Here is an 81,936-nt window from a genome sequence, read left to right on the forward strand (position 1 = left end):
GCCTGCACCGGCTTGTCTTCCAGACCGAGCACCGCGCCGAGATCGAAAGCCGCGGCGTGGTGGTGTCGGCGCGGGTGCTTCGGGAAGCCGTCCGGCGAGACATCGAAGCCCTGTTCAACACCGAACGTTTTGAATCCGTTCCGATGCTTTCCGATGCCGAGCAGGAACAGCCACTGGACGAGCTGCCCTCGCTGGCAGACTTCCCAGAAGTGCGGCGCAGCGTGGTCAACTATGGCGTGCCTTCCTTCTCCGGCCGCTCGTCGAGGGACTTCGACCGTGATGCGCTGGCCCGCGAGATCCGCTCGGTGCTTGCCACCTTCGAGCCGCGCCTCAAGGAGAGCGCCACGACGGTCAATGTCAACCTCGGCGACAAGAGCGTCGGCCTGAAGATCGAGATCGACGCCGTGCTGATCATGACGCCGACGCCGGAACGCATGAAGCTGCGTACCACGATCAATCTCGACAACGGCCTGGCGCGAACCGAATTCAGGGAGACCTGAGATGGATCGGGTCTTCGTGGAATACTACGAAGAGGAACTGACCCATATCCGCGCGCTGGCCGCGGAATTCGCCGACATGCATCCGGCGGTTGCCCGCAATCTTTCCCTCGATACGGTTCCCTGCCCAGACCCCTATGTCGAACGGCTGCTCGACGGGGTGGCCTTCCTTGCCGCGCGCACGCGGCTGAAGGTCGATGCCGAGCGCTCGCGCTTCTCGCGCGCCGTGCTCGACGTGCTTTACCCGGACCTGGTGACGCCGGCGCCGGCAACGGCGATGGCGGTGCTGAAGCCCGGCCAGCAGGTGCAGTCGATGATCGCCGGCCATTCGGTCGCGCGCGGCACGCGGCTGGTCTCCAGCCTGCATCCGGGGCTTTCGACGCGCTCAACTTTCACCACCGCGCAGGAGGTCACGCTGTGGCCGATCGCGATCACCTCGGTCAGCTATTTCCAGGACCGCAGCGGGCTTACGGCGGCAGGCATCGGTCCGATCGGCGGCGTGCGCGGCGAAGCGGCGCTTCGCATCGCGCTCACCCGGACCGGGAAGGGCAAGCTCAACGAACTCTCGCTCGATCGGCTCGACCTCTATTTCGCCGGGCGCACCAAGGCACCGCTCCTCTTCGATGCGATCTTTGGCGCCTGCTCGGCCGTCGGCGCGCGGGCGGAGGGCAAGACCAATCCACTCTCGGCCCTGCCCGAGCCCGAAATGGTCGGCATCCGCGACGACGAGGCGCTGATGCCGCGCACCCGCCCGACCTTCGAGGGTTACCGGCTGCTGCGCGAATATTTCATGATCCCCGAGCGCTTCCACTATGTGCGGGTGTCCGGCTTGCAGCCGGTGGTGCGCAAGTGCGAGGGGGGCATCGAAATCATCTTCCTGTTCCGGCGCCCGGTGCCGGAACTTGCCGACGTGACGCCGGCCGATTTCGAGCTCTTCGTGACGCCGCTCATCAATCTCTTCGAGCGCGAATGCAACGTCATCGAGATCGACCCGCGCAGGACGCGGCAGGTGGTGCATGCGGACCGGACGCGCGCGCGGGACTTCGAAATCTTTCGCGTCACCCGGGTGGAAGACGCCGACGCTGAAGGCAGCGAGGCCGAGATTCCCGAGTTGTTCAGCCTGGGGCAGAACCGCGGCAGCGGCTGGGTCTATTCGACGGAGCGGCGCCCGCGCCGGGCCACCGAAGACGAGCGGCGCGACGGCCTGACCCGTACCTCCTATACGGGGGACGATGTGTTCCTCGCGGTCTCGCGGCCCGCGGGGAGCCCGGCGAACCGGCCGCTCAAGCGCCTCGATGTGATGGCGCTTTGCACCAACCGCGATCTGCCGATCCTGGACGACACCCCGACGCTGACACTGGAGACAGCCGATCCAGTCGAAGCGGTGAGGCTGCTCGGCGCGTTGCGGCCGCCGCGGCCGGCGATCCCGGCATCGCTGCCAGCCGGTGCGGAGGGAGAATCCCGCGCCGACAATCTCGCCTGGCGGCTGGTGGCACAGCTGTCGCTCAATTTCCTCAGCCTCGCCAAAGAGGGCCGCGGCGTCGATCCGCTGCATGCGCTGCTCGACCTTTACGCCGACCGCGGCGATCCGAGCCTTGCCCGCAACGTGCACTCGATTACCCGCATCGACTCGCGCCCGGTCATCGAGCGGCTCAAGATCGACGGACCGATGTGCTTCGGGCGGGGCACGGAAGTGACGCTGCATGTCGACCAGTCGGTGCTGGCGGGGCAAAGCACGCTTTTGCTTTCGGCCCTGCTGGCGCGGCTGTTTGCCCGCCACGCCGGAATAAACGGCTTCGTGCGGACGCGCACGCGGCTGCTGCAGAAGCAGGAGGATGTGCCATGGCCGATGACGCCCGGCAATCGCTACCTGATCTAGGCAGCCCCGCTCCGGACGCGATTGCCTCGAACGAAAGCGGGGTGTTGTCGGAGAGCTTCGACTTCTTCGAGCTTTTGCGCCGGCTGGAGCAGAGAGGCGGGCTGTTCGGCTATTCCGGCCAGGCCAATCGCGAGCCGGCGCGGCTCGGCCAGCATGTGCGCCTGAGCTTTTCGGCGAGGGATGTGGTCAAGTTCCAGGAGGCGAGCGAAAAGGCGCCGGCGCGGGTGACCATCGCCAATCTCGGTCTGCTCGGACCTGAAGGACCCATGCCGCTGCATCTGACGCGCTGGGTGCTCGACCGGCTGTCGCAGCGCTGGTTCACCGGCGCCGATGCGGAACAGACCAGCGATACGACCTTCGTCGATTTCGTCAACATCCTGCAGCACCGCATGATCGCGCTTTACTACCGCGCCTGGGCGGACGCCCATCCTGCGGTGCAGGTCGAGCGCTCGGTCGGCGGGCGCGTCCGCGCCATGCTGGAAGCCATGGCGGGGATCGGGCTTCCGGGCACCCAGGATCCCGAGCTCGACACGGTGAGGCTGCGCCAGGCTGGCTCGCTCGCCAACCAGGTGGACGGGTCTGAGCGGCTGACGCTGTTCCTAGCCACGGCCTTCAAGGTGCCGGTCGAGATCAAGGAGTTCGTCGCCGCCTGGCTCACCATACCGGCGGCGCTGCAGAGCCGCGTCGGCAGGGCCTATGCGGCGCTCGGGCGTGGCGCCACAATCGGCCCGCGCGTCTTCAGCCGTCAGAGCCGGATCGAATTGCGCGTCGGCCCGCTCAGCCTCGACGACTTCAAGGCCTTCCTGCCGGGAAGTCGGCGCTTGGCACAGTTCAAGAAGGCGGTGCGCGACATGATCGGCGAAACGCTCGATGTCGATCTCAGGATCGTGCTCGCGCGCGACGCCGTGCCGCCGGCGAAGATCGGAACCGTCCAGCTTGGCCGGACAACCTGGCTGGCGCGGCCCGCCGAAAAGGGAGACGCCGACGACCTCAAGCTGCGCACGATCGTCGGCTGGCGGGCGGAAATGGCGGAGGCGGCGGCATGAGCCTCGTGCTGACGCTCGAGCAAGGCCCACGCAGCCAGGTGGTCAGGCAGACCCGGCTGGATGAGGGCGAATTGGTGATCGGCCGCAGCGCCGATGCCGGCTGGCAGATCGACGATCCGGACATGTTCGTCTCGCGGGCGCATTGCAAGATCAGCGGCGGCCGGGATGGCTATTTCGTCACCGATACGTCGAGCAGCGGGCTGTTCATCGACGATTCTGACAGCCCGCTCGGCGCCGGCCGATCGACGCGGCTGCAGAGCGGCATGCGGCTGAGGTTGGGCGACTACGTCCTCTATGTCGAGGTTCAGCCGGCAGCAGGCCAGGCGTCGCCCGCGCAGATACCTATCGCCAGTCACCCCACACCCGAGCGATCGCAACCGAAATCGCGCACGCCGCTCAGCCTCGGCGGCGACGACTTCTTTTCGGCCAAGGTCGAGGAGGAGCCGCGGCGACCGCGCCCGGCCGACCTGCCTGACCCATTCGAGCAGCCGGTGCCGGGTGCTTACGAGCGCGCCTCGAGCCAGCGCAGCTCGCCAGCGTTCGATGACCCGTTCAGCCTCGACCCTGTAGCGACACCGCCATCCGGCGACGCCGCGGTACCCAGCCGGTCGGATCCGTTCGGTTTCGACGAGATGCCGTCCCGCAGCGGCGGCGCGGAGCCCGCGCCGAAACCGGCAAGCTTCGATGACGATTTCGGGTTTGGGCCGGCTTCCATGCCTGCTCCGAACAACGGCGCGGGCTCTGCCGATCGGCGCGAGCGACAAGCCGAGAAGCCGCCGGCCGCTCATCCATGGGATATGCCGGTGCGTGCTGCCGAGCCCCCTCCTCCGCGGAGCCCTGCTACCGCGCCCAAGCCGTCCCGCGCCGCGCAGGCAGCCCCCAGCGAGATGGCGCTTCGTGCCGCGTTCCTGCGCGGCATGGGTGTCGAGCAAGCCGATTTCCCCGGCCGCGATCCGGTCGCCGAGATGGAGAAATTCGGGCGCGAATACCGGCTGATGCTGGAAGGCCTGCTGCAGCTCCTGCGCAAGCGCGCCGAGGAAAAGGGAAGCGCGCGCGTCGCCCAGACGATGGTCGGGGCATCGGAAGTCAATCCGCTCAAATTCCTGCCGACGGTGGAGGACGTCATCGTCACCATCATCTCCGAGCGCAGCCCGGGCTTTCTCTCCGGCGAAGCGGCGATCTCGGACGCGGTGCGCGACCTCGCGCAGCACCATGTGCGTGCCTGGCGCGGCGTTCAGGCGGCGCTGCGGCGCATGATCGACCGCTTCGACCCGGCGGCGATAGAGGAAGAGCTCAAATCCAATTCCGCGATCGGCAATCTACTTTCAGGCGGGCGCAGCGCCAAGCTGTGGGAGCTTTACCAGAAACGCCATCGCGACATCGCCCAGAGCGCGGAATCGAGCTTCCTGGGCGAGATCGGCGCCGACTTCAGGGATGCTTACGAAGAGGAGTAGGACATGATCGATCGACGCGAATTCATCGTTGCCCTCGGCGCGACGGGGCTGCTTGCGGCTTGCCAGAGCGGCCCGCCGAAACCATCGGTTATCTCGGTCAATGTGAGCGGTGGCGCCGGCATGAATCCGGGACCGGGCGGCGGCGACCGACCTGTGACGGTGCTGGTGATGCGGCTTGCCAGCACCGGCAAGTTCAATTCGGCGGACTATTTCGCGCTGCAGGGCGATGCGGGCTCAGCGCTCGGCGCCGATCTCATCGGATCCGACGCCATCTCGGTCGCGCCGGGCAAGACCGCGGCCAAGACCATCACGGTCGAGCCGAATGCGACGGCGCTCGGCTTCGTCGCGCTGATCCGCGAACCCGGCGGCAAGACCTGGCGCACGACCAAATCGGTATCGCCGGGATCGAAATTCGCCATCAACGTCAGCCTCGGCAAGGGCGGTATTTCCGCCTGACGGCGCAACAACGGGTGGCAGTGCAGAGAGCAGTGGCATGAGCGACGCAAACAGGGTGCTGTGGTCCGAGGGTCTCTTCTTAAGGACCCAGCACTTCCAGCAGCAGGACCGGTTCTTCGAGGCGATGGTGCGCGGCGCATTGCAGGCCGGCCAGCTCCATACGTTCGGCTTTCAGCAGCTGACGCTCGACCAGTCGCTGCTCGACGCCGGGCAGGTCTCGATCGTGTCGGCGCGAGGCATCTTCCCGGACGGCACGCCCTTCTCCATCCCGGAGCTGATGGACGCGCCAAAACCGCTTCCGGTGACGGCCGACACCGGCGCCGGGCCGGTGCTGGTCGCGCTGCCGCTCGAACCGCCCGGCGGCGTCGGTTTCGACCCGGCGCATGCCGCATCGACCGGCGCGCGCTACCACGGCAAGATCGTCTCGGTGCGCGATGCCGTGCAGGGCGGGGCCGATCCCGAGGAGATCGAGATCGCCCGCCCGCAGGCGGTGCTGTTGGCACCGGGCAAATCGGTCGGCGGCTACACCGCGCTGCCGATCGCCGACATCAGGGGCGTTCGCGCCGACGGCGGAGTCTCGCTTGACGATAGCTTCCTGCCGCCGACGCTGATCACCGGCGCGGTCGCCTGGTATAGGCAGTTGCTGCAGGAGGTCGTCACCGGCCTCGACCAGATCGCCGAGGCGCATGGCAAGATGGTGATGGGGGGACCCGGCCGCAGCGTCGAGGACCTCCTGATGCTCCACCTCGCCAATGCGGCCAAGCCGCGGCTCGCGCATATGCTGGCGCAGGACGTCTTCCATCCGGCCGAGCTTTATCTCGAGCTTGCCGGCCTCGCTGGCGAGATGGCGACCTACGGTTCCAGCTCGCGCCGGCTCGGCGAGCTGCCAGCCTACGACCACATGGCGCCCGGCCCCGCCTATATGGCGCTTGCCGACGCCTTGCGCTCGTTGATCCTGAGCCTGCGCTACATCGAGCCGAAGTCGCGCGCGCTGCCGGTCATGCGGCACGCGACCAATGTGTGGAAGGTGCGCATCGACAATCCGAAGCTCCTGGTTTCAAGCCGCATCGTCATCCGCGTCGGCTCCGAACTGTCGGAAGACGCGCTGCGCAAGATCTTCGTCAACCAGGCGACCGTCGGCGCGGCAGACCAGTTCGAGGGCCTGTGGAAATCGCGCCTGCCCGGCATTCCGCTGAAGCCGCTGCACTCGCAGCCGCGCGAGATCCCCTATGACGGCGACCGGCTGTGCCTGGAGCTGGACCAGAAGAGCGAGCATTGGGCCTCGCTGCTCGACGCCCCCGGTTTCGTCATCGGCGTATCCGGTGTGCTGCCGAGCGAGCCGCAGGTCGACTGCTATTCGGTGAACAGGTGAGGCCATGAGCCGGGATGATCCTTTCGGACTGTCGGAGGATCGCGAACGCACGCGCATCAGGCTGACCGGTGCCGCGCCCCGGCCGATGGCGCCGCTAACGCCAGGCGCGCCGGTGAAGCGGGCGCGCACCCATCCCAACATACTGATCAATACATTCGCGCCGCTGCTCGAATTCGCGCCGGAGCTCGAAAGCGCCCTTGCTCCCGAGAACCCGGAAGTGCTGCGCACGCGCCTGCTCGACGAGCTGGTGCGGGCGCGCGATGCAGCGATGGCGGCGGGCTCCTCGCTGGAGCGGGCCGACCAGGCCGCGTGGGCGGTGGCGGCGCTGCTCGACGACCTCGCGCTCAACACGCCCTGGGGCGGCGCCAGCGCCTGGCCGCGCCAGCCGCTGGTGGTGATGCTGCGCGGCGACGTCGACGCCGGCACACAGTTCTTCTCGCGCCTCGACGAACTGGAGCGGCACCCGAACCGCGACCGCGAAATGCTGGAGCTGCAATATTACTGCCTGGCGCTCGGCTTCCGCGGCAAATATCGCGTGCCCGGCCGCGCCGGCGACCGCTCGCTCAACGCCGTTCGCGTGGCGGCGGCGCGCTTCCTGCGCAATGCCGACGCCGAAGACGCGCCGTTGTCGCCGAACTGGAAGGGCGTGATCGCCTCGGACGAGCCGCAGCGCTTCATCGTGCCGATCTGGGTGATGGCGCTGGCGGCCGTGGTTATCGCCGCAGCCGCTTATGTCGGCCTGTCGATGGGGCTGAGCAGCCAGGCGGTCGAGCTCTCCGCCCTGGTCCGCACACTGCCGCCGCCCTCGCGGGGGGATGTCACTCGCGCCCCGCCCAAGGTCGAGGCGCCCGAACCCGAGGCGCCGCAGCCGCAGCCGGTCGATTTCGCGCTGCTGCCGGAATTCAAGGCGGAGGCGCCGGATAGCCTCAAGGAGGCGCTCAGCGGCACCGAGAGCGTGTCGCTGGCCAAGCTGGTCATCCAGTCTTCCAACCCCGAGCTGTTCCAATCGTCACGGGCGACGCTTACCGAAGGATACGAGCCGTTGGTCGAGTCGATCGCCAAGGTGATCCTCGCCAATCAGGAACTGATCGGAAACATCACCGTCGTCGGCCATACCGACAATGTGCGTCTGCAAAAATCCAATCCGTTGTCGTCCAACCAGCGGCTGTCGGAAGCGCGCGCCGAGACCATAGCCAATCTCCTGGTGCAGGCCGGCGTGCCGCAGGAGCGCATCCATTCGGAAGGGCGCGCCGATACCGATCCGGTGGCCGACAACGCGACGCGCGAGGGTCGAGCGCTCAACCGGCGCGTCGAGGTGCTGGTCGAGAAGAGGCTGTGATGTTCATCCTGCGCTTCCTCTGGGCCGTTCTCACCTCGCGTTTCCTTTGGACGCTGATCGGCATCGCGCTGCTTTCGCTGCTGATCTGGGTGTTCGGGCCGATAGTGCAGGTCGGCCCTTACGCGCCATTCGATTCCGACAATGTGCGCATCGCCATGATCGCCGGGCTGATCATCCTGTGGCTGATCTGGCTGATCATCGCGCAACGCCGCGCGATCCGCGCCAACCGCATGTTCGTTGCCGAGATCGCCGCGCCCGTGCAGGAAAAGCAGCTTACGCCCGGCGAAGAGAGCGTCGCGGCGGTCGGCGCCAAGTTCGGCGAGGTGATGGCGGAGCTCAAGCGGCGCAAGCTCGGCGGCAGAAAATTCCTGCGCGAGATGCCTTGGTACGTGATCGTCGGGCCGCCCGCCACCGGCAAGACGACAGCGCTGCGGCAGTCCGGCTTGAATTTTCCGATCGACCTCACCGACGATCTGCAGGGCGTCGGCGGGACGCGCAACTGCGACTGGTTCTTTTCGGAAAACGCGGTGCTGATCGACACCGCCGGCCGCTACGTCCAGCAGGAAAGCCAGCCTGATGTCGACGCGACGGAGTGGCTTGGCTTCCTCGATCTGCTCAAGAAGCATCGGGGCCGCCGCGCGCTCAACGGCGTCATCGTCGCGCTGTCGATCGACACGCTCTCGGAAGGCGACGACGCGATCAAGGCGCATGGCCGAAAAATCCGCCGCCGGCTGGCGGAGCTGAACGACCGTCTCGAAATTCGCCTTCCGGTCTACCTGATGCTGACCAAGGCCGACCTGATCAAGGGTTTCGAAGCCTTCTTCGGCGGGCTGTCGACCACCGCGCGCGAGCAGGTGTGGGGAACCACCTTCGCACTCGATGCGCGCGTCGACGCCAAGACCATCGAAAAAGAACTCGCCGCGCTCGCCACGGAACTGGAGCGGCGGCTGGTGCCCCGCCTGGAGGATGAGGACAAGCTTGGTTCGCGCGCGGAGATTTTCCGCTTCCCGGCGCAGCTCGCAAGCCTTTCAGAACCGATCCAGGTGCTGATCGAGGCGATGTTCGGCGAAAGCCGCTACGAGGAAGCGGCCTGGCTGCGCGGCCTCTATCTGACGTCGGCGACGCAGGAAGGTGCGCCCATCGACCGGCTGACCGCGGCACTCTCCTCTTCCTTCGGGCTGCCGCCGCGCCGCGCAATGCTTTCGCCGCGCGTCGAGAAGCGCAGTTTCTTCCTCAAGAATCTTCTGACCGAGGTCATCTTCAAGGAAGCCGGCCTCGGCACGTTCGATCCGCTCGCGCAACGCCGCCGCGCCTGGATCTGGCGCGGAGCGGCGGCCGCCTGCGCACTTGCCGCCCTGCTCGCCGGCGGACTGTTCACCTGGTCCTATCTCGACAATCGCAACGCCATCACCGAGCAGGCCGGCCAGTTCGAGGCGCTGCAGGCGCCGCTGACCGACGTCGCCGCCACGCCGGCATCGGTGGAGCAGCCGACGATGGATGGGGCGCTGGCCGCGATGGATGCGGTGGCGACGGCCCGCACCGCGCCGCCGGATGCAGCGCACAACCTACTCGGACCTACCGCCTCGGCGGAGCTCGTGCGCGCGCAGACCGACACCTATGAGCATGCGCTGCGCAACGTGCTCGAGCCGCGTATGGTGGCTCTGCTCGAGGCGACCATGTGGCGGCAGATCCGCGACCCGGATTTCATGCTCGGCGCGCTGAAGACCTATCGCATGATGACGGGCCTGTCGCAGATGGACACCGACTTCGTGCAGAACTGGTGGGTGAACAGCCTGCCGCAATTCGCGCCCGCCCCGCCTTTCCCCACGGCGGACGCCGAAGAGCATCAGCTTGCCGCGATCCGCCGCATGGCGGTCGACGACAGCTACATCGCCCCGGACAAGGAGCTGGTCGCCGAGGCGCTGAAGACGGTGTGCACGATCTCGCTGCCGGAGCGCGCCTACAAACAGCTTCTGGCCGACCCCCAGGTGGTGGCAGTCAAGGAATGGGTGCCCGCCAATTTCGCCGGCCCGAACGGCGCGAAAGTGTTCGCGCGCCGCTCCGACAAGACGCTGCGCGTCGGCGTCCCCGGCCCCTACACCTATGCCGGCTTCCACGACGCCGTTCTCGACCGCGTCGAGGATGTGGCGGCGCAGGCGGCGCTCGACCGGGCGGTGTTCGCCGGCGGCTGCTCGGAGAATTCCGAAACCTCGGTATCGGCGCTCTCCGAAGACATCCTGAAACTCTATTACGACGACTACATCGCGCAGTGGGACAGTTTCCTGCGCGACATGCGGCTGGCGCCGCTGACCGACCTCAATGTCGCCAGCGAGAACCTCAAGGACCTTTCGAGCGCCGATTCCGCGCTGAAGCGACTCCTCACCGCAGTGGTGCAGGAAGTCGATCTCACCCGGTCCGACGAAGCGCCGGCCGACGACAAGGGCGGCGCGGCCAAGACCGGATCGAAGCTGCTCTCCAAGCTCGGCAAGCTGGGCAAGGTGGTCAAAACAGGGGCGAAGCTTCTGCCGCGCGCCGGCTCGGCCGATCAGGTCGACATGACCGGCAGCCTGGTTGCCGAGCATTTCAAGCCGCTCAAGGGCACGATCGCGCAGGTTGACGGCCAGCCGCCGGCGCTCGACGCCGCCGTTGTCGCGCTGACGGCGCTATCCAACGTGTTGCAGACCGTTACCGCCAACCCCAACCCGCAGGACGCCATCAAGAAGCAAGGCGGCCTTGCCGAGCTGACGGGGGCGGTGGCTCGGCAGGCGCAGATCCTGCCCTCGCCGATCAACGACTGGCTGGGTGGGATTGCCGGCGACACCAGCGGCCTGTCGCAAAAAGCGGTCACCAACGAGCTCAACGCGATCTGGCGCGCCGACATCCTGCCCTTCTGCCAGGCGGCGCTCAACAACCGCTATCCCTTCAGCCCGGACAGCGCGGTCGACGTCAATGTGCGCGACTTCCAACGCCTGTTCGGTCCCGCTGGCCTGATCGACGCCTTCATCAACGACCATCTGATCAACTATGTCGACACGGCCAGCGAGCCCTGGAAATGGCGCGCCGATTTCGGCCTCGACCCTTCGGCGCTGCCGGCGTTCGAGCAGGCGAGGCACATCCGCGACGACCTGTTCCCCGGCGGCACCGGCCCGGTGATGAACTTCACGCTGGAGCCGAAGGACCTATCGCCCAACGTGGCGCGCGTGACGCTCAATCTCGATGGCCAGAACCTCGTCTACTACAACAACGCGACCCGGCCGCAGCCGATGACCTGGCCCGGCAAGGACGGGACGGGCGTGATCTCGCTCGCCTTCCAGCCGGTCGACGGCTCGCCCGAGGTGATGCTCAACGAGACCGGCAGCTGGGCGTGGCTGAGAATGCTGCGCGGCGGCAAGTTCGCCGGAACCAAGCTCACCGACGTGTACAGCCTGCGCCTCGGCACGAAAGGCATGTATGCCGATTTCGAGCTCAAGGCGGCCAGCGTCGAGAACCCCTACACGCTCGAGATGTTCAAGAAGTTCACATGTCCGCCGCAGATATGAACGTGCCCGGCTTCTACGGCAAGCTGCCCGCCACCGGTGATTTCGTGACGCGGCGGCTGCCGGGAGATTTCGTGCGCGTCTGGGATCGGTGGCTGGCGCAGCACATTGTCCCGCTGTTCGGCCTAGACACCTGGCCGGACAACATGGCGCTCCGCTTCCTCGCCGGCCCCGCTTCCTTCGGTGCCTCGGCGGGCATCGTGCTGCAAAGTGCCGACAGGGTCGGCCGGCAGTTTCCTTTGAGCGTCGTCGCGCGGCTTTCGGAGGCGCCGCTGAGGCTGGCTTACGCGGACGCTTGGTTCGAGGTCATCGAGGAAGCGGCCTTTGCCGCGCAACGCGGTGAGCTGACGCCCGACGAGCTGGATGCCGCGCTCATTACGCTGCCCGCGCCACTTGTCGAGCCGGACGGCAATGTCATCGACGATCTCGTGATGTGGACCGCGCACACGGATATTTTTGACGTCGATCCGCAGGCGCCGCAGCCGGCGCTCGAACAGATCCTAGCCGCGAGCTGGGAGACCAGCTGATGTGGGCGATATCCAACGGCACAGGCTTCCCGGCTATGGGAAGCTGGGTTCAGGACAAGGCCGCGAACAAGATCTGGCTGATCTGTGTCAAGGCTACCTTCGACATAATGCCAGACGGAAGCACGCGGCCCTCGGAGGACCAAGTGCCGCCGTTCATACAGGGGCAACCTCTAGACGGCGACTACGAGAGAAGCCTGATCTATGAGGCCGATTTCTTCGGGGTGAAGCCCTGCACGGACGTGCTTGTCAACGGCACCGCCTGGTCAGCGCACGGCAGGCCGACCACCGAGCTCGATGTGGGATTCCAAGTTGGTCCAATTCAAAAGCGCCTGCGCGTATTCGGCAATCGCTGGTGGACGGTGAACCTTGCCGGGCGGCGTGCCATTGCGAACCCAGACCCGTTCGTCAAGATGCCGATTCGGTATGAATACGCGTTCGGTGGCTGGGATCGCACTGCCAGCAATCCGAAGGATCATCGACTGGAGGCGAGGAACCCGGTCGGACAGGGCTTCATCTCCAACCCGAATGGCTGTCTCGGACGGCCGCTTCCTAATATCGAAGATCCGGCAAACCTGGTTTCCTCCGTCGCCAGCCGTCCAACGCCGGCAGGCTTCAACGCCGTGGCCTGTCATTGGTCACCACGCCGGGAACTCGCCGGAACCTACGACGAGGCCTGGCAGAAAACTCGCTTCCCGCTCTGGGCGGAAGATCTCGATCCTCACTACTATTGCTGCGCGCCGCGTGATCAACAGGTCGCTGGCTACCTGCGCGGCGGCGAGCCTGTACAACTCGTCAATCTCTCGCCGAATGGCCCAATACGCTTCCATCTGCCGCGAATGGTGTTCGGCTTCACCACGCGTATCAAGCGGGAAACCGTTCACACTCGAGGGACACTGGCCACGGTGATCGTCGAGCCGGACGCCCCACGTGTCATCATGGTCTGGCAAAGCTCGCTCATCTGCAACAAGGACATCGACTATCTCGATCAAACCTCTGTCCGCCTGAAAAAGCTGATGTGATGGAATGGCGATGGCTACACCAAGCATTGCAGCCTATGTCCCTAAGACGCCAATCTGGTTGGCCGGCCTTGCAGCGCGGACTCCGGTCGGCCTGCGACCCGAAAGCGCTGCGGCAGCGGTGCGGGCGGGGATATCGGCAATTTCCGAGCATCCGTTGTTCGTCGACCGCAATGGCGAGCCCATGCGCCTGGCGCGGGATGCGGTTATGGGCCCCGATGTACCGCTGGCAGAGCGCATGAAAGAACTGCTGCTTTCGACGCTGCTGCAACTGCCACAAGCCGCGGCGCCATCGGCCGACAGCCTAAGAACGCTCCTGATCATCTGTTCTCCGGAGCCGCGGCCGGGATTGCCAGACGGCATTGCCGAGACGCTCGGACGTGCCGTACTGCAAAGATTCGGCCCGACGAGCCTGCGCGTGCAATACCTAGCCCGCGGACATGCTGCGGGAATGCTTGCCTTTGGTGCCGCCGCCAAGGCAATCGATGAGGGCAACACGGACCTGGCAGTGGTGGCAGGCGTGGATTCCTATCACGAGTACCAAACGCTGGAATGGATGGATGAAACGGGGCAACTCAAATCCGAAGTGAATCGAGACGGCTTCTTCCCGGGAGAAGCGGCGGGCGCCTGCCTGCTGGCACGCAGCAATCTGATATTAGAATTGGGCCTTCAACCCTTGGGTCGGCTGACCGCGGTCAGCACCGCGCTCGAGCGGATCACCATCAAGCGGCACGGAGAGGAGGAGGTTTGCGTCGGCGAGGGACTGAGTTCCGCGTTCCTTGGCCTCGGCCCTGCCATCGACACGGACCGACGCAAGATCACTGATACCTATTGCGATCTCAATGGACAGCGCTACCGCAGCGAGGAATTGGTCTATGCGATCCTGCGAGTTCAGCATCTTTCAGATAACGCAAGCCACTATCTGCACCCCGCCGACTGCTGGGGCGATGTCGGCGCGGCGTCGGGTCCGCTGTTCGCGGCGCTCGCCCACGCCGCCGCCAGCAAGGGCTACAGTCACGGCTCACGGGCGGCGCTCTGGGCCAGTTCCGAAGGCGGCCAGCGGGCGGTTACGTTGCTGGACTTTCCTACCAACCCACCAAGGAGGGCTGCGTGATGGTTTCCGTTGGGGTCAATCCACCCAAGACGCCGGTGACTGAGGGAAGTATGGATATGGCGCCTGCAGACGTGCCCAATGTGTGCAAGATGCCGGGACCGCCGGCGCCGTTTGTGCCAGTTCCGCTGCCGAATTTCGGACGCTCCGCCGACCGGTTGTCGGACGCTACGTCAACGGTCAAGATCGAAGGCAAGAAGATCGCCATTAAAGGTAGCTATTATATGAGCGCGCCGTCGCCTGATGTCGCGAGCCAGGGTACTGGCGGCGGCATCGTATCGTCGGCTACGCAAGGAAAGACCGAGTTCGTTGCACCCGGCTCGATGGACGTGAAGGCAGAAGGCAAGAACATCCAACTGCTCGGCGATCAGATGACGAACAATGGGAGCTAACTCCGCCACCTCGACCGGAAACAAGCAGGGTCCGGACACCAAGCCGATGCATAAATGCGGCGAGGTTGGAAGCTATGGAAGTCTTTGTAACAGTGGCAAGGCGAGCCGGGCCGATGGGTCCAGGGTCTGGGAACGTGACCATATCCCGGCCAAGGCCACGCTGTTCAAACGCGCCAAGGTCATGTTCAACACAATGTCGGCAGATGTCTACGAATGCGCAAAGGGAAAGATCGAATCCCGTGGCATGGCCATCGTAATCCCCCGCAAATCGCATCGCAATTTCAGCAAAACTTGCGGCAGCAAGAACACTAAGACGCAGATCAGGCAGGACGCGAAATCGAAGGAAAGCATGACCGCCGCCGTCAACCGGGATACAAAGGCGTTGCAAGATCATCTGAACACCACGGATTGCGGTCCGGCCTATGCGGCCGCGGTGAAGGAACTTAAGAAATTCGATTTCGATCAGATGATCAGAGACGCCGTGAACGAGTGCAAGTAGTCACATAGCAGGGTGGACTCCCAATGGCCCAGACGAACTACCAGGATTGGATTGGTCTTTTCGGCCACACGGCCGAAGATCCGGCGGTGAAAGCTTTGCTGCGATCGGCCGGGGTCACCAAAAGGCTCGTCATGCCTCGCGACGAACTGGATCTTCTCATCGACATTCCGGGCATGACCGTGAACTTCCAGGACGCGGAGCTCTTTGAAGACCTGCCCCCCGTCGGGTCGGGCAATTGCGTCCTTACCGGAGTGGTTCTGCGACTGGAGAAGGACAAGACGGCCGCTTACGCGGGACCGCTGCCCTACGACATCAAAAGGGATTCGTCCCAGGCCGATCTTCGCGCCCGGTTTGGAAAACCGAGCGAATCGGAAAGCGACATCGGCTGGGATCGCTGGGTCGTTGCGGACAATCTGACGCTTACCGCCCAATACACCGGCGACAGAGCCTCGCTCGAGGCCTTGATGCTAAGCCTGCCGGAGCCCGACTAACCGCGATTGCGATCACATTCATGGACTTCAGCAGGTCAATCTCCCTTCTTGGTCGGCCATCGACCGATCCCGACGTGCAGGCGCTTCTCGCGAGCCTGAAGATCATTCGTCAGCCCTCTGTGGAGATCGACGAAAATGACGACGACCGGGTTCTTTCGGCGGAAGACTGGCTGAACAATCGGCAGCTTGGCATAGAACTCGGGTTCGAGGCGCGCGCGCATCTGCTGGGCGAGGATGATTTCGATCCCCACACGGAACCCATGGTGCTCTCGCAGGTGTATTTCTACCGCAACCATCCCGAAGTGAAGCCGTATCGGGGGCGGCTGCCCTTCGGCATCGGCCTCGACGACCACAGGACCGACGTGCGGGCAAAACTCGCGGCTTACGAACCGACCAGGCGCTCCTACCTGCGCGATACCTGGGAGATGCCGGAGTGCCGGCTGACCGTCAGCTACGTCGACGACGGCGCGCGGATCGGGTTTGTTCTATGTCTGCTGCGCCCGCCCGCCATGCCCGCCGATGCGGACGATGCAGCCCTGGTACCAACTATCGACCAAATTGCGCGCGTCATGGGCAAGCCTTTGGCCGATCCGGAGCTTCGGTTGACTTTTGCGCCGTTGCGCCTGGAGCAGAACCTGGAAGAAGATGAAACCGGATCAATCGCCAGCCTTACAAGGCATCTCGGAATCGAGCTGCGATTTCGCTATCTCGATGGAGGCCGCGACCAGCTGCTCGCAAACGTTCTGTTTTACCGCGAGCACGAAGCTGAAGGCGCACGCTGGCCTGGGCAGCTTCCCAAGGGGCTTTTGTTTGACGACTCGCCTGAACAGGTGACGCACAAGATCGGCCGGCCTCCAGACCATCTGCTGGACGAAGAGTTCGAGGGTTACGCAACCTGGCATTTCGTGGAATATTCACTGCAAGTGAAATACAGCACAATGGAAAACTACGTTCTCTGTGTACAAATGGCGGTCGGTGCTACGCTGTCGGCGTGAACCTCGCAGAGCTGCCTGGTTTTCCATGGGCGACTAGCTTTGGACAGATAAGGAAAGGGGTAAGCACATGAATGATCGCCCCGACTTCTCAAGTGCGGGCAGCAGCCTCAGCAACGGCCTCGTCATCGGCGCCTTCGTCGGACGCGACCGGTCTGGCGACGCCATCGTCTCTATTCCCGACGGAATCGAAAGCAGGCTGGTAACTGCCCGAGCGGCGACCATGCTGGAGGCTTCGGATTTCGGGGCCGACGTCGTGGTAATGTTCGAAGGTGGCGACCCGGAAAGGGCGATCATCCTGGGTCGTCTGCTGCATCCGAAACCGGCGCGCGCCGAGGACGTCACCGCAACCATCGACGGCGAGCGACTTGAGCTTTCCGCCGAGCGTGAGATCGTGCTTCGCTGCGGCAAGGCCAGCATCACTTTGACCCGCACCGGCAAGATCATCCTACGGGGTACCTATATCCTCAGCCGCTCGTCAGGCCCCAACAAGATCAAAGGCGGCTCGATCCAGCTTAACTAGAGCTTCGGATGTCGCGCCGCGTTATCGAGCATATTGTCGAGCAACATGCTGAAGACGCGGCGTTTCTTTGGCTGCAGCGCGACAGGGCGGCCGATGCTCCCGACCAGCATGTCAAGAATTTGCGCCGGCTGGACGACCGCCTCGAGGCGCATATCGATGGTCTGCGTGTGGCGGGCGAGTGGGGTTGGCAGGCCGCCGAGAGGGCTTTCGACCGGTATCAGGAGCCTGGCGAGACTTTCGTGGCCGCTGTTCTGGCCTTCGAGTGCCTGTCGGAGAACAGGATCGGTTATGTCCTGAATCTGGCCGAGGCATCGCCAGAACTGTTGCGCGCCACGGTATCGGCCTTGGGCTGGGTTGAAGCGCATAATGTCCAGGAGTGGATACGCTCGCTTTTGGAGGATCCGCTGCCTTCCAGGCGCCTGCTTGGCTTGGCCGCATGTTCGGTCAGACGGATCGACCCGGCGACTCGTCTTTCACAACTGCTCAACGATGTTCCAGCGGTGCGTGCCAGGGCCTTGCGCCTCGCCGGAGAGATCGGGCGCGTCGACCTGCTCTCCGATGTCAGGGCAGCTCTGGACGACCCGCACGGGACTTGTCGATTTTGGGCAGCATGGTCCTGCGTGCTACTAGGCGACAGGTATCACGCAATTGAGGTGCTGCGGACGTATGCCGGTGTGGATGGGATTGGCTGGAAGGGAGTCCAGCTTCTGTTGCGCGCCGCCGATCATCAAACCGCCGTGGATTGGCTGCTGGACTGGCGTGGCGATCGATCCAAGGAAAGGCTGATTGCCGCCGGGGCAGGCATAGTCGGGGACCCTATCTTCGTGCCGTGGCTGACCACACGCATGCGCGACCCGGGACTTTCGCAACTGGCCGGCGAGAGCTTTGCAACCATCACCGGCATTTCGCTGGAAGACCACGGGATGGATGCCGGGGCACCTGCGGACATGGACAACGTGGATAAACCCGTTGGCTATTCCGCCAGCGACGAGAATCTTGTCTGGCCCGATGTTCGCAAGGTCCGGGAATGGTGGCGGCAGAATCAAGCGAAGTTTCATCAGGGCAACAGATATCTGCACGGCAAGCCTCTGTCGGAGGAGGCTTTGTTACAGCTGTATGCAAAGGGGACGCTGCGCCAGAGGCGAGGTGCCGCTCTCGACTTGGCGCTAAGCGCCCCCGAGGCCCCGCTGGCTAACAGCTCCGCTCGGCTGTTTGGGCGTCTCGCGTTGGCAGATTAAGGCTACCCGTCCGCCACGAGCGACAATTGATCATTTGACGTAGCCTTGCCGTCGCCCCCATTCCAGGACCTTGTCCGCAAGCGGCACTCTGGCGATCCTGTCCGCGAAATACTCACCGAAGTCGGCGCCCGCCGCGACTGGGTCATTGGTGAAAAGATCGTCCGCAAGCCTGGTCTCCGGAAACAGTTCCAGAAGCGACGCGCCCGCGGCCGTGGCGACGGCAGGATTGTTCATCTGCTCGATCAACCACGGCAACACGCTGCGATCCCCAAGCATGCCAGCGGCCCTCACCCCTAGAGGGGCACTTTGCGGCAAATGGAGCAAGGTTCCAATCCAGCTTCGTAATTCCGTTGCGGGCGTCGACTTCACGACCGCCCGAAGAGCAACCAACGCGTTGCGGTCGCCTCGTTCGACTGTCTTTCTGAGCTCCGCAATGCTCGGATCGCCGCGACCGAACTCGCTCAAAGTCCACGCGGCCCAGAAGCGTACCTGTTGGTCTTCATCCGAAACCGCATTCCTGATTTCGGGCGTCAGATCGGTCCGACCGAGTTTTGCAGCTAGCTGAAGGCTTGCTGTCCGCACCGATGCATCTGGATCGCGAAGTCGCGGTGCGAGCACCTGCTTCGGGTCGACACAGTGTTCCAAACAGGCCGACACGCCGAGAAACCGCTTGAAGGAGTCGCGCGCATCAATCCAGTCGCGCACCCATGGCGCGATCTTGCTAGCCTCGTGCCATGCAAGTGCGCCCAGCAACCCGCCTGGACCGTCATCCGCGGATCGAGCGATCTCTACGGCTCGCACGACGTAATCGGCGCTCTCCAACTCGAGCGCCGTCCAAGCCAACACAAAAAGTTCGCCCTTGCCGGATGCTTCCTCGTGGAGAGCAAGCACGCGCGGCCAAGCAGCCCGGCCGGCAACTCTCAAGCCGTCGAGGTTGATTTCCAACCTGCCGTCTATGGCCCGCACGGCATCCAGGTCGGGAGGATCGTCCAGAACCAAACTGTCCCGCTGCGCCCACAAAGCGGCCGATCGCTCGGCATGTTGCCTGACAATGTTTTCCAGGACCGTCATTTGGGCCACGACTTGATCTCTAGCGGTACGCAGCGCTGGAAGTTGCGGCGATCAAATTCGTCAGCGCTACAGCGTCACTTCACCCTCTGCGAGACTGCCGTCAGTTTTCGTGGATCTGGGATCCCTTGATGGTGACGTCGCTCGACGCCTTGATATTGATCTTGCCGGATCCGCTGACCGTGATGTCGTTTCCCTTAATCAAGATGGTGCCGTCCTTCTTCATCGTAATCGAGGCGCTGCCGCAGGTCAGCGAAATCGAGTCGCCGGCGTCGATGGCAAAGTTCTTACCGATCTTGAAACTGCCGTCCTCGGCGACATCGACCGCGCTGGATTTGCCAACCTTCAGATTGTGGCCGCCGCCGATGTCAGTGGCGTCATCGGCGGCAATTTTTGCTGTCCTGGATTTGCCGATCTGCGAGGCGTGGGCTCCACCAACGTCAAAATTCTGGTCGGCACTGACCTTTACGTTTTGGCTGGCTCCAACCGTCCAATTGTCCGCCGTGCCAATCTCATGGGTCTGGCTCAATCCAACGGTGACTGACCGCGTCGCGCCGATCGTGTTAGCCTGCAGGCCGCCCACGGTCCGCGTCTCGGCGGCACCCACCGAGTCTATACGCGCAGCCCCCACCGTCACCGTCTGCACGAGCCCAACCGTCTGCGAATGGTTGGCGTCGATGTTTTCGGTGGAGTTGGCGACGACGTGGATCGTCTCGTTGGCCTGGACGGTCAGCTTGCGGTTCGCGCCCACCGTCTCGGTGTCGTTGCTGCCGATATTGGTGGTCTGGTCCACACCGATCTTGACCGTCTTGTTGTTGCCCACGTCCTCGTCGAGGTTGTGGCCGACCGAGTGCTTGGCGTCGTGGTCGATGCGGTCGGACTGGTCGTGCTGCACGGTCTTGTTGCGATCGTGCTTGATCAGCAGGTGGTGGTCCTTCTGCGCCTGGAAATTGACCAGCTCGGAGCCGGCCTTGTCCTCGAACATCAGCTCGTTGTACCCGCCGCCGCCTTTCGAGGAGTTGGATTTCCAGCCCGATTGCGTCGCGTTGGCGGGCAGACCGTAGGGCGGCATCTCGGCGGCGTTGTAGACGCGGCCGGTGATGATCGGAAGGTCGGGATCGCCCTCGATGAAATCGACGATGACCTCCTGGCCGATGCGCGGGATCTGGATGAAGCCCCAGCCGCTGCCGGCCCAGGTCTGCGACACGCGCACGAAGCAGGAAGAGTTCTGGTCCTTCTTGCCGAGGCGGTCCCAGTGGAACTGCACCTTCACGCGGGCATATTTGTCGGTGAAGATTTCCTCGCCGGAAGGACCGACCACCGTCGCCGTCTGCGGGCCGCGCATGATCGGCCGCGGCGTGATGCGCAGAGGACGGTACGGCAATTTGGTGGGTGCCACGCCCAGCACGATCCTGAAGTTCTCGGTGTAGGCCTCGTTCTGCGTCCGGTAGCCCGGGTCGAACAGCCTGTATTCGGCGCTGATCACCAGATAGTCCTGGTTCTGGTCGTCGCGCGGAAAGCTTTCCAGCTTGAACTTGCAGCCGGAAAAAAGTCCGCGCACTGTGCCCACTGCCGTGCTGCGCTGGTGCACCGCCTGAAGTTCCTCGCGGCGAATCCCCGCAATCGTGTCGCCCCGCCCGACGTCAAGATGCGCTCCGGGCTGGCGGTAGTTTTCGCCCGCGGCTTCCTTGTGGCTGAACGGCTGGGCGGACTTCGCCATCAAGTCCGCGCCGGGCTTTTCGAAATCATAGTCGGTGTGGGCATAGGCCCCCGGCCGCACCGCGCTGCCCGGTATCCATTCGGTGATGTATTCGACATCGCGACGCGAGGCCTGCCCCTCGAAGTTGTAGAGCACCTTCTCGTAGCCGGGAGCCGGTTTCAGCTTGCTCATCGCATCGCAGAGGACCAGCGTGTGCTTGCCCTCGTCATGCTCGAAGAAATAGAAGATGCCTTCGTGCTCGAGCAGGCGCTGCACGAAATCGAGATCGCTCTCGTCATACTGCACGCAATATTCGCGCTGGGGATAAGACCCCTGCAGCCGCTTTTCGAATTTCGCGATGCCGTATTTGGAGAAGATCTTCTCGACGATCTCGACCGCCGTCATGTTCTGGAAGATGCGGCAATCCGTGGTGTTGCCGAGAAACCAGAGCCACGGCCTTACCACCGCCTCGTAATAGGCCAGCCGGTCCTCGATGCGCGTCAGCTTGAATTCCGACACCAGGCCGCTGAACCAGCGCTTCGGATCGGATTCGCCTTCGACCGAAACCGCGCCGCCCAGCATCTTCAGCGGATCGACATCGTGGCTCTTCGAGACGAAGCCGACGGTATAGGCGAAGCAACGGCTGATCTCGTCACGCCCGACGAAATGGGTGAAGGTCAGCACATCGCCGCCAACGGGCGTCTGCACAACCGTGGCACGTTCGTTCGGCATGGGTCGTGCCCCTCCTGGACGCGGCCGCCAGTGTGATGGATTGAAACCCCCGCTCTGTAAACTGCATCACGTTCGGGAAGTTTTCGAATTCACCGCACCGGACGGGTTCAGCCTAGCACATGTTTGACCGCGGCCAAATAACAGCGACAGCTTAACCATACCCCACGCATGGGTGTGAAACGCTCCTCTCCCACCGCTCCCGCAAGCTGATAGAATGCTGGAGCAATTCCAGGAAAAGCGCGCAGCGGTTTTCCGCCTGGAATTGAGGGAAATAGGTATCTGTTTACCAAGTTCGGCGACGCTTCCGGATGTTCATCTCGCTCCAGATCAGCAATGTCGACAGGGTGCCTTCGGGCACCGCGACGAGCTATGCCGCCCGCGACCGCAGCTTCGAGATCGGCCGCGAGAATTGCGACTGGACGCTCGCCGATCCGGACAAGTTCATCTCGGGCCGGCATTGCGAGGTCCGCTACCAGGCAGGCGCCTTCTGGCTCTACGACATCTCGCGCAACGGCACCTTCATCAACGGCTCCAGCCAGCGCATGGCCGGCCCACACCGGCTCGCCCATGGCGACCGGCTGCTGATCGGCCGCTATGTCGTTTCGGTCTCGATCGACGAAGAACGAGCCGCAGCCGGCCATCCGCAAAGCCGGACCGGGTCGACGCAACGCGAGCTGCCGCCATCGACAGGCAAGCCGCTGGAGTTTTCCAACGAGCCGTTCTTCAGCCCGGCGGAACAGCGCCCCGTGCACCGGGCGCCGGTGTCGACGTCCTCGGCGCTTCAGTCCGCCCCGACCCCGGCAGCGCCGGCCGGCCGACCTGCGGAGCCCGCCGCGCTGTTGCGAGACATCGCGAAGGCGGCCGGCATTTCGCCGGATCTGCTTCAGTCGCGCGATCCGCATGAAGTGGCCGCCGAGATCGGCACGGTGCTCAGGACCACGGTCGAGCAATTGTCGTTGCTGCTCAAGGCGCGCGCGGCGGCCAAAGTGCTGGCCAAGAGCGCGCATCGCACGATGATCGGCGCCGAGAACAACAATCCGCTGAAATTCGTCCCCGGAACCGACGACATACTGGAGATCATGTTCGCCAAACGCAGGGCCGGCTATCTCGACGCCGCGCACAGCGTCGAGGATGCCTTCCGGGACCTCAAGACGCATGAATTGGCAACCTATGCTGCAATGCAGGCCGCGCTTTCCAGGCTGCTCGACGATCTGTCGCCCGAGGCGATTGCCAGGAAGCTGCCGCCGGCCTCCTTTTCATCCAAGAAGAGCCAGGCCTGGGACGCGCTCGTCACCACCTGGCGGACGATGGAGGAGACACACGAGAACGGCATGCTCGATGTCTTCCTCGCCTATTTCAGCGAAGCCTACGCCAAGGCTGGCAAGCAGAAGTGACCGGCCAGGCCGGAGAGGCCGAACAGCGCTATGTGACGGGTCTCACAGAAGAAACCGCCGCTTCCATCATCCTGCTTTCCGATTTCAATTGGGTGCTTGGCGGCCAAAGCGCGTCGCGATCCTTCAGATCCGCCCATGCGCTTTGGTTTTTGAGTTTGCGCATGTCTTTGTCCCGAAACCGGTTCCCACTTTCGGGAGACATGCTTTAGGATAGCGGACGGAAGCTTGCCTGGCGAGCAAAGCGGCGTGGCTTGGGGCGTGTGCAGCAATGTCATGTTTCGGCGAGATGAGCCTTCGCATCCGGCCCGCCGCCAAATCCTGGTGCGAAAGGCGCACGGGCGACCTTTTTCCCTTCCGAAGGCGTGTTCTCTGCACATCGACGGTGGACCGCCGATGAACTCGAAGGACGATCCCTCCAGGCCGACGGACAAGACCGTCATCCGCGCGCCGCGGCCGAGACAACGGTCGCCTGCGGCTCCCGAGAGCGCCTCTGCGGGCAACGTCTCGGCAGCCCGGGAATCGACGCTGTTCGATCCGGGCGTCGGCAGGCGGATGCCGACCGGCTGGTCGTCTGGAACCGTGATCTATCAGGGTCCCGCCGCCGGAGAGGCATCGGCCTCTGCGCCAACGCCGGCGTTGCAACAGGATGCCCTGCTCGATGCCGCAGATGGCGTGAAATACACCGCCGCAAATCCGATCCTCACTGCCGCGGCACCCCTGCTGATGCTGTTCGGCCAGTTGCGGCTGATGCCGGTCGAGCGGCAGGCGGCCCCTTTGGCGGAGCACATCGCCCAAGCTATCGACATGTTCGACCGCGAGGTGGCGAAAGCCGGCATTGCCGAGGAGGACGGCAGAATCGCGAAATTCGCCCTTTGCGAGACCGCCGATGATCTCGTCGGCAACCTGCCGTGGCCGAAGGACGACGGCTGGAGCGGGCATAGCCTGGTGGCAAAGGTCTTCCACACCAAACCCATCGGTGCGGGTTTCTACGAGGCGCTGAACGAGATCCTGAGCAGCCCGGAGGGCCATCACGAGCTGCTCGAACTGATGCATGCCTGCCTGTCGCTCGGCTTCGAAGGCCAGTATCGCGGAAGGGCTGGTGAACGCGACAATCTCGAACGCGTGCAGCGCGATGTCTACGACACGATCCGCTATTTTCAACCCCGCGCCCGGGACGACATCTCGCCGCATTGGCAAGGCATGGCGGCGACGCTGTCAAAGCCGCGCGCGCGGCTGCCGCTATGGGCGGTCGCGGCCGCCGCGGCGACTCTGGTGACGGCGGCGTTCTTCGGGTTGCGGGTTTTGATCACCGACGAGGGCGACGTCACCGCCGGAGAATTGCTGGCGCTCAATCCGTCGACGCCTGTCACCATCGAGCGCGCCAGCGTGGCGCCACTTGCCGAACCCACGGAAGCCGCCCCGCCTCCACCTGTCGCCGTCGTCCCCACCATCACCCAGATCGACCGCATCAGCGCGGCGCTTGCGAAGGAGATCGCCGGAGGCGCGTTGACGGTCGGCACGAAGGGCAACTTCATCGTGGTGGAGGTCAACAATCAGGTTCTTTTCGCGCCCGGGCAGGCCGAGCTGAAACCGGAATTCCAGCCCATCGCGGCAGAAATCGCCGCCGCGCTCGATGCCGAGCCGGGACCGATCCGCATCGTCGGCCACACCGACAATGTGAAGCCGAAGAAGTCGAGCCAATTCAAATCCAACTTCGATCTTTCCGTCGCCCGCGCCAAGGCCGTGCAGACAATGATGGCGAAGGCGCTCAAGGACCCGTCGCGAATGACCGCCGACGGCAAGGGCGAGGACGAGCCGATCGCCGACAACGCGACGGTGGAGGGCCGCGCGAAAAACCGCCGCGTCGACGTAATGATCCCGAAGGAGGAGACGCTGTGAACGGGTGCGGCGGGGAGCGGCACTGATGCGCTGGGTGTTGCGGATCTTCAGCCTGCTCGCGCTTGCCGGGTTCTCGGCGGCGGTCTGGTATGCCGGGCCGCTGATCCGCTATGCCGACACAAGGCCCCTCGGGCCCGCCTGGCTCAGGGCGACGATCATCGGCGTCACGGTTGCGGTGCTCGCGTTGTTCTACGGCATCCGTCTGTGGCAAGCGCGCAAGGCGCAAAGCGCGCTCGAAAAGGCCATCGCGCATACCGACGACCGGAACGACGATTCACAAGTGCTCGAGGCGCGCATGAGCGAGGCCATCGCGACGCTGAAGCAGTCAGGCGGCAGGCGCAACTTCCTCTATGAGATCCCGTGGTACATCATCATCGGCCCGCCGGGCGCCGGCAAGACGACGGCGCTGGTCAATTCGGGGCTGAAGTTCCCGCTTGCCGGCTCCGGCCATGCCCAGCCGCTGGCCGGCGTCGGCGGCACACGGTCCTGCGACTGGTGGTTCACCGACGACGCGGTGCTGATCGATACCGCCGGCCGCTATACCACGCAGGAGTCGGACCGCGAGCGCGACAAGGCGAGCTGGCTTGCTTTCCTGGGTCTGCTCAAGAAGTACCGCACTAGGCAGCCGATCAACGGCGTGGTCCTCGCCATCAGCCTTGCCGATCTCATCAGTCTGGACGATCAGCAGCTCGACGCGCATGTCACCGAAATAAGAAGCCGGTTGCGGGAGCTGCACGAGACGCTGAAGATCCAGTTTCCGGTCTACCTGCTCTTCACCAAAGCCGATCTCGTCGCCGGCTTTATGGACTATTTCGGCGATTTCGACGAAACCCGCCGACGCAAGGTGTGGGGCGCCACCTTCCAGACCACGGACCGCAACAAGAACATGGTCGGCGAGGCTGCGGCCGAGTTCGACGCGCTGGCCAGGCAACTGGCGGACGAGATCGCCGACCGCCTGCAGGACGAGGCCGACCCGGTGGCGCGCATCGCGATCTTCGGCTTCCCGGCGCAGTTCGGCGCGCTGAGAACCCGCGTCGTACGGTTTGTGACCAGCTTGTTCGATGCCTCGCGCAGCCAAGTAAATGTCAGCCTGCGCGGGTTCTATTTCTCTTCCGGCACGCAGGAAGGAACGCCTATCGATCAAGTGCTGGGCGCGATTGGCCGCAGTTTCGGCAGCGCGTCCCAGGCGCATCTTTCCGGCACCGGCAAAAGCTTCTTCCTGCATGATCTCCTGGCGAAGGTGATCTTCCCCGAGGCCGGCTGGGTCTCCTTCGACAGGGCCGCGGAGCGGCGCGCGGCATTCGCCAGATATGCCGGCCTTGCCGCGATCGGGCTGGCGGCTTGCGCGGCGCTCGGCGTTCTGGGTCTCAGCTTCACGGCCAACCGGTCGCTGATCGACTCCACCAGACAGGCGATGGCGCAGTATCGCGATAGCGCGGATTCGCTGCTCAAGAGCACGACGGTGACCGACGTCGATCTCGAGAACGTCATTGGCTCGCTCGACCAGTTGCGTAACCTGCCGGCCGGATTCGAAACCGCCGAGCAGTCGAAGCCGATCGAGGAGACGTTTGGGCTCAGCCAGCGCGAGAGACTGCTCTCTGCCGCCAGAACGGCATACCGGCAGGCGCTGGAGCGAAGCTTCCGCTCGCGTCTCCTCGTTCAGGCGGAGCGGACGATCCAGGCCAGGATGGCCGATCCGATCGCGCTCTACGAACCGCTGAAGATCTATCTGATGCTGGGCGGCAAGGCGCCGAAGGTCGACGATGAGCTGGTCGTCTCCTGGATGAGGCAGGATTGGGAGGAAAACCGCTATCCGGGCGAGAACAACCGCGAGGGCCGTGCGCAGCTCGAGAAGCATCTGCGCGCCATGCTCACGCTCGACGATGCCTATGATCCGGTGTTCGAGCTCAACGAGCCGCTGGTCGAGGCGGCGCAACGCTCGCTCGGACGCATGAGCCTTGCCGACCGCGCATCGGCGCTGATCAAGTCGGCGGTCTATGGAGCAAGGCTCGAGGATTTCTCCGTTGCCGCGAAAGCCGGCCCGGAAGCGCAGCTTCTGTTCGAACGCATGGACGGCAGCGAGCTTTCCGACCTTCGCGTTCCCGGTCTCTACACCCGAGCCGGCTTCAACGGCTTCTACCTGCCGCAGCTCTCGCACATGGCGCAAATGCTTGTCGACGACCAATGGGTTCTCGGCGGCGGCGGCGAACAGGGCGGCATCGACCAGGATCTGCCCAAGCTCGGTCCCGAACTCATCGACCGCTACGGCAAGGAGTTCGCGGCCGCATGGAACGGCGCGCTCGACCAGCTGAAATTCAAGGCGATGCTGAAAGACAAGCCGCAATATATCGCGCTCTCCGCCGCCGCCTCGCCGGACTCTCCACTGGACCGGCTGTTCACGGCGATCGCCGACGAAACCGCATTGACGCAGGGCAGCGCCGCTTCCGCGAGCGAAGACCCAGCCGGCATGGCCAAGGGCCTGGCGCGCATCGGCCTACAGATCGCCGGCGGCAAGTCGCAGAGCCGTGCCGGCACAAGCTCGTCCGCCACGCGAAACGCCGGCGCAACGGTGGAGGCGCAGTTCAGGCCGTTCCAGGCGCTGGTGAGCGGCTCCGCCGGCCGCCGGCCGCTCGACGCGCTGACGCAGAATTTCCACGATATCTACCAGAGCGTGAAGCTGGCAGTGGACGTCCCCGCGCAGACCGAGCGCGTCAACGCGAACCTGAAGCTGCAGATTTCGACGATGCGCGCCAATGCCTCGCGCCTGCCCAAGCAGCTTGCGCGCATGGTCGATGCGGCCGCGGACGAGTTCGAGGGCAATGTCGCCGAGACCTCGGTTGCCAACCTCAACCAGACGCTCGACGAGACGGTCACGCGCCCCTGCGAGGAGGCAGTCAATGGCCATTATCCCTTTGCCGGCGACAGCACGGAGGACATCTCGATGGCCGATTTCGCCAAGCTGTTCGCACCGGGCGGCCTGATGGACCGGTTCTTCGCGCAGAACCTTGCGCCGCTGATCGATATGACCGGGCAGGACTGGACCTGGAAGCAGGAGACCCGCTCCGGCCGCGGCCTCGCCAAGTCGACCTTGAAGGCGTTCCAGTCGGCGGCGGAAATCCGCAGCACCTTCTTCCCGTCGGGCGGTTCGGTGCCGCAGGTCGCGATCACCTTCACGCCTACCTCGCTGAACAGCGAGGCCGACAGCGCGGTGCTCAACGTCGACGGGCAAACCGTTGAGAGCGCGCAGGCCGGCAACGCGCCGAGCACGGTGACATGGCCGAGCGGCGCCGCTTCCGGATCCGCAAGCCTCAGCCTGACGCCGGAAATGCCGGGCCGCGAATCCGCCCTCAAATTCGAGGGGCCATGGGCGCTGAAGCGCCTGCTGGACAAGGCCAGCGTCACCAGCAATGGCGGCAACACCGAGGCGCGCTTCGTGATCGGCGGGCGCGACGTCGGCTACACGATGCAGACCGTTTCGGGGGCCAATCCCCTCCTGCTCCCGGCGCTGTCCGGGTTCAGCTGCCCGAAGGCGTTCTGACATGGCTCCGTCCCACAGCACCGCCGGCAGGAACCTTCATTTCGGTACTCTAATGTATGCGCTTGTGGCAAAGTGGCCTGGGCACGCGGCCCATCGTTCGTCACAGAGGACGCTCGCGAAGCGCTTGGTGGCAAATTGAGCACTGTCGCCCTTCCCATTGAGAGCTTCGGCGTGAGCCATAAGGGCTGTGTGCGCGACCACAACGAGGACAACTACCTCGTAGAGCAGCAGGCCGGTCTGTGGGTGGTGGCCGACGGAATGGGCGGGCATGAGGCCGGAGAAGTCGCTTCGGCCAGCATCGTCGATCACCTGGCGACAATCGGCATCGCGAGCTCGGCGCCGGACCTTCGCGCGCGCTTCGAGGACCGGCTGAGCCGCGCCAATGCCGAAATCCGCAACATATCGCGGTCGCGCGGCATCACCATCGGCTCGACCTTCGCGGCCCTGCTGGCGATGGACGGGCGGTTCGCGGGCCTGTGGGCCGGCGACAGCCGCATCTATCTGGTGCGCGGCGGCGCGATCTCGCAGATTTCGAGAGATCATACCGAAGTGCAGGAGCTTCTCGACCGCGGCATGATCAGCGCCGAGGAAGCGCTGATCTGGCCGCGCCGCAATGTCATCACCCATGCCGTCGGGGTCAGCGACGAACTCGTCATCGATTTCCAGCAAGGCGAGCTGATGCCGGGCGATGTCTTCGTCCTGAGCACCGACGGGCTGACCGCGCATGTCAGCGACGCGGAGATCGAGGCAGCCGTCAGATCAGGACCACCGCAGGCGGCGTGCGAGAAGCTGCTAGAGACGGTGCTGGCGCGCGGCGGAACGGACAATGTCACCATAGTGCTGGTGAGGATCGGCGACGGACGCAACGGATCGCTCCAATCGGATCAGTCTGCAACGAGGGCCGAGGGATGAGCGACGACGACAAGACGCGGATCCCGCCGAACCTCGCCTATACGGGCGTGGGCACGCAGCTTAGCGGCATTTACGAGCTCGACGAGCGGATCGCGTCGGGCGGCATGGGCGAGGTCTATCGCGGCCACAACATCCAGACCGGCGACCATGTCGCGATCAAGATCGTGCTGCCCGAATTTGCCCGCGATCAGACGATCCTGTCCCTGTTCCGCAAGGAAGCGTCGATCCTAAACCATTTGTCGCACGACGCGGTGGTGCGATACCACGTCTTCACCATCGATCCGGGGATCGGCCGGCCCTACCTCGCCATGGAGTTCGTGGACGGCCAGTCGCTGTTCGACGTGATGCGACGCGGCCCGATGTCGCTGCCGGACGCGCGCAGGCTTTGCCACCGCCTCGCCTCCGGCTTGAGCGCTGTGCATCAGGCCGGCGCGGTTCACCGCGATCTCTCTCCCGACAACATCATCCTGCCGGGCGGCCGGGTCGAGCGGGCCAAGATCATCGACTTCGGCATCGCGCGCTCGGCGCATGTCGGCGGCGAGACGCTGATCGGCGGAAAATTCGCCGGCAAATACAATTATGTCTCGCCCGAACAGCTCGGCCTCTATGGCGGCGAGGTCAGCGAGCAATCCGATATCTACAGCCTGGGACTGGTGCTGGCCGCCGCGCTGCGGGGCAAGCCGCTCGACATGAGCGGCTCGCAATACGAGGTCGTCGAGAAGCGCCGGGCCGTGCCGGACCTTTCCGATATCGATCCCGATTTCCGCGAAATCATCGAAGCGATGCTGCAGCCGGATCCGCGCGACCGGCCGGCAAGCATGGCCGAGATCGCCAGGGCAACGCGCGACGACGATCTCGACGCGACATTGCCGCCGCCGGCATCGTTTGCTCCGCGAGAACGCTCGGGCTTGCCGCGCGCCGGGTGGACCGCGCTGCCCGACTCCGCATCACAGCCCGCGACAGTTCCCGGCGAGCAGCGCTTCGTCCCGCATGTACGGCCGGCTTATCTGTCGGAGCGGCGGCCTGCGCCGGCGGCCGCTGCGGCCAGCGCGTCCACGCAACCGGCGCAGCGCAAGGCTTCGCGGATTCCGGCCATAGCTGGCGGTGTCGCGGTGCTGGCAGTCCTGGCGGCGGCAGGCGTCTATTTCAGCGGTGCCTTGACACCTCCGCCTGCCGTGCAAAAACCCGAATCTCTCACGCCGAAGCCGGCAGCAAAACCTGTAGCGGAAGTACCCAGGCCGCTGGCTGAGGCATCGAAGCCTCAGCCAGCAGCGCCAAAACCGCAGCCGCCGGCGCCAGCCGAGCCACAGCCGGAAGCACCGAAAGCTGGCAATGCAGCCACCGTTGAGCCGGCGAAGCCTGCCCTACCCGTTCCGCCGCAGACGGCACCCGCCGAGAAGCAGGCGGAAGCTACGACCGAGCCAGCGCCGACGCAGCCTGCCGAACTTCCGGGGCCTACCCCTAAACCCGAGACGCCGCCGGTAGCGGAGATTCCGCCGCAGCCTGCTCAAAAAACGCCGCCTGCCCTTCAGCCGCAGAGCCCAGCCAACACCAATCAGGCGCAAGGCTCGCAGGCCGCAAAGGTCGAGCCCACGCAACCGCCGACCGGGAAATCGCCGGCGCCCGCTCCCGCGCCGAAGGCTGCGGCAAGCCAGAAGCAGGTGCAACCGGCCAGCGAGCCGCCGGCGACCAAGCCCAGCGTATCGGACCTCGTAGACGCGCTGTCCAAACTGGCCCCGCCGAAAGCCCCCTCGCCTCAGACCACGGGAAAGCAGCTACCGGTGCCGCCTCCCAGCCCACCGGCAGCGCCCAAAACGCCGGCCAACCAGCCGGCGAGCGCATCGATACAACCGCCGCCACTGCCGCAGCCGCCGCCTGCCACCAAGCAACCTCAGAACACCAACGTTGCCATCAACCTGCCCAAGCCCGAGGTTCCGCCGCCGCCGAAGAAAACCGACGAACTGGCGCAGCGCGCCTCCTGGGTGCGCGACTTCAGCGGCGGCGACTGCTTCTATGCGACGCTGACATCGGCAACGGACAACGCCGCTGCGATCGAAGGCTTCGGGACGGCCGTGCAGCCCTTCGAGCAGCTGCTCAACGATTTCAAGTCGAAATTCCATCTCGAGCCGGACATCAGCGTTCGCCTCATCGACCAGCCGCAATGCGTGGTGACCAGCTTCCTGCGCTTTCTCGACCGCAGCGGGACAGAGCGGCCGCAGCTCGTTCTCGACCGGACTTCCGTCCCGGACGGATCGCCGATCAGCGGCACGCTGGTGACGCGCGGCGGGCTGGTTTCCAACGTGATGCTGATCGACCACAAGGGCATCGCCTTCAACCTCGACGACCGCATGGTGCCGCAACCGGACAAGGCGACTTTCAACTTCCCGATCGGTCTCGCCGACGCCGACAAGGCGGCCGGCAAGGCGGTGCCGCAGATCATGCTGGCGATCACCGGGCCACGGGATATCCAGGCCGCAATGTTCTCGCGGCCGACGCCGGCATCGGAGCTGCTGCCCAAGATCCTCGAGGAGATCGCGGCCGACGGTTCCCACTTCTCCGCCACCGCCAAGTATTTCCGCCTTGGCGGATAGACATGGACGCCGATGGAACTCCGCCGCCCGCGTTCATCACTCCAGCCACCGCCACGCAGGAAGCGTGGCTGGCTCATTCTGCCTGACCGCATGAGGCTTGCCGTGCTTGCCGGCGCGGCACTGCTCTCGATCTTCCTGAGCGACCGGGCGCATGCCGAATTCACCGTCTGCAACCAGACGCTCGATGTCGTCAACCTCGCCGTCGGACAGAAGGTCGACGAAGCCGACCAGACCGACGGCTGGTGGACGATCGGCGCCAACCAGTGCGTCAACGTCATCCGCGAGGAGCTGACCAACCGCTACATCTACATCTATGCCACCGACGTCTTCGGTCATGCGATCCTCGCCGGATCGACCGAGATGTGCATCGACCGGCGCCGCTTCTCGATCCGCGGCATCGAGGAATGCTGGCAGCGCGGCCATATCGCGGCGCGTTTCGTCGAGGTCGACACGCTGGAACAGGTGCGCTGGACCTATTTCCTGACCGGAAACAGCCCGTGACGCACAGCATCGACACGAGCTTCAAATTGAAGAAGCAGGCGCGCCTGGCCGAGCGCCGGCGCCGGCTCTGGCGCTGGGTTCTTTCCGGTGTTGCCGCGCTTGCCGTCGTCTCGGCAGCCACGGGGTTCTACCTGACACGCGACTACTGGTCGTTCGGCGACGAGGACGAGGAGCTGCATCCTGTCGAGGACATGGTGGATATGCCGCCCGATGCCCCGGTCTATGTCCCGGCCATCATCGATCTTGCCGGAGACCCGATGTGGATCACGCTGGCGCCGGACGCCGAGGCCGCAACCAAGGGCCACACGGTCGCCCGCCCGGCCGAGCTCGACAGCTCCGGCGCCTCGCCGCAGATCGAAATCCTCTCCGACGTGATGCTGAGCGCCAGCGAAAAGTTCATGACGACGATCCCGTCGACGCAAGAGGATTTCGCTTTCTTCCAGGCGCAGCGCCAGACCGCGCCGAAGTCTCCGGCAGCGACGCCTGAGGCTCAGCAGGCCGCCCTGCCCGCTCCGGCTGCAGCCGACGATCAGCAGGGCGATCTGGAGAACGACCTCCAGCCGGTGCCCGATGAGAGCGGAGCAGCTGCCGGCCCGGCGCCAAAGGCCGATGCCGGCGACCCTGAGGCCGGCTGGGGCGAGACCGTCGATCAGGGCGAAGCCGCCCTGCCCGCCTTCAAGAAGACCGAGATCGAGAACAACACGACGGTTGCGACCGTCACCAGCGACTACCAGCGCTTCGAGGCGACCGAGGACACGTTCGTGAAGATCCTCAACGACCGCAGCCTGGACAGCGTCGTCGCCGACGCGCACTTCTCCGCCGACGATGCCAAGCTCGCCGGCGAAGCGCTGAAGGCGCTGTTCAACCGCGACGGCCTCGGGGCGGGCTATGTGGTGGCCATGCGCGGCTTCCGGCCGAGCCGCGAGACGACGACGATGTCGCTGATGCAGGTCTCGATCTATGCCAGAAACGTCTATGTCGGCACGCTGACGCGCAATGCGGCCGGCGCCTTCGTGTCGGGAGTAGACCCCTGGGTGCGCGAGGACCTCTTCAACTATTCCGGCGCATCCGACGAAGGCGGACCCAAGCGGCAGTACCGCCTGCTCGACGCGATCTATTCGACGGCCGCGCGCAACAAGGTTCCGACCAGCGTGATCGGCGAAGCGATCATGTATCTGTCCAGGGGACAGGATCTCGACGCCTTCGCCAGCGAGGACCAGCACCTGGTGCTGATCTACTCGCAGACGCCTCGCGGCCAGGACGCATCGTCGGGACGGATTCTTTATGTCGGCGTCCAGGGCACCGAGAAGAGCCTCGACTGTTTCGTCTTCCAGCAGAGCGACGGTCAGTACGCCTGCGTCACGGGCAATGACGAGGTTCGTTCGCTGACCGTGACCAACGGCATGGTCACGCCGGTGGCCGGCGTGATGACTTCGACCTTCGGCCCACGCAAGCATCCGATCCTCGAAACAGTTCGCATCCACAAGGGCGTGGACTGGGCGGCTCCCATCGGCACCCCGGTCGTGGCGGCCTTCGACGGCGAGATCAGCTTCCAGGGCGATGGCGGCGGCTATGGCAATCTGGTGAAGATTTCGCACCCGAACGGGCGCGAGACGCGCTACGCGCATATGCAGAAATTCGCCATCGCAAGCGGTGTCGGCACCAAGGTGAAGGCCGGCGACGTCATCGGCTATGTCGGCACCACCGGGCTTTCCACCGGCCCGCATCTTCATTTCGAACTCTACCAGAACGGCGAGGCGATCGATCCGCTGGGGACAGTCACCACGGTTGCCGCCTATGCTTCCGGTGGTTCCGGCACTTCCGGCGATACCGCCGTCGAGACGCTGACCGACCGCATCGTCCATGTGGAAAGCGGCGGCAGCGCGCGAGCCAAGAACCCGCTTTCCTCGGCGACCGGCGCCGGCCAGTTCATCACCAAGACCTGGATCCGGATGATGAACACCTACCGCCCCGATCTTGCCCGCTCGCTGTCGACAGCGGACCTGCTCGCGCTTCGCTACGACGCCACGCTGTCGCGCGAGATGGTGCGCAACCTGGCGCGCGAGGGCGAAGCCTATCTGCGCGCCCGCGGCCACCAGATCACCGCCGGGCGGCTCTATCTCTGCCATTTCCTCGGCATGGAAGGCGCGGCCCAGGTGCTGGCGGCGCAGGGCTCGGCGCAGCTGAGCGCCGTGCTGGGATCAGCGGTGATCCAGGCCAATCCGTTCCTCACCGGCAAGACCGCCAGCTACGTCATCGACTGGGCCGAGCGGAAGATGGGGCAGAAGGTGATCCGTATGGCGTCCGATCAGGGCCAGCAGACGACCACAACCGAGATCCGCCAGACCTCGCCGGAATTCGAGAAATACAAGCAGGCCGTGACGGCCCTCATCAGCTCGATCCAGGCCACACTTTGAACGCGGGGCCGTGGTTCGCGACGAAGGTTCCTACTCCGTCCTGATCCGCATCTCCACGCGGCGGTTGACCGGATCATAGGGATTGGCGACGCGGGGGTGCGATTTGCCCAGACCAATCGCTTCGAGCCGGGTGGCCTGAACGCCGTTCGCGGTCAGGAAGGCGGCAACCGACTGCGCCCTACGTTCTGACAAATCCTGATTGTGGCGATCCGATCCGGACGCGTCGGTATGGCCTTCGACGATGAAGCTGAACGTGCTCAGCCGGTTGTCCTTCAGCGCCTTGGCGAATTCGTCGAGCTCCGTGCGCGCGGTCTGGTCGAGCTGGGCGGAATCCAGCGCGAAATTGATCATCATGTCGAGCCCGGTCTTGGTGGGAGCCGCGTTCTTCTCGTTCTTGCTTTTGCACTCTTCCTCGGTGCCGACGCAGATGCCGCGCGACGCGCCGAGATTTCCCTGGCCGGTGAAGAACTTGACGATGTCTTCGGATTTCTGAAGCGGATCAGCGGAAACGTGCGTCGAAAAAAGCACGGCCGCCAATGCAAAGGCTGAGCTGGCCCACCGCATGACCGTTACTCCTGTTTGAGCGGATTTCGTTAAGCGCGGCGCGCCGCGCTTTAAGTCCTCTTTTCATGCATGTCGTTTCCCCAAAACCGCTGCACACTTTTGGGCGACATGCATCAGCGAAAAATACCAAATTTCGCGACGATTGTCTGTGAACAAACGCACGCCGGGAGCGGTCGCCGTTTGCTAAAGCTAAGGCTTGACCAGCGCCCCGGCGGGGGCTTGAGTATCTCTATTCCTAGTAAGGGCGTGGCAGCCATGGCCAACGGGCTCCGGTTCAGGACGGCGCGGGATTTGTTCAGCGCTTGCCCTGCCGTCACCCGGGATATGAAAGCGGCGCCCACCGATCAGCCTTCGATCGAGTTTTGCCGCGCGCTGCTTGCCGGTCGCGTGCCCGAGGAGGCAATCACCTTCTGCGCCTATCTGCTGCCCGAGCGGGCCGCGGTCTGGTGGGCGCATGAGTGCCTGGGCAACCTTGCCGAACTCCTCGGCGACAGGGACCTCGAATTGCTGGCGCTCGTGCGCGACTGGGTCGGCGAGCCCGGCAACCCCGACCATCGCGCGGCGGTGGCCCAGGCAGTGGAGGTGCCGCCCGCGACGCCCGTTTCCTGGGTCATTCTGGCGGCAGGTTGGCGCGACGCCGGTCCGGCCATCGATGCCGGACTTCCCGCCGCCCATGCCGTCAGCGCGGGGATCCTGGCCGGGCTTGCGCGTGTATCGCTGGCGGACCGCTTTGCCGTTCTCTCCGCCTTCGCCGAAATGGGGATCCAGATGGCCGAGATGGAGGCGCAGCAGCAATCGGCCGTCGCCTATTAGGTCCGAGCCGCAGGCGTTCACCTGCAGCCGCCTTGCACCTACTTGCCAGTAGCGTTGGCGGCTTGCTATCCGAATAGTAACAAAACGAACGAAATGGCGATGATGAGTCCTGCCGCCTGCGCGGCACCTTTCACCCGCATTTTCCGCCGAATGCGACGACTTCGACCTGGAACGCCCCCTGCCCAGGACAACTCTGTATCTATACCGGCACGCTTGGTGAGCAGCTCCAGGCAGCTAAGAGCCAAACGCTGCGCGTCGGGATAGTTTTGGCCGTTGTCGAGTGCTCATCACCAGCCGCTGTTGCCGCCGCCGGAGTTACCGCCGCCCGCATTACCTCCGCCGTTGCCACCGCCCAAGGGCGCGATTACTGGCGCGGTTTCGGTCTGAACGGGCTGGATCAGTTTCTTGCCGGTGACTTTCTTCTGCTTGACGACCTTTGGCGTGGTCGTCGTGCGAACGACCTTGTGCTTGACCGTCGGCGCCGGCTCGACCTTGGGCGCCATGGTCGTGCACCCCGCGACAGCCAGAGCGCAGGATAGGATCGATGCGACGATTGACTGCTTCAATGCCCTACCCACCATTGCCTCCTTGTTGATCAGAACAAGTCCCGACGCGGATTGGCTTGTTCCCAGACCGCCCTGGCCGTCTTGACCAGTTGATCGTCCAACGCGCCGACCGCCGATATCTTCGACTTGAGTTCCCCACGCAGCTGTTTCAGGGCCGCCGTCTTCGCCTTGGCTCCGAATTTCGCCAGCGTGGCCTTTGCGTCCGGAATTTCGTTCCGGAGATCGAGCGCGGCCGCGAAAGCGAGATAGCGCACGGCCACAACCTGGTCGGCCTTCCCGCCCTTCTGCATCTCAAGCGCCGCGCGATCGTAGGCACCGGAATAATCGCCGCGGGCGGTCGCTAGTTCGAACAGCCTTTGCGCTTCGTCGAGGTTCTGCGCTACGCCAACGCCGTCCCGGTACATGCGTCCAAGGCTGCCAGGAGCGTACGGCTGGCCGAGGTCCATCGCCTTCTGAAAAAGCGCCTGGGCCTGCTTCGGATCCTTCTCGACGCCGCGACCGGAAAGATAGCTGCGGCCGAGAATGTTCATCGAATACATATCCTGTCGCTCGACGCCGGCCCTGAGAAAGGCCACGGCGCGGGCCGGATCGGCAGGCACGCCGTTGCGGCCCTCGGTGAAGATCGCGGCGAGATCGTTCATGGCGTACGTATGTCCCATCGCCGCCGCTTTCAGCAGCAAATCCAATCCCTTGCCGGTGTCGCGCTGCACGCCGAGACCGTTGAAGAGGGCGCGTCCCCAGGCGGTCATCCCGTAGGGATCCCCTTTGTCAGATGCCTTTAAATAGAAGCCATTCGCCTTCGTGGGATCGATAGCCGTCCCTATTCCGGACGACTCGATGTAGCCAAGCTCGAACACGGCGCGGACATGGCCTTTGTCGGCGGCCTCCCGGATGGCTTTCTTCGCCTCGTCGACCTTGCCCACGGCAAGCAGCGCGCGTCCCAGCTCATAGCGGAAGCGGGCAACATCCGGGTAAGCCTTCACCGCCGCGCGGCACACGTCCACGGCGTTGCTGCTGATTTCGTTCGGCAGCAGGCCGGGGACAACGCCCTGCAGGTCGAGAGGCTCGCCGGCCTCCCTGTCGCAGGGCTCGACGCTTGGCGACAGCTTCATCGTTGCCGGCTTGGGCGGCGTGTTGTCGGCCCGGATTTCGAAGCCGACGATGAGCGGTTTGGCGGCGCCGATCTGGGGTTCGTAGCGCAGACGGTCGACCTCATCGGCCATCAGGCTGGAATCCGGGGACAGAGTCCGATCCGGCAGCGACAGCGTTCCCGTTTCCGGGTAGCTGGCAAGCTTCACGCTGACAGCAGGGTCCTTGGTCGGGAAATCGAGCTTCAGCGGAACCGGGCCGACGCCGACCGGGACGCTGACGTCACGCTTCTCGATCGCCTCGGCGGCGCCGGCGATGTGGATGCCGCGCTCCAGCACCTGCTGCTTCTGCTCGGCCTCGAGCGAGGCCACGAGCTGCTGCCCCGCGGCGCCTTCGCCGTTCTTGACCCGGAACACTAGGATACCTTGGGATTCGCCGCCCCAATTGTCACGCGTGGCATAGGCCAGCATGTCGACCTCTTCCTGCGCGCCTGTGCCCTTCGGCACGTCCATCGCCAAGCGCGGCAGGTCCTTGCCGGCGATCGGCTCGCCCGTCGCGACAGGCTTGCCGTCGAGCATCAGCCGGCCAAGCGCCGGCGGCCTTTCGATGCTGACGGTGACGGCCCCGCCATCGACATCGACCGGCGCCGGCAGGCCCAGCGCTACCGGCCCGACGCCTGACGGCACAACCTTCTCCAGTACCGGCGGCAGCACGGGACGGCTGGCGCGGCGCATCAGCACCACCTCGTCGATCAGCGAGGAGTTCTCCCACGGAACCTGTTTGCCGTCGGTGGCTTCGACCACGTCGCGGCGAACGGCGGCCATGACGGTGCGGATCTCCTGGTTAGGCGCCAGCGCACGACGGGAAAACGCGGACGAGAACGGGCTGAGGTCGCCGGTGCCGTCATAGGCGACCGACCCCGGCTCGGTGGCGAAGGCGATCAGCGTGTTCAGCGAGCTCTTCACCTGCGCGAGGCCGGCGCCGCCTGTGGCGATCAACTGGTCGCGCAGCCAATAGTCCTTGCGGGGAAACGGATTGTTGCGGCAGGCGTCGAGGATGATCACCTGGATCTTCGATTTCGCGCGCAGTTGCTGCAGCACGTCGTCGAGCTTGATCGCCTGGACCTCGATGTCGGCCGCATTTTTCAGCGAGGCATCGACCGGGATCAGGAAGTTCTCGCCGCCGATCTGGAAGCCATGGCCCGAATAATAGACGACCGAGAGATCGGCGCCGTCCGCCGCCGCCAGATAGTTGCGGAATTGCTCCTCGAACTGAAGCTTGGTCAAGTCCTTGGCGACGAACACGTCGAAACCGGCCAGCCGGAATGTGTTCGATACATCCTGAGCATCCTTGTCCGGGTTCTTGAGAGCCGGAATATCTCGGTATTCGGAATTGCCGATGACAAAGGCAACCCTTCGATCGGCATGGGCTTCGAACGCCGTGAAGCCCACGAGGACCAAGGCTGCAAGGAACGCGCAGCATCGCAGCATGGCAAATCCTTAACTGCTATGACCTGTCGGCCGCAGGAACGCAGCTTGCGGCGCCGAGGTCTGTTAAAGAGTTCACAATCTGCCGGGACGGGAGCAGACCGCATGCATAACGACAGCGGGCACGCGCCTTATCCAACCAAGTCCTAAAATACTCCAGAGGCATGGGCGCCGCAATGATCGTTGCTCGCCACCAAGCGATCGACCGAGGCTTATAAGGCGTCCGCGCGGGGTCCGTCCCGCAGGCGGTCGCGGCCTAGAAAGCCGATGCAGAGCCCGCGGGCGTCAAGCCGCCGTCCATGCGGTAGCGCGGCGGCTCCCCGGCGCGATCGTAAACCTGCCAGTCGAGGGATCGGGCTCCAAGGCGGAACACGGCCGTCGCCAACGTGTTTTCGTGGTCGGGATCGTCCGGCTGCGCGCGATAGATCGGCAGCGACGCGGCTCCGGTGTCCCACAGCACAGCGAGAGGATCGTCCGCACTGTCTGCAAAGCCGTTGACGATGTCGTCGCCCCGCTGCTGCCGAGACAGGGAAGACGGCGTGATGACCTGCCGCTCGTTCGCTGTGTCGCGATGGATCAAGTGATTGGAATGGCAGCTTGGCTGCCGCAGCAGCTCGACCGAACAGCTCGAATGCGTGAACTCGACGCTGGCAAGGCGCGTGTCGCCACGCTGGGCCAGCGTGAAATGAAAGGCGCCGGCGCGATCGGCCGTCCGCAGCAGCGCGATCGCCTCGTCGAGCGATCCGCAGTCGAGCACGGCGCGGCCGAGGATCATGCGCGGCAGGCCGGCGCCGGCGCCGCGGGAGCGTATGTTGTTAACGGTCTGGACCAGGCCCGCCTCGTTCGCCGCAAAAGTGTGCCCGGGGATCGAGGCGGGATAGACGAAACTCGTGAACGCCTTTCCGTTTTCGGGTCGAACATGCGCCAGCGCGCAATGGCCACGAAAGCCCGGATCGCCGTCTTCGTTGTGGGCAATGACCGGCTCATTGCCCGGTATCTGCACAGTGGTGCAGCCGTCCGGCGCGAGCGCCCAGAAATCGCCACGGCAGTTCCAGACAAACACATCATCGAACGGCAAGGCGAGGCCTTCGGCCAGGCCCTGCAATTCCGACCAATAGGCAGGAAAACGGGTTTCGACCAGCCGCCGCATTTCGGCAACACGCGGATCGTGGCGGAACGCCATGACGGACGCCCAAGCATGGCTCGCGGTCAAATGCCGATGCGCGATCCCGGCGCCGAACCGCCCGAGCTGAACGCCGACGTCGTGGTGGCTACCCTTGACTTCCAGATATCCGAGCCGGCCTTCAATGGACATGCTGAAGGAACTCGCGTAGGCGTGGATTTTCAGGATTGGCCAGCAGCTTGGACGGATTGCCGTCGACCGCGATCTTGCCATCCTCCATGAAGATCAGCCGCGTGCCGACCTGGCGCGCAAACGCCATCTCATGTGTGACGACGATCATCGTCATGCCCTCCTCGGCGAGCGAGCGCATGACGCGCAGCACCTCATGGCGCAGTTCGGGATCGAGCGCCGATGTCGGCTCATCGAACAGCATCAGCTTCGGCTTGACCGCTAGCGCCCTGGCGATCGCCACACGCTGCTGCTGGCCGCCCGAAAGCTCCGACGGATAGTGATGGCCGCGATCGGCAAGGCCGACCTTGGCCAGCAAGGCCTTCGCCTGATCGAGCGACTCGGCGCGGCTGACGCCTCGCACCCGCCGCGGTCCGAAGGCGACGTTGTCGAGCGCCGTCATCTGCGGGAAGAGGTTGAACTGCTGGAAGACCATGCCGGCTTCCTGGCGGATCAGCCGTATCTGAGAGCGCCCGGATTTGACGCTGATGTTGTCGACGACGAGATCGCCGCCATTGATCTCCTCGAGCGCGTTGATGCAGCGCAGGAGCGTCGACTTGCCCGAACCGGACGGGCCGATCAGGACCACGACCTCGCCGGCATCGATGGTGAGGTCGACCTCGCGCAGGACAACGACCTTGCCGAAAGCCTTGGTGACTTTGCGAAATTCGACGATGCTCACAGGATTCGCATCCTCTTTTCGGTCACGCGCAGGATCAGGGTAAGCGTGCCGGTCATCAGCAGATAGAGCACCGCGACCGCTGTCCAGATTTCGACGGCACGGAAATTCGCGGCCATGATCTCCTGGCCCTGTCTGGTCAGCTCTCCGACCCCGATGACGATGAACAGCGACGTATCCTTGAGGCTGACGATGAACTGGTTGCCGAGCGGCGGGATCATCCGGCGAAAGGCCACCGGCCCGATGATGTAGACCAGCACCTTCCACATCGGCAGGCCGAGCGCCAGGCCGGCCTCCTTGAGCCCCTTGTGCACGGACAGGAAGGAGCCGCGCACAATCTCGGCGATGTAGGCGCCGGCATTGACGACGATCGACGTGATCGCCGCGGTCATTGGATTGACGCGGATGTCGGCCAGGATCGGCAGGGCGAAATAGATGAACATGACCTGGACGACGATCGGCGTGCCACGGATCAGTTCGATGTAGGCGAAAGCGATCGCGTTGACGATCGCGTTGCCATAGGCGCGCATCAGACCGGCGATGGAGCCGACGACGAGGCCGCCCACCAACCCCGCAACGGCGATGAGGATGGTGAGCTTCGCGCCGCCGAGCAGCGCGGGCAAGGCACCAACGATGACTGACCAGTCGAAATCCATGGCGATGGTTTTCCGGAGCGCTTAGGAGGCGCGCCGGTCAGCCCGGCGCGCCCGGCGAATGGATCAAAGCTTCGGCTCGGTGCCGAACCATTTCTTGTAGATTTCGGTGTAGCGGCCATCCTTCTTCATGTTGGCCAGCGCCGCGTTGACCTTCGGCAGCAGCTCGCTCCCCTTCGGGAAGCCAATGCCGTATTGCTGCGCCATCATCTGCTCGCCGACCGCCTTGACCTTGCCGCCGCCGGCCGTCTTCACGTAGTAGAGGACGTTCGGCGTGTCATGCATGGCCGCGTCGACGCGCCCCGTCTGCAGTTCCAGATAGGCGTTGTCGACGTTCGGGAACTGGCGCAGCTCCGTGTCCTTGAAATTCTCCTTGGCGTAGTCCGCCGCGGACGTTCCGGTCTTCACCGCCAGCACCTTGCCCTTGAGATCTTCCGGACCCTTGATCGTGCTGTCGGCGGGCACCATCAAGAGGAAGCCCGAATCGTAATAGCCGTCCGAGAAGTCGATGACCTTCTTGCGCTCGTCCTTGATGGTGATGCCGGCGAGCGCGATGTCCACCTGCTTGGTCTGCAGCGCCGGAATGATGCCGTTGAAGTCCATCGGCTGCAGCGTGTAGGTCACGCCTATCTCCTTGGCGATCGCGGCCCACATGTCGATGTCGAAGCCGACATATTTGTCGCCTTCCTTGAATTCGAACGGCACGAAGGCGGTGTCGGTGGCGACGATCAGGTCGTCGGCCCGGGCGCTTTGCGTGAGGGCGGCGGCCGCCGTGGCGAATGCGGCGAACAGGATTGTGCTCAGTTTCATTTTTTTGGTTCCCCTTTGCTTGGCTCTATGTGGTTGGAAGCGACGCGAGTGCCGCGTCGATCGCATCGCCGAGCCTTTCAACGATGCGGCTGATGTCGTTGCGTTGGACGATGAAGGGCGGCGCCAACAGCACATGGTCGCCCAGGCGGCCGTCGATCGTGCCGCCCATCGGATAGACCATCAGGCCGCGCGCCATGGCTTCCTTCTTGATGCGCCCGTTGAGCTTCAGCTTCGGGTCGAAGGGACGCTTGCTGGGGCGGTCGGCCACCAGTTCGACCCCGCGGAACAGCCCGCGGCCGCGAATGTCGCCGACGTGATGATGGTTGCCGAGGCGCTCGGTCAGTTGGCGCTCGAGCTCGTCGCCCATCGCAACCACGTTGGCGAGCAGGCGATCGCGCTTGATGTTTTGCTGGACGGCGAGCGCGGCTGCTGCCGCCATCGGATGGCCCATATAGGTGTGGCCATGCTGGAAGAAGCCGGAGCCGTTGGCGAAGGCGTCGAAGATCTTCTGCGACAGCAGCACCGCGCCGATCGGCTGGTAACCGCCGCCCAGACCCTTGGCGATGGTCATCAGGTCGGGCGCCACGCCGTCCTGGTCGCAGGCATGAAGGGTGCCGGTACGGCCCATGCCGCACATCACCTCGTCGAGGATCAGCAGCACGCCGTAGCGGTCGCAAATGGCACGGATGCGCTTGAGATAGTCGGCCACCGGCGGCACCGCGCCGGCGGTGGCGCCGACGACGGTCTCGGCGACAAAGGCGATGACTTCGCCCGCGCCGAGCTCGAGGATCTTATCCTCGAGCTGCTGGGCGGCGCGCGCCGCATAGGCCTCGTCGCTTTCGCCGGTCTCCTGCAGCCTGTAGGCGTAGCAGGGGTCGATGTGATGGGTTTCGATCAGCAGCGGCTTGAACTGCGCGCGGCGCCACTCATTGCCGCCGGCGGCGAGCGCGCCGAGCGTATTGCCGTGATAGCTTTGCCGCCGCGCGATGATGTGCCGGCGCTGCGGCTCGCCGATCTCGACGAAATATTGCCGCGCCATCTTCAGCGCCGCCTCGACGGCCTCCGAGCCGCCGCTGAGCAGATAGGCATGGCTGAGGCCGGTCGGCGCGTCGGCGACGAGCAGGTCGGCAAGCTGCTCGGCCACCTCCGAGGTGAAGAAGCCGGTATGCGCGTAGGCCAGCCGGTCGAGCTGTTCGTGGAGCGCCGCAATGACCGCGGGATGGGCATGTCCCAGGCAGGAGACGGCGGCGCCGCCGGAAGCGTCGATATAGGCCTTGCCCTCGGCATCGAAGAGCTCGATGCCCTTGCCGCCGACGGCGACCGGCATTTTCCCATGAATGGCGCGATGAAGAAGGCGGGTCACGATCGTTTCACCCTGGTCTTGAGGTGGGTGTTGAGCGCCGCCGACTGCCGATCCACTCTGGCTAGCGCCTCGCCGGCCGCATCGCCAGCGTGACCGGCGACCAGCGAGCCCAGGATCTCGGCGACGACGAAGGCCGGCGACATGGTGTGGAGGAAGGACGGGCTGTCGGTGGAGACGACGACGGTGCAGGCGGCAAGCTGGGCCAGCGGCGCGACCGGACTGTCGGTGATGGCGACGACAGGGATGCCGCATTCCCGCGCATATTCGGTCAGCTCGACTGTCTGGCGCGTGTAGGGAAGCACGCTGACCGCGACCAATATGTCGTCGCGCGTCGCGCTGCCCAGCGCATCGGCGCCGATACCGCCGACGGCGTCGAGCATGGTCGACTGCTTGCCGGCAAGGGACAGCACATAGTGCAGATGCCAGGCCGGCGTATGGCTTGAGCGCAGGCCAAGGCAATATATGCGCCGCGCTCCCGCAAGCAGCTTTGCCGCGCCGACCAGACTGTCCAGGGCGCCCGGCTGCGAAAGGGCGCCGATCTGCGCGCACACGCCATTCAGCATGTCGGCGGCCAGCACGTGGTCGCCCTTGAGCGCCTGGCTCCTCGCCTGTGTGCCGACGCGTCCGACAAAGCCCGTCATGTCGTTGCGCAGGACGTCGGCGTAAAGCTGGCGCACGTCCTCATAGCCCGAGAAACCAAGATGCTTGGCAAGGCGCGTCATGGTGGCCGGCTGCACCTGCGCCTGCCGCGCCTGCTCCCGCATCGACAGCAGCGCCACCTCGCGCGGCGAATGAAGAATATAGCGCGCGGCGGCCTGCAGCTGCTCCGACATGGTGTCGAAGGCTTCCACGATCCTTTCGGCGAGCGGCGCTTCTTGCATGGACGACCGAATAACCCAAAACAAAGCCTATTGCAACATGTGTTTCATATACGTATTAAATGATTGTAATGGATCATAACCTGATCGAGGTGCGAAATGAGCGCTGATGCGCCGCGCGAGGTCGTGATTGCCGTGGCGCCGAATGGCGGCCGGCGCACGAAGGCCGACCATCCGGCAATACCGCTGACGGCGACCGAACTGGCGCGCACCGCCGCCGAATGCCTCGAGGCCGGCGCGGCGATGATCCATGTCCACATACGCCGGCCGGACGGGCGTCATCTGCTCGACGCCGATGCTTACAGAGAGGCCATTTCGGCGATCCGCGCGGAAGTCGGCGAACGTCTGGTGATCCAGATCACCACCGAGGCGCTCGGCATCTACAGCCCGGCGGAACAGGCGGCGGTTCTCAAGGCGGTGCGGCCCGAGGCCGCTTCACTTGCGCTTCGCGAGCTTGCCCCCGACGCGGCGTCAGAGCCGGCCTTCACCGATCTGGTGGGCTGGATGAAGGAACACGGCGTGCTGCCGCAGATCATCCTCTACGACGCATCCGAAGCCGTTCGCCTGGCCAATATGATCCAGCGCGGCTCGGTGCCTTGGACCGGCATCCCGGTCCTCTACGTGCTCGGACGCTACACCGTTTCGCAGACCTCGCAGCCGTCGGACCTGCTGCCTTTCCTAGCGCCCGGCGCGCCGCAATTTTCCAATTGGAGCGTGTGTGCGTTCGGCAGGCACGAAGCGGCCTGCGTCACCGCGGCCGCATTGCTTGGCGGTCATGTGCGGGTCGGTTTCGAGAACAATCTTCACTTGCCTGACGGCCAGTTGGCGAGCCGCAACGCGGCGCTGGTCGAGCCAGTCGCAAGCGCGATCGAGCGGCTTGGCTACAGCCCCGCCGACGCCGCCGCGGCCCGCAGGCTGTTTTGCGCGCGGTGACGCGCGATCGCCGGCGCCGGCATGGTCAAGCGATAAGCTGGTCGATCCTGATCGGCAGATCGCGGATGCGCTTGCCGGTCGCGTGATAGACCGCGCTCGCGACGGCCGCGGCCGTGCCGACATTGCCCAGCTCGCCCAGGCCTTTTAGGTCTTTGGTGCTTGGGGGCAGAGGCAGCGCCGGTTGTGGCGGCAAAGGAACCTTTCCGAACGCGGGCTGTTGACCTCTGTTTGGCGATGCGCAACGGCGCCGCCCAATTTTCACTCGTCATCGAGAGTCAAGCCGGTGGATACGAATTCTCCAGTTGCCGAACCCGTGGACGAGACGCAGCGCAAGGCGCGCCGCTCCGACAAGCGGGACAAGAACTCGCAGCATAGGCGATCGCCGCCCTCCAACACCCGACGGAGAGCCAGGGCCGATACCTCCCAGGAAAGGACCGAAGCGTCTCCCGGAGGGGGAAACGCTTCGCAGGACAAGCGGCCCCGCGCCCTGTCCGGATCCATCAAACGGCATCCTTTCAGAGCGGGAGCCGTCCTGCTTGTCGTGCTTTCGGCGGCGGCAGGCGCATCGCTATGGTGGCTGAACGCGCGCAACTACGAATGGACGGACGATGCCTTCATCGACGCGCGCACTGTAACCATCGGCGCCGAAATAGCGGGCCGCATCACGGACGTGGCCGTCACCGACAATCAGCCGGTACAGGCGGGCGCGGTCCTGCTTCGCATCGACGACAGCGACTACCAGGCTTCGCTCAAGCAGGCGGAGGCCAGCGTGGCGGCGGCGCAGGCCGAGATCGCCAATGTCGAGGCCCAGACCGAAGCGCAGAACGCCAAGATCGGCGCCGCGCAGAAGCAGGTCGCGCAGGCTCAGGCGGCGCTCGAATTCGCCAAGTCCGAGGATCAGCGCAACCGCGAGCTGCTGGCAAAAGGCACGGCGACCGAGCAGCAGGCGCAGCAGGCCGCTTCAACGCTGCGCCAGGACCAGGCGGCGCTCGACACGGCGACGGCGAATGCAGAGGCCGCAAAGAGCCAGCTTGCCGTGCTGCAGGCACAGGGCAAAAGCGCCGAAGCCAAGCTGCGCCAGGCACGTGCCAGCGAAGACCAGGCCAGGACCACGCTTGCGCGCACCACCATCGTTGCTCCGGTGGCCGGACGGGCGACCAACATCACGGCTGCAAAGGGCACCTATGCGCAGCCCGGGCAGGTGCTGATGATATTCGTTCCGCAGAACGTCTGGGTGAAGGCGAATTTCAAGGAGACGCAGCTCGACCTGATGCGGCCGGGCCAGCCTGTCGACATCGCCATCGACGCCTATCCGGAAAAGACTTACCACGGCCGCGTCGACAGCGTGCAGGCCGGCAGCGGCACCGCCTTCAGCCTTCTGCCGGCCGAGAACGCGACCGGCAATTTCGTCAAGGTCGTGCAGCGCGTGCCCGTGAAGATTGTCTTCGACCAGCCGCCCGACGCCTATCTCGGTCCGGGCATGTCGGTGGTGCCGACGGTGACGGTGCGATGACCGACGCAGCGCTGGCCCATGGCGGCGAAAGCCGCTCCGCCGCCGGCGGACGCAACCCATGGCTCATCGCGATCGTCGTCTCCATCGCGACCTTCATGATGGTGCTCGACACCTCGATCGCCAATGTCGCGCTGCGCCACATTGCCGGCAGCCTTGCGGCCGGACTGGACGAGAGCACCTGGATCATCACCACCTATCTTGTGGCCAGCTCGGTGATCATCCCAATCAGCGGCTGGCTGGCCGACGTCATCGGCCGCAAGCGCTATTACATGCTCTGCGTCGCCACCTTCACCGGTGCATCGCTGCTCTGCGGCCTGGCGCCCAATCTCGAAATGCTGATCCTGTTCCGCATCCTTCAGGGGCTTGGCGGCGGCGGCATGGCGCCGAGCGAGCAATCGATCCTTGCCGATACTTTCCCGCCCGAAAAGCGCTCGCAGGCCTTCGCGCTCTACGGCATCGCGGTCATCGTCGCGCCGACGGTCGGCCCGACGATCGGGGGATGGCTGACGGATCATTTCTCCTGGCATTGGATCTTCTTCATCAACGTGCCCTTCGGCATTCTTTCGCTGGCGCTCGTGCAATGGCTGGTGGTCGAGCCGGCCGTGCTGGAACGCGAGCGCCGGGAGAGGCTGAAAGACGGCCTTAAGGTGGATTGGGTCGGCTTCATCCTGGTGACGCTGGCGCTCGGATGCCTGGAAGTCTTCCTCGACGAGGGCCAGCGCAACGACTGGTTCTCCTCGAGCTTCATCACCAGCTTCGCCGTGATCTCCGCCATCTCGCTGCTCATCCTGATCCCGTGGGAGCTGACGCACCGCGATCCGATCGTCGACATGCGGCTGCTCTTCATGCGCCAGTTCGGCACCGCCTTCCTCGTCATGATGGCGGTGGGCGCCGTGCTGTTCAGCACGACGCAGCTCATGCCGCAGCTGCAGCAGACCGCGTTCGATTATACCGCGACATTGTCGGGGCTTTCGATGATGCCGGGCGGCATCGCGATGCTGATGCTGATGCCTATTTCCGGCTTTGTCTCCGGTTTCGTGCAGCCGAAATACCTGATCATGATGGGCATGTCGGTGGTGGCGTTAGCGCTTTGGCATATGACCGCGCTGGCGCCGGATGCGACCTTCAGCTTCTTTGCCTTTGCCCGCGTCTTCCTGATGGTCGGCCTGCCCTTCCTGTTCATTCCGATCACGACGGCGGCCTATCTCGGCCTGCCGCCGAGCAAGACCAACCAGGCTTCCGCGCTGATCAACGTTGCTCGCAACATCGGCGGCAGCATCGGCGTCTCGCTGACGACCACGGTGATCGCGCAGAATGCTCAGCTGCATCAGTCCAACCTGATTGCAAACACCGTGCAATCATCGTCCACGTACCAGCAGACATTGCGGCAGGTTGGTGGCTTCTTCGCCGCACAAGGCTCCCCTGCCGTCGAGGCCAAGGCACAAGCGATCGGCTGGGTCGGCCAGATCATTGGCCGCCAGGCGACGCTCCTCGCCTATGTCGACGTCTTCCGCTACTCCGCGATCGCCACCGCGTTGCTGGTGCCGCTCGCGCTTCTGCTGCGGTCGCCCAAGCCGTCCCGGTCCGCGAAATAGCGCGCCGGCCGCGGCATGCGCTGCACCCGAGCCAATGGGCCGCAGCGCAGCAAGGCAGCCCAAACCATGCTTAGGACGACATCGTGCAGCGACAAGCTATCTCGCCAGCCGCTCGGCGTGCCACTTCAGGTGGTCGTCCATGAAGGTCGAGATGAAGTTGTAGGAATGGTCGTAACCTTCCTGCATACGCAGCGTCAGATCGATGCCGGCCTTCTTGCAGGCCTCTTCGAGCAGCCATGGGCGCAGGCCGTCCTGGAGGAAGCCATCCTCGGTACCCTGGTCGACCAGCAGCTCGCCGAGGCGGTAGCCGTCCTCGATCAGCAGCGTGGCGTCATAGGCGCGCCAGTTCGCCTCGTCGGGCCCAAGATATTTTTCCAGCGCCGGCCGCGACCAGCCCGCCGTCGTCGGCTGCACGATCGGCGCGAAGGCCGAGCAGCTCTTGAACCTGTCCGGGTTCTTCAAGGCGATCGTTAGCGCGCCATGCCCGCCCATCGAATGGCCGAAGATCGACTGCCGGGCCATGTCGACCGGAAAATTGGCGGCGACCAGCGCCGGCAATTCCTCGGTGACATAGGAATACATGCGGTAGTTTTTCGCATAAGGCTCTTGCGTCGCGTCGACGAAGAAGCCGGCGCCGCTGCCGAACTGCCAATTGTCCTTTTCGTCAGGCACATCGAGCCCGCGCGGGCTCGTGTCGGGACAGACGATGACGAGCCCCAGCTCGGACGCCATGCGGCGATACTCCCCTTTGTCCATGACATTGGCGTGAGTGCAGGTGAGCCCCGACAGATACCAGAGCACCGGCACGTGGCCTGCCGCGGCCTGGGGCGGCGCGAAGACGGCAAAGGTCATGTCACAGGCGCAGACTTCGGAGGCGTGGGAATAGACGCCCTGGACGCCGCCATGCGATTTGGAGGAGGAAAGGACTTTCATCGGCTCTGCCTTCTCGTCAGGGAGTGTCGGCTCCGGCATAGCCCCCGGACCTCACATTCGCAACCTTGCGTCTGGCGAAAGCGACACCGGTGACGCGATGCCGCGAAAACCTTGAAGCCGCCAAAAAGGTCGCGTCCGGCTGCTCTGGATCGAAGCTATCCCAGAGTTTGACTGGCAAGCGCATAGGTCGTCGGTGCAGCAGCGCCGCCGGCGGCGAAATCGGCAAGGCGTTTGCCCATCGACATGGTCAGTACGGTGTCGAAGACCGGCATTGCGCTGTGCGACAGAAAGCCGGCGAACTCGCCGCTCCCCATATGGGTGTCCACCCGCAGAAAGCTGCCCGAATGATCAGCCACGTGCGGCTGGACCACCGCGATGGCATCGGCGTCCTGCACGGCCACGACCGGACCGACGACATGGCCGCGGCCGAACGGGCGGCACAAGGCGAAGGCCTTGAGTGCGCCGCTGTCGAAGAGCCCGTAGCCGACGGACTGGTCGAACAGCTTTTGCACAAGTGCTTCTCTGCGCACCCCGAAACCGGCGGCGTCGAGCGCGACGATCGCCGGCACATGCTCCGCCCGCAATCGCCGCACCTCGCCAACCGCCCTTTCCAGGCCTGCCGACCCGATCGCATGGACAACCCCCTGGCATTGGTAGACGGTCTTCTCCGGCTGGAAATCGAGGGAGAGATAGAGCCGCCGTGCAGCACGGGTTGCATTCAGGCGCAGGTCACGCCCGGCGACCTTATCGAAGACCCGCTTCATCAGCCATTGGGCCGCCCCCAGCGTCTGAAGCCGCGGCGAGGTGATGACCATGCCTACGGTCGAGAAATTGGCGCCATGCGAGAACCACATGGCCGAACCGAGAACCCGGCCGATCTCATCGAGCGCCACAAAACCTTGTCCGACCTCACGCAGGAATTGCCAGTCCTCGGCCCGATGCGGCCATCCCACCGAGAGCGAGAGCGCGTGCAACCGGTCCAGTTCGACATCTTGGACATCGCCGATACGCATCGAGAAGGCATCGATTTTCAAGCTTTCGGACGGCTTCACTTTCATAGCCCTGAAAGAACCCTCAAAAATCAACGGGCGACAGACCGCCGCCCTGCCCGCCAACGCTAGACAAGCAAACCCCATACGATTTGCTCGAAAGCCGTGCACCAACGCAAGATTCAACTGAAACACTTCCGCTTTCGGCATGCAATCGCGAAGGAACGCACACATCCTCTGCGGAAATTCACCAGCAGCGGCATCGATGCCGGCGAACCTTAACTGCCTTGAGGGCTGGAATGAACGTCTTCGACATCCTCGACCGTCTCGTCGCCTTTCCATCGGTTGCCGGCAGGGCGAACGGTGATATCGCCAGCTGGATCGAGGCCCATCTTGCCGAACAAGGAGCAAAGGTCACCCTGCTCCCAGGACCGGAAGGCGACCGTTCCAATCTTTTCGCCACGATCGGCCCCATCGATGTCTCGGGCTACATCCTGTCCGGCCACATGGACGTTGTGCCTGCCGGCGAGCCGCAATGGAGTTCGGCCCCTTTTACGCTGCGCCGGGAGGGCGAACGGTTCTACGGACGCGGCACGACGGACATGAAGGGGTTTCTTGCCGCTGCCCTTGCGGCTGTGCCGCACCTAGCTGGCCTGCGCCTCGCCAGACCGATCCACCTAGCCTTCTCCTATGATGAGGAGATCGGGTGCCGGGGCGTGCCGCATTTGATCGCCCGCCTTCCCGAGCTTTGCGCGAAGCCCCTCGGCGTCATCGTCGGCGAGCCGAGCGGCATGCGCGCCGTGCGCGGCCACAAGGGCAAGGCGGCCGCCCGTGTGATCGTCAAAGGGCGCTCCGGCCACTCCTCGCGGCCCGATCTCGGCCTCAACGCCATTCATGCCATGGCCGATGTGCTGAGCGCGGCCGTCATCGAAGCGGAGCGGCTGAGGCACGGTCCGTTCGACACGACCTTCGAGCCGCCCTATTCTTCGCTGCAGGCTGGCGTGATCGCCGGAGGGCAGTCGGTCAACATCATCCCCGACACTTGCGCTCTGGACCTGGAGGCGCGCGCCATACCCAGAGTCGACCCGGCCAGCCTGCTCGCCCCGATCAAGGCGTGCGCCGAAACCGTTACAGCCGAAGGCTTTCAAGTCGAGTGGATGCCGATCAGCGCCTATCCGGCGCTGTCGCTGCCGCAAGACGCGGCACTGGCGGGACTGTTACACGAGCTGACCGGCGAAGCGCCTTTAGCCGCCGTCAGCTATGGGACGGAGGCCGGGCTCTACCAGGCCGCCGGCTTCGATGCGATCATCTGCGGCCCCGGCGATATCAGCCGCGCCCACAAGCCCGACGAATACATTCTCGCCAGCGAGCTTGCCGCCTGCCAGCGGATAATCGAAGCGCTGGGTGCCCGCTGCTCGGCTTGAAGGAACACACGGAATGACCTTCCTGTTTAACTCCGACCCGCGACGCGGCGTGATCTTTGCCGAGGCCTTCTCCAAGGAACTGCCGGACCTCCGCTTCGCCATGGACGCCGCGACGGTCGATCCCGACGCCGTGCGTTATTTGATCACCTGGACGGTGCCGGAAAACCTCGCCCGCTACAGGAACCTGGAGATCCTGTTTTCCCTCGGCGCCGGCGTCGATCAGTTCCGCTTCGACGCGGTGCCGGCGCAGGTGAAGATCGTGCGCATGATGGAGGAAGGCATCGTGCGCATGATGCAGGAGTATGCGGCGCTGGCCGTGCTTGCGCTCCACCGCCACCTGCCGGCCTATCTGGCGCAACAACGCGCCGGCGAATGGCGCGACATTCCGCAGCCTCAGGCCGGGTCGCGCCGGATCGGCGTCCTCGGCCTCGGCCAACTCGGCCAGGCCGTCCTCGACCGATTGAAACCCTTCGGCTTCCCGCTCGCCGGCTGGAGCCGCTCCCCGCGGCAGATCGAGGGCGTGACTTGCCATCATGGCGAGCTTGGGCTGGATGAGATGCTCGCGGCAAGCGACATACTGGTCTGCCTGCTGCCGCTGACCGAGAATACGCGCGGTTTCCTGAACGCCGACCTGTTCGCGAAACTGCCTGAAGGCGCAGCGCTCATCCACACCGGCCGGGGGCCGCAGCTCGACCACCAAGCGCTTGTCGCCGCGCTCGACAGCGGCCATCTGTCGGCGGCGATGATCGACGTGACCGATCCCGAACCGCTGCCGGCGGGCCACCCATTCTGGTCGCATCCGAAGATCATCCTGACGCCGCATGTCGCCAGTGTCACTCAGCCGGCGACCGCCGCGCGCGCCGTCATCGACAACATCAGGCGTCACCGCGCCGGTCTCGATCCCGTCGGGCTCGTCGACCGTTCGCGCGGGTATTGAAAATCCAACATGAAGGACCACTCCTTGTCCCTGCTTAAGACCATCGATACCGATCCAGTCTTCCAGCCACGCGAATCCAGCGCGCTGCCCGAACGGCTGATTGCCGGCAACCCCGCCTTCAAGACCTGGGCACAGGACGTCGCCAAGGACGACTTCGTCCATACCGGCGTCTGGGAGGCGACGCCGGGCGAGACGCGATCGATCAAGGGGGAGACATTCGAGTTCTGCCACATCCTTTCCGGGGTCATTGAAATCACCCCCGACGCTGGCACGCCAGTGACCTACCGCGCCGGCGACAGGTTCGTGATGAAGCCGGGCTTCGTCGGGGTCTGGAAGACCATCGAAACGGTGCGCAAGATCTACGTGACGGTGGGATAGCAGGTCCGCATGAAGTGTGCCGTCGCGACAGATTTTGCCGTCCTGCGCGGCCAGCACGCAACAATCGTCCGCCGCGATACGTCGAACGACGCATGCTGCTTGCCGGTGCGCGCTAGGCTCCGGCCAACGCTGCAGAGTGGTTAGCTATGAGCTTGAGCTTTGATCCGGACGCGGTCTCCCTCCCCGTCGGCCATTTTATCGGCGGCGAACTGGTCGCGGGCGAGGGCGGCGTCGAGATGCGTCGTCCGTCGGACGGCAAGGCATACGCCGCCTGTCCCGTAGGCGGCATCGACATCGTCGACCGCGCCGTGGAAAGCGCCAAGATGGCGTTGAAGGCGAGCAACTGGGGCGGAGTTCGGCCGCGCGAGCGCACCCGGGCGCTGCAGGCCTGGGCCGACCTCATCGAGGCGGAAGCCGAAACGCTCGCCAGGATCGAGGCGCTGTGCTCGACCCGGCCCGTGGGCCAGCTCGTTGCCGGCGACATCGCCATCACCGCCGAGCAGATCCGCTTCTTCGCCGAATTCGCCGACAAGGAAGGCAGCGAGTTGGTGCCGACCGACGACGCCAATCTCGGCATGATCATGAGCGAGCCCTATGGCGTCGTCGGCGCGATCACGCCCTGGAATTTTCCGATCTCGATGGCCGGCTGGAAGCTTGGCCCGGCGCTGGCCGCCGGCAATGCGGTCGTGCTGAAGCCGTCCGAGATGACGCCGTTTTCCGCTGTCTACATGGCGCAGCTCGCCGTCAGAGCCGGTCTGCCGGCAGGACTCGTCAACGTGGTGCTGGGCGACGGTCCGACGACCGGGACTGCGCTAACCGGCCATCCGGAGATCGCCAAGGTCAGCTTCACCGGCTCAACGCGCGCCGGCTCGGCCATCATGGAGAATGTCGCCCGCACCGGCGTCAAGCCGATGACTCTTGAACTCGGGGGCAAGAGTCCGCAGATCGTCTTTGCCGATGCCGACCTCGACAAGGCGGCGACGGCGATCGCCGGCAGCGTCACCTTCAACGCGGGCCAGGCCTGCGTGGCCGGCACGCGGCTGATCGTGGAAAGAAGCGTGGCCGACAGGCTGACGGTCGCCATCCTGGAGCGGATGAGGGCGGTGCGGCCCGGTCCGACCTGGGACGAGGCGACGCAGTATTCGCCGATCATCTCGGAACGACAGCGGGCACGTGTCGACGGCATCGTGCGGGCCGCGGTCGAGGCCGGTGGCGAATGCCTGGCTGGCGGCGGCGCCATGGACAGCCCCGGCTATTTCTACAAGCCAACGCTGATTGCCAATGTCGACCAGGACAACCCGGCGATCGTCGAGGAGATCTTCGGCCCGGTCCTGACCGTCCAGACCTTCGAGACCGAGGAGGAGGCGCTGGCGCTGTCCAGCCACCCCACCTACGGGCTGGCTTCCGGCCTGTTCACCTGCGACCTGTCGCGTACAATCCGTCTCGCGCGCAAGCTCGAAGCGGGCACCGTCTGGGTCAACCGCTACAGCCGCTCGCGCGACCACATCCTGCCGACCGGCGGCTACAAGCGCTCGGGCATCGGCAAGGATCTCGGCCGCGAGGCCTATCTCGCCAATCGCAGGACCAAGAGCGTCCTGATCAGCCTATGAAGAGATGCCGATGAAGTCTTACTCGATCGCCCTGATCCCCGGTGACGGCATAGGCCGCGATGTGACCGCCGCCGCCTGGACCGTATTGGAAACGGCGGCCAAACACTCTGGCTTTGGCCTGACAGCAACCGAATTTCCCTGGTCCTGCCGCTTCTTCAAGGAGACCGGCCGCATGATGCCCGAGGACGTCATCGAGACCTTGCGCGGCTTCGACGCCATCCTTCTCGGCGCTGTTGGCTGGCCGGCGGAGGTGCCGGACTCAATCTCGCTCCACGGCCTGCTGCTGCCGATCCGCAAGGCGTTCGTGCAATACGCCAATATCCGGCCGCACCGCCTGCTGCCGGGTGTAAGGGGGCCGCTGCGGGCCGAGAGCGTCGATATCCTCTGCATCCGCGAAAACACCGAAGGCGAGTATTCCGGCGCCGGCGGACGCGTGCATCAAGGCACGTTGGACGAGGTCGCGGTGGAAACCTCGATCTTCACCCGCGCCGGTGTCGAGCGCATCCTGCGCTTCGGCTTTGAGCAGGCACGGGCGCGGCGCGGCCGGCTCGCCTCCGTCACCAAGTCCAACGCGCAGAAATACTCGATGGTCTTCTGGGACGAGATCACGCGAAGGCTGGCAGCCGAGTATCCCGACGTCACCGTAACCAGCTATCATGTCGATGCGCTCGCCGCACGTATGATCATGGAACCGCAAAGCCTTGATGTGGCCGTCGCTTCCAACCTCTTCGGCGACATCCTGACCGACATCGGCGCCGCGATTCAGGGCGGTCTCGGCTACGCCGCCTCCGCCAACATCAATCCGGATCGTTCGGCGCCGTCCATGTTCGAGCCGGTGCACGGCTCCGCCCCCGACATCGCTCATCTCGGCATCGCCAATCCGATCGCCGCCATCTGGTCCGGCGCGATGATGCTCGATCATCTCAGCGAAAAGGATGCAGCCGGCCGCGTCATGAAAGCGATTGAAGAGACAACGGCTCGGGGCATTGGAACCACTCCCGGCAAAGACCGCACGGACGTCATCACAGCCGCCGTCGTCGCGGCGCTCAACTGATTGCAAGGTCGTTTTCGATGAAAGCCTTAAAAGACAAAACTCTCTTGCGCGAAGCGGGACTGATCGGCGGCAGATGGGTCGCGGCCGCTTCCGGCAGAACGGTCGATGTCATCGATCCAGCGACACAGGTATCGATCGGCACAGTGCCCGACATGGCTGGTCCGGAGACCCGCGCGGCCATAGAGGCCGCGGCTTCCGCCTATCGGGATTGGAAGAGGAGGACCAATGCCGAGCGCGCTGCCCTCCTGGAGGCCTGGCATGGCCTAATGCTCGAGCATCTTGACGATCTCGCGCTGATCCTGACCACGGAACAAGGCAAGCCGCTGGACGAGGCCAGGGGCGAGATCCGCTACGGCGCCTCCTTCGTCAAATGGTTCGCCGAGGAGGCGCGCCGCATCAACGGCCACACCATCCCCTCGCCCACGCGCGACCGCCGCATCATCGTGCTGAAGGAGCCGGTCGGGGTGTGCGGCATCATCACGCCGTGGAATTTTCCCAACGCGATGATCACCCGCAAGGTCGCGCCGGCGCTGGCGGCCGGCTGCACGGTTGTCATCAAGCCGTCCGAGTTCACCCCCTATTCGGCGCTGGCGCTCGGCGTGCTCGCCGAACGGGCGGGCATTCCCGCCGGCGTCATCAACATCGTTACCGGCATGCCGGCCGAGATCGGCAACGAGATCATGGCGAACGAGACCGTGCGCAAGATCTCCTTCACCGGTTCGACGCGCGTCGGCTCGCTGCTGATGCGCGGGGCGGCCGACAGCGTGAAGCGGCTCAGCCTCGAGCTCGGCGGCAACGCACCCTTCATCGTCTTCGACGACGCCGATCTCGATCTCGCCGTCGAGGGCGCGCTCGCCTCGAAATTCCGCAATGGCGGCCAGACCTGCGTCTGCGCAAACCGCATCCTCGTCCAGGCCGGTGTCTACGAAACCTTCGCCGCGAAGCTGAGCGCTCGCGTCAACGCAATGACGGTGGGGCCCGGCACTCAAGCCGGCGTCGCCATCGGCCCGATGATCAACTTGGCGGCGATCGAGAAAATCAAGCGCCATGTCGAGGACGCACTCGCCAAGGGCGCCACGATCGTCACAAAGAACCCGGCCTTGCCGGAGGGCCCTCAGTATGTCGCGCCGCTGGTGCTGACGGGCGCCACAAAAGAGATGCAGCTCGCCGGTGAGGAAACCTTCGGCCCGGTCGCGCCGCTTTTCCGTTTTGAGACGGAAGAGGAGGCGATCGCGCTCGCCAACGGCACACCTTACGGGCTTGCTTCCTACTTCTACACCGAAAACCTGAAACGCGCCTGGCGCGTTGGCGAGGCGCTCGAGTTCGGCATGGTAGGTCTCAACACCGGCTCGGTCTCGATGGAGGTGGCTCCCTTCGGCGGCGTCAAGCAGTCCGGCCTCGGGCGCGAGGGCGCCCAGGCCGGCATCGAGGAATATCTCGAGATGAAGAGTTTTCATATGGGCGGGCTGGGCTGAGGCGGTTTGCCAAAGCCCGGCCGCGGGGAATTATCACTGAACCCGGTCGAGCGCCTTGTAGTAGAGACCGACCATCGGCAGGAACCAGGGCTTGCCGGAATAGCCGGGGATGGCAGGCCACTCGAGCCCCTTCATCGGATTGCGATCCTCGCGGCCGAGCATGGCATCGGCCAGGATCATGCCGAGATGGGTGGAAAGCTGCGCGCCGTGGCCGGAATAGCCCATCGCGTACCAGACGCCGTCATGATAGCCGGCCCGCGGGAAGCGGTCCTTGGTCATATCGACCAACCCACCCCAGCAATAGTCGATCTCGACCTTGGCGAGCTGCGGGAAGATCGCGGCGAGGCTTGCCCGCAATATCTGTCCGCTCTTGGCGTCGGAGCGCTGGTCCGACGTCGCCGAGAAGCGTGCGCGACCGCCGAAGATCAGGCGGTTGTCCGGCGAAAGCCGGAAGTAGTTGCCGATATTCATCGAGGTCACGCATGTCCGGTTGCCCGGCATGGTCGCGGCGATCTCGGCGTCGCTCAACGGCCGCGTGGCGATGATGAAGCTGCCGACGGAAATGATCCTGCGGCGGAAATAGCCGAAATTCGGCGTCGTGTAGGCGCCGGTCGCTACCAGCACGTTGTCGGCGCTGATACGGCCCCGGGACGTGGCCAGTTCGTGCCTTTTGCCGGTCTGTTTGTGATCCGTCACCTTCGCGTTCTCGTGGATGACGGCGCCGTGGCGGACAGCCGCCGCGGCCAGGCCGGCCGCATAGCGGCCCATATGCATCATCGCGCTCTTCTTCGACAGCATCGCGCCATGGAACGGCGAGCCGATCTCGGACTTGAGATCGGCCGCCGACAGCAGCGCCGTGTCCGGATCGACCTCGGCATGGACGGCTTCGAAGTTGCGGGCGATTGATTCGAAATGCTGCGGCTTGGAGGCGAGCTTCAGCTTGCCGGCGCGGCGGAAATTGCAGTCGATGCCTTCCTCGGCGACCAGCGCCTCGATGGTGTCGACGGAATCGTCCAGCGCCCGGTAGAGCGCGATTGCCCGTTCCTTGCCGAGCTCCGCCTTGGCCGACAGGTAGCTGTGGGCGAGGCCGTTGTTCAGGTGTCCGCCATTGCGCCCGGATGCGCCCCAGCCCACCCGCTCCGCCTCCAGTACTGCCACCTTGGCGCCGGCCTTCGCCAGCTGGCGCGCGGCGGCGAGACCGGTGAAGCCGCCGCCGATGACGGCGGCATCGTAGTGCCCCTCGACCGGGCCTTGAGCCCCGCCAGAAAATGCGGGCGCGGTGTCATGCCAGTAGGAGACGAACTTCATCGGCAATCCGCCTGTTTCAAAGCCCGACCACGCCCGGAAGGCCGGAAATGTCGGCGATCTCGACATAGCCGTAATAGGGGTTGGCCGGTTCGTGGCCCCGATTGACCCAGACCTTGTTCTTGATGCCGAGATCGTGCGCCGACATCAGGTCGTAGCGGAACGAAGACGAGCAGTGAAGGATGTCCTCCGGGCCGCAGCCCAGCCTGTCGAGCATGTATTCGAAAGCCCTGAAGCGCGGCTTGTAGGCCTGCGCCTGCTCGGCCGTGTAGACGGCATGGAACGGCGCGCCGAGTTTCTCGACATTGGACATGATCTGCGCATTCATCGCGTTGGAGAGGATGACCAGCGGAATTTCCTTGGCGACCTTCGAAAGCCCCGCCGCAACGTCGGCGTGGGGCCCCCAGGTCGGGACGCGCTCATAGACCATCCTGGCGTCGTCGGGGCTGAAGGCGACCCCGTTGCGCTTGCAGGCGCGCTCGAGCGCGTTGTGGATGACGTCGGCATAAGGCTTCCAGTCGCCCAGAATCTCGTCGAGCCGATACGCCGCGAAGTTCTTGATGAATTCTCGCATGCGCGGCTCGTCGAGCCGGCTGCCATAGAGGTCGCGTGCCGCTTCCGCCATCTGGAAATTGGTCAACGTGCCGTAGCAGTCGAAGGTGATGTATTTGGGCCTGAAAGAAGCCATGTCCGTCGATCTCCGGTGGAAGCACATCCGCGCTGGGATGTGTTTCATCATAGGCCGGCAGACGGCGGGCCACCTGACCGAAAAGCGCCTCCCTGAAGCAGAAAGTTCCGTATCCGCCACCCGGTTTGGCACGCTGTAGCATCTTGAGCCTCGATTGACGCGCCGGTCGGTGGCGTGAAGCGCATCCAGTTCGACAGGCGCCAGCACAAGATGCGGCGCGCCCCCCGCGCAACGGCGAATGATACTGCCGAAGTCGAAACCTTCAGACGATCTGCGGCGCGGCAATGGCCGAGACTTGGGGCAGATAAAGGGATGCCTCATGCAGCAAGGCGAGATCGAGCTCCAGGACTTCGGACCGGACCATATCGAGGGCGCGGTGGCGCTGTCTCGTCAGGAGAATTGGCCGCACCGCCCGCAAGACTGGCAGATGGCGCTGCAGCTCTCGAGCGGCGCGGTTGCGCTCGACGACCATGGCCGGGTCGCCGGAACCATCCTGGTCACGCCCTACGGCGCGGATTGCGCGATGATCAACATGGTGATCGTCGACAGGAACGCGCGAGGCAAGGGGCTCGGGCGCCGTCTGATGGAACAGGCCTTCGCCCTTGCCGAGGACCGTCCGCTGCGGCTCGTCGCGACGACGGACGGCATGCCGCTCTATCAGAAGCTCGGCTTTGTACCCTCGGCCACGATCCTGCAGCATCAGGGCAACGTCGCCGAGCTTGGCGCGCCCGACGGCGTGGAAGCAGCAAGCGCTGACGATCTGCCGGAAATCAAGGCGTTGGATCGCGACGCCTACGGCGCCGACCGTGAAGCCCTGATCGACGCGCTGGCCGAGCGGGGCGAATTCGCCGTCATTCGCCGCAATGGCGTCATCGAGGCCTATGCCGCAATCCGCCCGTTCGGACGCGGCGAAGTGATCGGCCCGGTCATCGCGGGAAATGCCGACGACGCCAAGTCCTTGATCGGCTTCTTCGCCGCGTCTCGGCCCCGCGCCTTCCTGCGCGTGGATACCGACAGCAGGACCGGCATCGCCGGCTGGCTCGCGGAAATTGGCCTCACCCATGTCGGCGGCGGTGTCGCCATGGACCGTCCCGCCAAGAACGGCCTCGAACAGGTCAGGCCAAAAGTTTACGCCCTCGCCAACCAGGCGCTCGGCTAGAGCCGGATGATTTCGGATCGAGTCGATCCGAGATCTGAATCCGGCTCTAAATCAAAGAGATAGAGCATGATGTCGTCCGAAAACCGCTTCAGACTTTTCGGCATCATGCTCTAACCGGAGGACAACAATGCTCGCCAATTCCCTGATCGAACTCGACCGCGCCCATCTCATCCATCCGGTCGCCTCTTATCGCGGGCATGAGGCGCTCGGCGTGCGCGTGCTGAAATCGGCAAAGGGGGCGACCGTGACCGATGCGTCCGGCCGGCAACTCCTCGACGGTTTCGCGGGGCTGTGGTGCGTCAACGCGGGCTATGGGCACGACAGCATCGTCGAGGCGGCTGCCCGGCAGATGCGCGAGCTTCCTTACGCCACCGCCTATTTCGACCTTGGCTCGGAGCCGGCCATCAGGCTCGCCTCGGAATTGGCCGAGCGCGCGCCAGGTGATCTCAATCACATCTATTTCACGCTCGGCGGGTCGGACGCGGTCGACAGCACGATCCGCTTCGTCCGCTACTACTGGAGTGCCAAGGGTGAGCCGAAGCGTGACCAGTTCATTTCCATCGAGCAGGGCTATCACGGGTCGTCGGTGGTCGGCGCGGGCCTGACCGCGCTGCCCGCCTTTCATGCCGGCTTCGGCATTCCCTTCGAATGGCAGCACAAGATCCCCTCGCCCTATCCCTATCGCAATCCGGTGGGCGAAGACGGTGACGCGATCATCGCCGCATCGCTCGCCGCATTGAGAGCCAAGATCGAGGCGATCGGGCCGGCGCGGGTCGCCGCCTTCTATGCCGAGCCGATCCAGGGCTCGGGCGGCGTGATCGTCCCGCCGAAAGGCTGGATCAAGGCGATGCGCGAGCTCTGCCGCGAGTACGGCATCCTATTCATAGCCGATGAGGTGATCACCGGCTTCGGCCGCACCGGGCCGCTGTTCGCCTGCACGGATGAGGACATCGTTCCCGATTTCATGACGACGGCGAAGGGCCTGACCTCGGGCTATGTCCCGATGGGCGCCGTGTTCTTGAGCGATCATGTCTACAACGTCATCGCCGATGGCGCGGGCAACGCTGCGGTCGGCCACGGCTATACTTATTCCGCCCATCCGGTGAGCGCCGCCGTCGCGCTCGAAGTGTTGAAGCTCTATGAGGACGGCCTGCTGGAGAACGGCATTAGGGCCGGTGCCCGCCTGATGAGGGGGTTGGAGGACCTGAGGGACCACCCGCTCGTCGGCGATGTGCGCGGCCGCGGCATGCTTGCCGCGATCGAGATGGTGGTCGACAAAAAGAAGAAGACGCCGCTTCCTGCCTCGGCGATGCCGGCGCGGCGCATCTTCGACCGCGCCTGGGACAATGGCCTCATCATCCGTGCCTTTGCGCATGGGGTCCTCGGCTATGCACCTCCGCTCTGCTGCACCGACAGCGACATCGATGCGATCATCGAACGTACGCGCCGAACGCTGGACCAGACGCTGGATGATGCCGATGTCCGCCAGGCGCTGGCATGACGGGCGGCCAATATTTCGCGTCTCGAAATATCGCCGGGGCGGACGATTTCGCAATTTTGTGCCGCAGCCCTGCGCCTTTTCGGCGAATCCAGCGCGGGGGAAGTGCCAGACTGCTTTTAAAGACAAGGCCAGAAAGCCCGAATTTCCGGGCTTTTGAAAGAGGCCGACGCCCCGGACAGCACGGAATTTTGTTCTGTTCAACATGATGCAATTCGGCCGCGCGCAGAGGAGAGCCAGTTTTGGCCAGGGGCTTTAGCGAATTCAAATACATGACCTTCGATGTGGTCGGCACGCTGATCGACTTCGAGGGCGGCATCACGAGTTGCCTGGCCGGCATCGCCGCGGAAGCAGGTGTTTCCATCGACGGCGAGGAGGCGTTGGCCCTTTACCGGCAGGCTCGCTACATGCCCGATGCGGGCCTGTTCCCGGACGATCTGGCGCGTGTCTACATGGTCATCGCGCCGCGGCTCGGCCTGCCGGCCGAGGAGAAATACGGCATCCGCCTGCGGGATTCGGCCAGCACCTGGCAAGGCTTCCCCGACAGTGCGGCGGCCTTGGCCGACCTTGCGAAATCCCACAAGCTGATTGCCATGACCAATGCCCGGCGCTGGGCGCTCGATCATTTCGAGAAGCAACTCGGATCGCTCTTTTTCGCCACCTTTACGGCCGACGATACCGGCACGGAGAAACCGGACCCGGCCTTCTTCCAGAAGGTCTTCGATTTCGTGGCCTCCCGCGGCGACAGCAAGGACGCCATCCTGCACGTCGCGCAAAGCCAGTATCACGACATCGGCATATCCCGAACCCTCGGCATGACCAACTGCTGGATCGAGCGCCGACACGCCCAGAAAGGCTATGGCGGCACGATCGAACCGGAACGCTTCACCGTGCCGGACTACCACTTCACCTCAATGGCCGGTTTTGCATCGGCCGTGCGGGAAAGCCTGAAGGAACGAACCTGAGCCCAAGCCCGGAAAGCGCGCGATAAGACGAGCATTCCGGCGAAACCATCAGAAAGGGGAATGACATGACCGACAAGATCACGAACTGGACCAGAGCAGACGATGCCATGGTCGAGAACGCCATTCGACGGGGCGCCAGCCGCCGCGAACTCCTCAAGATGCTGCTGGCCGGTGGCGCCGCGGTTGCCGCGGGCAGCGTGGTGCTCGGCCGCGCCACGCAAGCTGTCGCCGCCACGCCGGTTTCCGGCGGAAATTTCAAGGCGGCCGGCTGGTCATCCTCGACCGCCGATACCCTCGATCCGGCAAAGGCGTCGCTCTCCACCGACTATGTCCGCTGCTGCTCGCTCTACAATCGCCTGACCTTCCTCGACAAGGACGGCAAGACGCAGATGGAGCTGGCCGAAAGCTTCGACAGCAAGGACGCCAAGACCTGGACCGTGAAGCTGCGCAAAGGCGTCACCTTCCATGACGGCAAGGACCTCACCGCCGACGACGTCGTCTTCTCGCTGAAGCGCCATCTCGACAAAGCGGTCGGCTCGAAGGTCGCCAAGATCGCGGCGCAGATGACCGGCTTCAAGGCTGTCGACAAGTCGACCGTGGAAATCACGCTCGCCGATCCGAATGCCGACCTCCCGACCATCCTGGCGCTGCATCACTTCATGATCGTGGCAGACGGCACCACCGACTTCTCCAAGGGCAACGGCACCGGCGCCTTCGTGCTGCAGACGTTCGAACCGGGCGTGCGTTCGGTGGTCACCAAGAACAAAAACTACTGGAAGTCGGGCAAGCCCTATCTCGATTCCTTCGAATTCATCGCCATCACCGACGACAGCGCCCGCGTCAACGCCCTGATTTCCGGCGACATCAATTTTGCGGCCTCGATCAATCCGCGCTCGATGAAGTTGCTGGCGAGCCAGCAGGGCTTCGAGCTGTCGAAGACGACATCGGGCAACTACACCGACCTCAACATCCGGCTCGACATGGATCCGGGCAGCAAGACCGACTTCGTGGCCGGCATGAAGTATCTCGTCAACCGCGAGCAGATCGTCAAATCGGCATTGCGCGGCCTCGGCGAAATCGGCAACGACCAGCCCGTCTCGCCGGCGAACATCTTCCACAATGCCGACCTCAAGCCGAAGGCTTTCGATCCGGACAAGGCGAAGTTCCACTTCCAGAAGGCAGGCCTGCTCGGGCAGTCCATCCCCGTGGTCGCCTCCGACGCCGCGACCTCGTCGATCGACATGGCGGTGATCATCCAGGCCGCCGGCGCGGATATCGGCATGAAGCTCGATGTGCAGCGCGTCCCCTCCGACGGCTATTGGGACAATTACTGGCTCAAGGCGCCGGTTCATTTCGGCAACATCAATCCGCGCCCGACGCCGGACATCCTGTTCTCGCTGCTCTATGCCTCCAACGCGCCCTGGAACGAAAGCCAGTACAAGTCCGAGAAGTTCGACAAGCTGCTCGTCGAGGCGCGCGGCCTGCTCGATCAGGCCAAGCGCAAGGAAATCTATGGCGTGATGCAGACCATGATCGCCGAGGAGGCAGGCACCATCATCCCGGCCTACATTTCCAATGTCGACGCTCTCTCCAGCAAGGTGAAGGGTTTGGAAGCGAACCCGCTCGGTGGCATGATGGGCTACGCGATGGCGGAGTACCTCTGGCTCGAAGCTTAAGAGGCGCCTGTCGGGGACCGGTCAGCCGGTCCCCGGCACTGCATTGCGCAAGATTGTTTGGCCGAACGCAACCGCAGGGAGCGCTTCCATGAAGTCTGGGGTTCTCAACCTCGTGGTGAAGCGGCTGGCGGTCGCGGTCGTCACTCTTCTGATCGTCCTGTTCGCCGTGTTTTTCGCCACCAGCATGCTGCCTGGCGACACGGCGTCGATCCTGCTTGGCCAGGCGGCGACTCCGGAAGCGGTCGCCGGCCTGCGCGAGGCCATGCATCTCAACGATCCGGCGATCCTGCGCTTCCTGCGCTGGCTTTTCGGCCTGCTGCACGGCGACCTCGGCACCTCCTATGCCAACGAGATGCCGGTCGCGGCGCTGATCGGCGGCCGCTTCGTCAACACCATGAAGCTAGCAGGCATCACCACGCTGATCTCGGTGCCGCTGGCGCTGACGCTCGGCATCACCGCCGCGATGCTGCGCGGCTCCCTCTACGACCGCACCGTCACCATTCTTTCGATCGGCGTCATCTCCGTGCCGGAATTCATGGTCGCGACGCTGGCGGTCCTGCTCTTCGCCGTCTATCTCAGATGGCTGCCGGCGCTGTCCTCGGTCAACGAGGCGCATTCGCTGACCGATCTCGTGCGCATCTATGCGATGCCCGTCATCACGCTCACCTTCGTCATCTCCGCCCAGATGATCCGCATGACCCGCGCCGCGGTGATCGAAACGCTCTCCACGCCCTATGTCGAGATGGCACTTCTCAAGGGCGCCTCGCGCAGCCGCATGGTGCTCAGGCACGCGCTTCCGAACGCTCTCGGGCCGATCGTCAACGCGGTCGCGCTCTCGCTGTCCTATCTGGTCGGCGGCGTCATCATCGTCGAGACGATCTTCAACTATCCCGGCATCGCCAAGCTGATGGTCGATGCGGTCGCGACCCGCGACCTGCCGCTGATCCAGAGCTGCGCAATGATCTTCTGCCTCGGCTACCTCCTGCTCATCACCACCGCCGACATCATCGCCATCATGTCCAATCCGAGGCTCAGATGACAATGGCGCGCGCGGCAGCTTCCCGACGGTCCTTCCTGGGCCACAGCTACAACCTCGTGGGCGTCCTGGCCTCGCTGGTCATCCTGGCGTGGACGCTGGTCGCGATCTTTGCGCCTTACATCATTCCCCATCCGATCGGCGACATCGTCGACGACGATTATTTCGGCCCGATGCGCCAGGGGCTGTGGCTCGGCTCCGACTATCTGGGCCGCGACATGCTCTCCAGGGTTCTCATGGGCGCACGCTACACCGTCGGCATATCGCTCGCGGCCGTCTCCATCGCCTGCTTTTCCGGCGTCGTGCTCGGCATGATCGCGGCCGTCACCGGCGGCTGGCTCGATACTTGCCTCAGCCGCTTCCTGGACGCCATGAACTCCATCCCCAGCAAACTGTTCGGCCTTGTCGTCGTCGCCGCTGTCGGCTCGTCGATCCCGGTGCTGATCCTGACGCTCGCCGTCATCTATATCCCCGGCGCCTACCGTTTCGCGCGGGCACTCGCCGTCAACATCAACACGATGGATTTCATGACCGTGGCCCGCGTGCGCGGCGAAAGCACCGTCTATCTCATCGGGTCGGAGATCCTGCCCAACATCATCCGTCCGGTGCTGGCCGACTTCGGCCTGCGCTTCGTCTTCATCGTGCTTTTGCTCTCGGGCCTGTCTTTCCTCGGGCTCGGCCTGCAGCCGCCGCTCGCGGACTGGGGCGCGCTGGTGCGCGAGAACATCGGTGGTCTGCCCTTCGCGGCCCCGGCCGTCATCGTGCCCTCGCTGGCGATCGCCAGCCTCACCATCAGCGTCAACCTGCTGATCGACAACCTGCCGCAGAAGATCAGGGACCGGGACGCATGACCAATCTCGTCGAGGTCAGGAACCTGAGGATCGAAGCCACGACCGACGCCGGACGGGTCGTCGAAATCATCAAGGGCGTCAGCCTCGACATCGCCGACGGCGAGATCATCGCCCTGATCGGCGAGAGCGGCTCGGGCAAGACGACGGTGGCGCTCTCGCTCATGGGTCACGCGCGGCCCGGCTGCAGGATCACCGGCGGCGAGATCAACGTCAACGGCAAGAACATGGCTGCGCTCCCCGAGAAGGAACGGGCGAAGCTGCGCGGCACCGATATTGCCTATGTTCCGCAAAGCGCCGCCGCTTCCTTCAACCCCTCGTCCACAATCATGGAGCAGGTGATCGAGGTCACGCGCATCCACAGACTGATGCCGCCCGAGCAGGCGCGAAAGCGCGCGGTCGAGCTGTTCAGGGCCTTGTCGCTGCCGGACCCGGAAGGGATTGGCTCCCGTTATCCGCACCAGGTTTCGGGCGGGCAATTGCAGCGGCTGGCCGCGGCCATGGCGCTTATCGGCGATCCCAAGCTGGTCATCTTCGACGAGCCGACCACGGCGCTCGACGTGACGACACAGATTGACGTGCTGAAGGCGTTCAAGTCGGTCATGAAGGCGGGCGGGATAGCGGGTGTCTACGTTTCCCACGACCTTGCCGTGGTCGCCCAGATCGCCGACCGCATCGTGGTGCTGAAGGGCGGCGAAGTGCAGGAGACCGGGACCACGGCGGCAATCCTTTCAGATGCCAAGCACCCCTATACTCGGGAGCTGCTGGCCGCCTTCGAACCGAAGCCGCGGCAAACGCTAGCAGACGCGGAAGCCACAGCAAAGCCACTGCTGCGTATCGAAAACTTGACGGCCGGCTACGGGGCGGTCCGCGCCGACGGGCTGCCGCTCATCCGCGCCGTCCATTCCGTCAGCCTGGTCGTGGAGAAGGGGCGCAATCTCGGCGTCATCGGCGAGTCCGGCTGCGGGAAATCGACGCTGGCGCGAGTCATCGCCGGCATCCACCCGGCGGCTGCCGGCGAGATTGTCTTCGACGGCACGCAACTGGAACGCGCCGCCAGGAAGCGGAGCCAGGACCAGCTGCGCGAGATGCAGATCGTGTTCCAGTACGCCGATACCGCGCTCAATCCGGCCAAGCCGGTCGAGGACATCATCTCGCGACCGCTGGCCTTTTATCATCGGCTCGACAGGCAGGCACGCTCGAAGCGCGTCGATGAACTGCTCGACATGGTGCGCTTGCCGAGGGCGCTGCGCTACCGTCATCCATCGGAGCTGTCAGGCGGGCAGAAGCAGCGCGTGAACTTCGCGCGCGCGCTCGCAGCTAACCCGAAGCTCATCATCTGCGACGAAATCACCTCGGCGCTTGATACGGTGGTGGCATCCGCCGTGATCGAGCTGCTCAAGGAGCTGCAGCGCGAGCTGGGGCTCTCCTACATCTTCATCAGCCACGACCTCTCCGTCGTCGAGGCCATCTGCGACGAGATCATGGTCATGTACAACGGGGAGCGGGTGGAGCAGATCACGCCCGACAAGGTGAAGGCGCCGACCCATCCCTATTCCAAGCTTCTGTTCTCCTCCGTGCCGAAGCTCGACCCGACCTGGCTCGACGGCCTCGTCCGCGACCCGAAACTCGTCAGCCAGTACGGCCACCGGTGACTACATCGGAAAAAGGCTGGGCAGCGGCATGTGCGCCTTGACGATGGGAGACTTCAGCACCACGAAGCTGAAATACTTATCGATGCCGATGTCCATGTCGGTCAACCGCTCCATGATCGTCTGATACTCGCCGATGCCGGCGGTCACGAATTTCATCAGGTAGTCGTAGCCGCCCGACACGAGATGGCACTCGATGACCTGGTCGATCTTCTCCACCACGGCGAGAAAGCGGGCGAAGTCCACCTGGCGATGGTTCTTCAGCGTGATCTCGGTGAACACGGTCAGCGTCTGGCCCAACTTGCCGATATTGACCTGCGCGGAATAGCCTTCGATGTAGCCTTCCGACTGGAGCTTTTTGACCCGCATCAGGCACGGGCTCGGCGACAGATGCACCAGTTCTGCCAGTTCCACATTGGTGATGCGGCCGTTCTTCTGCAATTCGTGCAGAATCTTGATGTCGATCCGATCCAGTTTCACGGCCGTCTCCGTAGAAAGTGCGCTACAGCACAAAATGCTGCCATCTCGTAACGAATGACACTACCACAGCCCGTTGGCCTGTCCATCAGGGCGGATACCGCTTTGAAACGCAGCGACTCCCGATTTCGATCGAGCTGGCGGAATAAAATTCTGCCTCGGCCTCAACTGCAGCAGCGGCTGCCTGCGCAACGCGCTAAATTGGCGCTTCGAGGTGGAGAGACCATGCACGCGCCGCTGCAGCAAATCGAGACGTCCGGCGAACTGCCGCAATCCGCTGATGCGGTGGTGGTCGGCGGCGGCATCGTCGGTGTCTTCGCGGCCTACTATCTGGCAAGGCCTGGCCTGCAAGTCGCGCTTGTCGAAAAGGGACGCATCGGTGCCGAACAATCCAGCAGGAACTGGGGATGGTGCCGTCAGCAGAACCGCGACGCCCGCGAGCTGCCGATGGCGACCCGCAGCCTCGATCTGTGGGACAGCTTTGCGGCCGAAAGCGGCGAAGACACAGGCTTCCGCCGCTGCGGCCTGCTCTATCTCAGCAACGACGAGGCGGAGCTGTCGGGCTGGGCGCGCTGGCGCGACTTCGCAAGGACGGCCGGCGTCACCACGCATATGCTCGATAGCACCGAGGCCAGCGAGCGGGGCCGCGCCACGGGCCGGACCTGGAAGGGCGGCGTCTTCTCGCCGACCGACGGCACCGCCGATCCATCGCAGGCCGCGCCCGCGGTCGCCCGCGCCGTTCTCCAGTTCGGCGGCAGTGTGCACCAGAATTGCGCGGCACGCGGCATCGAGACCGAGGGCGGTCGCCTGAGCGGCGTGGTCACGGAAAAAGGAACGATCCGGACGAAGGTGGCGGTGCTGGCGAGCGGCGCCTGGGCGTCCTCGTTTTGCCGTCAGTTCGGTTTCCGCTTTCCGCAGGCGTCGGTCCGCTCCTCCATCCTGTCCGTCTCGCCTGGCGCGAAAGGCCTGCCGGATGCGCTGCACACGGCAAGGGTCTCGGCCACGCGTCGCGGCGACGGCGGCTACACGCTCGCCATAAGCGGGCGCGGACGTGTGGACATGACGCCGCAGCAGCTGCGCTTCTCCTCGCAGTTCCTCCCCATGTTCCTGAAGCGGTGGCGAAGCCTCGCGCCCGGCGGGCTGGAGGGCATGCGCTCGGGCCACGAGACGCTGCAACGCTGGCGGCTCGACCGGCCGACGCCGATGGAGCGGATGCGCATCCTCGATCCGGCCCCCGATCGCGCAACCATCCGCCTGACCCACGCCCGCGCGCTCGAGCTGCTGCCGGCACTCAGGCAGACCGGGATCAGCGCTGCCTGGGCCGGCTACATCGACAGCACGCCCGACGGCGTGCCTGCCATCGGCGAGATACCGACCGTTCCAGGTTTTTTCCTGGCTGCCGGATTTTCGGGACACGGTTTCGGCATCGGGCCGGGCGCGGGGCACCTCGTCGCCGATCTTGTGACCGGGTCGGAACCGATCGTCGATCCGAAATCCTACGATCCGCGGCGCTTCGATGCTTCGGCCTGGGGTAAGGTCGCCGACTTCTAGAGCAATTCCAGGAAAAGTGTGAAACGATTTTCCGTCCGGAATTGCGTCAAAACAAAGAGATCGAGTGGTTTGCCGTTTCCGTGAAACGGTGAACCACTCTAGGCTCAAGCTCGACATTCCGACATCGCTTGCTAGGTGGAACCTCAGGAACTGCATCAGCCCTCCCGAAGAAAGGCGCCGACCGGCGCCGGCCGGACGGGGGCCTGCCCGCGAAAGCGGCCGACCGCATCGGGCGTACAGCCGGCCTGCGCCGCGACGAGTTCGACGGCGGCCAACTGGCAATAGCGCCCCTGGCAGCGCCCCATGCCGGCGCGTGAGAGCGATTTCACCCTGTTGGCCTCGCCGCCGCCGAAATCCGCGCCCTCGCGCACGGCTGCGGCAGACACGTTCTCGCAACGGCAGACGATCGCTTCATCGGGAAGCGCCCGCACCATTGCGGCCGGCCAGGGAAAGGCGAGAGCCAGGCCACGGGCAAAGCGCTCTAGCCGCGCCAGCTTGCGCAGATCAGCGCTCGCGGAGGACGCCGGATGTCCGAGATCGGCAAGGCACGCCGCTGCGGCAAGGCGTCCCGCGATCTCCGCGCCGTCCGCCCCGAGGAGCCGAACCCCGTCGCCCGCAAGATATACTCCGTTGCCTGCCCGACCCATCTCGTCCGTCTTCGGCAGCCATTGCCGCCACTGCTCGTCATAAATGAAGGCGCATCCCGCCAGGTCTGCCAGATGTGTCTCCGCCCGCAGGTGCCAGCCCATGCCGATCATATCGCATGGGGTGAGGCGCTCCCGGCCGCCGGCGTCACGCCAGCGCATCGCCGTGACACCCGACGCGTCGGCCTCGACCCGCGTCAGCCTCACGCCCGAATGATAGCGACCGCCAAGTCTCGCCCGCAGGACCAGGCCGCGCAGCGCAACGAGCGGCCGGCGAGCAAGCCCCCAGAGCCCTCGCATCTGCTGGCGCCAGGGGGAGGTGTCCAGCACCGCCGCCACATCCGCTCCAGCCTTGAGGAGTTGCGCGCCGACAAGCGTCAGCAAAGGCCCAGATCCGATCAGGACGATGCGCCGACCAAGGGCCACGCCCTGCGCCTTGAGCGCGATCTGCGCCGCGCCAAGGCTGTAAACGCCGGCGTTCTGCCAGCCGGGGATCGGGGCGACGCGGTCGGATGCGCCGGTGGCAAGGATCAGGCGGTCGTAACCGATCACCTCAACGCCGCTCTCCCCCAACACATGCAGCCGACCCTCACGCGCGGCAATGACAGAGCTGTGCGCGCAATAAGTGAGCCGCCCCTCTTTGGCCAGCCGGTCGAAGAGCGCATGCAGCGCGCGCGCCTTCGCCGCTTCCGATCCGTAGAGCTCTTCCGGCGTGCGGACAAACCCGACAGGCGGGCGGCGATAGATCTGCCCGCCCGCGCGATTGCCTTCGTCGATCACCACCGGGTGGAGCCCGGCCCCGACCAGCGTCGCGGTCGCCCTTATGCCGGCGGGGCCGGCGCCTACGATCGCGACCCGCGGCGATGAGGTCTCGCTCACGGCCAGTTCTCCGGCGGCGTCGTGCGCAACCGCATGCCTTCGGTGACCAGCGTCGAGCACGCGCGCAGACGCGATCCCTCCTCTTGCCACACCCAGCAATCCTGGCAGGCTCCCATCAAGCAGAAGCCGGCGCGGAGTTCTGGTCCGAACTCGGAATTTCGCAACGCACGCCCTGAAGCAAGCATCGCGGTCAGCACGGTGTCGCCCGCCAGCGCGCCGCGCATCTCACCGTCGAGAAAGAACGGCACCTGTGCCCGGTCGCGCTCGGCCAGCCGGACGATACGGCCGGCGGTGATCATTCCGCGGCCTCTCGCATCGGGCTCGGACGCGGCAGTTCGGGGAAGCGTTCGCAGACCGCATCGAAGGCCGCTTGGACGCCCTCCGGTCCCGACCGCCCGTTCATACGGCGGAAGATCTCGGTCTTGGCGAAGAACCGCCAGTGGATCGGCAAGGCGTCCAGCACTGCGTGGAGCCGGTCATAGGCGGCTGGCGTCCACTGCGCTTCGTAGCCTTCGCGCTCCGGACCGAAATGGAAATGGCCGGCGGACGGCTTATGTTGCGTACGCAGTCGCTCGGTCTCCTTCTCGTCGACCTCGCCGTCGCGGAAGACGACGCCATAGTCGCGCTCGGCCGCGACCGACGAGACATAGCCGCGCCGCACATCCTGCGCGACCCGCCAGGCCTCGCGTTCATACGGATCGCCACGCCCACCGCCTCCGGCGGAGCGAATCTCCAGCACGTCGCCAGGCTGCAGGACCGCCGTGTCGATGTTGCCCAGCCGTCGCTCGTGCCCGGTCCCCGGATTGACGACCATGTCCGACAGGCCGGCCGCCTTGCCGCCCAGCACACCCCAGGGACGGAAGAAGCTGCGGTCGCGGTTGCGCGCGGTGACCCTGGAGTCGGGGGCGAAGACGCGGAAGGCCATCTCGGTCGCCAACCCGCCGCGCCAACGGCCCGCGCCGCCGCTGTCTTGGGCGAGCCCGTATTTCACGAACTCGACCGGCGTCTCGGTCTCGGTGATCTCGATCGGCGTGTTCTTCAGATAGGCGGCATCGGCGCCCGATCCGTTGGTCCCGTCTCGATGCGGCATCGCCCCGCCGCCGCCCACCACCGGGTTCACCGCCGCGATGACCGTCTTGCTGGTGCGCTCGTCTGTGGTCATGACGTTGACGATGCAGTTGTTGCCGGCCGGCGCCGCAGGCAGCCGCTCGGGCACCGCCTGCGAGAAGGCGCCGAAGATGACCGACCGCAGTCGGGCGCAAGTAAGCGAGCGCATACCGACGGCGGCGGGATGGATCGGGTTCAGCACCGACCCTTGCGGCGTGATGCAGGTGAAGGGCCGGGTGAGACCCGCGTTGAGCAGGATCTTCGGGTTCAGCGTATAGAGCACGTAGTAGACGCCGACGAGAAGCATGGTGTGGCGCGGGTCGCCGCCTGATGGCACGTTGAGCGAGGAGCCGAGCTGCGGATCGGAGCCGGTGAAGTCGAGCACGGCCTCGTCGCCCCTGATCGTCAGCGCCAGCTTCAGCCGGCAGGGATTGGCCTCGACCGAATCCTCGTCGGCATAGTCAGCGAATTCCCATGTGCCGTCGGGCATGGAGCGCAGCACGTCGCGCGCCTGCGCCTCGGCATGGTCGAGAAGCGCAACGACGCCTTCGATGAAGCCGGCCTTGCCGAACTTCTTCACCATCGCCTGGATCTTGCGCTCGCCCGTATTGAGCGCGCCGACCAGCGCCTTGATGTCGCCGATATTGAGGTCGGGCTTGCGCACATTGGTGCTCATGATCCTGAGGATCGTCTCGTCGAAGACGCCTTCCCTCACCAGTTTCATCGGCGGAAAGCGAATGCCTTCCTGATGGATTTCGGTCAGCGCCCGGCTGAGCGAAGCCGGCACCGCTCCGCCCATGTCGGTGTTGTGGATGTGGCCACCGGTCCATGCGACGATCTCGCCGTCGACGAAGACCGGCTTCCACAGATGCGTATCGGGTGCATGCGTGGCAACGTGGCCGGAATAGGGATCGTTGGTGAAGGCGACATCCCCCGGCCGGTAGTCGTCCACCATTGCGATCGCGCGGTGATAGGAAAGCCCCGGATACCAGGTGGCGCCGAGCTCCATCGGGACGGCGAAGGTCGCGCCCGAACGGTCCATCAGCATCACCGTGAAGTCCTGCGTCTCCTTGACGAAGGCAGAATGCGCGGTGCGGTGCAGCGTGTGGGCCATGTTCTCGGCGGCAGCGCGGGCATGGTTCGCCAGAACCTGAAGGTTTGTGCGGTCAAACATGGCGTCACTCCGCGAAGGTCAGCAGAAGGTTGAGGTGGCGGTCGACCCGTGCCTGCGTTCCGGCGGGGATGGCGAAGGTGGTGTCTTCCTGGACCACCACGGCCGGCCCGTGGAACGTATTGCCCGACATGAGCGCCTGCCGGTCGTGGAGGTCGACAGTCTCGACGCTCAGGCCGGTATAAACAGGAATCCGGCGCGCCGGATTGACGGGCGCATCGCTCACGTCGGACTCCGGAAAGGAGAGTTTCGGCCCCGCGCCAATGGCGGACAGCCGGACGTTCACGAGCTCGATCGCTCCCTCAGGGTCGTGAAAGTCGTAGAGTTGCTCATGGGTTCGGTGGAAGGCTTGTTCGATAGCGGTCATGTCACCTTCGGCAAGCCATTCCGGCGAAAGAACGACCTCGATCTCGTAGCTCTGCCCGATGTAGCGCATGTCGCAGGAGAGATTGAGTTCAGCGGCCGCATCGTGCCCCTGCGCCGCAAGCCAGTCGCGGCCCTCCTGCGCAAGCGCCTCGAAGGCCTCGCGGATCACAGGGAGCGACGAGCCCGACAGCGGGCTGAAGATCGTGCGAATGAAGTCTCCGCGCAGATCCGCAACCAGGCCGCCCAGTGCCGACACCACGCCAGGCCGGCGCGGCGCCATGACGCGCTTCATGCCGAGTTCACGAGCAAGGAACGCGCCCAGCATCGGGCCGCCGCCGCCGAAGGGCATCAGCGTGAAATCGCGCAGGTCGACGCCGGCGCGCGAGGTGAGCTTCTCGACCTCGACGAACATTTCCGACACCGCGATGTCGAGGATTGCCTGCGCGGTCTGCTCGACCGGGCGGCCGAGCCGCATCGCAAGCTGGCCGACCACCCGATGCGCCAGTCCGGTATCGATACGGAGCTGGCCATAGGCCATCTCGCTGTGGCCGAGCCATCCGCACACCACCATGGCGTCGGTGACCGTCGCCCGCTCGCCGCCACGGCCGTAGCATGCCGGTCCCGGCGTCGAGCCTGCCGACTCCGGCCCGACCCGCAACACACCTTGCGCGTCGATGCTCGCGATCGAGCCGCCGCCGACTCCGATCGAGCTGACCGACACCGAAGGGACATGGAGCGGAAATTCGCCGATCAGCTCGCCGGTCCCGAACTGCGCCTCACCACCGATGATGAGCGCGAAGTCGGCCGAGGTCCCGCCGATGTCGAGGGTGAGCACTTTGTCATCGCCTGCCTGACGCGCCAGCCAAGAGGCGCCGATGACGCCGGAGGCCGTTCCCGACAGCAGCATGTTCACACAGGCGCGCTTGCCTTCGGCAGCGTTCATCAATCCGCCGTTCGACTTGGTCAGCATGGGGCGTGCCGGCACACCACGATCCTTCAGCCGCTCTTCAAGCGCCGTCAGATAACCAGAGACGCGCGGATGGACATAGCCGTTGAGAATGGCGGTCGAGCTGCGCTCATATTCGCGGATGACCGGCCAGACCTCGGCGGAGGAAAAGACGAAGAGATCCGGCGCGAGACGCGCGATCGCAGCCTTCACGGAAGCTTCTTGCGCGGCGTTGCGCCAGGAATGGAGGAAGGAGACGATGATCCCTTGCGCCCCGTTCGCCTTCGCCCGCGCGACCGCTCTCTCCACCGCTGCCATGTCCGGCGCTCGCGATTCACTGCCATCAGCGCGCATGCGTGCCGGGATGCCGAAGACCATGTCGCGCGAGATCAGCGGGTCCGGCCTGGAGCAGAACAGCGAGTACATGTCGGGCATGCGAAGCCGCGCGAGTTCGATGACGTCCTCGAAGCCGGCGTTGGTGAACAGCGCCAGCGACGCGCCTTTGCGCTGGATGATCGTGTTGATGCCGACGGTCGTGCCGTGCACGAAGCGCGTCATATGAGTGGGATCGAAGCCCTCGCGCTCGGCCAGAAGGGTGAGACCGGTCATCAATTCGGCGCCTGGATCGTCCGGCGTCGTCAGCACCTTCAGCGAAGCCACGCGTCCGGAGTTTGCTTCGAGCGCGCAGAAATCGATGAAGGTCCCGCCGATATCGACGCCGACCTTCCAGTCGGCACCGCTCCGCGCCTCATCCGTCGCGCTTGCGATGGCACCGTCCATGAGCCGTTCTCCCTGTCTGCCAACCGAAAGCTGGCACGGCAGGACGGTGCGGGTCCAAGACGTATGATGGGCAAATATATAAGCCTTGCTTATGCCTTAGCGTGCTGGCCCAGGACCGCGGCACAGGCCGCGCGGATTTCATCGCGCATCATCTCATCGGCCCGCGAAAGGGCTCGTGCGCGCGAAGCAAGCAGCGCGATCGGAAATTCCGGTCCCGCCGAGAGCGGCCTGACGACAAGCCCGGCAAATTGCTGCCACGGCAGCAGCGCGTCAACGAGGGCGATTCCCAGACCAGCCTGGACGAAGCCGACCGCGGAGATGGATGCGTCGATCTCGAGAGACGGCGAAAGCGCCACACCCTGCGCGCGGGCAGCGTGAGCCAGCTCGTCGGCGGGACGGGTGTTTCCGCGATAGGAGATCAACTCTTCCCCGGCGAGATCGGCAAGCGTCAGCTCGGCCTTTCCGAGCAAGGCATGTCCGGTGGGGAGCAGGCATGCGAAGCCGATGCTCCCGATCACCTCGGCCTCGACGTCGGGAGGCAGGCGGTCGTCCATGGCGACGCCGAGGCTGGCATCGCCGGCGCGCAGCATGTCGACGATCGCGGCGATCGGGGCGCTATGGGAACGCAGCAATATGTTGGGATGCTGTGCCCGGAACCTGGTGAACGCGCGCGGCAATATCGCCATGGCCGGCGGCGGCGAGGCGGCGACCCGCACCAGCCCCGCACGGCCCAGGCGCAGGTCGGTGGTCTTGCGGCGCAGCCCATCGAGCCCCGCCGACAGCCTCTCGGCATCCGGGAATATCTCCAGAGCCTCTGGAGTCGGCCGCAGCCGGCCCTTGACGCGCTCGAACAGCGTGAAGCCGAGTTCGTCCTCGGTGTGGAGCAGTATCTGGCTGAGCGCTGGCTGGGAGATGTTCAGCATCCGCGCCGCGGCGGTCACGGTGCCGGCGCGCATGACGGCGATGAACACTTCAAGCTGCCGGGCTCGCATTACCGCTCCATAGGTCGAGCTTATAGCTCCCATCCAAACCCATCTTTGACGCAATGCGGCGGTGCAAACAAGATGGGTGCATTCCAAGGATCGGCCGCTCTGCGCTTAAGGAACGACTATGGACGTGATCGTGCTGGGCGGTGGACTGATGGGGACGGCTTCGGCCTATTTCCTTGCCAGGCGCGGCGCCCGCGTGACGCTTGTCGAGCGCAACCGGATCGGCACTGGAGCGACCGTCGCCTCCTTCGGCAACATCCGGCGCACGGGGCGTCATCTGGCCCAGCTTCCGCTGGCTCACCGCTCACTTCGGCTGTGGGGCGAGGCCGAGAAAATGCTTGGACGCGACGTGGAATTCCGCGCCAGTGGTCACATCCGGCTGATCTTCGACCAGGGGGGCCTCGCCGACATGCGGGCCTATGCCGAGGCGGCGCGGCCTTGGGGGCTCGAGCTGGAGGAGCTTAGCCCACGCGAGATCCGCTCCCGTTTTCCAGGCCTTGGTCCCGACGCGATCGCGGCGTCGTTCTCTCCGCATGACGGCAGCGGCAATCCGCGGCTGATCGCGCCGGCCTATGCCGAGGCTGCCTGCAAGCTGGGCGCGGAAATCGTCGAGGGAGTCGAGGTCGAAACGATCAGGTGCACGGGCTCCAGCTTCGTTGTTACCAGTTCAAAGGGTGCATTTACCGCCGAGTGCCTGCTCAACACCGCCGGTGCCTGGGGCGCGCGCATCGCCGCGCAGTTCGGCGAAGAAGTTCCGCTCGAGGCACGCGGCCCGCAGATGGGCGTGACCGAGCCCCTGCCGCATCGGGTCCTGCCGGTTGTCGGCATCTGGACGCGCGACAAGGACTATGGCGCCTATCTGCGTCAGGTCGAGCGCGGCAACATCATCTTCGGCGGGGCGGCCGAAAGGGTGCCGGTGGATCTAGATCCAGGCCATGCGGTCGCCGATCCCATGCGCCTGCCGGCACAATTGCGCGCCGTCGCGCGGCTGCTGCCGGCAATCGCACAGGTCGCGGTCATCCGCACCTGGTCCGGATGCGAAGGCTATGTGCGCGACATGCTGCCGGTTATGGGACGCTCGGCGACGACGCCAGGCCTGTTCCACGCCTTCGGCTTCAGCGGACACGGTTTTCAGCTCGGCCCGGGCGTCGGCGACGCGATGGCCGAGCTCATTATGACCGATCAGTGCGAAACACCACTCGATGATTTCAGGATCGATCGCTTCCGCCGCGCCGCCTGACAGCGCAAAATCATCGCCAAAACAGCGTTACAGCCGTTCGCCCCTCACTCCCACTCTATTATTCGGGTTCGCATTAACGAATTGAATTCGTTGGCGAAAATATTTTCCCGTCCAAATACTGCTGGCCTGCAGCCCGTCAGAAAATTACGTCGCTGATATCGTTGAAGAATTTTCGCCGATCTCCGCAGCCCATCTATCGACAACATATCGGCTCTCAGCCGGCCATTCCGGTTCTGACGTTCACACCGCAAATGCGGCCAAAAGTACCGTCGGCTTTGGTTTCCAACATCCAACATATCCGGCCGCCGTCCCGCCGGAGGCGGCGGGGCGGCGAGGCGGCACTTCGGTTGGTTCGCATGACGGCGAGCTTGGACGTTCCGTCCTCGGCCGGGCGCACCCGCGTGCGTTTGGGTTGGCCCCCGCGGGAACCCGCCTCCTCGCCGACTTGGTCACGGTGGGATATTTCGAGCCGTGAGGCAGATACACCTAGGCAGCGGCTGCCGTTTCGCTCTTTGCGGCAGCCCTTCGGAAGCCGTCCCGCTGGGTGATTCTGCCGAGATATTCCAGGAACGCGTCGCGCTTCGGGAGTGTCTTGAGCCCAAGGCCCCAGCCGATATGCGATCCGACGTAGACGTCGGCTGCCGTGAACCGATTTCCGGCGATGAAGGGCTTCGAGCTCACCGCGCGCTCGAGTTCGTTGACGGTGCGCTCGTAGCTGCCATATCCGAAAAAGAACTCCTGCTCTGGCGCGGGAAAGAAGCCAGCCCGATGATTGGTCACAGCCTGTTCCAGCGGTCCTGCCGCGAAAAACATCCACCGGTAGTAGTCCGCCCGCTCGTCCGAGGTCGGCGCCAATCCCGCACTCGGGAAGGTCTTGGCGAGATACGCGACGATAGCGGCGCTCTCGGTTACTACCCGGCCGTCGTGGACGATCGCGGGTACCTTGCCCATCGGATTCACTTCGGTGAAGAAGCGGCCGCGTTGGCTGGAAGCGTCGTTCGGGCGCGCAAGCGCCGCGCCGCCCCATCGGTCCGCCGCGCTGGAGCGCTCGTAGTCGAGGAGAACGGTGTCATAAGCGCACCCTACCTCTTCGAGCATCCATTGAACGATGCGGCCGCGGGAATTGGGATTGGTGTAAAATGTCAGTGGCATCGTGTATCTCCTTAAAATTGGACTTTCCGCTTGCTTGCCGCGACCGGGTATTCGGCGGCTCGCAAGCTCGTGGTGTGGAAGATAAAGATCTGGCCGCGCGTCCGCATCAGCACGGTGTGCCAAGTTACTTGCGAAATGTGCCAAGGTGCGCGAGTTTCGTTTCGGCGGACGCCCGCCTTTAGATCCTTGGCCGGCATGTCCCGTACCACGGCAGCGGCCGAATCCCTGTCGTTCATCGGTATGCGATCGGCGGGTTGATTATTGGGCTCAGGAGACTGTCAGCCGAAGGCTGCCTTGGTTGAGTAGGATACTGATGAAGGTTGTTCGCGCAGATCGTTGCACGCTACCCCAAGCTTTCTGGCGCGCCGTTGAGCTTCAAGGCCTGCACCCGACGGCTGTGCTGAGGCATTCACGCCTTCCCGTGACCCTTCATCATGATTCCGAGGCGACCATCACCACAGCGCAGCTTTTCGCGATTTGGCGAGCCATCGAAGCGCTGTCCGGAGACGCGGGCTTTGGCATCAAGATGGTTCGCGAGACCAGCACTGCAACCCACAAGCTCGCATTCCTCGCCGCTTCGTATGCGGAGAACTATCGCGATGGCCTAGCGCGGCTCACGCGGTTCAAGCGGCTTTGCAGCCCCGATGAACTGCACTGCGAGGAGGGGAACGGCCACGCTGTTTTCACAATTGAGTGGCTGCCTGGCACGGAACCAGAGCCGGCACTTGCGGTCGATGCGAGTTTCGCGATGTTGATCGAGCTGGGGCGGCGGGGAACAGGGCAGTCTCTTGCTCCAATCGCAGTCGAGTTCGAGCGTGCTGGGCCATCCACCGATCTCCACGACGCCTTCTTTGGGTGTCCAATCCGTTTTGGGGCGCTCAAAAACCGGCTTGTCCTGGCATCGGCCGATCTTGACCGCCCGTTCGTCAGCCACAATCCCGAATTGTTGCAGATGCTGATGCCAGCGCTTTCGGAGGCGATGCGCGAACGGGAGGGGGGGAAGCAGCTTCGTCGAGCAGGTCAAGTCGGTGCTAAAGCGCGCCTTGCCGAGCGGTCGTCCCGAGGTGGTTGATGTCGGGCGCGATTTAGGCATGAGTAAGCGGACGCTGCAGCGCCGCATCACTGAGGAGGGAACGTCGTTCCGGTCTATTCTCGACGACGCACGCCATGAACTCGGCATGCAACTGTTGACGGACCCTGCGATCAGGATCGAGGAGATTGCTTGGCTCCTGGGATATCGAGATGTGAATTCCTTCTATCGTGCTTTCAAGGAATGGACCGGCACAACGCCGATGCGATGGCGGCAGACGGGAATTCCGGGGCTAAGCATCTAACGCATGCCGCACAAAAGTGCGTAGCGGTTTTGCGAGCACGACATGCTTTAGCGTCCCGCCTGGATGCCGAATAAAGTGTGCTAAACGGTCTTCGAAACTGCGCTATTGCCGCCGTTTGTATCCGTCACTCCCACTCTATTATTTTTTCTGTAACCGGGGCAAAACCGGTGGCGGACGCGGCGTTATGACTCGGGTGTATCGGGTTGGGGTGGGTGGCGGTTTGGCGGGCGGCGTGATTCCATCAGGCCATGTCGGAGCCA

The 81,936-nt window shown here is 64.7% G+C and carries 69 protein-coding genes (1 of these 69 only partly in view); 46 read left to right on the forward strand and 23 right to left on the reverse strand.

Features of this window, described 5'->3' with window-relative positions; all coding sequences use genetic code 11:
- The 17 genes from tssE to RFN28_RS14770 all read left to right on the forward strand — a co-directional run.
- Positions 1 to 500, forward strand: the 3' portion of a protein-coding gene (gene tssE, locus RFN28_RS14690) for a type VI secretion system baseplate subunit TssE (RefSeq protein ID WP_320288119.1). It extends 256 nt beyond the left edge of the window; only the last 500 of its 756 coding nucleotides appear in the window; the start codon falls outside the window, past its left edge; its stop codon occupies positions 498 to 500.
- 1 nt (position 501) lies between these two features.
- Entirely contained in the window at positions 502 to 2,376 is a 1,875-nt protein-coding gene (tssF, locus tag RFN28_RS14695) for a type VI secretion system baseplate subunit TssF (RefSeq protein WP_320288053.1), read from the forward strand.
- Positions 2,340 to 3,422, forward strand: coding sequence for a type VI secretion system baseplate subunit TssG (tssG, locus tag RFN28_RS14700; protein WP_320288054.1), 1,083 nt, complete (start codon positions 2,340 to 2,342; stop codon positions 3,420 to 3,422). Before tssF ends, tssG begins: the two co-directional genes overlap by 37 nt.
- On the forward strand, positions 3,419 to 4,876 hold the full coding sequence (gene tagH / locus RFN28_RS14705; protein WP_320288055.1) for a type VI secretion system-associated FHA domain protein TagH: 1,458 nt from the start codon (positions 3,419 to 3,421) through the stop codon (positions 4,874 to 4,876). Before tssG ends, tagH (RFN28_RS14705) begins: the two co-directional genes overlap by 4 nt.
- A gap of 3 nt (positions 4,877 to 4,879) precedes the next feature.
- Positions 4,880 to 5,332: a type VI secretion system lipoprotein TssJ gene (tssJ, locus tag RFN28_RS14710; protein WP_320288056.1), complete on the forward strand. Its 453-nt coding sequence runs from the start codon at positions 4,880 to 4,882 to the stop codon at positions 5,330 to 5,332.
- A 37-nt stretch (positions 5,333 to 5,369) separates the two neighbouring features.
- The gene (gene tssK / locus RFN28_RS14715; protein ID WP_320288057.1) at positions 5,370 to 6,704 is read left to right on the forward strand and encodes a type VI secretion system baseplate subunit TssK; all 1,335 of its coding nucleotides are present in this window, start codon (positions 5,370 to 5,372) and stop codon (positions 6,702 to 6,704) included.
- 4 nt (positions 6,705 to 6,708) lie between these two features.
- Positions 6,709 to 8,043 (forward strand): type VI secretion system protein TssL, long form, encoded by a 1,335-nt coding sequence (gene tssL / locus RFN28_RS14720; protein ID WP_320288058.1) that lies wholly within the window; start codon positions 6,709 to 6,711, stop codon positions 8,041 to 8,043.
- Positions 8,043 to 11,582, forward strand: coding sequence for a type VI secretion system membrane subunit TssM (gene tssM, locus RFN28_RS14725; protein ID WP_320288059.1), 3,540 nt, complete (start codon positions 8,043 to 8,045; stop codon positions 11,580 to 11,582). Before tssL (RFN28_RS14720) ends, tssM (RFN28_RS14725) begins: the two co-directional genes overlap by 1 nt.
- Positions 11,564 to 12,106, forward strand: a complete 543-nt coding sequence (tagF, locus tag RFN28_RS14730; protein ID WP_320288060.1) for a type VI secretion system-associated protein TagF — start codon at positions 11,564 to 11,566, stop codon at positions 12,104 to 12,106. The genes tssM (RFN28_RS14725) and tagF overlap by 19 nt, the downstream gene beginning before the upstream one ends.
- Positions 12,106 to 13,125, forward strand: coding sequence for a DUF2169 family type VI secretion system accessory protein (locus RFN28_RS14735; RefSeq protein WP_320288061.1), 1,020 nt, complete (start codon positions 12,106 to 12,108; stop codon positions 13,123 to 13,125). Before tagF ends, RFN28_RS14735 begins: the two co-directional genes overlap by 1 nt.
- Positions 13,126 to 13,135: 10 nt before the next feature.
- Positions 13,136 to 14,236: a beta-ketoacyl synthase N-terminal-like domain-containing protein gene (locus RFN28_RS14740; protein ID WP_320288062.1), complete on the forward strand. Its 1,101-nt coding sequence runs from the start codon at positions 13,136 to 13,138 to the stop codon at positions 14,234 to 14,236.
- Positions 14,236 to 14,625: a PAAR-like domain-containing protein gene (locus RFN28_RS14745; protein ID WP_320288120.1), complete on the forward strand. Its 390-nt coding sequence runs from the start codon at positions 14,236 to 14,238 to the stop codon at positions 14,623 to 14,625. The genes RFN28_RS14740 and RFN28_RS14745 overlap by 1 nt, the downstream gene beginning before the upstream one ends.
- Complete coding sequence (locus RFN28_RS14750) at positions 14,615 to 15,124, forward strand: hypothetical protein (RefSeq protein WP_320288063.1); 510 nt, start codon at positions 14,615 to 14,617, stop codon at positions 15,122 to 15,124. The genes RFN28_RS14745 and RFN28_RS14750 overlap by 11 nt, the downstream gene beginning before the upstream one ends.
- Before the next feature lie 23 nt (positions 15,125 to 15,147).
- Complete coding sequence (locus tag RFN28_RS14755) at positions 15,148 to 15,615, forward strand: hypothetical protein (RefSeq protein WP_320288064.1); 468 nt, start codon at positions 15,148 to 15,150, stop codon at positions 15,613 to 15,615.
- A 20-nt stretch (positions 15,616 to 15,635) separates the two neighbouring features.
- Positions 15,636 to 16,610 (forward strand): hypothetical protein, encoded by a 975-nt coding sequence (locus RFN28_RS14760; RefSeq protein WP_320288065.1) that lies wholly within the window; start codon positions 15,636 to 15,638, stop codon positions 16,608 to 16,610.
- A 67-nt stretch (positions 16,611 to 16,677) separates the two neighbouring features.
- Positions 16,678 to 17,130 (forward strand): DUF6484 domain-containing protein, encoded by a 453-nt coding sequence (locus RFN28_RS14765; protein WP_320288066.1) that lies wholly within the window; start codon positions 16,678 to 16,680, stop codon positions 17,128 to 17,130.
- 8 nt (positions 17,131 to 17,138) lie between these two features.
- The gene (locus tag RFN28_RS14770; RefSeq protein WP_320288067.1) at positions 17,139 to 18,368 is read left to right on the forward strand and encodes a TIGR02270 family protein; all 1,230 of its coding nucleotides are present in this window, start codon (positions 17,139 to 17,141) and stop codon (positions 18,366 to 18,368) included.
- A gap of 30 nt (positions 18,369 to 18,398) precedes the next feature.
- Here the strand turns inward: RFN28_RS14770 and RFN28_RS14775 are convergent, their stop codons facing one another.
- Both RFN28_RS14775 and RFN28_RS14780 read right to left on the reverse strand, forming a co-directional pair.
- On the reverse strand, positions 18,399 to 19,439 hold the full coding sequence (locus tag RFN28_RS14775; protein WP_320288068.1) for a HEAT repeat domain-containing protein: 1,041 nt from the start codon (positions 19,437 to 19,439) through the stop codon (positions 18,399 to 18,401).
- A gap of 100 nt (positions 19,440 to 19,539) precedes the next feature.
- Positions 19,540 to 21,867, reverse strand: coding sequence for a type VI secretion system Vgr family protein (locus RFN28_RS14780; RefSeq protein ID WP_320288069.1), 2,328 nt, complete (start codon positions 21,865 to 21,867; stop codon positions 19,540 to 19,542).
- Between the two features lie 308 nt (positions 21,868 to 22,175).
- On the opposite strand from RFN28_RS14780, the gene tagH (RFN28_RS14785) reads away from it, so the two are divergent.
- From tagH (RFN28_RS14785) to RFN28_RS14820, 8 genes are all read left to right on the forward strand, one after another.
- The gene (tagH, locus tag RFN28_RS14785) at positions 22,176 to 23,261 is read left to right on the forward strand and encodes a type VI secretion system-associated FHA domain protein TagH (RefSeq protein ID WP_320288070.1); all 1,086 of its coding nucleotides are present in this window, start codon (positions 22,176 to 22,178) and stop codon (positions 23,259 to 23,261) included.
- A complete protein-coding gene (locus tag RFN28_RS14790; protein WP_320288071.1) occupies positions 23,258 to 23,470 on the forward strand; it encodes a hypothetical protein in 213 nt (70 codons plus the stop codon). Before tagH (RFN28_RS14785) ends, RFN28_RS14790 begins: the two co-directional genes overlap by 4 nt.
- A gap of 184 nt (positions 23,471 to 23,654) precedes the next feature.
- Positions 23,655 to 25,160: a type VI secretion system protein TssL, long form gene (gene tssL, locus RFN28_RS14795; protein WP_320288072.1), complete on the forward strand. Its 1,506-nt coding sequence runs from the start codon at positions 23,655 to 23,657 to the stop codon at positions 25,158 to 25,160.
- A 25-nt stretch (positions 25,161 to 25,185) separates the two neighbouring features.
- Positions 25,186 to 28,698, forward strand: coding sequence for a type VI secretion system membrane subunit TssM (tssM, locus tag RFN28_RS14800; protein ID WP_320288073.1), 3,513 nt, complete (start codon positions 25,186 to 25,188; stop codon positions 28,696 to 28,698).
- 135 nt (positions 28,699 to 28,833) lie between these two features.
- Positions 28,834 to 29,610 carry a PP2C family protein-serine/threonine phosphatase gene (locus tag RFN28_RS14805; protein ID WP_320288074.1) on the forward strand — a complete coding sequence of 259 codons (777 nt, stop codon included), beginning with the start codon at positions 28,834 to 28,836 and terminating at the stop codon, positions 29,608 to 29,610.
- Positions 29,607 to 32,201 carry a serine/threonine-protein kinase gene (locus RFN28_RS14810; protein WP_320288075.1) on the forward strand — a complete coding sequence of 865 codons (2,595 nt, stop codon included), beginning with the start codon at positions 29,607 to 29,609 and terminating at the stop codon, positions 32,199 to 32,201. Before RFN28_RS14805 ends, RFN28_RS14810 begins: the two co-directional genes overlap by 4 nt.
- Positions 32,202 to 32,291: 90 nt before the next feature.
- The gene (locus RFN28_RS14815; protein WP_320288076.1) at positions 32,292 to 32,702 is read left to right on the forward strand and encodes a DUF1036 domain-containing protein; all 411 of its coding nucleotides are present in this window, start codon (positions 32,292 to 32,294) and stop codon (positions 32,700 to 32,702) included.
- Complete coding sequence (locus RFN28_RS14820) at positions 32,699 to 35,119, forward strand: M23 family metallopeptidase (RefSeq protein ID WP_320288077.1); 2,421 nt, start codon at positions 32,699 to 32,701, stop codon at positions 35,117 to 35,119. Before RFN28_RS14815 ends, RFN28_RS14820 begins: the two co-directional genes overlap by 4 nt.
- Positions 35,120 to 35,149: 30 nt before the next feature.
- Here the strand turns inward: RFN28_RS14820 and RFN28_RS14825 are convergent, their stop codons facing one another.
- Positions 35,150 to 35,683 (reverse strand): OmpA family protein, encoded by a 534-nt coding sequence (locus tag RFN28_RS14825; RefSeq protein WP_320288078.1) that lies wholly within the window; start codon positions 35,681 to 35,683, stop codon positions 35,150 to 35,152.
- Between the two features lie 255 nt (positions 35,684 to 35,938).
- Between RFN28_RS14825 and RFN28_RS14830 the strand changes: the two genes are divergently transcribed.
- The gene (locus RFN28_RS14830) at positions 35,939 to 36,496 is read left to right on the forward strand and encodes a DUF6931 family protein (RefSeq protein ID WP_320288079.1); all 558 of its coding nucleotides are present in this window, start codon (positions 35,939 to 35,941) and stop codon (positions 36,494 to 36,496) included.
- A 287-nt stretch (positions 36,497 to 36,783) separates the two neighbouring features.
- Here the strand turns inward: RFN28_RS14830 and RFN28_RS14835 are convergent, their stop codons facing one another.
- The 8 genes from RFN28_RS14835 to RFN28_RS14870 form a co-directional block, all read right to left on the reverse strand.
- Complete coding sequence (locus tag RFN28_RS14835) at positions 36,784 to 36,999, reverse strand: hypothetical protein (RefSeq protein ID WP_320288080.1); 216 nt, start codon at positions 36,997 to 36,999, stop codon at positions 36,784 to 36,786.
- A 92-nt stretch (positions 37,000 to 37,091) separates the two neighbouring features.
- Positions 37,092 to 39,641, reverse strand: a complete 2,550-nt coding sequence (locus RFN28_RS14840) for a caspase family protein (protein ID WP_320288081.1) — start codon at positions 39,639 to 39,641, stop codon at positions 37,092 to 37,094.
- Positions 39,642 to 39,894: 253 nt separating this feature from the next.
- Complete coding sequence (locus RFN28_RS14845; protein ID WP_320288082.1) at positions 39,895 to 40,953, reverse strand: C45 family autoproteolytic acyltransferase/hydrolase; 1,059 nt, start codon at positions 40,951 to 40,953, stop codon at positions 39,895 to 39,897.
- Positions 40,943 to 41,671, reverse strand: a complete 729-nt coding sequence (glnQ, locus tag RFN28_RS14850) for a glutamine ABC transporter ATP-binding protein GlnQ (RefSeq protein ID WP_320288083.1) — start codon at positions 41,669 to 41,671, stop codon at positions 40,943 to 40,945. Before glnQ ends, RFN28_RS14845 begins: the two co-directional genes overlap by 11 nt.
- A complete protein-coding gene (gene glnP, locus RFN28_RS14855; RefSeq protein ID WP_320288084.1) occupies positions 41,668 to 42,324 on the reverse strand; it encodes a glutamine ABC transporter permease GlnP in 657 nt (218 codons plus the stop codon). The genes glnQ and glnP overlap by 4 nt, the downstream gene beginning before the upstream one ends.
- Positions 42,325 to 42,387: 63 nt before the next feature.
- Complete coding sequence (glnH, locus tag RFN28_RS14860) at positions 42,388 to 43,131, reverse strand: glutamine ABC transporter substrate-binding protein GlnH (RefSeq protein ID WP_320288085.1); 744 nt, start codon at positions 43,129 to 43,131, stop codon at positions 42,388 to 42,390.
- Between the two features lie 25 nt (positions 43,132 to 43,156).
- Positions 43,157 to 44,494 carry an aspartate aminotransferase family protein gene (locus RFN28_RS14865; RefSeq protein ID WP_320288086.1) on the reverse strand — a complete coding sequence of 446 codons (1,338 nt, stop codon included), beginning with the start codon at positions 44,492 to 44,494 and terminating at the stop codon, positions 43,157 to 43,159.
- Positions 44,491 to 45,375: a MurR/RpiR family transcriptional regulator gene (locus tag RFN28_RS14870; protein ID WP_320288087.1), complete on the reverse strand. Its 885-nt coding sequence runs from the start codon at positions 45,373 to 45,375 to the stop codon at positions 44,491 to 44,493. The genes RFN28_RS14865 and RFN28_RS14870 overlap by 4 nt, the downstream gene beginning before the upstream one ends.
- Before the next feature lie 96 nt (positions 45,376 to 45,471).
- Here RFN28_RS14870 and RFN28_RS14875 point away from each other — a divergent pair, with 96 nt between their 5' ends.
- Positions 45,472 to 46,305 carry a beta-keto acid cleavage family enzyme gene (locus tag RFN28_RS14875; RefSeq protein ID WP_320288088.1) on the forward strand — a complete coding sequence of 278 codons (834 nt, stop codon included), beginning with the start codon at positions 45,472 to 45,474 and terminating at the stop codon, positions 46,303 to 46,305.
- Between the two features lie 25 nt (positions 46,306 to 46,330).
- Here RFN28_RS14875 and RFN28_RS14880 read toward each other — a convergent pair whose 3' ends face one another.
- Positions 46,331 to 46,498, reverse strand: a complete 168-nt coding sequence (locus RFN28_RS14880) for a hypothetical protein (RefSeq protein ID WP_320288122.1) — start codon at positions 46,496 to 46,498, stop codon at positions 46,331 to 46,333.
- A 348-nt stretch (positions 46,499 to 46,846) separates the two neighbouring features.
- On the opposite strand from RFN28_RS14880, the gene RFN28_RS14885 reads away from it, so the two are divergent.
- Both RFN28_RS14885 and RFN28_RS14890 read left to right on the forward strand, forming a co-directional pair.
- Positions 46,847 to 47,818: an HlyD family secretion protein gene (locus RFN28_RS14885; protein ID WP_320288089.1), complete on the forward strand. Its 972-nt coding sequence runs from the start codon at positions 46,847 to 46,849 to the stop codon at positions 47,816 to 47,818.
- A complete protein-coding gene (locus RFN28_RS14890) occupies positions 47,815 to 49,413 on the forward strand; it encodes a DHA2 family efflux MFS transporter permease subunit (protein ID WP_320288090.1) in 1,599 nt (532 codons plus the stop codon). The genes RFN28_RS14885 and RFN28_RS14890 overlap by 4 nt, the downstream gene beginning before the upstream one ends.
- A gap of 96 nt (positions 49,414 to 49,509) precedes the next feature.
- Here RFN28_RS14890 and fghA read toward each other — a convergent pair whose 3' ends face one another.
- Positions 49,510 to 50,346 (reverse strand): S-formylglutathione hydrolase, encoded by an 837-nt coding sequence (gene fghA / locus RFN28_RS14895; protein ID WP_320288091.1) that lies wholly within the window; start codon positions 50,344 to 50,346, stop codon positions 49,510 to 49,512.
- 155 nt (positions 50,347 to 50,501) lie between these two features.
- Positions 50,502 to 51,404 (reverse strand): GNAT family N-acetyltransferase, encoded by a 903-nt coding sequence (locus RFN28_RS14900; protein WP_320288121.1) that lies wholly within the window; start codon positions 51,402 to 51,404, stop codon positions 50,502 to 50,504.
- 230 nt (positions 51,405 to 51,634) lie between these two features.
- Here RFN28_RS14900 and argE point away from each other — a divergent pair, with 230 nt between their 5' ends.
- The 6 genes from argE to RFN28_RS14930 all read left to right on the forward strand — a co-directional run bounded on the left by argE (position 51,635) and on the right by RFN28_RS14930 (position 58,213).
- Positions 51,635 to 52,759: an acetylornithine deacetylase gene (gene argE / locus RFN28_RS14905; RefSeq protein ID WP_320288092.1), complete on the forward strand. Its 1,125-nt coding sequence runs from the start codon at positions 51,635 to 51,637 to the stop codon at positions 52,757 to 52,759.
- Positions 52,760 to 52,772: 13 nt separating this feature from the next.
- Positions 52,773 to 53,696 (forward strand): 2-hydroxyacid dehydrogenase, encoded by a 924-nt coding sequence (locus RFN28_RS14910; protein WP_320288093.1) that lies wholly within the window; start codon positions 52,773 to 52,775, stop codon positions 53,694 to 53,696.
- Positions 53,697 to 53,720: 24 nt separating this feature from the next.
- A complete protein-coding gene (locus tag RFN28_RS14915; RefSeq protein WP_320288094.1) occupies positions 53,721 to 54,074 on the forward strand; it encodes a cupin domain-containing protein in 354 nt (117 codons plus the stop codon).
- A gap of 146 nt (positions 54,075 to 54,220) precedes the next feature.
- A complete protein-coding gene (locus RFN28_RS14920; RefSeq protein ID WP_320288095.1) occupies positions 54,221 to 55,684 on the forward strand; it encodes an aldehyde dehydrogenase family protein in 1,464 nt (487 codons plus the stop codon).
- Positions 55,685 to 55,694: 10 nt separating this feature from the next.
- Complete coding sequence (locus tag RFN28_RS14925; RefSeq protein ID WP_320288096.1) at positions 55,695 to 56,738, forward strand: tartrate dehydrogenase; 1,044 nt, start codon at positions 55,695 to 55,697, stop codon at positions 56,736 to 56,738.
- 17 nt (positions 56,739 to 56,755) lie between these two features.
- Positions 56,756 to 58,213, forward strand: coding sequence for an NAD-dependent succinate-semialdehyde dehydrogenase (locus tag RFN28_RS14930; RefSeq protein WP_320288097.1), 1,458 nt, complete (start codon positions 56,756 to 56,758; stop codon positions 58,211 to 58,213).
- Positions 58,214 to 58,246: 33 nt separating this feature from the next.
- On the opposite strand, the gene RFN28_RS14935 is transcribed toward RFN28_RS14930, so the two are convergent.
- Both RFN28_RS14935 and RFN28_RS14940 read right to left on the reverse strand, forming a co-directional pair.
- Positions 58,247 to 59,521, reverse strand: coding sequence for an NAD(P)/FAD-dependent oxidoreductase (locus tag RFN28_RS14935; RefSeq protein ID WP_320288098.1), 1,275 nt, complete (start codon positions 59,519 to 59,521; stop codon positions 58,247 to 58,249).
- A gap of 16 nt (positions 59,522 to 59,537) precedes the next feature.
- The gene (locus RFN28_RS14940) at positions 59,538 to 60,206 is read right to left on the reverse strand and encodes a haloacid dehalogenase type II (RefSeq protein WP_320288099.1); all 669 of its coding nucleotides are present in this window, start codon (positions 60,204 to 60,206) and stop codon (positions 59,538 to 59,540) included.
- Between the two features lie 319 nt (positions 60,207 to 60,525).
- On the opposite strand from RFN28_RS14940, the gene RFN28_RS14945 reads away from it, so the two are divergent.
- The 7 genes from RFN28_RS14945 (at position 60,526) to RFN28_RS14975 (ending at position 69,043) form a co-directional block, all read left to right on the forward strand.
- Entirely contained in the window at positions 60,526 to 61,365 is an 840-nt protein-coding gene (locus tag RFN28_RS14945; RefSeq protein WP_320288100.1) for a GNAT family N-acetyltransferase, read from the forward strand.
- 127 nt (positions 61,366 to 61,492) lie between these two features.
- The gene (locus RFN28_RS14950; RefSeq protein ID WP_320288101.1) at positions 61,493 to 62,866 is read left to right on the forward strand and encodes an aspartate aminotransferase family protein; all 1,374 of its coding nucleotides are present in this window, start codon (positions 61,493 to 61,495) and stop codon (positions 62,864 to 62,866) included.
- Between the two features lie 269 nt (positions 62,867 to 63,135).
- Positions 63,136 to 63,828 carry an HAD-IA family hydrolase gene (locus tag RFN28_RS14955; protein ID WP_430678079.1) on the forward strand — a complete coding sequence of 231 codons (693 nt, stop codon included), beginning with the start codon at positions 63,136 to 63,138 and terminating at the stop codon, positions 63,826 to 63,828.
- Positions 63,829 to 63,893: 65 nt separating this feature from the next.
- Complete coding sequence (locus tag RFN28_RS14960) at positions 63,894 to 65,504, forward strand: ABC transporter substrate-binding protein (RefSeq protein ID WP_320288103.1); 1,611 nt, start codon at positions 63,894 to 63,896, stop codon at positions 65,502 to 65,504.
- An 88-nt stretch (positions 65,505 to 65,592) separates the two neighbouring features.
- Entirely contained in the window at positions 65,593 to 66,543 is a 951-nt protein-coding gene (locus tag RFN28_RS14965) for an ABC transporter permease (RefSeq protein ID WP_320288104.1), read from the forward strand.
- A complete protein-coding gene (locus RFN28_RS14970; RefSeq protein ID WP_320288105.1) occupies positions 66,540 to 67,391 on the forward strand; it encodes an ABC transporter permease in 852 nt (283 codons plus the stop codon). The genes RFN28_RS14965 and RFN28_RS14970 overlap by 4 nt, the downstream gene beginning before the upstream one ends.
- Positions 67,388 to 69,043 carry an ABC transporter ATP-binding protein gene (locus tag RFN28_RS14975; protein ID WP_320288106.1) on the forward strand — a complete coding sequence of 552 codons (1,656 nt, stop codon included), beginning with the start codon at positions 67,388 to 67,390 and terminating at the stop codon, positions 69,041 to 69,043. Before RFN28_RS14970 ends, RFN28_RS14975 begins: the two co-directional genes overlap by 4 nt.
- Here RFN28_RS14975 and RFN28_RS14980 read toward each other — a convergent pair whose 3' ends face one another.
- The gene (locus tag RFN28_RS14980; protein ID WP_127220635.1) at positions 69,044 to 69,520 is read right to left on the reverse strand and encodes an Lrp/AsnC family transcriptional regulator; all 477 of its coding nucleotides are present in this window, start codon (positions 69,518 to 69,520) and stop codon (positions 69,044 to 69,046) included.
- Positions 69,521 to 69,742: 222 nt separating this feature from the next.
- On the opposite strand from RFN28_RS14980, the gene RFN28_RS14985 reads away from it, so the two are divergent.
- Positions 69,743 to 71,068 (forward strand): NAD(P)/FAD-dependent oxidoreductase, encoded by a 1,326-nt coding sequence (locus tag RFN28_RS14985; protein WP_320288107.1) that lies wholly within the window; start codon positions 69,743 to 69,745, stop codon positions 71,066 to 71,068.
- 155 nt (positions 71,069 to 71,223) lie between these two features.
- Here RFN28_RS14985 and RFN28_RS14990 read toward each other — a convergent pair whose 3' ends face one another.
- The 5 genes from RFN28_RS14990 to RFN28_RS15010 all read right to left on the reverse strand — a co-directional run bounded on the left by RFN28_RS14990 (position 71,224) and on the right by RFN28_RS15010 (position 77,953).
- Complete coding sequence (locus tag RFN28_RS14990; protein WP_320288108.1) at positions 71,224 to 72,591, reverse strand: FAD/NAD(P)-dependent oxidoreductase; 1,368 nt, start codon at positions 72,589 to 72,591, stop codon at positions 71,224 to 71,226.
- Positions 72,588 to 72,890, reverse strand: a complete 303-nt coding sequence (locus tag RFN28_RS14995; RefSeq protein WP_320288109.1) for a (2Fe-2S)-binding protein — start codon at positions 72,888 to 72,890, stop codon at positions 72,588 to 72,590. The genes RFN28_RS14990 and RFN28_RS14995 overlap by 4 nt, the downstream gene beginning before the upstream one ends.
- Entirely contained in the window at positions 72,887 to 74,872 is a 1,986-nt protein-coding gene (locus RFN28_RS15000) for a hydantoinase B/oxoprolinase family protein (protein ID WP_320288110.1), read from the reverse strand. The genes RFN28_RS14995 and RFN28_RS15000 overlap by 4 nt, the downstream gene beginning before the upstream one ends.
- A 4-nt stretch (positions 74,873 to 74,876) precedes the next feature.
- The gene (locus tag RFN28_RS15005; protein ID WP_320288111.1) at positions 74,877 to 76,961 is read right to left on the reverse strand and encodes a hydantoinase/oxoprolinase family protein; all 2,085 of its coding nucleotides are present in this window, start codon (positions 76,959 to 76,961) and stop codon (positions 74,877 to 74,879) included.
- Between the two features lie 89 nt (positions 76,962 to 77,050).
- Complete coding sequence (locus RFN28_RS15010; RefSeq protein WP_320288112.1) at positions 77,051 to 77,953, reverse strand: LysR substrate-binding domain-containing protein; 903 nt, start codon at positions 77,951 to 77,953, stop codon at positions 77,051 to 77,053.
- 118 nt (positions 77,954 to 78,071) lie between these two features.
- On the opposite strand from RFN28_RS15010, the gene RFN28_RS15015 reads away from it, so the two are divergent.
- Positions 78,072 to 79,190, forward strand: coding sequence for an NAD(P)/FAD-dependent oxidoreductase (locus RFN28_RS15015; protein ID WP_320288113.1), 1,119 nt, complete (start codon positions 78,072 to 78,074; stop codon positions 79,188 to 79,190).
- 486 nt (positions 79,191 to 79,676) lie between these two features.
- Here the strand turns inward: RFN28_RS15015 and RFN28_RS15020 are convergent, their stop codons facing one another.
- Entirely contained in the window at positions 79,677 to 80,342 is a 666-nt protein-coding gene (locus RFN28_RS15020; protein WP_320288114.1) for a glutathione S-transferase family protein, read from the reverse strand.
- A 313-nt stretch (positions 80,343 to 80,655) separates the two neighbouring features.
- On the opposite strand from RFN28_RS15020, the gene RFN28_RS15025 reads away from it, so the two are divergent.
- Positions 80,656 to 81,414: an AraC family transcriptional regulator gene (locus tag RFN28_RS15025; RefSeq protein ID WP_320288115.1), complete on the forward strand. Its 759-nt coding sequence runs from the start codon at positions 80,656 to 80,658 to the stop codon at positions 81,412 to 81,414.
- A gap of 19 nt (positions 81,415 to 81,433) precedes the next feature.
- Positions 81,434 to 81,676 carry a helix-turn-helix transcriptional regulator gene (locus tag RFN28_RS15030; RefSeq protein ID WP_320288116.1) on the forward strand — a complete coding sequence of 81 codons (243 nt, stop codon included), beginning with the start codon at positions 81,434 to 81,436 and terminating at the stop codon, positions 81,674 to 81,676.
- Positions 81,677 to 81,936: the final 260 nt, after the last annotated feature.

The organism is Mesorhizobium album (assembly GCF_033977205.1).
Lineage (GTDB): Bacteria > Pseudomonadota > Alphaproteobacteria > Rhizobiales > Rhizobiaceae > Mesorhizobium > Mesorhizobium album.

Excerpts from the sequence above, each read along its gene's own strand:
- tagH (WP_320288070.1), top strand. The coding sequence starts at position 22,176 with ATGTTCATCTCGCTCCAGATCAGCAATGTCGACAGGGTGCCTTCGGGC.
- RFN28_RS14740 (WP_320288062.1), top strand. The coding sequence starts at position 13,136 with ATGGCTACACCAAGCATTGCAGCCTATGTCCCTAAGACGCCAATCTGG.
- argE (WP_320288092.1), top strand. The coding sequence starts at position 51,635 with ATGAACGTCTTCGACATCCTCGACCGTCTCGTCGCCTTTCCATCGGTT.
- RFN28_RS14835 (WP_320288080.1), bottom strand. The coding sequence starts at position 36,999 with ATGGCGCCCAAGGTCGAGCCGGCGCCGACGGTCAAGCACAAGGTCGTT.
- tssG (WP_320288054.1), top strand. The coding sequence starts at position 2,340 with ATGGCCGATGACGCCCGGCAATCGCTACCTGATCTAGGCAGCCCCGCT.
- RFN28_RS14770 (WP_320288067.1), top strand. The coding sequence starts at position 17,139 with ATGTCGCGCCGCGTTATCGAGCATATTGTCGAGCAACATGCTGAAGAC.
- RFN28_RS14960 (WP_320288103.1), top strand. The coding sequence starts at position 63,894 with ATGACCGACAAGATCACGAACTGGACCAGAGCAGACGATGCCATGGTC.
- RFN28_RS14965 (WP_320288104.1), top strand. The coding sequence starts at position 65,593 with ATGAAGTCTGGGGTTCTCAACCTCGTGGTGAAGCGGCTGGCGGTCGCG.
- RFN28_RS14815 (WP_320288076.1), top strand. The coding sequence starts at position 32,292 with ATGAGGCTTGCCGTGCTTGCCGGCGCGGCACTGCTCTCGATCTTCCTG.
- RFN28_RS14765 (WP_320288066.1), top strand. The coding sequence starts at position 16,678 with ATGAATGATCGCCCCGACTTCTCAAGTGCGGGCAGCAGCCTCAGCAAC.
- RFN28_RS15030 (WP_320288116.1), top strand. The coding sequence starts at position 81,434 with ATGAGTAAGCGGACGCTGCAGCGCCGCATCACTGAGGAGGGAACGTCG.
- RFN28_RS14985 (WP_320288107.1), top strand. The coding sequence starts at position 69,743 with ATGCACGCGCCGCTGCAGCAAATCGAGACGTCCGGCGAACTGCCGCAA.
- tagH (WP_320288055.1), top strand. The coding sequence starts at position 3,419 with ATGAGCCTCGTGCTGACGCTCGAGCAAGGCCCACGCAGCCAGGTGGTC.
- tssL (WP_320288058.1), top strand. The coding sequence starts at position 6,709 with ATGAGCCGGGATGATCCTTTCGGACTGTCGGAGGATCGCGAACGCACG.
- RFN28_RS14845 (WP_320288082.1), bottom strand. The coding sequence starts at position 40,953 with ATGTCCATTGAAGGCCGGCTCGGATATCTGGAAGTCAAGGGTAGCCAC.
- RFN28_RS15020 (WP_320288114.1), bottom strand. The coding sequence starts at position 80,342 with ATGCCACTGACATTTTACACCAATCCCAATTCCCGCGGCCGCATCGTT.
- RFN28_RS14875 (WP_320288088.1), top strand. The coding sequence starts at position 45,472 with ATGAGCGCTGATGCGCCGCGCGAGGTCGTGATTGCCGTGGCGCCGAAT.
- RFN28_RS14745 (WP_320288120.1), top strand. The coding sequence starts at position 14,236 with ATGGTTTCCGTTGGGGTCAATCCACCCAAGACGCCGGTGACTGAGGGA.
- RFN28_RS14890 (WP_320288090.1), top strand. The coding sequence starts at position 47,815 with ATGACCGACGCAGCGCTGGCCCATGGCGGCGAAAGCCGCTCCGCCGCC.
- tssK (WP_320288057.1), top strand. The coding sequence starts at position 5,370 with ATGAGCGACGCAAACAGGGTGCTGTGGTCCGAGGGTCTCTTCTTAAGG.
- RFN28_RS15015 (WP_320288113.1), top strand. The coding sequence starts at position 78,072 with ATGGACGTGATCGTGCTGGGCGGTGGACTGATGGGGACGGCTTCGGCC.
- RFN28_RS14930 (WP_320288097.1), top strand. The coding sequence starts at position 56,756 with ATGAAAGCCTTAAAAGACAAAACTCTCTTGCGCGAAGCGGGACTGATC.
- RFN28_RS14810 (WP_320288075.1), top strand. The coding sequence starts at position 29,607 with ATGAGCGACGACGACAAGACGCGGATCCCGCCGAACCTCGCCTATACG.
- RFN28_RS15025 (WP_320288115.1), top strand. The coding sequence starts at position 80,656 with ATGAAGGTTGTTCGCGCAGATCGTTGCACGCTACCCCAAGCTTTCTGG.
- RFN28_RS14900 (WP_320288121.1), bottom strand. The coding sequence starts at position 51,404 with ATGAAAGTGAAGCCGTCCGAAAGCTTGAAAATCGATGCCTTCTCGATG.
- RFN28_RS14975 (WP_320288106.1), top strand. The coding sequence starts at position 67,388 with ATGACCAATCTCGTCGAGGTCAGGAACCTGAGGATCGAAGCCACGACC.
- glnP (WP_320288084.1), bottom strand. The coding sequence starts at position 42,324 with ATGGATTTCGACTGGTCAGTCATCGTTGGTGCCTTGCCCGCGCTGCTC.
- tssM (WP_320288059.1), top strand. The coding sequence starts at position 8,043 with ATGTTCATCCTGCGCTTCCTCTGGGCCGTTCTCACCTCGCGTTTCCTT.
- RFN28_RS14995 (WP_320288109.1), bottom strand. The coding sequence starts at position 72,890 with ATGATCACCGCCGGCCGTATCGTCCGGCTGGCCGAGCGCGACCGGGCA.
- RFN28_RS14920 (WP_320288095.1), top strand. The coding sequence starts at position 54,221 with ATGAGCTTGAGCTTTGATCCGGACGCGGTCTCCCTCCCCGTCGGCCAT.
- RFN28_RS14750 (WP_320288063.1), top strand. The coding sequence starts at position 14,615 with ATGGGAGCTAACTCCGCCACCTCGACCGGAAACAAGCAGGGTCCGGAC.
- RFN28_RS14945 (WP_320288100.1), top strand. The coding sequence starts at position 60,526 with ATGCAGCAAGGCGAGATCGAGCTCCAGGACTTCGGACCGGACCATATC.
- RFN28_RS15005 (WP_320288111.1), bottom strand. The coding sequence starts at position 76,961 with ATGGACGGTGCCATCGCAAGCGCGACGGATGAGGCGCGGAGCGGTGCC.
- RFN28_RS14955 (WP_430678079.1), top strand. The coding sequence starts at position 63,136 with ATGACCTTCGATGTGGTCGGCACGCTGATCGACTTCGAGGGCGGCATC.
- RFN28_RS14735 (WP_320288061.1), top strand. The coding sequence starts at position 12,106 with ATGTGGGCGATATCCAACGGCACAGGCTTCCCGGCTATGGGAAGCTGG.
- RFN28_RS14760 (WP_320288065.1), top strand. The coding sequence starts at position 15,636 with ATGGACTTCAGCAGGTCAATCTCCCTTCTTGGTCGGCCATCGACCGAT.
- RFN28_RS14935 (WP_320288098.1), bottom strand. The coding sequence starts at position 59,521 with ATGAAGTTCGTCTCCTACTGGCATGACACCGCGCCCGCATTTTCTGGC.
- tssF (WP_320288053.1), top strand. The coding sequence starts at position 502 with ATGGATCGGGTCTTCGTGGAATACTACGAAGAGGAACTGACCCATATC.
- RFN28_RS14870 (WP_320288087.1), bottom strand. The coding sequence starts at position 45,375 with ATGCAAGAAGCGCCGCTCGCCGAAAGGATCGTGGAAGCCTTCGACACC.
- tagF (WP_320288060.1), top strand. The coding sequence starts at position 11,564 with ATGTCCGCCGCAGATATGAACGTGCCCGGCTTCTACGGCAAGCTGCCC.
- RFN28_RS14755 (WP_320288064.1), top strand. The coding sequence starts at position 15,148 with ATGGCCCAGACGAACTACCAGGATTGGATTGGTCTTTTCGGCCACACG.
- glnH (WP_320288085.1), bottom strand. The coding sequence starts at position 43,131 with ATGAAACTGAGCACAATCCTGTTCGCCGCATTCGCCACGGCGGCCGCC.
- tssM (WP_320288073.1), top strand. The coding sequence starts at position 25,186 with ATGCGCTGGGTGTTGCGGATCTTCAGCCTGCTCGCGCTTGCCGGGTTC.
- RFN28_RS14825 (WP_320288078.1), bottom strand. The coding sequence starts at position 35,683 with ATGCGGTGGGCCAGCTCAGCCTTTGCATTGGCGGCCGTGCTTTTTTCG.
- RFN28_RS15000 (WP_320288110.1), bottom strand. The coding sequence starts at position 74,872 with ATGTTTGACCGCACAAACCTTCAGGTTCTGGCGAACCATGCCCGCGCT.
- RFN28_RS14830 (WP_320288079.1), top strand. The coding sequence starts at position 35,939 with ATGGCCAACGGGCTCCGGTTCAGGACGGCGCGGGATTTGTTCAGCGCT.
- RFN28_RS14925 (WP_320288096.1), top strand. The coding sequence starts at position 55,695 with ATGAAGTCTTACTCGATCGCCCTGATCCCCGGTGACGGCATAGGCCGC.
- RFN28_RS14775 (WP_320288068.1), bottom strand. The coding sequence starts at position 19,439 with ATGACGGTCCTGGAAAACATTGTCAGGCAACATGCCGAGCGATCGGCC.
- RFN28_RS14780 (WP_320288069.1), bottom strand. The coding sequence starts at position 21,867 with ATGCCGAACGAACGTGCCACGGTTGTGCAGACGCCCGTTGGCGGCGAT.
- fghA (WP_320288091.1), bottom strand. The coding sequence starts at position 50,346 with ATGAAAGTCCTTTCCTCCTCCAAATCGCATGGCGGCGTCCAGGGCGTC.
- tssL (WP_320288072.1), top strand. The coding sequence starts at position 23,655 with ATGAACTCGAAGGACGATCCCTCCAGGCCGACGGACAAGACCGTCATC.
- tssJ (WP_320288056.1), top strand. The coding sequence starts at position 4,880 with ATGATCGATCGACGCGAATTCATCGTTGCCCTCGGCGCGACGGGGCTG.
- RFN28_RS14940 (WP_320288099.1), bottom strand. The coding sequence starts at position 60,206 with ATGGCTTCTTTCAGGCCCAAATACATCACCTTCGACTGCTACGGCACG.
- RFN28_RS15010 (WP_320288112.1), bottom strand. The coding sequence starts at position 77,953 with ATGCGAGCCCGGCAGCTTGAAGTGTTCATCGCCGTCATGCGCGCCGGC.
- RFN28_RS14950 (WP_320288101.1), top strand. The coding sequence starts at position 61,493 with ATGCTCGCCAATTCCCTGATCGAACTCGACCGCGCCCATCTCATCCAT.
- RFN28_RS14970 (WP_320288105.1), top strand. The coding sequence starts at position 66,540 with ATGACAATGGCGCGCGCGGCAGCTTCCCGACGGTCCTTCCTGGGCCAC.
- RFN28_RS14840 (WP_320288081.1), bottom strand. The coding sequence starts at position 39,641 with ATGCTGCGATGCTGCGCGTTCCTTGCAGCCTTGGTCCTCGTGGGCTTC.
- RFN28_RS14910 (WP_320288093.1), top strand. The coding sequence starts at position 52,773 with ATGACCTTCCTGTTTAACTCCGACCCGCGACGCGGCGTGATCTTTGCC.